The following is a 110,156-nucleotide window of genomic DNA, read 5'->3' on the forward strand; positions in this document are numbered from 1 at the left end:
CCGCGCCGCCGTCCGGGCGATGTACACCGATCCCGGCCATCTGCGCGTCGAGGATCCGGGCCGCGTCGAAGGCAATGTCGTCTTCACCTATCTCGATGCGTTCGACGAGGATCGCGCGGGGCTGGCCGAGTTGAAGGCACATTACCGGCGCGGCGGTCTGGGGGACGGGCGGATCAAGGCACGGCTGGAAGACATCCTGCAAACCCTGATCGCACCGATCCGCGAACGCCGCGCGGCGCTGGCGCAGGACACGGATTATGTTCTGCGGATCATCCGCGAAGGGACCGAGCACGCCCGCGCCCGGACCGAGGCCACGAGGCGCGACGTGATCGAGGCGCTCGGCCTGTTCCGGCTCTGATCACTGAAGCGCCGGGGCGGGGCAGAGCCCGTCACTTGCGCATCGGCGGGACGTCGTCGGGGTCGAGTTTCAGCTCGATCAGAAGCGGGCGGTCGCGGGTCGCGATCGCCTGTTCCGCCGCGTCCAGATCACCGGCCGAGGCCACCGTGACGCCCACCCCGCCCAGCGCGGTGGCGACAGCGGCGAAAGACGGCCAGTCGAATTGCGACAGGGCCGGGTCCATCTGCCGGTCGCGGAACTGGATATGCTCGGCCCCGTAGACCGCGTCGTTGGCGACGATCACGATCAGGTCCAGCCCCATCCGCACCGCCGTGTTGAACTCGGTCAGGCCCCCGGCCATGAAACCCCCGTCGCCCGTGAACACGACCACCGGCACGCCCGGCGCGGCCAGCCCCGCGCCGATGGCCTGCTGCAGCCCCAGCCCGATCGAGCCGAAATTCGTCGACAGCAGGAAGCGCCGGGGATCGGGAACCGACAGCCGGCACCAGACCTCGGTCATGAAGCGCCCGCCATCGGTCGCAAGCACCCGCGCGCGCGGCAGGGCCGCGTCGAGCCGGTCGAGCGCATACGCGAAATCCACATGCCCCGGCGACGCCGCCCCGGCCCGCCCGGGCGGGTGACGCGTGACGCTGGCCGCGTCGATCTCGGTAGCAAAGCCGGACGGCGCGATCTCGGCCTCGTCGAGCCAGTGCAGGATATTCCCCGCCGTCAGCCCGGCATCGGCGATCAGCGCGGCATCGGGGCGGTAATTCGCGGTGAAGGTCGCGGGATCGGTATTGACCTGCACCACCCGCTTGCCCCCCAGAAGCTTGCCCCGGTCGGTGGTGAACAGATGCAGGCTGGCGCCGAAACCGATGACGCAATCGGCCTTGGCGATCACATCATAGGCGCCGGGCGTGCTGAGCGTGCCGAAAATCCCGATATTGCCCGGATGCCCCTCGAACAGACCCTTGGCCTTGAGCGTGGTGGCCAGGGGCGCCTCCAGCCGTTCGGCCAGCGCGATCAGCGTGTCGCGGGCCCCGACCGCCCCCTTCCCGGCAAGCACCACGGGCCGCCGGGCCGAGGCGATCATGCCGATGGCCGCGTCGAGGGCCTCGCCTTCGGGCACGAAGGCGGGCGTGTCGAAGACCGGCAGCACGCGCGGGCGATGGGGTGTCTCGTCCCACATGAGGTCCGAGGGCATGTTGACCACGACGGGCCGCCGCTCGATCCGCGCGCGATAGAAGGCGATGGCGATATCCTCGGCCGCATGGGCGGCCGAGCGCATCTGCTCGAACCCGGCGCCGGTGGCCTTCACCACCTCGCGCTGATCGGTGTTCTGGGGATTCTCGGGCGCCGTCACCGCCGTGTCGCCTGCCAGCAGCACCATCGGCAGACGCCCCCGCACGCCTTCGGTCAGCGCGGTCGAGCAATTGGTCAGCGCCGGGCCGTGGGTGATCGTGGCCAGACCCACACCGCCCGAAACCTGCGCATAGGCCAGCGCCATCAGCACCGCGCTGCCTTCATGCGCGACCGGCACGAAGGTGCCGCCGCCCGCCCGGACATAGTGATCCACCATGAACAGATTGGCATCGCCCATCAGCCCGAACATCGTGCCGATCCCGTGATCCAGCACCGCCTGTGCGATGGATTGATGGCAATAGGTCGTCTCGCTCATGGCTCTCCCCTCGGTCCCGCGCGTGCCGCTCCGGCGCCGCGGAGAAAACACCATTTCCGCGCGCGGGGGAACCGCCGCCGGGCAAGCGGGGGCGGATGAGGGGCGAAAACCGCGCGGCGCGATCACCAACGCGTGGGCCACCGCCACCGCGTTCTTGAATTTCGCCCGCCGGTCCCCACGTCGGAACAGGACCCGTAACACGAAAGGAAAGCCCGGATGTTCGACGCGCGGCGTTTGCTGGATCAGGTGATGAATTCGGCGCAGGGGGGCGATCTGTCCCGCATGGCGCGGGAACTGACGGGCGGTGCCGGCAGCGCCGGAATGCCCGAGGCCGCGTCGGGCACCGCGCCGCAGGCCGCGTCGGGCAACGGCCAGCTGTGGAAAGGCGCCGCCGCCGGGGGGCTTGTGGGCCTGCTCATCGGCAACAAGAAATCGCGCAAGATGCTGGGCAAGGGCGCGGGCACCGCGCTGAAGCTCGGCGGGTTGGCTGCGGTCGGCGCGCTGGCCTATACCGCGTGGCAGCGCCACAAGAGCAACCAGGGCGGCGCCCAGCCCGCGCAGCTTCAGGCGCCGCCCGCCGATAGCGGTTTCGCGCCCGACCGCACGCCCGCCGGAGCCGAAACACTGGCGCGCGGCGTGATCGTCGCGATGATCCAGGGCGCCAAGGCCGACGGCCATGTCGACGCGCAGGAGCAACAGCGCATCTTCGGCCATATCGAGACGCTCGACCTGTCGCCCGAGGCCAAGGCCTTTGTCATGGATGAACTGGCCGCGCCGCAGGATCCGGGCCGCGTCACCGCCTTCGCCTCGTCGCCCGAGGTCGCGGCGGAACTTTATGCCGCCTCGCTCCTGGCGATGGATCCCGACACGCCCGAGGAACGCGCCTATCTCGACCGGCTTGCCACCAGCCTGCGGCTGGAACAGGGCCTTGTGCGCGAGATCGAGGCGACCGTCGAAAGCGGCGTCTGACCCGAGTCCGAACCGCCATGCCCCGCTCCGCCGCCCTTGACAGGGCGGCGGCAGGCGCTTTGTTGTCCTGCACGGATCCAGGACGAAAGGCGCGGCATGAACGACGACTCACCCGATCAGGCCGCACGCCCCTATCCGCGTCTTGTGTCGATCGACATCGCGCGGGGCGTTGCGTTGATCGGCATGGTGATCTTTCATTTCACCTTCGACCTGGAGTTTTTCGGACAGATCGAGCCGGGAACGATCAGCTCGCTGCCATGGCGGATGTTCGCGCGTCTGGTCGCGGGCAGTTTCGTCTTGCTTGCGGGCGTCAGCCTGATCCTTGCCGCGCGGGGCGGGCTGAACCGCCCGGTCTTCTGGCGCGACACCGCGAAGGTCGCGCTGGCGGCGCTTCTGGTCAGCATGGTCACCTATGTCGCGCTGGGCGAGGTCTGGGTGTTCTTCGGCATCCTGCACATGATCGTCGCGGGCCGCATTCTGGGCCTTCTGGTGCTGCGCTGGCCCGCCTGGGCGCTGGCGCTTCTGGGTGTGGCGGTCTGGGCGCTGCCCTATCTGGTGCAATCGCCGGTTTTCGATACCCGCTGGCTGGCATGGATCGGCTTCTCCGCGCTGCAACCGCCCAGCATGGACCTGGAACCGATCTTTCCGTGGTTTGGCCCGTTCCTGCTGGGCATGGCGCTGGCGCGCGCCTTTCTGGTGGGCGCGAAGCCCCGCCTGCAACCCGGTCCCCTCGGGCGCGGACTGGCCTGGGCCGGGCGGCATAGCCTGATGCTGTACCTGCTGCATCAGCCCGTTTTGCTGGGCAGCATGTTTGTCATCTTCCGGTTGTTCGGCTAGCGCGCACATTCCACCATCCGGTACTTCGTTCTGAAATTGTTGACCTTTGTCGCAACTTGGCGTTACCTCACGTCACGAAAAGCGCCGGAGGATCGTGATGGACTGGGTCGACAAGCTGATCGACGGACATGACGGCGCGCTTACCGCGATCATCGACGAATCCGGCCATCGCATCGACTATCGCACCCTGCGCCGCGAGACCGAGGATTGCGACGCGGCCCTGATCGCCGCCGGCGTCCGCGCGGGCGACCGTGTCATGCTGGTGGCCGAGAACAGCCCGCTCATCGCGCCGGTCCTTCTGGCCTGCGCGCGTCTGCGGGCATGGTGCGTGCCGGTCAATGCGCGCCTCACCGCGGCCGAGCTTGACGCGCTGCGCGAACATGCCAAGCCGCGGGTGACGATCTTTACCAACATCGTGTCGCCCGACGCCGCCGCCCATGCCAGGCGGCTGCGCGCCAAGGCGGGTCCGCCGGTGATGAACCGGCAGCTCACCTATCTGAGCGACCTTTCGGCCAAGCCCGAACCCGTGGGCAAGACGCCGCAGACCCAGCCCATGCTGCTGATCTATACCTCGGGCACGACGGGGGCGCCCAAGGGCGTGATGCTCAGCCATGCCAGCGTTCTGTGGAATGCCCGCACGGCCGCCGAGATGCGCGCCATGGGACCGGGCGACGAGCTTTTGCTCACCATCCCCGGCACCCATATCATGGCGCTGGCCACCGGCTATCTGGCGGCGCTGCAATCCGGGGCGGCGGTACGGCTGATGACGCGCTTTTCCATCGAGGGCGCGCTGAAGGGGCTGGCGGAGGGGGCGACGATCTTTTCTGTCGTGCCGCAGGTCTACCGCCTGCTTCTGGACCGGATCGAGGCCGGGACCCCGCTGGTGGCGCCCCGCCTGCGCCAGATCGGTTGCGGCGGCGCGCCGCTCGATCCCGGCCTGAAGGCGCGGGTCGAAGCCGCCTTCGGTCTACCCCTGCATAACGGCTACGGCATGACCGAGGCAGGGCCGGGCATCGCCTCGACCACGATGGGGCCCCGGCGCGAGGACGGCTCGGTCGGTTATGGCTTTCCCGGCTGCGAACTGCGTGTGGACAATCCCGGCGAGGACGGCGTGGGCGAATTGCAGGTGCGCGGGCCCAACGTGATGCTGGGCTATTTCCGCGACCCGGTGGCCACCGCGCAGGCGATCACCGAGGACGGCTTCCTGCGCACCGGCGATCTGGCGCGGCTCGATCCTGACGGGTCCGTGCATCTGGCCGGGCGGTCGAAGGAGTTGATCATCCGCTCGGGCTTCAACGTCTACCCGGCCGAGATCGAGACGCTGCTGCTGACCTGCCCCGGCGTGCTGCAGGCCGCCGTCGCGGGCCGACCCGCACAGGATAATGAAGAGGTGCTGGCCTTCGTCACCACCGATGGCAGCACCGACGCGGCGACGATCAAGCGCTTTCTCGACGACCGGGTTGCCGCATACAAACGGCCGCAGATCGTGACCATCGTGCCCGCCATGCCGCTCAATGCGAATGGCAAGATCCTGAAGGCCGAATTGATCGCCGGGCTGGGCTCATGAGCGCGGCGTGACCACCTTGAACGTGCCCGTCGCGGTCGCGACCAGAATCCCGGTTTCGTCGCGGACTTCGCCCTCGGCGAAATAGATCGACTTGCCGCCTCCGGTCCGCCGCCCCTCGGCGATCAGGCGGGCGCCCTTGGGCTGCGCCAGATAGCTCACGTTCAGGTTCAGCGTGACCGAGGGCCGGAACCGGTCGGGCGCGCCGTCCCAGCAGCCCGACGCGCCCAGCGCGCTGTCGAGCATCGTCGCATAGACCCCGCCATGCGGAATGCCCAGCCGGTTCATGTGCCGCGACTCAAGCGCCAGTTCGAACCGCGCCAGCCCCTCGGCAAACGCGCGGCGCTCCAATCCCAGCGATTGCAGGAAACCGCCTGCGGCGAAGAAACTCTTGGGGTCGTCTGCAGGGGTCGTGTCAGGCATCGGCTTCCGGTCTCAGGCTGAGGGTTCGCGCGGCGCGCAGAAGCCGCGGCGCGTATTGAGTGAGCAGGTCTTCGGGCGGGTTCAGGAACCCGAAACCGCCCACATTGATGCTGTAAAGGGCGTGGCCCTGCCGCGGAATGACGGGCGCCGCAACGCCGTTGATCTCGCGCCGCCATTCCCCGAACGAGGTGCAAAAGCCCCAGCGCGCGTAATCCTCGCGCGCGCGGGCCAGCCCCTGGGCCAGCCGGGCGCGGTCTTCGGGCGCGGCGTCGCGCTGCGCCTCGTCCAGAAGCGCGTCCTGCTTGTCCTCGGGCATTCCCATCAGCGTCGCCCGCCCGATCGAGCTGTGAAACAGCGGCACCTGCGCGCCCAGATGGAACACCATCGACACCGAATTGGGAAAGCGATGGGTCGCCAGGTAAACCACCGACTGGCCGTAACGCTCGCCCAGCGCGGCGGCGACATTGTGGTTGTCGCCCTTGCAGACCTCAGCCAGTTCCAGCGCCGCGCGGTCCTTCAGTTCCATGCCCGACAGGACGCCATAGCCCAGCGTCAACGCCCCCGCGCCCAGCCGGTAGGCGCCGCCGGGCTCGGCCTGAACCAGATAGCCCAGCTTGCACAGGGTATAGGTCAGCCGCGTCACGGTCGCCTTGGGCAGCCCGGTGCGTTGCGCGAAGACCTGATTGGACAGGAAGACCTCGTTCGGGCGGAAGGACCGCAGGATCGACAGACCCCGCGCCAGCGCGGTGACGAATTTCGGATCGCTGGTGTCGGCTGCGCCGTCTTCGGGGCGCTCGTCGTCATCGCTCACTTCGCCACCCTTCACTCGCTTCGGTTTTCAGAATAGCGTTCCACCAATCGAAACACAACGCCGGTTTCCCTGCTCCGGCGCTCAGGCTCCTCCCCGGGGACGGATCAGCAGCGCGTCCCGGGTCAGCCAGTCGCCGCAATGATCGCAACGGTAGCGCCCGCGCAGGATCGCGCCACAGGCATGGCGGCGCGGATCGGGGGGCGGCTGCCCCTCGTTGCACCAGCGGTCGCCCCATTCGGCGATGGCCAGAAGCAGCGGAAAGAACCCCTCGGCGCGCGGCAGCACGGAATAGAGCAGCTTGCGCCCCTGAGCCTCTTCCCGGATGAGGCCCAGCGCGCGCAGCTTGTCCAGCCGGTCGCGCACCACATTCGCCCCCAGCCCCAGCTCGGCGGCGATGGCCAGCATGTGGCGCGGGCCCTGGAACAGCAGATACAGGATCTCGTTGCAGGGCAGGTCCCCCACCAGCGAGGCGGCGACCAGCCCCCCGGCCTGCGGCGCGGCGGCGGTGAAGCTGGCATCGTTGCGGCGTGCCAGGCGCGGACGCGGGCCGCTTTCGAACTGCTCGGGCTGGCTGCGTTCGACCGTCACGCTGGCGCCCGTCGCGGGTTCGCCGCAGGCGGTGCAGCAATATTGCGCGCCCAGCACATGGCCGCATTGCTTGTGCACGATCTCGAAGGGCAGGATATCGGCGTCGTCGGGATTGGCCTGGTGCCACAGCCAGATCGCGTACATGGCATCCGCCAGATCATAGGTCTTCGCGGTCGGCGCGTATTCCAGCACCCCCTGCCCCGGCCCGGCGAAGCGGCGATAGAGCATCTGCTCGTGACACAGGGTCGTCAGCCGCAGGGACAGGGTCTGCTTGGGGATGTTGAGCGCGCGCTGCATCACCACGAAGCGTCGGGTGCCGTTGAAGATTTCCTTGAGGATCAGCATCGTCCACGGATCGGCCAGCACCCGCAGCGCCCGGCGCAGGGCGGTGGCGGGCGGTCCTGCCGGGGTGTCGGCATCCGGGGACGTGTCGGTGCGCGGGGTCAGGGGGTCGGGGGCAGTCAGATCGGCATCCTTTTTGCGCCGACCCAAGCACGCCCCCGCGCCGCTGTCCATCCGGGCGGCCTCAGGCCGGCCAGATATCCGCGCCGTCGATCCATGTGGTGTGGAACCCGATCGAGATCCGGCGCGGGATCTTCACCCTGGCGATGGGTTTGGTGATGTCGTCGGCATCGAAGATCAGGCAGGCCGAGGACCAGTCGTTGGAATCGGTGACGAAGGTCACGGGATAGGCTTTGCCCTCGCCGCCATCGCGACCGGCGCCGCGCGCGGGGGCGACCGGCGCCTCGGATCCATAGACCCCTTGGCCGTAATCGTAGCTCTGCGTCGCGCCCGTCTCCAGATCATAGCGCATCATGCCGTTGAAGGTCTGGCAGCGCCCCTCGAGCGTGCCTTCGCGCGCCTCGGGGATGATCTGGTTGAAGGAATAGCGGGACTTGCGGCCCAGATAGTTCACGTTGACGGTCGGGAACTCGGTATTGCGGTCGTCGATCGGCCCTTCGCGCGTCTCGCCGGTGCGGGTGTTGAAGCTCCAGCGGTAGAGGATATGCGAGCGCCGCCGATACGCCATCATCGAGGCCAGATGGTGATCCGCCGGGTCCTTGACCGGCATCGGGTCTTCCTGACGGCAGCCGATCATGTGGACCCATTCGCCCTCTTCCCACGAATTCGAGATATGCAGGATGTAGCAGGGCTCGGCTTCGAACCACTGCACCTTGTCCGAGCGTCCGAAGCGGTCGATCAGCCCGAACCGCGCGGGCACGTCGCGATGAAAGCCCATCACCCGGCGCTTGTGTTTCTTCAACAGCTCGACATCGTGATAGAAGGGCAGATCGTGCAGGATCGCGTAATTCTCGGTCAGACCCATGTCGTGCGGCGAGCGCGGGCCGCCCAGATCGATATCGATGTCGAACAGCAGGTTCCCGTCGGGATCGGCCATACCGTAGGACATGTAGGGCGGCTCGTCCTGATAATTGAAGAAGAACAGCTCCTTGGTGAAAGGGTCGGTCTTCGAATGGGCCGAGACCGAGTGGTGCAGCTTGCCGCCCAGCGTCTCGCGCCCGACGGTTTCCAGCGTCAGCGGATCGACCTTGTAGGGATCGCCCGCCATGTACCACAGAGACAGGACATGGCCGTTATAGAAGATGACATCGGTATTCGAGACGTCCTTGATGGGCGAGCCGGGCAGCCGGAAGTCATAGGGCCCCGCCAGCCCCGGCCAGATCGCCTTGCCGGCCTTTTCCTCGACCAGGAAAGCGCCGTTGCGGACGTATTTCTGCCGGAAGGTCGCTTTCCCGTCGCGGAAATAGATCGCCCGAAGCTGCGCGTCGCCGTCATAGTAGTGGTACTTGGAATTGACCGGTTCGAAGCGCTGCGAGGGGCCGTTCATCACGTAGGCGCCACACAGATCGTCGGGGATCTCGCCCTCGACCTCCAGATCCTCGGCCTCGTATTCCACATCTGTGGGCGCGAAGGCGCCGTGCAGATAGGGGTGGTCGTAATGCCAGATCCAGTCCGGCGCGTCGGGCGGCGGGGTGCCGTCCGGAGCATACATGCGGACATTCGCCCGCGTTACGGCCAGCGGCGTGTCGTCGTGCTCGTGCGGGGGATCGAGAGGCATGGCGGCATCCTATGTTTCGTTATCTAGACCGAAAATGACGATAACGAGACCAGAAGTCAAGGGAAAGGACGGCGTGACACGCTCTGCCGGTGGTTGAGCGGGGTGAAAAACCGTTGAATCAGAGCTTTCCGCAGGTTTCGCTTGCAAAACTCCCGCCCGGCGGTTCCGCTGATCAAAACATCATTCTGAAAAATTCGATTTCCGGCTTGACCGACGCAAAATTCACGGTCTAGTAATTGTATCAACAGGGGAGGAACACAGATGGCCGAACTGGTCTGCCTGCCGGGATTGCTGTGCGAAGCCGAGGTCTTCGCGCCGCTTCAGGCCGCATTCGACCGTCCGGCCCGGGTGATCGCCCTGCCCCGCAGCGACGATTTCGACGCCATGGTCGACTCGCTCGCGCCGCAAATCCCCGATGGCTCCACGCTCCTGGGCATGTCGATGGGCAGCTACCTGGCGCTCGCCATCGCCCGCCGCTACCCCGGCAAGGTCGGCGCGCTGATCCTCGTGGGGACGAATGCCGCCGCCGACACGCCTGACGCCGCCGCCCAGCGCGGCAAGGTCGCCCGCTGGGCCGCCCGCGAAGGCATGGAGGGGCTGGCCGCCATCATCGCCGACACCATGCTCTCGCCCGCGCGCCGCGACGACGCGACGCTGCGCGACACCATCCGCCGGATGGCCGTGGCGCAGGGAATCGAGCGTTTCACCGACCACCAGACCGCGCTGGCCGCCCGCCCGGACCAGAGCGATGGGCTGGACGCGATTGCCTGCCCCGTCCTTGTCATCACCGGCAGCGCCGACACCGTGACCCCGCCCGCGGCCGGGCGCGCGGTGGCCGATGGCGTCGCGGACGGGCGCGCGGTCGAGCTTGACGGCGTGGGCCATATGGCGGTGCTGGAAGCGCCCGAGGCCGTGGCCGCGCTGATCCACGATTTCCAGACGATGCCCGCGCGGCCGAAGGACAAGACCCTATGACACTGAAAGACCGCCTTGCCTGCCTGCGTCTGCCCGCCTTCGCGGCACCGATGTTCCTGGTCTCGGGGCCCGATCTGGTTGTCGCCTGCTCGAAAGCCGGGATCATCGGCAGCTTCCCCGCGCCCAACCTGCGCACCAGCGAGGAACTGGGCGGCTGGCTGTCCGACATCCGGTCGCGCCTGACCGAGGACGACGCCCCCTGGGCGCTGAACCTTGTGACCCATTCCACCAGCCCGCGCCTGCCCGGGGACCTGGAACAGGTGGCCGAATACCAGCCGCCCGTCGTCATCACCGCGCTGGGCAGCCCAAAGCCGGTGATCCCGACCGTTCACGCCTATGGCGGGCTGGTCTTTGCCGATGTCATCTCGGTCGAGCTGGCGAAGAAGGCCGCCGATGCGGGCGTCGACGGGCTGGTGCTGGTCTGTTCGGGCGCAGGCGGGCATACGGGCGAGTTGAGCCCGCTTGTCTTCGTCGAGCGCGTGCGCCGCTTCTTCGACGGCTATATCGCGCTTGGCGGCGCCATCAATACCGGCGAGGCGATCCTTGCCGCGCAGGTTCTGGGCGCCGATTTCGGCTATATCGGCACCGCGTTCCTGGCCGCCGAGGAAAACATCGCCCAGCCCGAGTACCGCGAGATGTGCATTCAGTGCGACGCCTCGGACCTGATGGTCACGCGGGCTTTCACGGGCGCCCGCGCCTCGATGATGAAGCCGTCGATGATCAACAAGGGGCTGGACCCGGCCGAGCTGGAATTCAAGGTGGCCAAGATGAACTTCACGGGACGCCAGAACGAAGCCGTCAAGCCGTGGTCCGGCATCTGGGCCGCCGGACAAGGGGTGGGCAAGATCGAAGCGGTGGAGCCCACCGCCGTCATCGTCGACCGGCTGGCCCGCGAATACGACGCCGCCAAGGCCCGCACGCGGAGCCTGTGCGCATGACCAGCCCCTTCCCCCCCGAGATCCGCGCCCGCTACCGCGACGAGGGGCATTGGGGCGACGTCACCCTGCCCGCGATGTTCGCCGCCACCTGCGCGCGCGTACCCGAACGGCTGGGACTGGTCGACGCGCCCAACCGCCCGCAGGTCGCGGGTGGCACGGTCCGCCGGATGACCTATGCCGCGATGCGCGAGGCCGTCGACCGCTATGCCGCGCTGTTGCAGGCGCAGGGGCTGGGCCCGGGCTCGCTGATCGCGACGCAATTGCCCAACATCGCCGAGACCGTGCTGCTGTATCTGGCCATCGGCCAGATCGGCGCGGTACTGAGCCCGATCTCGATCGCCTATCGCTCGGCCGAGCTGCGCGATTTGTCCAAGGTCGCGGGATTTGACGCCTATATCTCGCTGGCCAGCCTGAAAGGGCAGCCCTTCTACGCCGAACGGCTCGACGCCCTGCCGGGCGGTGTGCTGCGGCTGGGGATCGGCGACGGCCTGCCCGACAGCGTGACCCCGCTCGACATCGACGCGCCCGGCATCCCCGCGCCGACGCCCGCCGAACTGGATGCCGACGCGCTTTACGCCGTGTTCTGGACCTCGGGCACCGAAGGCGTGCCCAAGGCGGTGCCCAAGACCCACAACAACATGATGGCATCGTCGCTCGGCGCGTGGAAGAAGCTGAACCTGCCCGATGGCGCGAATATCCTTGCACCCTTCCCCTTCGTGAACGCCGCCGCCGTCAGCGGGCTGATGATGTGCTGGATGCGCACGGCGGGGGCGCTGTTCCTGCACCACCCGTTCGACGTGGCCGTGTTCCTGGAACAGCTCAAGACCGAGGACGTCACCTATACAATGGTCGCGCCCACGGTGCTGGTCTATCTGCGCGGGCTGGCCTCGGATCCCGATCTGCATCCCGCGCTCAACCGGCTCATCGCCATCGGCACCGGCTCGGCCCCGCCCGACCCCGAGGTCTTCGTGTTCTTTCAGGAACGCTTCGGCATCCCCGTGGTCAATTTCTTCGGTTCGAACGAGGGGGCGCAGATGTGCTCGTCGGTCGACCGCCTGCCCGACCCGCGCCAGCGCGCCACCTTCTTCCCGCGCGACGGCGATGAAAACTGGAAGCCCGATCTGCGCACCGCCAATGGCGGCTCCTTCACCCTGGTCGATCCCGCCACCGGCGCCCCCGTCACCGAACCGGGCGCGCTGGGCGAGATGTATCACCGCGGGCCGGCGCTGCTGCCCGGCTATTATTCCCGCGCGGGGCTCGATCGCAGCAAGTTCACCACGGACGGCTTCTTTCCCTCGGGCGACCTGTTCCAGATCTCGGATTGCGGGACGCTGATCCGCTTCCATGCCCGGTCGCGCGAGCTGATCGTGCGCGGCGGCATGAAGATCTCGCCCGTCGAGCTGGACAACGTGCTCTCGGCCCTGCCCGGCGTGCGCGAGGTGGCGACGGCGGCCTATGCCGACAGCCAGATGGGCGAAAAGGTCTGCCTGTTCGCCGCGATGAACCCGGGCGAAAGCCTGACCCTGCCCGATGTCACCGCCTTCTGCGACCGCATCGGGCTGGCGAAATTCAAATGGCCGGAGCGGCTGGAAATCGTCGAGGCCCTGCCCCGCACGCCGCTCGCCAAACTCGACCGCAAGGCGCTGGCCCGCTGGCTCGCCGAACATGGAGAAGCCCATGCCTGAACCCGTCTATATCCTCGGCGGCGCGCAAAGCGATTTCGCCCGCAACTGGGCCCGCGAAGGGCTGGGCATCGACGCGATGATGCGCGAAGTGCTGTTCGACGGGCTGGACCGGACCGGCCTTGAACCGCGCGACCTGCAATCCGTGCATGTCGGCAATTTCGTGGCCGAACTGTTCTGCGGTCAGGGCCAGCTGGGCGGCATGATCGCGTCGCTGCATCCCGACCTGTCGGGCGTCCCCACCCAGCGCCACGAAGCCGCCTGCGCCTCGGGCTCGATGGCGGTGCTGGCGGCGGCGGCGGAAATCGAGGCGGGGCGCTATGACCTCGTCGCGGTGCTGGGTGTCGAATACATGCGCAACGTGCCGGGCCAGACAGCGGCCGAGCATCTGGGCGCGGCTGCCTGGGCGGGGCGCGAATGGCAGGACGCCACCTATGTCTGGCCCGCCGCCTTTGCCGACCTGATCGAGGCCTACGGCGAGAAATTCGGCCGCGTCAGCTACGACCATCTGGGCGAGATCGCGCGCATCAACTACGCCAACGGCAAGCGCAACCCCTACGCCCAGACCCGCAAATGGCAGTTCAACGACCGGTCCTTCACCGAGGATGACGAGGCCAACCCGGTGATCGAGGGCCGCGTCCGGCGCAACGATTGCGGGCAGGTGACGGACGGCGCGGCGGTGGTGTTCCTGGCGTCGCGCGAACGCGCGGCGGAATACGCGAAACAGCGCGGGCTCAAACTGGCCGATCTGGCCAAGATCGACGGCTGGGGACACCGCACCGCGCCGATGATGCTGTCCGAAAAGCTGACTGAGAGCCGCAACGACCGCTTCGTGCTGCCGCATGTCAACAAGGCGATCCGCGAAAGCTTCGCCCGCGCGGGGATCGACAGCCCGTTCCAGCTGGACGCCATCGAGACCCATGACTGCTTTGCCATGACCGAATACGCGGCCATAGACAGCTACGAGATCACCGCGCCCGGCGAAAGCTGGAAGGCGGTGGAAGAGGGCGTGATCGCGGCGGACGGGAGGCTGCCCATCAATCCCTCGGGCGGGCTGATCGGGCTGGGCCATCCGGTGGGTGCCACCGGCGTGCGCATGATGCTCGACGGCTACAGGCAGGTGACCGGACAGGCCGGCGATTGCCAGGTCGAGGGCGCGAAGCGCGTGGGCCTGTTGAATATCGGCGGCTCGACCACGACCATCGCGTCCTTCGTCGTCGGTCGCGGATAGAACGAAAGCCCCGGGGAAGCCCCTGGTCTGACCCGGATATAATCACGATCTTAGGGAGGAGATCACGATGAACAGAACAAAGACGGCCCTTGCGGCCACATTGGCCCTGACCCTGGCCACCGGCGCGGCGCAGGCGCGCGATCTGGCCTTTTCGGTCTTCGTGCCGGCGGCCTCGCCCACGGTGCAGCATGTCTACCAGCCCTGGGTCGACTGGTTCAACGAACAGACCGCCGGCGATGACGTGCAGATCACGCTCTATGCGGGCGGCACGCTGGGCCGGAATCCGCTGGCGCAGGCGCAGATGGTCGCCGATGGCGTGGCCGATCTGGCGCTGACCGTGCCCAGCTACACGCCGGGCGTCTATCCCGATTTCGACGTCTTCGAACTGCCCGGCTTCGCGCAGAACACCGCCGAGGGCTCGCAGGCCGCGCTGGAGCTTTATCGGGAAGGCGCGCTGACCGGCTACGAGGATTACTACGTCGTGGCGATGTACAGCTCGGGCGCCTACATGCTGCATACCCGCGAGCCGGTCGCCACGCTGGCCGATGTCGAAGGGCTGCGGTTCCGCGTCGCGGGGCAGATCCAGACGGCGGTGATCGAGGCTCTGGGCGGCGTCGCGCAATCCATGGGCGCGGGCGAAATGGCCGAGGCCATCGACCGTGGCCTGATCGACGGGGCGATGACCGATGCCTCGGTCGCGCGCACCTTCCGCGTGGCGGACGTGGCGCAGAACCATTACGACAGCAACCTGGGCGTTCTGGTCTTCACCATCCTGATGAACCGCGATGTCTATGACAGCCTGCCTGAAAGCGTGCACGAGGTTCTGGCGCAGTCCGGGCAGTTCATCGTCGACCGCCAGATCGAGGTCTACGGCCCGGCGATCGAGAGCAATCTGGAAGACTGGCGCAACTCGGACACGCACACGCTGGTCATCCCGACCGATGACGAGCGCGCCGAGATCGCCCGCCGCGTGCAGCCGGTGATCGACATGGTCGCCGCCAATGCCACGCCCGGCCTGATCGACGCCTATGTCGCCAAGCTCGAGGATATCCGCAGCCGCTGATCCCTCGCGGGGGCCGCGCCGCATGGGCCCGGCCCCTTTCTCATCCCAGCAACGGAGAGCGTCGTGCAACGACTCGAGCGGCCCTTCCTGATCATCTCGCGCGCCGCGGCCATTCTGGGCGTGCTGTTTCTTCTCTTCGTGGCGGCCCTGTCGGTGGCCGACATCCTGACGCGCGAGGCCACCGGGCGGCCCATTCGCGGCGCCTATGACCTGTCGGAACTGCTGACGATCATCGTCATCGCGGCCTGTTTCCCGGCCGGCCTGCTGGAGCGGCGGCAGATCAAGGTGGCCTTTCTGGGCGCCATGCTGCCGCGCTGGGGCAACCGGGCGCTGGAGATCTTCGGCGCGCTGTGCACTGCGCTGATGTTCGCGGCCATCGCCTATTACGTCACGCTGCACGCCCAGCGCGTCACCGCGTCGAACGAATACACGATGGTCCTGCACTGGCCCGTCGCGCCCTGGTGGTGGGTCGCCGCCGCCTGTTTCTGGGTCTGCATTCCCGCGCAGACCTTCGTCGTGGTGGCCGAGATCCTCGACCATCCCGCCCCCGAACACGACAGCTGAACACGAGGCCAATGATGGACCCGCATGTCATCGGATTGATCGGCATGGGCGTGATGTTCGCCCTGATCGTCCTGCACGTTCCCATCGGCGTCGCCATGGGTATCGCCGGGGTTGCGACCTTCGGCCTGATCCGGGGCGATCTGGGCCCTGCCATGACGCTGTTCGGCTCGGAAACCGTGTCGAAAGTGTCGAGCGCCGAACTGGCCGTCATCCCGCTGTTCCTGCTGATGGGGTCCTTCGCCACGGTGGGCGGGTTGTCGGCCGATCTCTATCGCATCGCCTATGCGCTGATCGGGCATATCCGCGGCGGGCTGGCGGTCGCCACGATCGGCGGCTGCGCGGGCTTCGGGGCGATCTGCGGCTCGTCCGTGGCCACCGCCACCACGATGACCCGTATCGCGCTGCCCGAGATGATGAAGCGCAACTATTCCGAACGCCTCGCCACCGGGTCCATCGCGGCGGGCGGCACGCTGGGGATGCTGATCCCGCCGTCGATCATCCTGGTGCTTTACGGCGTGCTGACCGAGCAATTCGTCAAAACGCTGTTCGTCGCCGCGCTGATCCCGGGCCTTCTGGCCGTGGCGCTGCATATCGTGACGATCATGATCCTCGTGCGGCGCAATCCCGGGCTGGCCTCGAGCAGCGAGAAACAGCCGTGGCGCGAAAGCTGGTATGCGCTGCGCGACGGCTGGACGGCGGTTCTGCTGATGGTGATGGTATCGGGCGGGATCTATGCGGGGGTCTTCTCGGTCAACGAATCCGCCGCCGTGGGCGCCTTCGCGGCCTTCCTCATCGCGCTGTTGCGCCGCCGCCTGACGCTGCCGAAATTCTGGAGCGCGCTGCAGGAAACCGCCGCCACCACCTCGATGATCTACCTGATGACCATCGGCGCCTCGATCTTCACCTATGCGGTGACGATCTCGGGCCTGCCCCGGATGATCGTCGGCTTCATTCAGGATACCGGCCTGCCCGGCATCTGGGTGATCGTGCTGCTGATGGTGATGTACCTGATCCTCGGCTCGATCTTCGAGACGATCTCATCGATGGTGATCACCATCCCCTTCGTCTTTCCGTTGATCCTGAGCTATGGCTACGATCCGATCTGGTGGGGCGTGCTGACGGTGATGGTGATCGAGATCGGCATGATCACCCCGCCCATCGGCATGAATGTCTTTGTCATGAAAGCCATGTTGCCACGAACCAAGCTATCGACCATCTTCGCGGGCGTGGCGCCGTTCATCGCCGCCGATATCCTCAGGCTGACGCTGCTCATCGCCTTCCCGGCGCTGTCGCTCTATCTCGTCAACCTGTTCAACCTGCCGCGCTGAAAGGAAGACGATGGCGATTACCTGGATCCTGGAAACAACGCTGGACCCCGGCCGCGCCGATGAGCTGCGCGCGCTGGCCGCCGACATGTCGGCCAGTACCCGCGCCAACGAACCGGGCTGCACGCTGTATGAATGGTTCATCTCCGAGGACGGCACGCGCTGCCATATCCTCGAAGGCTATGCCGATGACGAGGCGGTCGTGACGCATGTGAAGAACCTGAACGCGCAATTCGCGCGCCAGCTTTTCGGCATCGTCAGACCGGCCCGCTTCGTGGTCTACGGCTCTCCGGGCGAGGAAGCCCGCAACGCCATCCACGCGCTGCAGCCCGTCTACATGCCGCCGCTTATGGACTGACGGCAAGCCGCGCGCGCGACACCGGCCCGGTGTCCGCGCGCGCGCCTTGGGCATCTGCGGCCCGGTCAGAACCGGGTGATGACCGTGGCGCCCACGGACTGGAAGCTGTCCATCGCCATCAGCGCCGCGGGCGCCTCGTCCAGCCCGATCCGCGCGCCGACCAGCCGCGCGGGGTCCAGCGTTCCGCTGCCGATCATCGACAGCATCGCACCGTAGCGATGCGCCTGCATCCCGTGCGAGCCGTAAAGCTCGATCTCCTGCCCGACGATCTTCGACATCGGCACCGAGGGGGTGGCATGGTCGCCCAGCATCAGCCCCACCTGCACATGCTTGCCCCTTGGCCGCAGGCACAGGATCGAATTGGTCAGCGTCACCGGATGGCCCAGCGCATCGAGCGAGACATGCGCGCCGCCGCCGGTGATCTCGCGGATCGCGCCCGCGACATCGGCCTCGGCGCCGTCGATCGCAGCCACCGCGCCCAGCTCGCGCGCCAGAGACAGCTTGGCGGGCGACAGGTCGACGCCGATCACCTGCGCGCCTGCCGCCGCCGCGATCATCACCGCCGACAGCCCGACGCCACCGCAGCCATGCACCGCGACCCACTGCCCGGCGCTGACCCGGGCCTGGTCGACCACCGCGCGAAAGGACGTGGCGAACCGGCAGCCGAGACTTGCGGCGGTGGCGAAGTCCATCCCCTCGGGCAAGGCCACAAGGTTAAGATCGGCGCGGTGGATATGCACGTATTCCGCGAACGAGCCCCAATGCGTGAAGCCCGGCTGTTCCTGATGCAGGCAGACCTGCTGATGCCCGGCATGGCATTCCGGACAGGCGCCGCACCCGCAGATGAACGGCACCGTCACCCGCGCGCCGGGTTTCCAGCGCGTCACCTCGCGGCCCACCGCCACGACGACCCCGGCCAGCTCGTGACCCGGCACATGCGGCAGCGCGATATCCGCGTCGTGCCCCATCCAGCCATGCCAGTCACTGCGGCACACGCCCGTCGCCTCGACCTTCAGCACAACGCCATGCGGCTCGGGGGTCGGATCGGGCAGCGTGACAAGCATCGGCGCCTCGCGGAACGCCTCGAACAGAACGGCTTTCATGACGGGTCCTTTCTCCAGAATCCGGTGCGATCATAGCGGCAGGAACAGAAATGGCGTTGCCCATCCGCCCCATTTGCGACGAATCCGACGCGACGCCCTTGGTCGCCCTGTCGGATTGTCGCTTGCTTAGCAGAGCCCATACCGCCGGCAAGCCACCCGGACCGAGGCCAAAACCCTTGATGCATCGGGCCGATCACGCAAGACTGAGCCCCCCGTTCGGGCGGTTTTTTTGTGCTACGACATATCAGGACATTTTCATGAAAAACGGTTTGCTGGCCGCTCTCGCCCTGCTTGCCACCCCGCCTGCGGCAAACGCCCAGACACTGGGGCCGACGGGCATCGCTGCGGCCATTCTTCAGGCCTATACCGCGCGCGATGTCGCGGCCATCGCCGCCCATACCAACGAAACCAACGCCGATTTCTTCGCCGCGCTGATCACGGGACAGGAAGACCCGGCCGAATTGTTCGGCGGCTCGCGCGGCGCGGCGGGCACCGGCTGGAACGGCAAGATGCTGCCGGCACGCTTCAACGGGCGCGGCCATGCCATCGTGCCCTTCGCCATCGAGGCCGAGACCGGTCCGGCCGGGCTCGGCTCGGGCGCGGCGGGACGGTACATGGCGATCGTCCTCACGCTGGACGGGCCGCAGGACACAAGCTGGGGCTTCGAGGACATCAACTACATCAGGCGCGGCGATTACGCCGGCATGGCGACGACGCGCTAGGCCGCGCCGGGAAGCCCCGGCAGCGGGCGAGGGCGAGCGAGGCCCAGAACCGCCGGAACGGAGAAAAAAAGACCGCGATTCTTGAAGCGCCAGTTGAAACGCTGGCGAAGCACGACGATGAAATGACGCTAAGCTGTTGAAAAACCTTGGAGGTGGGTACCGGAATCGAACCGGTCTTCACGGATTTGCAATCCGGTGCGTAACCTCTCCGCCAACCCACCGTTGCCAAAGGCTGGCCGTGATGTAGCGGCTTGGCCGGGGTGTTGCAAGGGGGGAGATGCGCGCCGGCGGACGGCATCGACCGCCCCGCCCCTACCCGCCTAGGTGACGGCGCAGGAAATCCAGCCAGTTGCCGTGGCACAGCTTGCGCACCAGCTCGGCGCCGAAGCCGTGACGCTCCATCGCCGCGACCAGCGCGGGCAGGTCGGCGCAGCTTTCCATCCCCTCGGGCAACGGCGCGCCGTCGAAATCCGAGCCAAGCCCCACATGGTCCTCGCCCGCCCCTTCGATCATCGCGTCGAGCTGGCGCAGGCAATCGTCGAGCGTGGCGCGGCCGGTCTTCCAGCCTTCGGGCGACAGGAAGACGGTGGCATAGTTCAGCCCCACCATGCCGCCGCTTTCGCCGATCGCGCGCAGCTGCGCGCCGGTCAGGTTGCGCGTCACGGGGCAGATATCGAACGCGTTCGAATGCGTGGCGACCAGCGGCAGGCCCATCTCGCCGATCTGCCAGAAGCCCTTCATCGTCAGGTGGCTGGTATCCACCACCATGCCCAGCTCGGCGCAGCGCGCGACGAGCCGCTTGCCGTCCGCCGTCAGGCCGGGGCCGGTATCGCCGTCCTGATCGTAGCCGAAGGGCACACCGTCGCCCCAGATGGTCGGACGCGACCAGACGGGCCCCAGCGAGCGCAGGCCCGAAGCATGAAGCGCGTCGAGCGTGTAAAGCTCGCGATCGATGCATTCGGCACCTTCCAGATGCAGCAGGGCGGCGGGAACGGCCTCATCCATCGCCGCCTCGATGTCCCGGGCTCCGGTGCAAAGCCTGATCTGCCCGGCATGGGCAAGCTGTTGCGCGATGCCCAGCTGCGCGATCACCGATTGCAGCGCCTCGGGCTGGCCGATGGCCGAAGACAACGGCATCGCCCCGCCCCGGAAGCCCCGGAAATCGAACGGCGCCCGGCGCTGCGGCGAATACAGCGCGAAGAAGCCGCCGGCGAAGCCGCCCGCCCGGGCCTCGGGGGCGTTGACATGCATCCCCGGTTTCGAGAATTGCGCGACCGGATCGACCCCGGCGCTCCACATCCGGCTGAGAATGTCGTTATGGCCATCGAAAACCTGCATGATCGTCTCCTTTCCGGGGCACATCGCAAGGCGTCCCGCAGGCGCCGAGCCTAGGCCGCGCGGGCCTCGCGCGAAAGGGCAAAGGCCGCGCGACCGGCGCGCCGGCCCTGACCTCACGCCACGGCTTTCTCGGCCCCGGGGAAGCTGCTAGCCTTTCGGCAAAGCAAGAACAGGAGACCCGCCCATGACCGTCCATATCGGCGCCCAGCCCGGCGACATTGCCCCCACCGTGCTGATGCCCGGCGACCCCTACCGCGCCCGCTGGGCGGCCGAGACCTTCCTCAAGGACGCGCGGCTGGTCAACGAGGTGCGCGGGATGCTGGGCTATACCGGGACCTGGAATGGCAACCCGGTGACGATCCACGGCTCGGGCATGGGGATGCCGTCGCTGTCGATCTATGCCAACGAACTGATCCGCGATTACGGCGCGAAGACGCTCATCCGCGTGGGGTCTGCGGGCGCCATGCAGGACCACGTCAAGATCCGCGACGTGGTGCTGGCGCAGACGGCGACCACGCTGTCGACCCCGTCCGCAGGCATCTTCCGCGAGCTGAATTTCGCCCCCTGCGCCGATTTCGGCCTGCTGGCGGCGGCGCACAGGGTGGCGGGCGACAAGGGCATCACCACGCATGTCGGCAATATCTATTCCTCGGACGTATTCTATGACGAGCGGCCGGACCTGACCGAGATCATGACCCGCCACGGGGTGCTCTGCGTCGAGATGGAGGCGGCCGAGCTGTACAATGTCTGCGCCCGCCACGGGGCGCGCGCGCTGGCGGTGCTGACGATCTCGGACCACCTGATCACCCATGAGGCGCTGCCGTCGTCCGAGCGCGAGCGGTCGTTCGGCGAGATGATCGAGATCGCGCTGGGGGCGGCTTTCGCCTGAAACAGCAGGGGGGGCGCTGCCCCCCTCGGCCTGCGGCCTCACCCCCCGGGATATTTGGAGAACAAAGATGTCAGGGCGTCAGCGCCCTGACAGCGCCGCCAGCACGCGCGCGGCGGCGTCGCCCGGGTCACGCAGCGGGGTGAGCGTGAGGCTGAGCGGGCTGGCGGCCTCGACCCCGAACAGCGTGGTGACGCGGCCCTGACGCAGGGCCGCTTCGGCCAGCGGGCGGGCGATTACCAGCACGCCCGCGCCGTTCGCCGCCTCTTCCAGCGCCAGCGCCGCCGAACCATGCACGGGGCCGCGCGGCTGGAAATCCGGCATGCCCGCCGCCCCGGCCCAGAGCGCCCAGTCGCCCAGCGGGCCGTCCAGAACAAGCGTGCGATCGGGATCGAGCGCGGCGCGGGACGCGGGCGCGAATCCGGGCGCCGCGACAGCGACAAGCGGCGCGGGGTGGCCCGGCCCCGGCGCGGGAAACAGGGCCAGATCGGCGAGGTTGCGCGCCTCGTCCGGGCCCGGGACCGGGACCGGCACCACCTGCAAGCCTTGCGCGCGCAGCCCCGGCAGGCGCGGCGACAGCCAGAGCTGCGCCAGATCCGCCGTGGTGGCGATGCGCACGAGGCCCGGGATGGCCTCGCGCCGCAGATGCTGCACGGCGGCGTCGAGCTGGCGGAAAGCCTGGGTGAAATCAGGCAGCACGCGCGCGCCCAGCTCCGTCAGCGCCACCCCCTTGTGACGGCGGTCGAAGAGCTGCACGCCCAGCGCCCCTTCCAGCGTTTTCAGATGTGCGGTGACGGCGGCAGGCGTCACGCCCAGCTCACGGGCGGCAGGCGTGAAGCCGCCCAGTCTTCCTGCAGCCTCGAAGGCGCGCAGCGCGGTAAGCGGCGGCGACTTGGGGCGCGGTGACTGGGCGGCCATTTGCTCGGTTTTTCTTGCCTAAATTTTTCTTAGCTTAATTTTATTAAGTCATGCAATCATGAATTTCAACTTGTCCACAGGAAAATCGCGCAGAAAAACGCCCGCGACCGGAAGGGCGCGGGCGGGAAAGCCGGAAGGGGACTGAAACGGCGTTACCAGCCGATGGGCGCGCGGTTGCGGAAGAAGCCGCCGGTCGGGCCGTCCTCGGGCAGGGTGGCCAGCCAGATCGCGGTCTCCGCACCTTCGTCCGGGCTGAGCGGCGCGCTGTCGCCGCCCATCCGGGTCTGCACCCAGCCGGGGCAACAGGCATTGATCTTCACGCCGTCGGGCAGATCCCGCACCAGGGCACGGGTCAGCGCGTTGAGGCTGGCCTTGGCGACGCCGTAGGCGCCCGGCCCTTCCAGCCCCTCGGCATGCGCGCCCCAGCCCGAGGACAGGTTGACGATCCGCCCCCAGCCCCGCGCGCGCCAATGCGGCACATTGAGGCGGATGAGGTCGAGGGGGGCGTTCACCATCACCTCCATCGCCTCGGTGAAATCCGACTGGCGCGACAGAAGCGAGGCGTGGCCCAGGACGCCCGCATTGTTGACGAGGATGTCGAACCCGCCCGCGCGGGTCAGGACCTCGAAATAGCTGTCGGGCTCGGTCAGGTCGATCCGGGCGAAGGCCACGCCCAGTTCGGCGGCGGCACGGCGCCCGGCCTCTTCCGAGCGTGCCCCCAGAGTGACGGCGCAGCCTTTGGCCTTGAGGCCCGCGACGATGGCGCGCCCGATGCCGCGATTGCCCCCGGTGACAAGGGCGGTGGGATGGAGGGGTCTGGTCATGGGCCTCAGCTAGGGCATTGGCGGGGCGCGGGAAAGGGGCGGCGCGGAAAAGAGCGAAGGGGACGGTTGAACGGGAAGGTTGAACGGGGGCGGACTTTGGCGCGCTGCGGCTTATGTTGGGCGCAAAAGGAGCGCCGCCATGACCATCACCCAGGACGACGAGCTGCAGGGCCTGCAGGAGATCGGGCGCGTCGTCGCGAACACGCTGCAGGAGATGGCACGGGCGCTGGAACCCGGGATCACCACGCAGGAGCTGGACGAGATCGGGCGCGCGGCGCTGGAGCGCGCGGGCGCGGTATCGGCCCCGCAATCCACCTATGGCTTTCCCGGCGCCACCTGCATCAGCGTGGGCGACGAAATCGCCCATGGCATTCCCGGCCCGCGCAGGATCAAGGCGGGTGAGCTGGTCAATATCGACGTCTCGGCGTCGAAGAACGGGTATGTCGCCGATACCGGCGCCAGCTTCGGCGTGGGTGCCCTGCCCGCGCGGCTGGATCGGCTGCGCCGCGACGGGCGCCGCGCCACGCAGATCGGCATCGCGCAGGTCGCGGCCGGGCGACCGCTGGCCGGGATCGGGCAGGCCATCGGCCGCTTTGCCGAGAAGCGCGGCTATACTCTGATCCGCAACCTGGCCAGCCATGGCGTCGGGCGCGCGCTGCACGAGGAGCCGGGCGAGATCCCGACATGGCCCACGCGCGGCGACCGGCGTCGGATCGGCAAGGGGCTGGTCTTTACCATCGAGCCGTTCCTGTCGCAGGGCGGCCATTACGCCAGCGAAGGTCGGGACGGCTGGACGCTTTATGCCGAGCCGCGCGCGGCCTGTGTGCAGTTCGAACATACCGTGGTCGCGACACAGAAGGGCGCGCTGATCGTCACCCTGCCCGGCTGACGGCGCCGGGGATGGTGCGTGACTCACGCACCCTACAGCCTGCGCGCGAGCTGCGGCCAATGCGCGAACAGGGCATCGCGGCTGCGCCGGCCGGGCGAGCCGGGCAAACGCTCGGTATCCTGCGCCAGCCGCGCGACGATCAGCCGCCGCCCGTCGCGCTCGGCCCAGCCGACATACCAGCCCCAGCCGCGCGCATAGTCGAAGCTGCGGTCCGCGCGCCGCGGATAGGCGCCGCCGGTCTTGCCCGCGAAGGTCCAGCCGGCGACGGTGTGGCGCGTGGCCAGCGCTTCGGCCATCGCCTGCGCGCGGGGCGAGGCGGGCAGTTGGCGCGTCAGCAGCCGGTGCAGGAAATCCACCTGTTCGCGCGGCGAAATCGCCAGCGACGAGGCGATCCATGCCCGGTCCAGCCCGTTGCCATAGCCCGGATCACCCGAGACATCGGCATTGCCGTAATCCAGCGCCCGCACCGCGCGGGCGAACCCTTCCGCGCCCAGCGCGCGGGTCAGGCGCTGGGAGTACCACACAACCGAATCGCGCATCCAGCTTGCGGGCGTCACCTCGCCCTGCCAGGCCGCGCCGCCCCAGTCGGGCTCGCCCGGCTGCCAGGTCATCACCGGGTGCTCCGCATCCTGCAAGAAGCCCGTCTCGAAGCCGATCACCGCGAGGGCCAACTTGAAGGTCGAGGCGGGCGTGACGCGTGTGTCGCAATCACCCTCGTCGATCAGCACGCGGCCGGTATCGGCCTCGGCCACGATCAGGCAAAGGGGTTGCGCCGTCGCCGTCAGCGGGATGACGAGCAGCAGGAACAGGGGCAGGATCAAGCGCAGCATCGGCGCAGGATGGCGGGCGGATTGCGCGGGCACAAGGGGCCGCGCCCGCGAAAAAGGGTTACCGCAGCACGGTAACCCTTCGTGTTTCCTGATAGCGAAGGGGAGGTCCCTTGCCCGTCCTCGCAAGGATCAGCGGTAAAGCCCGACCTCGCCCCCCGGCTTCGCCACCGTCGCCAGCGAGGCGAAGACGTAATCCGCGACCGAGCGGAAGCAGATCAGCGACCAGTCGTTGTCCGACCGTCGCCAGACCGCTGCCGCCACCTGCGCAACCCGCGAGCGGCGCAGTTCGCCGGTTTCGAACCCGGCGAAATCGACGGGCATCAGCTTGGCCAGCACGTCCCGCGTCTGCGCGCCGCTCAGATGGATGAGCGCGCGGCCATCCGACACCACGGCGACCGTGGCGAAGGCATCCCCGAGCGCGGCTTCCAGCGCGGCCGCCGCTTCCGGCGCCTTGTCATAGGGCAGCACGACCAGCAATTCGTCGGGCGACATCCACAGGACCTCGCCCGCCTCGCCGCTGACGACGCGGCGCTGTTCGGGCGCCGACAGGCCCAGAACCGAAGCCAGCGCCCCGCCCAGAACCCCCAGATCGCCGCGCAGGGTGATCATCCCGGTCGGGCCGGCATCGGCCAGCTCGACCATCCCCGAAGCCCGCGCGCCCTTTAGCGCGCTCACAGCATCAGACATTCTGTTTCTCCCCTGCCTTGTCGAAGAAGCACGGATCGACGATCCGCGCCGACACCGTGCCGCCGCTGGCCGACTGGAACGCGATCACCTCGCCCATCCGCTCGGGCCCGTTATGGACGAGCCCCATGGCGATCCCCTTGCCCAGGGTGGGCGAGTGGTAGGTCGAGGTCACGCGGCCCTGCGTTTCCTGCTGACCATTCGCGTTCTTGCCCGGAAGGGGCGCCAACGCCCCATCGGGCAGCACCGACCCGTCGAGCGTTTCCAGCCCGACGAGCTTCCAGCGGTCGGGCGATACCATCGCCTCGCGCTCCATCCCGCGCTTGCCGAGGAAGTCGTCCTTCTTCTTCGAGATGGCCCAGTTCAGGTTCAGGTCCTGCGGGATCACCGTGCCGTCGGTCTCGTCGCCGATCATGATGAAACCCTTCTCGGCCCGCATGACGTGCAGCGCCTCGGTGCCATAGGGCGAGATGCCGAATTCCTCGCCGGCGTCCAGCAGCTTTTCCCAGAAGGCGAGCCCCTGCGACGCCGGAACCGCGACCTCGTAGCTCAGCTCGCCCGAGAAGGAGATGCGGAAGATCCGCGCGGCGATCCCGCCGAGATGACCTTCCTTCCAGTCCATGAACGGGAAGCTGTCGGCCGACAGGTCGATATCGCCGCCCAGTTTTTCCAGCACCTGGCGCGCCTTCGGGCCGACCACGGCGATCTGCGCGAATTGCTCGGTCAGGTTGACCACGTGGACCTTCCAGTCCCACCATTCGCATTGCAGCCAGTCCTCCATCCACGCATGGATGCGGTCCGCCCCGCCCGAGGTGGTGTGGCACAGCCAGGTATCTTCCGAGAGACGCGCAACCACGCCGTCATCCGACAGGAAGCCGTTCTCGTTGCACATCAGGCCGTAGCGGCATTTGCCGACCTTCAGGTTGCTCATCATGTTGGTGTAGAGCATGTCCATGAAGCGACCCGCATCGGGGCCCTTCACCAGGATCTTGCCCAGCGTCGAGGCATCGAGCAGCCCCACAGCCTTGCGGGTCTGGTTGATTTCGCGGCTCACGGCCTCGGCGTGGCTTTCGCCCTGCTTCGGATAGCAATAGGGACGGCGCCAGTGACCCACAGGCTCCCAGTGCGCGCCCTTGGCCTCGTGCCAGCCATGCATCGGCGTCTTGCGCAGCGGCTGAAAGATCTCGCCACGCGCCTCGCCGGTGATCGCGCCCAGCGAAATGGGCGTATAGGGCGGGCGGAACGTGGTGGTGCCGGTCTGCGGAATGGGCTGGCCCAGCGCATCCGACAGGATCGCCAGACCGTTGATGTTGGACAGCTTGCCCTGATCGGTCGCCATGCCCAGCGTCGTGTAACGCTTGGTATGCTCGACCGAGGCATAGCCTTCGCGCGCGGCAAGCTGCACGTCCGAGACCTTCACATCGTTCTGCGGATCGAGCCACGCTTTCGCGCGCAGCTCGTAGCTGGCCTGCGCGGGCATCAGCCAGACGGGCAGCATCGGCGCCTCGCCCTCGTTGCCCAGATCGCCATTGGCCGCACCCACGCACGAGACGAAGCCCTTGCCGTCATGGCCCAGCGGCGGGCGGTTCGGATCGGGGCGGAAGAAGGCCCCGGCCTCGTCCCAGTTCAGCTTGCCGCCGCAATGCGACCACAGGTGAACGACCGGCGACCAGCCGCCCGACATGCCCAGCGCGTCGCAGGCGAGCGTCTCGAACACCGCGCCGCCATCCGAGTTGAAGCGGCACAATTGCACGCCGGTGACGGACTTACCGCCCTCGACCTTGCGCACCGCGGCATCCTCGATCACGCGGATCCCGGCAGCGCGGGCCTTCGCGGGCAGATCGCCCGTCGCCTCGGCCCGTGCGTCGATCACGGCGGCGATGCTCACGCCCAGATCGTTCAGGATCAGCGCGGTGCGATAGGCGTCGTCGTTATTGGTGACGATGGCGACCTTCTTGCCCGCAGCCACCCCGAAATTGACGGCGTAGTCGCGGATCGCGGCGGCCAGCATCACGCCCGGCAGATCGTTGCCGGCAAAGCTGAGCGGACGCTCGATCGCGCCGGTCGCGGCGACGATCTGCCCCGCACGCACGCGCCACAGCCGGTGGCGCGGCTTGTCGGCGCCGGGCTGGTGATCGGCCACACGCTCGTAGGCCAGGGCGTAGCCGTGATCGTGCACACCCGCGACCATGGTGCGAGGCAGCACGGTGACGTTGTCCATGCCCTGCAACGCGGCCAGCTGGGCGTCGACCCAGGACTCCGCCGACTGGCCGTCGATCTCGTACCCGTCGACGACGGCGCGGCCGCCGAAATGCGCGGTCTGCTCGGTCAGGATGACCCGCTTGCCCGCCTGCGCAGCCTCCAGCGCGGCCCGGATCCCGGCCACGCCACCGCCCGCGACCAGCACGTCGCAGAAGGCGTAAAGCTGCTCGTAGCGGTCGATATCGCGCGTCTCGGCATCGGGCGCCTTGCCCAGACCGGCCGAGCGCCGGATGATCGGCTCGTAGACATGCTTCCACAGCGGACGCGGCGAGATGAAGGTCTTGTAGTAGAACCCTGCCGGCAGGAAGCGCCACAGCTTCGCGTTGATCGCGCCCACGTCGAACTCAAGGCTCGGCCAGTGGTTCTGGCTGGCGGCCTTCAGCCCCGAAAACAGCTCGGTCGTGGTGACGCGCTGGTTTGGCTCGAAGCGCTGGCCCTCGCCCAGACCGACCAGCGCGTTGGGCTCTTCGGCGCCCGAAGCGACGATGCCACGCGGGCGGTGGTACTTGAACGACCGCCCGACCAGCGTCTGGCCCGCGCCCAGAAGGCCCGAGGCCAGCGTGTCGCCAGCATAGCCGCGCATCGTCTTGCCGTTGAAGGTGAAGTCAAGCGGACGGGTGCGGTCAATAAGCCGCCCCCCGGTTCCCAGACGGTGGCTCATTTGTATCCCTCCCACTCGGGCCGGCGGGCCTTGATCTTGTCGACGATGTCCGCGGGCGGCTCGGTCGTCTGGGCCTTGTAGGCGCCGTAGACTTCCAGCGTCACGGTGTCGCGCGCCATGAGGAACCATTTCCCGCAGCCGAAAGCATGGCGCCAGCGCTCGAAATGGACGCCGCGCGGGTTCTTGCGGGCGAACATATAGGCCTCGTACTCGGCATCTGTCGATCCGGGCCCGAAACGCTTGAGATGCGCCTCGCCCCCGTTCGAGAACTCGGTTTCCTCGGCTGTGACCCCGCAGCAGGGACAGGTTAGCAGCAGCATGGGACCTCCTTGATGCCAGCCCGGGCGACGCATGCGAAAGGGCTGGCCGCGGCAATGCCGCAACCAGCCCGATCGTGCGTGAAAAGGGGAAGAATGCCCGCGCGCGTCGCGCGGACAGCAGTCTTAGTTGGCTTCCGCAGCCGCTTCGTCGGCAGCGTTTTCAACGGCCGAGGCAGCACCGGCAGCAGCGTCGCCGACGGATTCGGCCGCACCGGCCGCGGCATCGCCCACGCGCTCGGCCGAGTTTTCGACAGCCGCCGGGGCGTCGACCGAGATGTTGACGTTGTCATCGGCCGGCGTCGAGGGCGAGGCGATGACGAAATAGGCGATGATGGCGACAAGGGCGACAACAGCCCCGACAGCCAGAGCGACGCCCGAACCCGAGCGTTGCGGCGGCACCGTGGTGTTGGTCGTGTAGTTGTTGGTCGTATGGTTCGGGGTGCGTTCGGTCGTGTAGGACATTGGATTTCTCCTGTGCAAAATCGCGTTGCAGGGAGAACGTCAGCCGACGAGATCCTGTTCCCGCGCCCGCACGCGATCCGGCGGAAAGCCGCCAGACCGGGCGCTGCGCAGGCGCGGACACCCTTGTTGGTCAAAGGGTTACAGGAGAATCCGGATGTCAGACCGATGGACCGGGACGCGCGTGTCCCGCCGCCGGTTGCCGCAGTGCATGAACCGGGCGCCTCGGGGCGCCCGGCCGTACCGATGTGGAAAAAGTACCCGTCACCGACGGGGCGGGTATCGGCCGCGTCATTCCGCCGGAGCGACGGGTGCCGGGGCTGCGCCTTCGTCAGCGGGCGCTGCAGGCGGCGCGGCAAGATCCGGAGCGGTTTCGGTCTGGGCCGGAATCGTGCCCTGGCCAGCCGGAGCGGTGCCATCGTCACCCCGTCCGAAGGCAAAGATGCCGACCACCAGAAGCAGGACGACAACGCCCAGGATGAGACCAGCACGTCCGCTGCCACCGGCAGGGCGGGGGTTGGTGCCGAGCGGGGTGCCGGGCGCGTCAGGGGTGCGGGGGTCGTGGGCGCGGGGATTGCGCAGGTCGTTCTGATACGCCATGTGAGTTCCTCCTTCGCTGCGTACGAAGAAGAAACCCAAGCCATGCGCGACACGTTCCGCGCGCGCTCGCGCGTTAGGCGAGCGACCGCCCGGCCGGAACCCGCCGAACGCCGCGCGCCCGGCCGGGCCGCAGCCCGCCCCGGATCCTGCAGTTCCGGCAAGAGCCCCGCCCGGTTCATCAGTGCGCCACGCCCGCCGCGACGGATTCGTCGATGAAGCGGCCTTCGCGGAAACGGTACATGCTGAACGCGTCGGCAAGCCGGCTTTCGCCCTTGGCCATCAGTTCTGCCATCGCCCAGCCCGAGCCGGGGATCGCCTTGAACCCGCCGGTGCCCCAGCCGCAATTGATGAAGGTATTGCCCAGCGGCGTCTTCGAGATGATGGGCGAGCGGTCGCCGGTCATGTCGACGATCCCGCCCCATTGCCGCAGCATCTTCAGCCGCGACAGCATCGGGAAGGTCTCGACCAGCGCGCGCACGGTTTCCTCGATATGCATCCACGAGCCGCGCTGTGTGTAGTTGTTGAAATGGTCGGCGCCGCCGCCGATCACCATCTCGCCCTTGTCCGATTGCGACATGTAGCCATGCACGGTGTTGGCCATGACCACGACATCCATGCAGGGCTTGATCGGCTCGGACACCATCGCCTGCAGCGCGACCGATTCCACCGGCAGACGGAACCCCGCCATGTCGGCCAGGTGGCCCGAATGACCGGCAACGACGATGCCCAGCTTGTTGCAGCCGATCGTTCCCTTGGTCGTGGCGACCGCCGAAACCTGGCCGCCCACGCTTTCCACGCCGACGACTTCGCAGTTCTGGATGACATGCATGCCCATGTCCGAACAGGCGCGGGCATAGCCCCAGGCGACGGCGTCATGCCGCGCGGTGCCCGCGCGCGCCTGCCACAGAGCGCCCAGCACCGGATAGCGCGGACCCTCGATATTCATGATCGGCACAAGCCGCTTCACCTCGGCCGGACCGATGAAGCGCGTATCGACGCCCTGCAGCTTGTTGGCCATCTCGGTGCGCTTGTAGCCGCGCACCTCGTGCTCGGTCTGCGCCAGCATCATCACGCCGCGCGGGCTGAACATGACGTTGTAGTTCAGGTCCTGGCTCATCGTCTCGTAGAGCGAGCGGGCCTTTTCGTAGATCGCCGCCGACGGATCCTGCAGATAGTTCGAGCGGATGATCGTGGTGTTACGGCCGGTATTGCCGCCGCCCAGCCAGCCCTTCTCGATGATCGCGACATTGGTGATGCCGAAATTCTTGCCGAGGTAATAGGCCGTGGCCAGCCCGTGCCCGCCCGCACCGACGATCACCACGTCGTAATGCGTCCGGGGTTCGGGCGAGGCCCAGGCTTTCGTCCAGCCGGTATGCTGGCGCATCGCTTCGCGGGCGATGGCGAAGGCCGAATAACGTGTCATGAGCGCTCTCCCTCCTGGGCCGCGTATCCGTCAGGTCATGGATCGGCGCGAGCCTTACGCCTTGGCTGCAAGCGGCACAATGACGCCAAAACCGACATTCGCTCTGTCCTGTGCCAAACCGCCGCACATGCCGGGCGATTCCGCACCCTGTCCGCCCCGCCTGCGCCCCCGCCTGCGCCCTTTGTCGCGGCACCGTGAACCCGGTTTCGCTTTTTTCCCGCGCGCCGAGCGGATAGACCGGACAGCGCGAAACAGGGGACGCGCATGTTGAATTGGTGGTTTCTCGGTCCGGCGCTCGCGCTGACCGTCCTGATCCTGTCGCTGGTGGTGCTGGGCCTGCAGCGCGGCGCGCGGGTGCAGGCCTCCGAGCCCGGCGCGCGGCGCGAGATGCGCGTTTACCGCGACCAGCTCAAGGAGATCGAACGCGACGCCGCACGCGGCCTGATCGCCCCCGACGAGGCCGAGCGCCTGCGCGCCGAAACCGCGCGGCGCCTGCTTGATGCGGACAAGCGCGGCGCGTCCGAGCTGGGCGAATCGCCGCGCGCGATGAAAGCCGTCGCGCTGGGGCTGGTGATCCTGACCGGGTTGGGCGCGGTCGCGCTGTACGGCCGCGAGGGCGCGCCGGGCTATGCGGACATGCCGCTTGCCGACCGCTTCGCGCAGGCGCAGGACATGCGCGCGGCGCGCCCGTCGCAGGATGCGCTGGAAACGGCCTGGCAGAACGACCCCGAGCGCCCCGAAGCCGCGCCGGTCGAACAGCAATATCTGGACCTGATGGCGCAGCTGCGCGCCGCCCTGACCGAACGGCCCGACGATCCGCGCGGGCTGCGCCTGCTTGCCGTGAACGAAGGGAATATCGGCAATTACGCGGCCTCGGCCGATGCGTGGATGCGGCTCATCGACCTGCAGGGCGCCGAAACGAGCGTGGCCGACATGACCGCGCTGGCCGAGGCGATGATCATGGCCACCGGCGGCGTGGTCTCGCCCGAGGCCGAGCTGGTGCTCGAACGCGTCCTGCAGCGGGATGCGCAGAACGGCACCGCGCGCTATTACCTGGGCCTGATGTTCGCCCAGACCGGGCGCCCGGACCTGACCTTCCGGCTGTGGCGCGGCCTGCTTGAGGACAGCGCGGCGGACGACCCCTGGGTACCCGCGATTCGCGGCACGATCGAGGAACTGGCCGGCATCGCCGGCGTGCGCTACACGCTGCCGCCGCAGACCGGCGGCGGGCGCGGACCCTCGGCCGCCGATATCGACGCCGCCGCCGAGATGACCGAGGCCCAGCGCCAGGAGATGATCGGCGGCATGGTCGAGGGGCTGGCGCAACGGCTGGCCAGCCAGGGCGGCCCGGTCGAGGACTGGACGCGGCTCATTGGCGCGCTGGGTGTGCTGGGCCAGACCGACCGCGCCCGCGCAATCTGGTCCGAGGCAAGGCTGGTCTTTGCCGACGATGCCGGGGCGCTGGCACAGATCGACGCGGCCGGACAGGCACAGGGATTCGGCGAATGAGCGTTTACGACAGCCCCGACGACTTCTTCGCCGCCCTTGCCCCGCAAGGCCCGATCGCCGCGCTCGATCTGGGCACCAAGACGATCGGCGTCGCGGTCTCGGACCTGCGGCGCACGGTCGCGACCCCGCTCGAGACGGTGAAGCGCAAGAAGTTCACCCTCGACGCCGCGCGGCTGATCGAGATCGCCAGGGCGAGGCAGCTTTCGGGCTTCGTGCTGGGCCTGCCGCTGAACATGGACGGGACCGAGGGTCCGCGCTGCCAGTCGACCCGCGCCTTCGCGCGCAATTTCGCCACGCTGACCGACCTGCCCATCGGTTTCTGGGACGAACGCCTCTCCACCGTCGCCGCCGAACGCGCGCTTCTCGATTTCGACACGTCGCGCGCCAAGCGGGCGGCGGTGATCGACCATGTCGCCGCGGGCTTCATCTTGCAGGGCGTTCTGGACAGACTTGCCGTGATACGTCGCTAACAGACTGTCTTGCCACCGCTTGCCGGCTATCGTCGGGCGCAGGAATCACCCTTGCAAGCGGCGCGCCCCCCGATGAAAGACACCGTTCAGGACGTATCAAGCGACAGGATCTGGATGCGCACGGAAATCGACAGCCCCTGCGTGAAAATCTGCGTGGTGCATCCCGGCGAGGGACTTTGCGTCGGCTGCCTGCGCACGCTCGACGAAATCGCCCGCTGGTCGTCGATGTCCGACGGGGAGCGCGCCGAGATCACCGCCGCCCTGCCCGCCCGCGCGCCGCGCCTGCGCGCCCGCCGGGGCGGTCGCGCCTCGCGTCTGAAGGACTGATCCGGCAGGCCGGGCGAAAAGACATTGCGCCCCCGCAGGCTTGCCGCCGCCCCGTCTTTGTTCCCCAAATATCCTCGGGGGTGAGGCGCGTCAGCGCCGAGGGGGCAGACAGCCCCCTCGCTTCCTAAATGACTGGGGGCAGACAGCCCCCTCGCTTGTTAAATGACCCGGGGGCAGACAGCCCCTCGCTTCCCAAATGACCCGGGGGCAGAAAGCCCCCTCTCTTGATGAAGGGGCCGGGGCATAAAGCCCCCTGCCCCATCCGGGGCAGAGCCCCGCTCAATAAGGCTCGATCAGCCGGTCCAGATAATCGCGCTCGTCTTCCGAGCGTTCGCGTTCGGCCAGTCGGCGGCGGATCTCGTCCATCAGCTCACGTGCCCGGGCGCGGGGGTTCTCGCCGGGCAGGGTCGAGCCCATCTCGCCCTGCTGCCCTTCGGATCCCAGCTCGCGGCCCAGCGGGTCGCGGCCGGTGCCCTGCCCCTCGGTCTGCTGTTCGCCTTCGCTGCCCTGCTGCTCGCGACGGTCGGCGGTCTGGGCGTCACGGAACTCGCGCAGACCCTCGCGCAGCGCATCCAGCGCCTCGGCCTGCCGTTCCAGAGCGCCGCGCATGTCGCCCTGTTCCAGCGCCTCGGCAGCGCGCTCCATCGCCCGGTTGGCCTCTTCCAGCGCGGTGAGACCGTTCTCGCCTTCCGCCGTGCCCTCGCCCGGCAGGTCCTCGAGCTGCTGATCGCGCAGCCGCTCGCGCAGCGCACGCTGGCGCTCGGCCAGCTCCTGAAGCGCCTGCTCGGTATCCTTGCCGATCTCGCCCGGCTGGCTGCCCTCGCCGTCCTGCTCGCCCTCGCCCGGTTGCGATTGCTGCCCGTCCTGACCCTCGTCGCCGAATTGCTCCTGCAACTGCTCGAAGGTTTCGTCCGCAAGGCTCTGCTGGTCGCCCAGCGTGTCGCCGAGCCCTTCCATCGCCTCGCCGCCGGGCATCGACTCGCCGCCCTCGCCACGCTGCATCTGCAGGTTGTCGAGAAGCGCGTTGAGCTGCGCCATCAGCTCCGCCGCCTCTTCCATGCGGCCTTCTTCCATCAGCTCCTGGATGCGGTCCATCATCTCCTGGATCTGGCTCTGGGTGACGGTCTGGCCCTCGTCCTCGCCGCCCATGTCGCGCTGGTCCCCCTGCTCGGGTTCCGCGTCGGGCATCTGCTCGGCCAGCATTTCCATGTAGTCCCGCGTGGCCTCGCGCAGCTCGTCCATCAGCTCCTGGATCTCGGCCGGATCGGCGCCGCGCTCCATCGCTTCGTCCAGCCGGTCGCGGGCGCGTTGCAGGCGCTCGCGGGCATTGGCCAGCTCGCCCTCTTCGATCAGCAACGCCAGATCCCACAGGTCCTGCGCCAGTTCGTCGCGCGCCTCGGGCGTGAAGCTGTCATCGTCCAGCCGGGTCTCGATGAACGCCACCGCGCCGCGGATCATCGCCGGCGCGCCGCGAAACAGGAACGCGTTGTCCGAGCGGTGCAGCATCGCCCGCATCAGCATGGCCGAGCGGCGCGCGTTCTCGCGGCTCCACAGCAGGTCCCGGCGCAGTTCGATCAGCGCCCGCGCCGAGGGTTCAAAGAAACGCCGGCCGGGCAGCAGCGTGGTCGAAGGCGGGCTCTCGCCGGTCTGCCCGGCGGCATCCGTCGCGGTCAGGACCACGCGCACGGGCATGTTGGCCCAGGGGTGCAGCGACAGATCCTCGCGCAGGGTTTCGGTCACGCTGTCGCGCGCGCCGGACATCGGCATCGGCAGCGCCAGCCGCAAGGGATCGCGCGGCTCGGGATCGACCTGCAGGCCGTAGCGGCGGTCAAGCGCCGCCATGTCGAGCGTGATGACCGCCTCGCCCGATTGCACGCCGTAATCGTCGGTCGCGGTAAAGACCTGCTCGGCCACGCCGCCCCGGGCGCGGGTCATCGCGCCGTCGGCGGTGATCTGCGGCAGCGCATCGGCGGCAACGGCCACGTCCCAGGCGCGGCCATTCGGGCCGTCGATCTCGATCCGGCCCGAGCGGCGCGCGTCGAATTCCAGCGCCTGCCCGGACTCGTCCGCGCGCACGCCCTCGTCGAGCGACTGCTCCAGCGTCAGCGCGCCGGGCGCGCCGTAGAAGCGCAGCACGACGCGGCTGCCCTGTGGCACCTCGAAGCTGTCGCGCTCGATCTCGTTGAGATACAGGCCCGGCCGGTCGGTATAGCCGGGCGGCATGATCCAGCCTTCCCAGCTGGGTCCAATCGCGGCCCCGGCGGCGCCGGGCATCCCGGCCAATGGCCCCTGCTGGCCCGGCACGGCGAACAGGATCGCCACGGCGGCGGCGGTCAGCGCGACAAGGCGCAGCGCATAGGGGTCACGCCGGGCAAGCTGCGGCTTCGGGCCGACGGCGCGGGCCCTGGCGGCCGCGGCGCTCATCCGGGCGCGATGCGCCTCCCAGATCGCGGCCGAGGCAGGATCGCCTGCATTGATCGCCTGATGGTCGGTCAGCGTGGCCAGAGGCCGGCCCGGTAGTGTCCGGTCGAGCCTTGCCACCGCCTCGGCCCAGGCAGGCCAGCGGAAGCGCCACAGCCCGATCCCCAGCGACACGAGGATCGCCAGCGCGAATCCGCCCGCCACCCAGAGCGCGGCATCGCCCGGCAGGCGCGTGTGCAGGTCGAAGGCCCAGAGCGCCGCAGCAATCAGCGCCAGCGAGACGGGCAGCCAGAGCGCACGCGCGGCGCGTTCGGCCAGCATGGCGGCGCGCGTGGCCCTGAGGGCACGCGCGGCAGGATGAAGGGGGTCCGTGGGGACCGGCGTGAATCGTTTTTCTACAGCCACGCCGGGATGCTATCGCGGGCGATCATCTCGTCATAGGTGGGGCGTTGCCGAATAACGGCGAAATGATCGCCCTGCACCAGAACCTCGGGCACCAGCAGCCGCGAGTTGTATTCCGACGCCATGACCGCGCCGTAAGCCCCGGCCGAGCGGAACGCCACCAGCTCACCCGCCTTCACCGGCGGCATCGCGCGCTGCTTGGCGAAGGTATCGCCCGATTCGCAGATCGGCCCGACCAGATCGACGGGCGAAAGCGGCACGCCCGGCTCGGCCTCGGTCACGGGCAGGATGTCGTGATGCGCGCCATACATGGCCGGGCGGATCAGGTCGTTCATCGCCGCGTCGACGATCAGGAACTCGCGCTCTTCGGCCTGTTTGCGGTAGATCACCTGCGTGACCAGCATCCCGGCATTGCCGGCGATCAGGCGACCGGGTTCGATCTCGATCTCGCAATCCAGATCGCCCAGCACGCGCTTGACCATCGCGCCGTAATCGGTGGGCAGCGGCGGCGCCTCGTTCGAGCGGGTATAGGGAATGCCCAGCCCGCCGCCCAGATCCAGCCGCGTGATCTGGTGGCCATCGGCGCGCAGCGCGCGGGTCAGCTCGGCCATCTTGGTATAGGCGGCTTCGAACGGGGCCAGATCGGTCAGCTGGCTGCCGATATGCATGTCGATGCCGACGACCTTGATGCCGGGCAGTTTGGCCGCGCGGGCATAGATCTCGCGCGCGCGGCTGATCGGCACGCCGAACTTGTCTTCCTTGCGCCCGGTCGAGATTTTCTCATGCGTGCCGGCATCGACATCGGGATTGACGCGCAGGGTGATCGGCGCCTCGGCCCCCATCGACGCGGCGACTATCGACAGCGCCTCGAGCTCGGGCTCGCTTTCGACGTTGAATTGCCGGATCCCGCCGTCAAGCGCCATGCGCATCTCGGCAGGCGTCTTGCCCACGCCCGAGAACACGATCCGCTCGCCCGGCACGCCCGCCGCCTTGGCGCGCAGGTATTCGCCGATGGACACGACATCCATGCCCGCGCCCAGATCGCCCAGAAGCTTCAGCACCGCGACATTGGAATTGGCCTTGACCGCGTAGCAGACAAGCGACGGCATCGGTTCCAGCGCTTCCTTGAACAGCGTGAAATGGCGCGTCAGCGTCGCGGCGGAATAGCAATAAAACGGCGTGCCCACCGAAGTGGCAATGTCGGACATTGGCACGTCTTCGGCGTGCAATTGCCCGTCCTTGTAGAGAAAATGATCCACGATAAGTCCCGGATACGCGCGAGGCGCTGTCAGTTTTTCAAGATGTCCCGCGCGGGGCGCGCAGGAAGAGGTAAAGCGGGAAGCCGCAGCTCACGCCGATGCAGAAGGTCGCGGGGATCGCCAGAAGGCCCAACCAGCGCCCGGTGCGCGCGCATTCGACCAGCACCCAGATGGTCAGCGTGATCGCGGCGATGGTCAGGTCCCAGACCAGACCGGATGTCGCCGCATTGGCGTGCCACGCCTCGACCATGCCCATGATCGAAAAGCCGTTCGCGTCGAACCATGCCAGGAAATAGGCCATCGGATGCACCGTGCCCCAGATCGCCAGCGCCAGCCAAAGAAACCGCATCCCGCCCCCTTACGGCGCCCCGCGCCAGAATTCCCGCAGGTCGACCCCGCCCTGTGCTTCCGGCGGATCGCCGGCGCCGCAGCCGGCCAGCAGGGCCAGCCCCGTCAGCGCGATCCAGACCAAGCGTTTCATCCCAGGATCTCCTTCCAGCGGGCGACCTGCGCGCGGACATTGTCTGGCGCCGTACCCCCATAGGAGACACGAGAGCGCACCGAGTTGTCGACCCCCAGCACGTCGTAAACCGCCGGCGTGATGCCGGGATGTTCCGATTGCATCTCGTCGAGCGTCAGATCCGGCAGGTCGCAGCCCTTCGCCTCGGCCCTGGCCACCAGCGAGCCGGTGACATGGTGCGCGTCGCGGAACGGCAGGTTCAGCTCGCGGACCAGCCAGTCGGCAAGATCGGTCGCGGTCGAGAAGCCCGAGGCCGCGGCGGCGGCCAGCGAGTCGCGGTTGGCGGTCATGTCCTTGACCATCCCCTCCATCGCGGCGAGGCCCAGCATGAGGTTGTCGGCAGCGTCGAAGACCTGTTCCTTGTCTTCCTGCATGTCCTTCGAATAGGTCAGCGCCAGCCCCTTCATCACCGTGAACAAGGCCACCGTCGCCCCCAGGATGCGCGCCAGCTTGGCGCGGATCAGCTCGGCCGCGTCGGGGTTCTTCTTTTGCGGCATGATCGACGAGCCGGTGGTGAAGGCATCCGACAGCTTCACGAACCGGAACTGCGCCGAGGACCAGATCACCAGCTCTTCGGCAAAGCGCGACAGGTGCATCGCGCAGATCGACGCCGCGCCCAGGAATTCCAGTGCGAAATCGCGGTCCGACACGCTGTCGAGGCTGTTGGCCGTGGGCCGGTCGAAGCCCAGCGCCCGGGCCGTCGCGTGCCGGTCGATGGGGAACGAGGTCCCGGCCAGCGCGGCGGCGCCCAGCGGGCTTTCGTTCATGCGCTTGCGGGCGTCCTGGAAGCGCGACTTGTCGCGGCCCAGCATCTCGACATAGGCCAGCATGTGATGGCCCCAGGTCACCGGCTGCGCGGTCTGCAGATGGGTGAAGCCCGGCATGACCCAGTCGGCCCCCGCTTCGGCCTGCGCAAGAAAGGCGCGCATCAGCTTGTCGATGCCCTCGATCGCCGCGTCCGCCTGATCGCGCACCCAGAGCCGGAAATCGACCGCCACCTGGTCGTTGCGCGAGCGCGCGGTATGCAGACGGCCCGCAGGCTCTCCGATGATCTGCTTGAGCCGCGCCTCGACATTCATGTGGATGTCTTCCAGCGCGGTCGAGAACTGAAAGGTTCCGGCCTCGATCTCGGCCTTGACCTGCGCCAGCCCGGCGTCGATGGCCTGCTGGTCGGCCTCGGTGATGATGCCCTGCGCGGCCAGCATGGCGGCATGGGCGCGCGAGCCCGCGATGTCCTGCGCGTAGAGCCGCTTGTCGAAGCCGATAGACGCGTTGATCGCTTCCATGATCGCGTCCACACCGCCGGCGAACCGGCCGCCCCACATGCTGTTTGCCCCTGCTGACGTCGCGTCGGTCATCGCTCACCCCTGTGTTTGCGGCGCCGGTATACGCCCCGCGACCGGACGGCGCAATCGGGGCGAAAGACCCGGCCCCAGCGGGTTCACCCCGTGTTAAGGCCCGCGCAGCAAGATGGGAGAAACGAGACCGGGGAATCATCGCATGCCGCCGACATCGCAGACGCCGCCGCCCGGCCGGTTGCCGGAGGACGGGCTCGACAGTCCGCTTTCCGTGGCTGATGAGCTCCGCAGGCGGGACACCATCGCCATGGTCCGCACCGCCCTGGACGAACGCCGGGCGACACTGGCCTTCCAGCCGGTCGTGCAGGCGCGCCTGACCAACCGGGCGGCGTTCTACGAAGCCTTCATCCGCATCCTGGATCCCCAGGGCCGGGTGATCCCCGCGCGCGACTTCATGGACGACGTGGAAACCCACGAACTGGGCCGCCGCATCGATTGCCTGGCGCTGGAAATGGGGCTTGCCGCGCTCAGGCAGGAACCGGCGATCCGGCTCAGCGTCAACATGTCCGCGCGCTCGATCGGCTATCCGCAATGGCTGACGACGCTGGAACGCAACCTGCGCGCCGATCCCGGCATCGCCGAACGGCTGATCCTGGAAATCACCGAAAGCTCGGCCATGGTGATGCCCGATCTGGTGACGGTCTTCATGGCCGACATGCAGTCGCGCGGGATCTGCTTTGCGCTCGACGATTTCGGGGCGGGCTATACCGCCTTCCGCTACCTGAAGGATTTCTATTTCGACATCATCAAGGTCGACGGCCAGTTCATCCGCGGCATCGCCCACGATCCCGACAATCAGGTCCTGGCGCAGGCGCTGGTGTCCATCGGGCGACATTTCGACATGTTCACCGTCGCCGAATCGGTCGAAACGGCGGAGGACGCCCGCTACCTGATCGATATCGGTTTCGACTGCCTTCAGGGCTATTTCTATGGCATCCCCTCGACCGAAGCGCCCTGGCTGACCTCGCGTCTGTCCAAACGCGCCTGAGCACCCGGACCGTCAGACGATGTCTGCGCAAACGTCACGCGCTAACGGCGCCAAACCCGGCAAATTGCCTGCGCTTTCCGCACTGCGGCATTGATTTGAAGGGGTGCGGGGCGTAAACCTTCGCGCAGATGCGCGCCCCTCCGGTCGCGCCGGACGCGAGAGGACTCCCAATGACCAACGTCGTGATCGTATCTGCCGCACGCACCGCTGTGGGCTCGTTCAATGGCAGCTTTGCCAACACCCCCGCGCATGAACTCGGCGCCGCCGTGATCGAGGCCGTCGTCGCCCGCGCCGGCATCGACAAGTCGGAAGTGGCGGAAACGATCCTGGGTCAGGTGCTCACCGCGGGTCAGGGTCAGAACCCGGCCCGTCAGGCCGCCATCGCGGCAGGTCTGGCCAAGGAAGCCTCGGCCTGGAGCCTCAACCAGGTCTGCGGCTCGGGCCTGCGCGCGGTCGCTCTGGGCGCCCAGCATGTGCAACTGGGCGATGCCGGCATCGTCGTCGCCGGCGGGCAGGAGAACATGTCGCTCGCCCCCCACGTCGCGCATATGCGCGCGGGCTACAAGATGGGCGACGTCAAGTTCATCGACTCGATGATCAAGGACGGGCTGTGGGACGCCTTCAACGGCTACCACATGGGCCAGACCGCCGAGAATGTCGCCGAGCAATGGCAGATCTCGCGCGAGCAGCAGGACGAATTCGCCGTCGCCAGCCAGAACAAGGCCGAAGCCGCCCAGAAAGCCGGCAAGTTCAAGGACGAGGTGATCCCCTTCACCATCAAGTCGCGCAAGGGCGAGACGGTGGTCGATGCCGACGAGTACATCCGCCACGGCGCGACGATCGAGGCAATGCAGAAACTCCGCCCGGCCTTCACCAAGGACGGCTCGGTCACGGCCGCCAACGCGTCGGGCATCAATGACGGCGCTGCCGCCGTGTTGCTGATGTCGGCCGAGGAAGCGGAAAAGCGCGGCCTGACGCCGCTTGCGCGCATCGCCTCGTATGCCACGGCCGGGCTGGACCCGTCGATCATGGGCGTGGGCCCGATCTTTGCCTCGCGCAAGGCGCTGGACAAGGCGGGCTGGAAGGCCGAGGACCTCGACCTGGTCGAAGCGAACGAAGCCTTCGCGGCGCAGGCCTGCGCGGTCAACAAGGATATGGGCTGGGATCCGTCCATCGTGAACGTGAACGGCGGCGCCATCGCCATCGGCCACCCGATCGGCGCCTCGGGCGCGCGGATCCTGAACACCCTGCTGTTCGAAATGCAGCGCCGCGGCTCGAAAAAGGGCCTTGCCACGCTGTGCATCGGCGGCGGCATGGGTGTCGCCATGTGCCTCGAGCGTCCGTAACCGCCGGACCCGTCACCCCACCGGGGCGGCACGCTGCCGCCCCGCGACCGACCGGACCGCGCCCGCATGACCCATCCCGCCCTGACCGATCCCGACCAGCTGGTCTTTTCCGGCGGCGGGCTGCGCTGCTTCTGGCAGGGCGGGTTCCTGACCCGGCTGGTCCGGGATCGCCCGATGCATCCGCGCCGCGTGACCGGGGTCAGCGGCGGCGCGCTGGCCGGGGCGGCGTGGCTTTCGGGGAACGCGCAGCGCCTGCTCGACGTCATGTGCGACGCGTTCGAGCAACGCGACAGCAATCTCGACCTGTTTAACGCCGATGCCGAGGGCATCACCCCCCATCAGCGGCTTTATTCGCAGGTCGTGGCCGAGGTGCTCGATGACGCGGCACAGGCCAGGGTGGCCGAGGGGCCGCGGTTCCAGATCCTGATCGCCCATCCGCCGGAAACCGGCCTGCCCACGTTGACCGGCACCGCGCTGGCCGCGGCCTATGAGGCCGAGCTGCATCTGGTCAACGCGCCGCATTTCGGCTGGGCCGAGAAGATGGGCCTCAGCGCCCGGCTGATCGACGCGAACGAGGCCGCGCGCAACGGCAGGCTGCCCGATCTGGTCAGCGCCGCGGCGGTGATCCCGCCGGTCTTCGAACCGCCGCTCTGGGACGGGGCGCGCGTCGTCGATGGCGGCATGGCCGATCAGGCGCCGATGCCCGACCCCGATGAGGGCCCCACGCTGATCCTGCTGACCCGGCGCTACAAGCGGCTGCCCGACGCGCCGGACCGCGTTTACCTGTGTCCGTCGGACGAGACACCCGCCGACAAGATCGATTTCACCGATCCCGGCAAGTTGCGCCGCACCTGGAAGCTGGGCGAAAGTGACGCCGAGCGAATGCTCGCCAAGGGCGAAAAGTCTGGAATTGTTGCGCAATAATCTTGCGTGATGGCATCCCTGGAAGTAACAACTTTTCTAACGAAGATTTAAAGGAGGAGTGACATGGCACGAGTTGCATTGGTTACCGGAGGCTCGCGCGGCATCGGCGCGGCGATCTCGAAAGCGCTGAAAGACGCGGGCTGCACCGTCGCCGCAAGCTATGCGGGCAATGACGAAGCGGCGGCGAAATTCACCGACGAGACCGGCATCAGAACCTATAAGTGGAACGTCGCGGATTACGAGGCGTCGAAAGCCGGGATCGCGTCTGTCGAGGCCGATCTGGGCCCGATCGACATCGTCGTCGCCAATGCCGGCATCACCAAGGACGCGCCCTTCCACAAGATGACGCCCGAGCAGTGGAACGCGGTGATCGACACCAACCTGACCGGCGTGTTCAACACCGTGCACCCGATCTGGCCGGGCCTGCGCGAGCGCAAATTCGGCCGTGTCGTGGTCATCAGCTCGATCAACGGGCAGAAGGGCCAGTTCGGCCAGGTGAACTATGCCGCGACCAAGGCGGGCGATCTGGGCATCGTCAAGTCGCTGGCGCAGGAAGGCGCGCGGTTCGGCATCACCGCCAATGCCGTCTGCCCGGGCTATATCGCCACCGAAATGGTCATGGCGGTGCCCGAGAAGGTGCGCGAATCGATCATCGCGGGCATTCCCGCCGGCCGCCTGGGCGAGCCCGAGGAAATCGCCCGCTGCGTGGCGTTCCTGGTGTCGGACGATGCGGGCTTCATCAACGGCTCGACCATCAGCGCGAATGGCGCGCAATTCTTCGTCTGATCCCGGGCGCATGGCTGCACAGGGCGGGGCATGGCCCCGCCCTTTTGCGTGACCGGAAAGCCCTTGTCCTTTCGCGCCGGTTGCGTTTCCTTGGCGCCCCGGGGCTGCCCGGTGGGAAAGGGCGAAGGACATGACACGGGACAAGGCAACCTGGACCGGCTTTTCGGCGGTGGCGCTCTGGGCGCTGTTGGCCTTGTTCACCGTGGCGTCCGAACCTGTGCCGCCCTTTCTGCTGAACGCGCTGACCTTCGGGATCGGCGGCGCGGTTGGGATCATCTGGCTTGCCGCGACCGGCGGGCTGCGGTCGCTGCGCAACGTCCCGCTCAGGGCCTATGCCTTCGGCACGCTGGGGCTTTTCGGCTATCACTTCTTGTATTTCACCGCCCTGCGCATGGCCCCGCCGGCCGAGGCAGGGCTGATCTGCTACCTGTGGCCGCTGTTCATCGTCGTCTTTTCGGGGCTCTTGCCGGGCGAGACGCTGCGCGCGGGGCACCTGATCGGCGCGTTGATGGCCTTTGCCGGGGCCGCGCTGATCGTCGCCGGGGGGATCGGAGAGCTTTCGGGGGCCTTGGCGGGCTACGGCGTCGCCTTCGCTGCGGCGCTGACATGGACGACCTATTCGCTGGGATCCCGGCGGCTGCAAGGCGTTCCGACGGCTGCTGTCGCGGTCAACTGCCTGCTGACCGCGTTCCTGTCTGTCGGGGCGCATATCGGCCTGGAAGCCACGATCTGGCCGGTCGATGCGACGGGATGGCTGGCCGTGATAGCGCTGGGACTCGGGCCAGTCGGGCTGGCCTTTTACACATGGGACATCGGCGTGAAGGGCGGAGACATTCAGCTTCTGGGAACGGCGTCTTACGCGGCGCCCCTGTTGTCGACCCTTGCCCTGGTTCTTGCCGGAATGGCCAAGGCCAGCCTGTCACTGGCCTTGGCTGCCTTGCTGATCACGGGCGGCGCCGTTCTGGCTGCACGCGCCGGATCGCGCCGTTCAGGCCGCCTTATTCGGCGGCGAGACGCGTAATCTCTTCCTTCAGGCGCAACTTCTGCTTCTTCATCTGGGCGATGGTCATGTCATCGGTCCCCGGAGCACGTTGCGCGGCTTCGACCTGATCGGAAAGTACCTGGTGACGACGGCGCAATTCGTGAAGATGCGAAGTCAGCGACATGAGTATCCTCCTTTTACGGGTGTCCGTAAGAGAAGTGCACCACATCTTCATGCTTTTGTCACACAAAACCGGAAGGGGATTTGTGGAAATTTGGTTTCACCAGCGGGAACAAGCCGAGCGCGTTCAATCCCAGTCCAGCGCCGCTCCGTCGCGCAGGATCGCCCGCGCCCGGGCGGTGAAATCGTCGCCATCGGCGATATGCGCGGCGCCTTCATGCATGACCAGCGGGGCCTGCATGACAAACGCGGCCCGGCTGCCCTTGCGCGCCTGAAGCACGATCCGCCCGGCGGCCCGCTGCTGCCGCGCGGCGATGGGTCGCACCTTGCACGCAGCGCGGTCACCGATCGCGATCAGCAGTTCGGGCAGGCGTTCGGCCAGGTGGATGAGCGTCAGATATCCCCCCGTTTTCAGCCGCCTGAGCGCGCAATCCACCCATTCGGAAAGCGGCGTTTCCTCGCGCAGGGCCGCGTCCCGCCCGGCATCGCGGGCAGCGGGGCCGGTGGCGCGGTAATAGGGCGGGTTGGCCAGAACGTGGTCGAAGGGCACGCGCAAGGCGGCCGGGATCGCCCGCAGATCGCCGGTTTCGATCTGTGCCTCCAGCCGGTTGTCCACCATGTTGCGGCGCGCCAGATCGGCGTAAAAAGCCTGCCGCTCGATCCCCGACAGCGACAATCCCGCCACGCGGCTGGCCAGCGCGATCAGCGCCGTTCCCGCCCCGCAGCCCAGCTCCAGCACCGATTGCCCCGCCCGCGCCGGCACGGCGGCGGCCAGAAGCAGCGGATCGGTCGCAGCCCGGTAGCCGTCACGCGGCTGGGCAATGGTGAAACGACCGCCGAGATAGACGTCGCGGGTCAGCGTCGGATCAGTCATCGACCGGCAGGTTGTTGTCACGCAGGATCGCCTTGGCCATGAAGTAATTCTCGTCGCGCACCAGCAGCCGCTGCGGCACGATGGACAACGCGCTCATATGGACGTCCACGGGAAAGGCCTCTATACCTTCCGCCGCAAGAAGCGCCGTTGCGAAGGGGATGACCGTCGGGTCGGTCGTGCGCAGCAGTTCTTTCATGAGATCACTAAACGGCAAGCCCTGGAGCTTGTCAAAGCAGAGGCAGCCGCCGATGAATGTCACCTCCGTCAGCCCGCTCGAAGCCCTGTCTCGAGTCCTGACCGACGACATGGATCGCGTGAACGCCCTGATTCGCACCCGCATGATGTCCGAGAACGCGCCGCGCATCCCCGAGGTGACGGCGCATCTGATCGAAGCGGGCGGCAAACGCATCCGCCCGATGCTGACCCTCGCCGCCGCGCGGCTCTGCGGCTATGAAGGCGAGGACCATGTCAAGCTGGCGGCGACGGTCGAATTCATCCACACCGCGACGCTCTTGCATGACGACGTGGTCGATGAAAGCGGTCAGCGGCGCGGGCGTCCGACGGCGAACCTGCTGTGGGACAACAAGTCCAGCGTGCTGGTGGGCGACTACCTGTTCGCCCGGGCGTTCCAGCTGATGGTCGAGCCGGGCAATCTGCGCGCGCTGTCGATCCTGTCGAACGCCGCCGCGGTGATCGCCGAGGGCGAGGTGCTGCAGCTCACCGCCGCGCAGAACATCGCCACGACCGAGGATACCTACATGACGGTGATCCGGGGCAAGACGGCGGCGCTGTTTTCGGCCGCGACGCAGGTCGGGCCGGTCATCACCGGCGCGCCCGAAGAGCAGGTGCAGGCGATGTTCGATTACGGCGACGCGCTGGGGATCTGCTTTCAGATCGTCGACGATTATCTGGATTACGGCGGCGCCGGGACGGCCATCGGCAAGAACCTTGGCGACGATTTCCGCGAGCGCAAGCTGACCCTTCCGGTGATCCGCGCGATTGCCGCCGCCGACGCGTCCGAGCGTGCCTTCTGGGAGCGCACGATCGCGCGCGGCCAGCAGGACGAGGGCGACCTGGAAAGCGCGATGGCGCTGATGGAGAAACACGGCGCGCTGGCCTCGACGCGTCAGGCGGCTCTGGACTGGGCCGCGCGCGCCCGCGCGGCGCTGGCCCCCCTGCCCGCGCATCCGCTGAAGGACATGCTGGCCGACCTGTCCGATTTCGTCGTGGAACGCGTCAACTGACGGAGGGCAGCGTCCGCGTCGTCATCACGAAAGCCGCCCGCCCTGTCAGCGCCATGGCCGCCGCATCGCGGCTGTCCCGATCGCGGAAAATGCCGAAACAGGTGGCGCCCGATCCCGTCATCCGCGCCAGCGCGCAGCCGGGCTGGGCCTCGATAACATCCAGCAGGTCGCGGATCGCGGGCATCAGCCTGATCGCGGGCGCCTGCAGATCGTTGCGCATCCCCCCGAGCCAATCGCAAAGCGCGAGGGCATCCAGCCCTTGGGGCAGCGCGTCGGGCATGGGTGGGTTCTGACGCTCGGTCATCGCCTTGAAGACGGCGGGCGTCGACAGCCCCTGCCCCGGATTGACCAGGAGCAGCCACAAGGCCGGGATGCCCGCGAGCGGCGCCACACGCTCGCCCAGCCCTTGCATCCGCGAGGGCTGCGGCGCGGCCATGCAGACCGGCAGATCGGCCCCCAGCCGCATCAGCGCCCCGGTATCGGGCAAGGGCGTCGCGTCCCGCTCGGCCAGAAGCCGGATCGCCGCCGCAGCATCGGACGAGCCGCCCCCCATACCCGAGGCGACCGGCAGCCGCTTGTCCAGCGTGAAGGCCGCGCCTTCGGCCGCCATCAGCCGCGCGGCGCGCAGGATCAGGTTGTCGGGCTCGGGCGCCAGCGCGGCGGCCTGCGGGCCGTGGATATCCAGCGACAGGCCCGGCCCCGCATCCAGCGTCAGACCGTCGCCGTGCTCGGTGAACACCACCAGCGAATCCAGCAGGTGATAGCCGTCCTGGCGCTGGCCGGTGACATGCAGCGTCAGGTTGATCTTGGCCGGGGCAAGCCGGGTCGTCGGCGCGGGCATCACTCGGCCGGGTGCAAGGGCGGCTCGCCCGCCTCTTCGCGCACGGCATCGAGACCATGCTCGACCTTCCGGCGCACGAGGTCCTCGTCCAGCTGATCGGCGGGCGCAAAGGACAGGGCGCGGCGCCACTGGAACCGGGCTTCGCGCTGACGGCCCACGGCCCAGTAGACATCGCCCAGATGGTCATTGAGCACGGCGTCGGTGGGCTCCATCTCGACCGCGCGCTCCATATGCGGCAGCGCCTCGTCATAGCGGCCCAGCCGGAACAGCGCCCAGGCCAGACTGTCGAGGATATAGCCGCTGTCGGGATCGCCCGCGACGGCCCGCTCGATCATGTCGAGCGCCTCGTCCAGCTTCTCGCCCCGTTCGATCAGCGAATAGCCCAGATAGTTCAGCACCGTGGGCTGATCGGGCTCGACTTCCAGCGCGCGGCGGAAATCGGCCTCGGCGGCGTCCCAGTCATCGGCCCGCGAATAGGCCACAGCGCGCGAAAACCAGATCGGCCATTCGGGCGACAGGCCCGCATCCTGCATCAGCGCGATGGCACGGGAATAGGCCTGGGCCGCGCCGGCGAATTGTTCGTCACGGCGCAGGAAATCGGCCAGCACGCTGTAGGAGGCATAGCTGTCCGGGTTCTGCTCGGCCATGGCGGTCAGATCGGCGATCGCCTCGTCCCGCCGGCCCAGCGTCTCCAGCACCTGCGCCCGGCCCATCCGCGCGGCATTGCCCAGGACATCGTCGTCGGGGATCGCGTCATAAGCCTGCGCGGCCATATGCGGCTGCTCGATCTCTTCGAAGATCTGGCCGATCATCAGCTGCGCTTCGCTCAGCGCCGGGTTCACCCAGACGGCGGCCTGCGCATAGATCAGCGCCTCGACCGGGTTGCGGGCATTCTCCATCGCCGTCGCCATGACCGAAAACACTTCGGCCATACCCTGCGCGGGGGTCGAGATCACGTCGAAGGGCAGTGTCTGGCCCTCGGCATAGCTGTCGCGCATCCGGTCGATGCGCGGATCGGTGCCGGTCAGGAACACCGTGTCGATCAGCGTCACGGCCTCGTCAAAGCGTTCGTTCAGCGCCAGAAGCTGGGCATAGGCCATGTATCCGCGGCGGTTGAGCGCGCTGGCGACGCCCGTTTCGGGATCCTCGATGGCGGCGAGCGCGCCTTCGACATCCCCCACCAGCGCAAGCGACAGCGCCCGGCAATAGCCCGCGAACGCTTCCATCCCCTCCATGCCCGAGATCTGGTCCAGTGTTTCCAGCGCCTCGGACATGCGCCCGGCGCCCAGATGCGCCCAGGCCTGCGACAGGCCGGCGATCAACGGGTGCATGTCGGCGTCGCTTTGCGCGAGGTCCAGCGCGCGCGTGTAATCGGTCTGCACGAAAGCCTGCGACAGCAGCACAAGCGCGGCGATCCGGTTCGTGGGCTCCAGCGCCAGCATGTCGGCGGCATTGCGCGCGGCCTGTTCGACCTCGCCCACGGTGAACGAGCTGACCACCAGCCCCTCGAGCGTCGAGCGATCCTCGGGGTTCAGGCTGTGCAGCCGTTCGAGATAGGGCAGCGAGGCGGAAAAGTCGTTCATGATCCCCGCCTGCCGCGCCGCGAGGAACGCACCGGCCGCCCCCTGCGCATGGGCCAGATGCGGCGCCAGCACGCCCGAAGTCGTCAGGACGGCCAGAAGGACCGGGCGAAGGAAGGGGGGAAAAGGCAAGGGTGTCTCCCGCGGGGCTGAGGGATCGTCTGTCCCAAGATGTAGCGGGGTGGCCCGTCAAGGGCAATGCGCGTGGCCAGCCCGCGCCCGCGTGAGACATCACGCACGCGCGAGCGGCCCGGCATCGGGGTCACATATTCGGGTAGTTGGGCCCGTCTCCGCCCTGCGGCGTGGTCCAGTTGATATTCTGGCTGGGATCCTTGATGTCGCAGGTCTTGCAGTGAACGCAGTTCTGGAAGTTGATCACGAATTCCGGCTTGCCGTCCTTCTCGACCACCTCGTAGACGCCCGCCGGGCAATAGCGCTGCGCGGGTTCGGCAAATTCGGGCAGGTTCACCGCGATGGGGATCGACGGATCCTTCAGCTTCAGGTGACAGGGCTGGCTTTCCTCGTGATTGGTGAACGAGAAGGCCACGTTGGTCAGCCGGTCAAAGGACAGGACACCATCGGGTTTCGGGTAATCGATGGGCTTGTACTTGTCGGCCTTGGCGGTCGCCTTGGCGTCGTTCTTGCCGTGGCGCAGGGTGCCGAACAGCGAAAAGCCCAGCGTATTCGTCCACATGTCCAGACCGCCCAGCGCGGTCGAGGCCACGAGGCCCCATTTCGACCACATCGGCTTGACGTTGCGGACCTTTTTCAGGTCCTGGCCGATCACGCCGCCGCGCACGTTTTCCTCGTAGATCGGCAGCTCGTCGCCCGCGCGGCCATCCTGAATCGCCGCGTAGGCGGCCTCGGCGGCTTCGATCCCCGAATGCATGGCGTTGTGGTTGCCCTTGATGCGCGGCACGTTCACCAGCCCGGCCGAGCAGCCCAGCAGAACCGCGCCCGGCACGGTCATCTTCGGAATCGACTGCCAGCCGCCCTCGGAAATCGCGCGCGCGCCATAGGCCACGCGCTTGCCGCCTTTCAGCAACTCGGCGACCATCGGGTGGTGCTTGAAGCGCTGGAATTCCATGTAGGGATACAGATACGGGTTCTGGTAGTTCAGGTGCACCACGAAGCCGATCAGCACCTGGTTGTTCTCGAAATGGTAGATGAACGAGCCGCCGCCCGCATTGCCGCCCAGCGGCCAGCCCATCGTATGGGTGACGGTGCCCTCGCGGTGCTTCTCGGGATCGATCTCCCAGATCTCTTTCATCCCCAGACCGAATTTCTGCGGACAATGGCCCTTCGACAGGTCGTATTTCTGGATCAGTTCCTTGGCCAGCGAGCCGCGCACGCCTTCGGCGATGAAGACATACTTCCCGTGCAGCTCCATCCCGACCTCGGTGCCCTCGCCGATCGAGCCATCGGGCTCCAGACCGAACACACCCGCCACGACGCCCTTCACCCGGTCGCCGTCATAGACCAGCTCGCTTGCCGCCATGCCCGGGAAGATCTCGACGCCCAGCGCCTCGGCCTGTTCGGCCATCCAGCGGCAGACATTGCCCATCGAGACGATGTAATTGCCGTGGTTGTTCATCAGGGGCGGCATCGGCCAGTTGGGCACGCGGACCGAGCCCGCCTCGCCCAGCATGTAGAAATTGTCGTGCGTGACCGGCACGTTGAGCGGCGCGCCCTTTTCCTTCCAGTCCGGCATCAGCCGGTCCAGCCCCGACGGATCCAGCACCGCGCCCGACAGGATATGCGCGCCCACTTCCGAGCCCTTCTCCAGCACCACGACGCTCAGATCGGCGTCGAGTTGCTTGAGCCGGATCGCCGCCGACAGACCGGCAGGGCCGGCGCCGACGATGACGACGTCGTATTCCATCGATTCGCGTTCGATCGCGGGTCCGGTCTCTGGCATGGTGGCTCCTCGTGACGAATGGCTGCCAAATGGCGCAACTTTGTGTCGTGGTGGATACCCTCAGCAAGGCACAAGGGTCAATCCAGACTGCGCGTAACGATGCCGCATTGCGACAAATCGGGCGACACGGGTGAACCGTCGGTTTCGCCGCTTGTTCCGTCTTGTTTCGTCGCGTTTCCCGGACACAGCCGGCGGTTGTGCGCCGGGGCGCCCGGACCGGCCCACAGGCGGGGCTTGCATTTCACCCACCCGTTGTTATCAGATGGTCGCGTTGACCTCAGACCTGCCCCGGCCGATGGCCGAGGGCGTTTTCATTTGCGTGTGAGACCCGATGGAAAAGATCCTCATGACCCGCCGTGGCTTTGATGCCCTCGACGCGGAGCTGCGCACCCTCAAATCCGTCGAACGCCCGGCCGTGATCCGTGCGATTGCCGAGGCGCGCGAACATGGCGACCTGTCGGAAAACGCCGAGTACCATGCCGCGCGCGAGAAACAGAGCTTCATCGAAGGCCGCATCAAGGAGGTCGAGGGCCTGCTGGGTCTGGCCGAAGTGATCGACCCGGCCAAGCTGTCGGGCGCGATCAAGTTCGGCGCGACGGTGACCATCGTCGACGAGGACACGGACGAGGAAAAGACCTACCAGATCGTGGGCGAGGCCGAGGCCGATATCGAGAACAACCTGCTGAACATCAAGTCGCCGCTCGCGCGCGCGCTGATCGGCAAGGAAGAAGGCGATTCCGTCGAAGTCCGCACGCCGGGCGGCGAGCGCAGCTACGAGGTTCTGGCGATCAAGTATCGCTGACGGCAATGCCATGTCCCAGTCCGAAGACCCCCCTGACGGCGCCGCTTCAAGCGCCTCGTCAAGCGTCCCGCCCCGGGTCCCGGACCCGGCGGGCGACGCACGGTCTTCGTCCGGCGGACGAAAGCTGCCGCCGCTGAGCGCTCAGGACCGCCCCTCGGACCCCGGCGCCGCGACGGATCAGGCGGAAGATCCATCGCAAAAGACCGCGCAGCCCGCCCCCGACAAACCGGCCCCCGACCCCCATCCCACGGCCCCCGCTTTCGTCGCCCCGCCGGCGCAAGGCGCCGAGGAGATGGCGACCAACCCGCGCGCGGGACACCGCCCCCGGCTGGCGGGCGAAGGGGTGGCATTCGGCCTGTCTTTCCTGTGGCTGGGCCTGATCGTCGCGGCGATGGTGGTCCTGGATCGGCGGGGCCTGAGCATTTCGGACATCCTGGGCCTTGTCGTCGTGGCGCTGGCGGTGTTCCTGCCCGTCGCGCTGATCTGGGTCGCGGTGCTGGTCCTGAAGGCCGCGCGGGCGATGCGCGACGACGCCGCACGGCTGCAATCCACGGTCGAGGGGATGCGTCGGGCGTGGATCCGCGAGCAGCAGGCGGCGGGGCTTGCGCTGAAACCCTCGGTCGAGGAAAAGCTCGACGAGATCGCCGCCGCCCAGCGCGCCGCCGAGGACCGCATGGCGATGTTCACCACGCGCCGGAACCTGCCCTTCACCGTCTCGCCCAACACCCCGCCCGAGGGTCCGGACGACAACCAGCCGACGCTGGCGCTCGACAATCCCGAGCCCGCGCCCGAACCCGTGCGTCCGGCGGATTTCATCCGCGCGCTCAACTTCCCCGAGACCGAGCACGACGAAGAGGGGTTCGCCGCCCTGCGCCGCGCGATGGAGGATCACGGCACCGCGATGCTGATCCATGCCGCGCAATCGGTCCTGACGGTGCTGGCGCAGGAAGGCATCTACATGGACGACCTGCGCCCCGACCGCGCCCGCCCCGAGATCTGGCGCGCCTTCGCGCTGGGCGCGCGCGGGCCGGAAGTGGCGGCGCTGGGCGGTATCCGCGACCGCTCGTCGCTGGCCTTGACCTATGCACGGATGCGCTCGGACCCGGGTTTCCGCGAGGCGGCGCATCACTTTCTGCGCACCTTCGACCGCCGCTTCGTGGCGTTCGAGGCCGCCGCCTCGGACGGCGAAATCGCGCAATTCGCCGAAACCCGCTCGGCCCGGGCATTCATGCTTCTGGGCCGCGTGACCGGCATTTTTGGATAACACGATGACCAACAGCCTTTCACAGCGCCAGGCCTTCTGGCTGGGCTTCCGCCATGGCGGGCCCTTCATCCTGGTCGTGGCGCCCTTCGGTCTTGTGTTCGGCGTGGTGGCGACAGAGGCCGGGCTCAACGTGGTCCAGACGATGGCCTTCTCGATTGCCGTCATCGCCGGCGCCGCGCAGCTCACGGCGCTGCAGATGATGACCGACAATGCGCCGGTTGCAATCATTCTGGCCACCGCGCTGGCGGTGAATCTTCGGATGGCGATGTATTCGGCCTCGCTCACGCCGCATCTGGGACCGGCGCCGGTCTGGCAGCGGGCGTTGGTGGCCTATCTGATGGTCGATCAGGCCTATGCCGTCTCTGCGCTGCAATACGAAAAGACCCCGGACTGGAGCATCCCCGCCAAGGTCGCCTATTACTTCGGCGTTGTCACGCTGATCTGCCCGGTCTGGTATCTGGGCACATTGTCGGGCGCGGTGCTGGGGGCGCAGATCCCCGACACGATCCCGATCGGCGCCGCGATCCCCATTGCCTTCATCGCGCTTATCGGCCCGATGCTGCGCACGCTGGCCCATGTCGCGGCGGCGCTGACCTCGGTCACGGCGGCGATCGTGCTGGCGGGACTGCCCTACAGCCTGGGGCTTCTGGTGGCGGGGCTCTTGTCGATGGTCGTGGGGGCGCTGGTCGAGATCTGGCAGACCCGGCGGCGGGAGGCGCGGACATGACCCTGTCGCAACCCGTCATCTGGCTGATCATCATCGTTCTGGGCGTCGGCACCTTCGCGCTGCGCTTCTCGTTCCTGGGGCTTCTGGGCTCGCGGCCTTTGCCGCCCTGGGCGCTGCGCCTGCTGCGCTATACGCCGGTGGCGGTGCTTCCGGGGCTGATCGCACCGCGCGTCTTCCTGCCGCCCGAGGGTGCGACCTCGCCCGACCCGACGCTGGTGGCCACCGCGCTGGTCACGCTGGCGCTGGGCGTCTGGACGAAAAGCGCGATCTGGGCGATGCTGAGCGGCGCTCTCACGCTGACCGTGCTGACGCTCATCCTGGCCTGAGCGCCGGATGCGAAAACGGGGCCCGAAGGCCCCGTTTCGTCATTGCGTGTATTGCTGGCGTTCCGTGGGTTCGGCGTCGGAATAGATCCGCTCTTCCATCACGCCCGGGATCGTCGCGAATTGCTCGGACAGGCGATTGGGATAGAAACTGTCCTCGATCCATTCGAAACCCGGCACCTGAGTCAGGATCGCCACGATGGATTTCGCGCAATAGGCGTCGGGCACGGGGCCCTGACGCTCGGCCAGGCGCAGGATCATCTCGGCGGTTGCGGGCGGGACGCGAACCGTCTGGATGCGCACGTGGTGGGTGCGGCGCGCATGGTAATAGGTGTAGCGATAAAGCTGGGTATCGTCGAAGCCGTAATGCACGTCATGGCGTTCGGGCGCGGCCGGATGGGTCCAGGTTCCCGCCGGGTCGAACAGCACTCGCTGGCTGGGCGCGTTGATCATCAGCGCCGCATGTTCGCCCTGCCCGCCATCGTTCTTGATGACGTTGAACAGGACGATCTCGGTCGGGCCGTCATGCTGATAGCGCGCGGCGATCACATCGGCTTCGGGAGCCCAGACCGCGGGCTTCGTTGTACAGGCGGCCAGCAGGACCAGGGCAAGCAGGGCGAAGGTCCGGGAAATCAGGGTCATGGCGGCGTCCTTTACATGAAACCGGGCGCGGACCGCGCCCGGCTGCCGCGTTTGCGCAACGCCCCGGGGACGCCGCCGCAACGCTGGCCTGTCACGAATTGGCAAGCGCCAGGAAGATCAGGATGCCGATCGAGATCGCGGCGACCCAGACGGACACCTTGATGAAGCCGGCAAAGGTCTTTTCCTGTTCCTTGGTGTCCATCGACCCGTGTTCATGCGCCATGTCGGAAGTCTCCATTCCCGTAATTTTTTTCTTCCATAGCCGAAGCCGAAACCCCTGTCACCCCGGCACAAAGGCCCGGTCGCTTCGTCGCAGGCCGGTGACGTGGCGGTGCCACAGCCCGGCGCCCGCCAAGCGCCGGACGAGGGTCTCAGGCGGCGCGCTGCCAGAGCCAGGCGCCCCGCGCATCGCGCTGCCGCGCCACCCGCCCGGCCTTGAGCAGGTGGTTGAGATGCGCGACCGATTCGACCAGCGCCATGCCCGCCGCCGACCCGGTGATCTCGCGCTTGAAGAGCGGCATGAAGCATTCCGCCGCCGTGCGGGGTTCGGACAAGTGCTGTTCCAGCCGCGCCAGTGCGCCGCGATGGTTCTCGATCATCTGGCGCAGGCGCAGCGGCAGGCCGGTGAAGGGCAGCTTGTGGCCCGGCAACACCAGATGGCGATCCTCGGCAAACCCGGCGAGGCGCTCGCAGCTGCGGATCCATTCGGCGACGGGATCGGCGTCGGGCTCGGTCGCGTAAACGCCCAGATTGGCGCTGATGCCCGGCAAAAGCTGATCCCCGCCGATCACAAGATCGTCGTCGAGGCTCCAGAACGTGGCGTGTTCGGGCGCATGGCCGTCGCCGCAGCGCACGATCCAGTTGCGCCCGCCGATGCGGATCGTGTCGCCCTCGGCCACGCGGGTAAAGCCCAGGGGCATCGGGTCGACCACATCTGCGAAATTGAAGGGCCGCTCGGCCATCCGGCGCTCGATTTCCGCCTCGTCCACTCCGGCGCCGCGCCAATAGGCGACGGTTTCGGGCACCGGCTGGCTATGGGCGTCCAGCATCAGCATCCGCGCGAACAGCCATGCGGTACGGGTGGTGACCAGGTCCACCCCGTATTCGGTCTGAAACCATCCGGCCAGCCCGATATGGTCGGGATGGTGATGCGTGACGATGAGCCGCCGCACGGGTTTCGTCGCCAGCGGCCCGTCGATCAGCGCCTGCCAGTCGCGCTTGGTGCTTTTCGTCGAGAAGCCGGTATCGACCAGCGTCCAGCCCTCGCCATCGTCCAGCGCATAGACATTCACATGGTCCAGCTGCATCGGCAGCGGCATACGCATCCACAAAACCCCCGGCGCGACCTCGATCGCCTGCCCTTTCCCGGGCGGGGTTTCGTGTGGGAAGCGGATGCCCCGTTCTGCCGGGTGCAGGCTGGCTGTCGTCATGCGGTCTGAAGATCCTCGACGCTGAGATCGTAAAGCGGCCCGGCCCCCGAGCGCGCTTGCGCAAGCAAGGCAGCATGTTCGGGCAGGATACGCTCGATGAAGACGCGCGCAAGCCGGGCACGCCCGCCTTGGGGCTCCACCATCGCGGCTTTCAGGTGGTAATGCGCGCCCAGCACCCGCGCGAAGGCCCGCAGATAGGGGACGGCCCCGGCGAAACGCTCGTTCATCTCCTGCGCCACCAGCCACTCGGTCGCTTCACGCAGGGTTTCGCTGGCCTCCCACGTCGCCTCGGCCAGTTCGGGCAGCGTGCCGCGCGCGGCCTCGGCATTGTCCTGAACTTCCTGCAGCAGACGCGCGGCCGCCTCGCCCCCGTCCATCATCTTTCGCGCGACCAGATCCATCGCCTGAATTCCGTTCGTGCCCTCATAGATCGGCGTGATGCGGACATCGCGGAAATACTGCGCGGCGCCGGTTTCCTCGATGAAGCCCATGCCGCCATGGACCTGCACCCCCATCGACGCGACCTCGCAGCCGATATCGGTGCCATGCGCCTTGGCGATCGGCGTCAGCAGGGCGGCGCGGGCCTTCCAGCTGTCCTTGCCGGTGGCCTTGCCCATGTCCAGCGCCAGCCCGCATTCCAGCGCGATGGCGCGGGCGGCGAAGATCTCGGCCCGCATGACCGCCAGCATCCGGCGCACATCGGCATGGTCGATGATCGCCGTGTCGCCCTTGGGCGTCTTGCCCTGCTTGCGCTCCTGCGCATAGGCCAGCGCGTGCTGATAGGCGGCTTCGGCCACGCCGATCCCCTGCGTGCCCACGCCCAGACGCGCGTTGTTCATCATCGTGAACATCGCCGCCATGCCGCCATGGGGCTTGCCGACCATCCAGCCCCTGGCCCCTTCGAAGCTCATCACGCAGGTGGGCGAGCCGTGGATCCCCAGCTTGTGTTCCAGCGACACCACGCGCAGGTCGTTGCGCTCGCCGGGATTGCCCTCGGCATCGGGGATGAGCTTGGGCACCATGAACAGGCTGATCCCCTTGGTGCCGGGTGCTGCATCGGGCAGCCGGGCCAGCACCAGATGGCAGACATTCTCGGCCACGTCGTGATCGCCCCAGGTGATGTAGATCTTCTGCCCGGTGATCGCGTAGGTGCCGTCGCCGTTATCGACCGCCTTGGTGCTCAGCGCGCCCACATCCGAGCCCGCCTGCGGCTCGGTCAGGTTCATCGAGCCGGTCCATTGGCCGGAAATCAGCTTGGGCAGGTACAGCGCCTTCAGCTCGTCGCTGGCATGGTGCTCCAGCGCCTCGATCTGGCCCTGGCTCAGCAGCGGGCAGAGCTGCAGCGCAAGGTTCGCGCCCGACATCATCTCGTTCATCGCGGTGTTCAGCGTCTGCGGCAACCCCATGCCGCCGAACTCGGGCGTCGCCGAAATGCCCAGCCAGCCGCCCTCGGCAATCGCCTGATAGGCGTCGCGGAAGCCCGGCGAGGTCCGCACGACGCCGTTTTCCAGCCGGGCGGGCGTCAGGTCGCCGTTGCGATTGACGGGCGCCAGCACCTCGTCGCAGAGCCGGCCCAGTTCGGACAGGATCGCTTCGGTCACATCGGCCCCGGCTTCGGCGAAAGTCTCGGTTTCGGCCAGCCGGTCGTAGCCCAACACCTTGTCGAGCAGGAAACGGACATCGGCAACGGGAGACGTGAATGGCATCGGCTTCCTCCTGGCAATCGCTGACGCGCACGGGCCAAGCGTTCTTGGCAAGACGCATCGCGGGCTGTATTGCCGCAACTATAGCGCCCGGAACACCCCCCGACACGAAAACGCAGCGTCACCACGCCATGCCCGAGACCCGAGTTTTGTCCCCAGATGCCAAGGGGCTGTCGCAGGCGGCAGACCTGCTGCGGCGCGGCGCTCTGGTCGCCTTTCCGACCGAGACGGTCTACGGGCTGGGCGCCGATGCAACCCGCGACGACGCCGTCGCGCGCATCTTCGAGGCCAAGGGCCGGCCCCGCTTCAACCCGCTGATCGCGCATCTGCCCGACCTGTCGGCGGTCGCGCGCTATGCCGTGCTGACACCGCTGGCCGAGCGTCTTGCGCAGGCCTTCTGGCCGGGTCCCTTGACGCTGGTTCTGCCGCTGAGGAGCGGCCTGTCGCCTCTGGTGACGGCCGGGCTCGACAGCGTGGCGATCCGCCTGCCCGCCCATCCGGTGGCGCGCGCCCTGCTTCAGGCTTTCGGCGGCCCGCTCGCCGCGCCGTCGGCCAACCCGTCGGGGCGCATCAGCCCGGTGACGGCGCGGCATGTGCTGGACGGGCTCGACGGACGGATCGAGGCCGTGGTCGATGGCGGGAGCTGTGCGGTGGGGCTGGAATCGACGATCCTGGACGCGCGGGGCGACATTCCGGTCCTGCTGCGCGCCGGCGGGCTGGCAACAGAGGCGATCGAGGCTCTGGGCCTGACGGTCGACACGCCCAAGGGCGGGCGGATCACCGCGCCCGGGCAGCTGGCTTCGCATTACGCGCCGCGCGGCAGGGTGCGACTGAACGCCGAAGCCCCCGAACCCGGCGAGGTCTGGGTGGGGTTCGGCCCCTGCCCCGGCGCCGCGCTGACCCTGTCCGAGACCGGCGACACGACCGAGGCCGCGGCCCGCCTGTTCCACGCGCTGCACGAAGCCGACGCTCTGGCCGGGCCCGGCGGCCGCATCGCCTTCGCCCCGGTGCCCGAAACCGGGCTGGGCCGCGCGGTCAACGACCGGCTTCGCCGCGCGGCGGCACCGCGCTAGACCCGCGTGCAGGCCGGTGTCATGGCACCGCGTTGAAGCAGAGGGCCGCGCGCGCGTCGGACCACCACGATTGCCCCGGCACTGCCGCATTCGCGAACCGCACGGCATAGGCGCCAAGATCGGGCTGTCGGGGATCGGGAGACGACAGGCAAACGACATCGTTGCGCAGGATCCAGCGGCGGAATCGGCCCTGGAACGGCAGCGTCTCACCCGGCGCGACATCGCCCAGCCTCTGCCCGCCCGCCGGCGTCTCGCGTCCCAGAAGCGCGGCCGGGCCCAGCGTGATGGTCTCCAGAGGCGTGCCGCCGCGGTACTGCGTGGCCAGAAGCGGGCGCGGCGAGAAGATGCGTGACCAACCGTCATTGGCAACCCACACCGTCACCTCATGCGCGGCCTGATCGATGCGGGCGAACGCCATCCGCAGCCGGTATCCCAGCCGCCGCTCGACCGCGTCCCGGCAACCTTCGGCGCGCCAGCGGGCGTGGAAATCCGGATGATAGGCGGCATCGAGCGTGTTCAGGTGGTAAAGCGCCCCTTCCTCTAGGATCGCCCAGCATCCCAGCCGTGGCGCGCTGCCCCGGCAGGTCTGTACTGTGAACGGCGTGCTCTCGGTCAGGTCCTGCGCGAAAAGGCGTTGCGCCAGTTGCTGCCCCGCCCACCCCGTATAGGTGCCGGTATCGTCCGGCGCGGACAGAAAGCAATCGTTGTGAAAGCCGAACCGCCCGCGCCCTTCGGCGCCCCAGGCCATCAGGTCCGGCGGGCGGCGCCATTGCAGCGGCACTTCCAGCGGGAAATGTTCAAGCAACGCATCGCGGATCGCCGCCTTGCTCGCCGGGCTGTCGAGCCCGTTGGTCGAGCCATGCCCCTCGCCCCACTGCCCGATGAAACCCGCCTGGATGACGGCCAGCGTGTCGCGGTTGCGCCGCAGCACCGGGCCAAGCTGGCGGATATGCTGCAAAACCCGCCACAAGGGCGCATCGGGCTGTCCGTCGCCGTAATTGTAGCTGAAGCGCAGGATCAGCTTGATCCCGGCGCGACGGGCATTGCCAAGCGCGCCTTCGATCCAGTTGAGCTCCCATTCCGGCAGCGGGGCATCGCGCCAGTCGTCGAGCCGGATCAGCGCGAAGGCCACGGAATAGCCGTTCTCGTTGCGCTGGCGGGCCATCCACTCATAGGTCCAGTTGTCGCTGCGCAGGAAATCCTCGTACTCGCTGATCCAGAAGCCGCGCTCGGGCGACAAGACGAAACCCTCTTCCGCCGCGAAGTGCAGCGACCGGACCTGCGCCGATACGGCGCCGGGGATCAGCGACAGGAAAAGCATCAGACAAAGCGCCCGGAAAACGGCGCCGGGCGCGAGGGACAAGCGGGGAAATCGTGACATGGCACACTCGGATTGATGAAACGCGGGTTGTCGGCTCTGTTCCGAACGTTGAAAGCACGTTCGAGACATCCACGATACACCGCGCCTCACCCTCGCCAAACGTGCATTTCCGGCACCAAACTCGCGCGATACGGCTTGCCACTTTATTGGGCAAAACGCCCGAGGAGCGCATCCGAACGAAGACAGCACCGGGTCGATGGCTTGGATTACCTCAAGCGAGCAGCCGTTATCGGGATCGGCGCAACCGGCAGGTTTTGCTGACACCGGGCGAAGCCGGCGGCTTCCGATGCCGTTTTCCGATATTCAACCGATAGGATCCTGCCCGAGGCGGGCGCAATGGTCTATCCCGTCACTTTCTTCACGAACTGGGATTTCAGGCTCATCTGGCCAATTCCGGGTATCTTGCAATCAATGTCGTGGTCGCCCTCGACCAGCCGAATGCCGCGAACCTTGGTTCCGACCTTGACCACTGTCGAAGACCCTTTGACCTTCAGGTCCTTGATCACGGTTACCGTATCGCCGTCTTCAAGAACGTTCCCGACGCTGTCACGCACCGTTGACGCCGTGGCCCCGTCGGCGTCGGGCACCCATTCGTGTCCGCATTCGGGGCAGTTCAACAGAGAATCGACCTGATAGACATAGGTCGAAGAACATTCGGGACATGGGGGGAGTGTATCGCTCATGGGCATGTCGTTAGCCTGATGAACGTCCGAAGAACAGCGGAGATGTGTTGTGTTTGGCTCAGGCCCCTTCGATAGACGTACGGGCGTCTTGCAGGCGTGATTGGCGATCCAGCACAATATTGGCTGTCATCCCCTGACCAGCGGCCTGTGTCATCCGACGGCAGGAACCACGGCATCGACAATGGGATCTGAGGAAAATTGGTGCCCGAGGCGAGATTCGAACTCGCACACCCGTTAGGGCGGAGGATTTTGAATCCCCTGCGTCTACCGTTCCGCCACTCGGGCACGCAGATGCGGATTATCCCGCCCGCGCGGTGCGGTCAACGGGGTGGTTGCGATCCCGTCGCCCGAAGGATGCGCAGGCCGGGGCGATGCCGCCTTGACGGCCCCGCCCCGGTGGGGCACCAGAAAACCGCACAGCCCGAGCGGAGCCCCCATGCTGCGATCCCTCTACGACTGGACGATCTCGCTTGCCGCGCATCCGCGCGCGCTCTGGGCACTGGCCATCGTCGCCTTCATCGAAAGCTCAGTCTTTCCGATCCCGCCCGACGCGCTGATGATTCCGATGATCATCGCCGCGCCGCGCCGTGCCTTCCTGATCGCCACGGTGGCGACCGTGGCCTCGGTGCTGGGCGGGCTTCTGGGCTATGCGATCGGCGCACTGGCCTTCGACAGTCTCGGCTTCCCGATCCTCGAGGCGCTGGGCAAGGGCGACGCGGTGCTCGAATTCAACGACCGCTTCAACAGCATGGATTTCTGGCCGGTTCTGATCGCCGGCCTGACGCCCTTCCCCTACAAGGTCATCACCATCATGTCGGGCTGGACCGGCCTGCCGCTGACCACCTTTCTTGTCACCTCAGTCGTGGCGCGGGCCGGGCGGTTCTTCCTGGTGGCCGGGCTGCTCTATTTCTTCGGCGCACCCATTCGTGAATTCATCGAGCGGCGGCTGGGCTTGATGACGATCCTCTTCGTGGTACTGCTCCTCGGCGGTTTTCTGGCTGTGAGGTTCTTGTGAAAAACTGGTCGCTCGCCCCGCTTGCGGGGCTTGGTTCGGCGGCGCTCTTGGGCGGCGCGCTGTATTTCCAGTTCGTCGTCGGCCTCGCGCCCTGCGATCTGTGCATCGAACAGCGCTGGCCGCATCTGGCGGCCGTGATCATCGGGCTTCTGGTGCTGTTCTTCCCCAATCGCTGGCTGATGGCGCTTGGCGCGCTGGCCGCCGCGACCTCGGGCGCGCTGGGTGTCTACCATACCGGCGTCGAGCGCGGCTGGTGGGAAGGCCCCACCGCCTGCTCGGGCACGGCCGACATTTCCAGCCTCAGCCCGTCGGATGCACTGGACGCGATCATGGCCGCGCCGGTCGTGCGCTGCACCGATGTCGCCTGGGAACTCCTGGGCCTGTCCATGGCGTCGTGGAACGCGATCCTGTCCTTCGCGCTGGCCGCGCTCTGGATCGTGGCGATGCGCCGCGCGCGCTGATCCCCGCATTCAGAGCGTCTACAGGGCCGGTGTTTCTCAGGCCCGCCGCACCGAGGCCGCGAAACAGCCGGGCTTGGCGTAATGCAGGTGGATATAGGCAACCGCCGGATCCGCGAAACACCGTGTCAGCGCCGCGCCCAGATCCTGCCCCGCGACCGCCTCGGCGTCGATCATCATGTCGCCGCCGTCGAACATCCGGACCGAGATCAGCCGCGACAGGAACACCGCGGGCACCGCGCCCGGCGCGGGGCGGGCCTGCATGACGCCCTCGCGCACGAAGATCGCGTGGCTGGCGTGATAGGGGGTCGCCGCAGGCTGATGGGTGTAGTTGAGCAACAACACCCGCTCGCCGATCCCGGCATCCTCAAGGCTCACGCGGCACGGTGTCCCGGGCGAGGCCGTCACGACGGAACGCCGGATCCGGCGCGCGGCCAGGTCCTCGTCGGTCAGCGCGAAGAGCGGGGCGAAATCGGTTTCGGGCAAAGCGTGGATCTGGAAGGTCATCGGGTCTCTCCGTCAGGGACCCCCGGTTTTCCTGAAAGCGCCTGCCCGGCGCGACCCGGATCCTGCGCAATCGCGCCTACCCCACCAGCGGATCGCGCGCCGCCAGAACCGGGCGGGTCAGGACCGACAGGCGCTGCTTCTGCGCGCCCGTCGCGTCGAAATTCGCGGGGTCGAGCCAGCGCTCATAGGCCGCTTTCAGCGCCGGCCATTCCAGGTCGACCGCCGCGTACCACGCGGTGTCACGATTGCCGCCCTTGACGACGCCCGCCTGCCGGAACACGCCCTCATAGCTCAGCCCGAAGCGCTGCGCCGCCCGGCGCGAGGGCATGTTGGCCGCATGGCACTTCCACTCGAACCGCCGGTAACCCGCCCCAAAGCACCATTCCATCAGCCGGTAAACCGCCTCGGTCGCCTCGCGCCGGCGCTGCAGCCGGGGCGCGAAGGTCAGCCAGCCCGCCTCGGCCGACCCGGCGCGCGGATCGATCCGCATCAGGCTCAGCGTGCCGCCCAGCCGCCCGTCTTCCATGCGCACCGCGTAATGCAGCGGATCCCAGCCCAGCCGCGCCGCGTCAAGCCACACGGTATAGGCCCCAAGGTCCGCGAAGGGCCCGACCGGAAGGTAATCCCACATCGCGCCGCCATCCTCGGCATAGGCCGCGAACAGCTCCGCCGCATGCGCGCGCGCCAGCGGCTCCAGCGTGACATAGCGCCCTTCGATGACGGTACGCGGCGGCAATTGCGGCGGAGACCACGAAGACAGATCGGTCATGGCAGGATCCTTTCACAGATCCCCAACCGATAGCGCACGCCATCCCGTCGGAAAAGCGCGCGTTCCTTCATCTTTGTTCCACAAATATCCTCGGGGGGTTCCAAGGGGGGCAGACAGCCCCCCTTGGCGCGGGGAGCGCGAGGGGGCGCGCAGCCCCCTCGCCTCTTGTCAAAAACCCGGGGGGCGCGCAGCCCCCTCGCCTCGCCCGGCTGGCTCCCGGGATCAGCTCTCCGGCGGCAGCACCCGCAGGCGCAGCTCGCGCAGTTGCTCGTTGGTGGCTTCCGAGGGCGCGTTCATCATCAGGTCTTCGGCGCGCTGGTTCATCGGGAACATGATGACCTCGCGGATATTGGCGGTATCGGCCAAGAGCATGACGATCCGGTCGATCCCCGCCGCGCAGCCGCCATGCGGGGGCGCGCCGTATTTGAACGCCTTGACCATGCCGCCGAAGCGCTTCTCGACCTCGTCCTTGCCGTAGCCCGCCAGTTCGAAGGCCTTGAACATGATCTCGGGCTTGTGGTTCCGGATCGCGCCCGAGACCAGCTCGTAGCCATTGCAGGCCAGGTCGTACTGGTAGCCCAGCACCTCGAGCGGATCGCCCTGCAGCGCCTCCATCCCGCCCTGCGGCATAGAGAACGGGTTGTGGCTGAAGTCGATGGTCCCGGTTTCGGGATCCTTCTCGTACATCGGGAAATCGACGATCCAGGCGAATTTGAACACGGTCTCGTCGATCAGGCCCAGCTCGCGCCCGATCTCGGTGCGCGCGCGGCCCGCGACGGCCTCGAACTGCTCGGGCTTGCCGCCCAGGAAGAAGGCCGCATCGCCCTCGCCCAGACCCAGCTGCTGGCGGATCGCCTCGGTGCGCTCGGGCCCGATATTCTTGGCCAGCGGGCCCGCCGCTTCCAGCCCCTCATCGCCCTTGCGCCAGAAGATATAGCCCATGCCGGGCAGGCCCTGCTGTTGCGCGAAAGCGTTCATCCGGTCGCAGAACTTGCGCGAACCGCCGCCCGGCGCCGGGATCGCGCGGATCTGCGTGCCCGCGTTTTCCAGAAGCTTGGCGAAGATGGCAAAGCCCGACCCCGCGAAATGCTCGGACACGACCTGCATCTTGATCGGGTTGCGCAGGTCGGGCTTGTCCGAGCCGTACCACAGCATCGAATCCTTGTAGGCGATGAGCGGCCAGTCGGGATCGACCGTCTTGCCACCGCCGAATTCCTCGAACACGCCCTGGATGACCGGCTGCACGGCGGCGAAGACGTCTTCCTGCCGCACGAAGCTCATTTCCACGTCCAGCTGGTAGAAATCGGTGGGCGAGCGGTCGGCGCGCGGGTCTTCATCGCGGAAACACGGCGCGATCTGGAAATACTTGTCGAAGCCCGCCACCATGATCAGCTGCTTGAACTGCTGGGGCGCCTGCGGCAGCGCGTAGAACTTGCCCGGATGCAGGCGCGAGGGCACGAGGAAGTCGCGCGCGCCTTCGGGGCTGGACGCGGTGATGATCGGCGTCTGGAACTCGTTGAAGCCTTCGTTCCACATCCGGTTGCGGATCGAGCGCACGACATTCGAGCGCAGCATCATGTTGCGATGCAGGGTCTCGCGGCGCAGGTCCAGAAAGCGGTAAGTCAGGCGCGTCTCTTCGGGATAATCCGGCTCGCCGAAGACCGGCAGCGGCAATTCGCCCGCCTCGCCCAGGATCTCGACCTTGCGGGCATAGACCTCGATCTCGCCCGTGGGGATCTTGGTGTTGACCAGGCTCTCGTCGCGGGCCTTCACGCTGCCCTCGATCGAGATCACCCATTCCGAGCGGACCTTTTCCAGGTCCTTGAACGCCGCGCTGTCGCTGTCGGCCAGCACCTGTGTGATGCCGTAATGGTCGCGCAGGTCGATGAACAGGACGCCCCCGTGGTCGCGCACGCGGTGCACCCAGCCCGCGAGGCGGACGGTATCGCCGACATGCGCCTTGTTGAGGTCGGCACAGGTATGGCTGCGATAGGCGTGCATCGGAAACTCCGGGGCTGGGGCTATGGATCGGCCCGGAGAAACAGCGTCAGGCGGTGGAAGTCAAGGGCGGCGGCTTTTGCACACGGTGCAGGCGCCGAAAACGGCCCCGTGCGCAGGCTCAGCCCTGCGCGCCATCGCCGGAGCCGTCGCTCGCGCCGAAGAACACGCCGTCACGCAGCACCTGCGCCACGGTATCGCGTTTCACCATCGGCTCCTTGGCGGCATAGGCATAGGTCAGCGACAGGTCGCACAGCTGGTTGATCAGCCGCGGCACCCCGTCTGTCGCCTGATGGACCAGCTCGGCGGCCTGACGGCTGAAGATGCCGGGATTGCCCCCCGCATGACGGATGCGCGAGGCGATATATCCCCCGGTCGAGGCGATATCGAGCCGCGGCAGGTGGTAGCTTGCCGCGACGCGCTGCGCGAACTGGATCAGGTCAGGGCGGCGCACCATCGCGCGCAGCTCGGGCTGGCCCACCAGCAGAAGCTGAAGCACCTCGTCGCGCCCGGCATTGATATTGGTCAGCATCCGCAGGTCTTCGAGCGCATCGCGGTTGAGGTTCTGCGCCTCGTCGATGACCAGAAGTACACGGTTGCCATTCGCATGTTCGGCCAGCAGGAAATCCTGAATCGCCGGAAACGCATCGTCTTCCGCGCCCCCGCCCGGCAGCGTCAGCCCCAGAGCCGCGCAGACGCGCCGCATGATGTCGTTCACGCCAGGCCGGGCGTTCGAGATCATGCCGATCGTCACGCTGTCCTCCAGCCCGTCGATGAAATGGTGCAGAAGCGTGGTCTTGCCTGCGCCGATCTCGCCCGTCAGCAGGGTGATCGGCGCGCGGGTCGACAGGCCGTAATCCAGCATCGCGTAGGCGCCGCGATGTTCGGGAGACCAGTACAGGAATTCGGGATCGGGCGCCAACGCGAAAGGACGTTCGCGCAGCCCGAAATGCTCAAGGTAATAGTTCAGCGCCTGTGCCATGCCCGTTCCGGTTTAGTTGCGCCCTTGATCCGCTGAGACTGGTCCGTCAGAGCGATGGCGTTCCCGATGGGATATAGGGGAAGTGGGGCCGGAATACCAAATTCTCGGGGCGCTTTCTGGGCAGGCACCGAATGACGCCACGCTCCCGCCATCGCAGCGCCACAGGGCCGGGTGATTCGGGCGCCGAGACCACAAAAGGGCGAAATTGTGGCAAAATCTCAGCTTATGCGTGCAAACACGGCCCCATTCGCCTGACCATCGAAAGCGCCTTCCGCAAGGTCAATGTTTCCCTTAACGGAACGATCACCTCCCCATTTTGCAATCGTTCGCAAGTTAACTTGCATTTTGCGTCCAATCCGCTTGGTTCCTAATTGGAAACAAACAGTTTAGGGCGTAATTGTGGCGCATTCGCCGCAATTTGTTTTTTTCGCGACACAAACACGGCTAAAGAAGGTTTAGCGACGTCGACAGCGCCTGGGGGGGTGAGGTTCGACCATATCAACTCTGGGCGCTGCCATGACCCTGCACTATCGTGCACTACCCGACTTCACCGGAGTCGACCTGAATCCGATGCCCGCAAACTACGCTTTGCAGGACTGGAGCCAAAGGCCGACCGTATCCGCCTCCCCGGGCGACGCAAATCCTGCCGAGCTTCTTCCCGCGCTGGCCGGCGACTATGCCGAAACGGGCAAGCGCCTGCTGGATGTTGTCTTGGCAAGTGTCGCCCTGCTGCTGGCCGCGCCCGTCTTGGCCCTGCTGGCGGCTCTGTTGTGGATCGAAGGCGGCAACCCCTTCTACACGCAAGAGCGTCTGGGCCGGCACGGGCGGCATTTCCGCATGTACAAGCTGCGCTCGATGGTGCCCGATGCCTCGGCGCGGCTGGTCGAGTATCTCGACCGCGATCCCGCCATGCGCGCCGAATGGGACCTGACGCAGAAGCTGAAGCGCGATCCCCGCATCACGCCGCTGGGCCGCCTGTTGCGCAAGACCTCGATGGACGAGCTGCCGCAGCTTCTGAACGTCCTCAAGGGCGACATGAGCCTTGTCGGCCCGCGCCCTATGCTGCCGCAGCAGATGGCGATCTACGCCCATCCGCCCGCCTATCTGGGCCTGCGTCCGGGCATCACCGGCCTGTGGCAGGTGACGGCGCGCAACGAGGACAGCTTCGCCCTGCGTGCCGCGATCGACCTGCGCTATGCCGAGCGGGTGTCACTGTGGGGCGATCTGAAGATCATGGTGGCGACCGTCAGGTCGATCCTGCGCGCCACGGGCTACTGAGCGGCAGACGGCCGGCCACGCGAGGCCTTCGGACCCTACGAAACCCGGCCGGTCCCGCCGCTTTCATCTTGCGGTCGGGCATGGCTGCTGCCATCCCTTCGCCATGACCCAGAATTTCCGCGCCAGCGTGACCCGCCCCGCCCCGGTTGTCCTGGGACTCGTGGGCCTGTGCGCATTGCTGGAAATCGCGTTCACGCTGGCCGAGATGCCGTTCCTGCAGTTCGACAGCCTGCGGCGGGTGGCCATCGTGCACGGCGCCTTCTGGCCCGGCCTGCTGGCCGGATGGGAGCCGGTCTTTCCCGGCCAGCGCGTCACCATGTTCCTCAGCTATGCGTTCCTGCATGGCGGTTTTCTGCACATGGCGTTCAACATGCTGCTGCTCCTGCATCTGGGCCGGCAATCGGTGGCCCGGCTGGGACAGGGCGGCTTCCTGCTGGCCTTTGCGCTCTGCGCGATCGGCGGCGCGGCGGGCTATTGGCTGCTGAACGGCTCGGAACAGCCCATGCTGGGGGCCTCGGGCGCGGTGTTCGGCTTCTTCGGCATGACGATTTTCTGGGACATCCAGGTCCGCCGCAAGATCGGCCTGTCCATCGACCAGCCGATCCGCCTGATGATCGGCCTGGCGGTGATGAACGTGCTTCTGTGGTTTCTCGTCAGCGGGATGCTTGCCTGGGAGGCACATCTGGGCGGTTTCTTGACCGGCGCGCTGCTGGCGCGGATCGTGACCCCGACCCCTGGCCACCGGGCACGGCCGGATCTGCGCGACCGTTGACAGAATCGTCAATAGACCGTTGCATTAAAGATCGAAATGCGCCCTACTGCAAAATATGATCAAATATTGACGGAGCCTGCGTGACCGCCGAAACCCTGACTGCCCCGCCCGAACCCGGTCCGAGAGGGGCCGATGCCTCCGTTCCGGTCATCGCGATCAACGGATTGCACAAGGCCTATGGGTCGCTCGAGGTGCTCAAGGGCGTGGACGTCAAGGCGATGCCGGGGCAGGTGATTTCGCTCATCGGGTCGTCCGGGTCCGGCAAGTCGACCTTGCTGCGGTGCTGCAACCTGCTGGAAGACAGCCAGCAGGGCGACATCATCTTCGAGGGCGAAAGCGTCCATTGGCGCGGCACCGGGCTGAACCGCCACCCGGCGGACCGCGCGCAGGTCGCGCGGATCCGCACCAACCTTGCCATGGTGTTCCAGAACTTCAATCTGTGGTCGCACATGACCGTTCTGCAGAACGTGATGGAAGCCCCCGTCACCGTGCTGAAACAGGACAAGGCCACGGTTGAGAAGCGCGCGCGCGCGCTTCTGGACAAGGTGGGGATCGGCGACAAGTGCGACGTGTACCCGGCGCAGATGTCGGGGGGCCAGCAACAGCGCGCCGCCATCGCCCGCGCGCTGTGCATGGAACCCCGCGCGCTTCTGTTCGACGAGCCGACCTCGGCGCTGGACCCCGAGCTGGAGCAGGAAGTGGTGCGTGTCATCAAGGCGCTGGCCGACGAGGGGCGCACGATGATCATCGTCACCCACGACATGCGGCTGGCCAATGACGTGTCCGATCACGTCATCTTCCTGCATCAGGGCCTGATCGAAGAAGAAGGGCCGCCGGCAGAGCTGTTCGGGGCGCCCAAATCCGCGCGCCTGCAGCAATTCCTCAGCGCGACGCAGTCGGGCTGAGGGCAAACAAAACAAAAAAGAACCCAAGTCCAACAGAGGTAATCAAAAATGAAGAAACTTCTCCTTTCCGCCGCCACGCTCGCCTTTGCCGCGACCGGCGCGCTGGCGCAGGATATCGTCCGTCTTGGCACCGAGGGCGCCTATCCGCCGTATAACTACATCGATGAATCAAACGCGCTGGTCGGTTTCGAGATCGATCTTGGCAACGCGCTGTGCGAACGCGCCGGTCTGACCTGCGAATGGGTGCAGAACGACTGGGATTCGATCATCCCCAACCTGGTCGGCGGGAACTACGACGCGATCATGGCCGGGATGAACGCCACGCCCGAACGCGCCGAGGTGATCATGTTCTCGGATCCCTACAAACTGCCCGATCCCTCGGCCTATATGGCGCTGGCGGGCACCGATCCGTCGGTCATGGAAGAGGGCGTGATCGCCGCGCAGTCGAACACGATGCAATCGGGCATGGTCGCCGATACCTCGGCCACGCTGATCGAGTTCCCGACCGCCGACGAGACCATCGCCGCCGTGCGCAACGGCACCGCCGATGCGGTGCTGGCCGACCGCGACTTCCTGATGACCTATGTCACCGAATCCGGCGGCGAGCTGGAATTCCTGGCCACCGTGCCCTCGCCGGGTGCCGGCGTGTCGATCGGCCTGCGCCAGTCGGATACCGAGCTGCAGGCGACCTTCAACGCGGCCCTCGACGAGATGAAGGCCGATGGCACGCTCAACGCGATGCTGGTGGAATGGTTCGGCGACGAGGTGCCGCAGTTCGAATGATCTGACAGCCCGGCCCTTCGCGTCCGCCGCGAAGGGCCTATCGCCGGTGCCCGATGTTTTCCTTCTGTGCTGATCCGTCTGTCCTGCCCGACTGGCAATGGATGGCCTGCTACCTAACCACCGGCTCGCATTTCGCGCTCTACCGGTCGGTGCTGGTCGTGCTGCTGCTGCTTGCGCTGGCGGCACCTTTGGCGCTGGGCATGGGCTTTCTGGGCGCGCTGGCGGTGCGTTCGGGGAATGCGGCGCTGCGCGGGGTCGGCACCGTCTACGTGTCGATGGTGCGCGGCATTCCCGACGTCATCTTCTTTCTGTTCGTCCCGTTCGCCATCGACCAGGGCGTCGAGTTTCTGCGCCACAAGATCCTTTGCCCCGACTGGGATCAGCCGATCCGGCAGGGCAACGATTTCATCGTCTGCCAAGCGGCGAAGATGCCGCTCGCCTCGGATCCGGCCTGGATGCACGATGTCTGGGGCTTCACGCTGGCCCTGATCGCCTTCGCGCTGGTCTTCGGCGCCTTTGCCGCGAACACGCTCAACGGGGCCATGAACGCGGTCCCGCGCGCGCAGCTTGAAACCGCCGAGGCCTACGGCATGACGCAGGGCCAGACCTTTCGCCGGGTGCTGCTGCCGCAGATGTGGGTCTATGCCCTGCCCGGCCTCTCCAACCTGTGGATGATCCTGACCAAGGCCACGCCGCTTTTGTTCCTTCTGGGCATTCAGGACGTGGTGTTCTGGGCGCGCGAGCTGGGCGGGCAGAAAACCGGGCACTACGCCTATACCCATCCCGACTGGCGGGTCTGGTATTTCCTGGGCGTGCTGGCTTTCTACCTGACGCTCACCTGGGTCAGCCAGAAGGTCTTTGACCGGCTGATGGTGCGGCTCAACCACGGACAGGCCACGGCGGGGGGCGAAGCGCTCAGAAAGGCGCCCGCATGAGCAGTTGCGCAGAAAGCTTCAACGGTCTCATCCTGCGTGCGTTGGGACGCGATTTCGGCGACCGGCTGCTGCCGCGCGGGCTTGAGATCAATTTCTGCGATCAGGTCTTCCTGATCGCCTCGGGCCTGATCTGGAACGTCTATTTCGCCGTGCTCGCCCTGTTCTTCGGCTTTTTCCTGGCCGTTGCCGTGGCCCTGGGCAAGACCAGCCCCAGCCGCTGGCTGTCGCGCCCGGCCGAAGCCTTCGTCTTCCTTTTCCGGGGCTCGCCACTGTTCGTGCAGTTCTTCTTCGTCTACGAGGCGCTGGTCCTGCTGCCCCGCGCGGGCATCGAGATCGGGCCGATCACCATGGACACGCAATGGATGACCCGCGCCTGGGCGGGCGCGCTGTTCGTGCTGTTTCTCAATACCTCGGCCTATACCGCCGAGATCTTCTTCGGCGCCCTCAAATCCATCCCCAAGGGGGATCTCGAGGCCGCCGATGCCTACGGGTTGGCCGGCTGGACCAAGTTCCGCCGCATCACCTTCCCGACCATGCTGCGCCTTGCCTGGCCCAGCTACACCAACGAGGCGATCTTCCTGCTGCACGCCACGACCCTGGTGTTCTTCTCGGCCTTCCCGGCCTGGCAGCAGATGGGCGACGCCCTTTACTACGCGAACTATTTCGCCGCGCAGACCTTCAACCCGTTCATCGCCTATCCGCTGGTGGGGATGTATTTCATCCTGCTGACGCTGGGGGTGATCGGGCTGTTCGGCGTGGTCAATCGGAGACTGAACCGGCATCTTCCGCGGGCGGCGCGTGCCCGGCTCCGGTTCCGTCCCCAATATATCAGGTGATCCATGCGTGATTGGCTCCGCCATCACCCCGACGTCAAAACCATCCGTATCGCCGCCGTCGACCTTAACGGGCAAGCCCGTGGCAAGCGCGTCCCGTCGCGCTTCGCAGACAAGGTCGTCGACGAGGGTACGCGTTTCCCCTACTCGGTGATGAACCTCGACATCTGGGGCGAGGATATCGAAGACAGCCCGCTCGTATTCGATTCGGGCGACGCCGACGGGGTGCTCAAACCGACCGAGCGCGGCTTCATGCCGATGCCGTGGCTGGAAGCGCCGACCGCGCTGATGCCGCTGTGGATGTTCCACGAAGACGGCACGCCCTTCGACGGTGACCCCCGTCATGCGCTGGCGCGCGTGGTGGAACGGTTCCATGCCCGGGGCCTGCACCCGGTCTGCGCGACCGAGCTGGAATTCTACCTGATCGACGATTCCGGCCGCGAGCTGCGCGTGCCGCCCTCGCCCCGTTCGGGCAAGCGGCGTCCCGGCGCCGACACGCTGGCGCTGCGCGCGCTCGATGCCTTCGACCGGTTCTTCACCGATCTCTATGACGCCTGCGAAGTGATGGATATCGACGCCGACACGGCGATCTCGGAAGCGGGCCTGGGGCAGTTCGAGGTGAACCTGCTGCATTCCGACAACGTGATGAAGATCGCCGACGACACATGGCTCTTCAAGCAACTGGTGCGGGGCCTTGCCCGCAAGCACGGTTTTGCCGCCAGTTTCATGGCCAAACCCTACGAGGACTGGCCCGGCAATGGCATGCACATGCATTTCTCGGTCACCGACGAGGACGGCACGAACCTGTTCGACGACGGCACGCGCAGCGGGTCCGACCTGCTGAAACACGCGGTCGCGGGCTGCCTGAAGGCGATGCCGGGGACCACGCTGCTGCTTGCGCCGCACTGGAACAGCTACGACCGGTTCGCGCCCGGCAGCCACGCGCCCACCGGCATCGCCTGGGCCTATGAGAACCGCACGGCCGCCGTGCGCATCCCCTCGGGCAGCTTCAAGGCGCGGCGCATCGAGCATCGCGTGGCCGGGGGCGACATCAACCCCTACCTGATGATGGCCGGGGTTCTGGGCGCGGCGCTTCTGGGGATCGAGGACGGGCTGACCCCGCCCGCGCCGATCACCGGCAATGCCTATGACCTCGACCTTCCGCAGATGCCGACAAAGTGGCAAGATGCGATCGACGCGTTCGAAAGCAGCCCTGAAATGGCCCGCATCTTTGCCCCGCAGCTGATCGAGAACCTGGTGCGCACCAAGCGCCAGGAGCTGCGCTACATGGCCGAGATGTCGCCGCAGGAAATGCTCGAACTCTATCTCGACACGGTCTGAGGCAGACATGAAAATCGGCATTCTTCAAACGGGCGACGCGCCCGCCGAACTGACGGAATTCGGGACCTATCCCGACATGTTCGAGCAATTGCTCGCCGGGCGCGGATTCACCTTCGCGCGCTGGCGGGTGAACGGGATGGAGTTTCCCGACGCGGTCACCGATTGCGACGGATGGCTCATCACCGGATCGCGTCACGGGGTCTACGAAGATTACCCCTTCATCGCGCCGCTGGAGCAGTTCATCCGCGACGCCTTTGCCGCGAAGATACCCGTCGCGGGGATCTGTTTCGGCCACCAGATCATGGCGCAGGCGCTGGGCGGCAAGGTCGAGAAATTCGCGGGCGGCTGGTCGGTGGGCCAGACCGAGTACGATTTCGGCGGCGAGACACTGCGCCTGAATGCCTGGCATCAGGATCAGGTCGTCGAAAAGCCCGACACCGCGACGGTCATCGCCTCGTCGCCCTTCTGCCGCTATGCCGCGCTTGCCTATGGCGACCTGGGCTATTCGGTGCAGGCCCATCCCGAATATGGCGACGGCTTCATCGAAGGGCTGATCGACACGCGCGGCAAGGGCGTGGTACCCGATGACCTGATGACCCGAGCGCGCGCGAAATTCGGCGGCAAGACCGACAGCGACCGCATTGCCGACCAGCTTGCCCGCTTTTTCACCGCGGCGCATGATGCACGGGCGCGGGCGGCCTCGTGATCCGCAGCGCCCGGATGTTTCCAAGGATATTTCCATGAACGACTGGACCACCAAGATCCCCGACGCGGCCCGCGAATATCTCGCCGGGCGGCGGTTGGACGAGATCGAATGCATCCTGCCCGATATCGCCGGGGTCGCACGCGGCAAGGCGATGCCGGCCTTCAAGTTCGACAAGCAGACGCATTTCTACCTGCCGACCTCGATCTTCCTGCAGACGATCACCGGCGAATGGGCGAATGCGCCGGGCGGCGAGGACGAGTACAAGGAACCGGACATGACGCTGGTGCCGGATTTCTCGACCGCCACCGCCGCGCCCTGGACCGCCGACATCACGCTGCAGATCATCCACGACGCGATGACTCAGGGCGGCAAACCCGTCCCGACCGCGCCACGCAACGTGCTGAAGCGCGTGCTGGATCTTTACGCCGCCGAAGGCTGGAAACCCGTCGTGGCGCCCGAGATGGAATTCTATTTCGTCGCCCGCAACATCGATCCCAACATGCCGATCGTCCCCCCGATGGGGCGCTCGGGACGCAAGGCGGCGGCGAAACAGGCCTATTCGATGTCGGCCGTGGACGAATACGGCAAGGTGATCGACGACGTCTACGACTTCGCCGAGGCGATGGGGCTGGAAATCGACGGCATCCTGCAGGAAGGCGGCGCGGGTCAGGTCGAGATCAACCTGGCCCATGGCAACCCGGTCGATCTGGCCGATCACATCTTCTATTTCAAGCGCATGATCCGGGAGGCCGCGCTGCGCCACGATTGCTTCGCCACCTTCATGGCGAAGCCGATCGAGGGCGAGCCCGGCTCGGCCATGCATATCCATCACTCGGTGGTGGACCTGAAAACCGGCAAGAACATCTTCTCGGATGCGGAGGGGCGCGAAACGCCCGCCTTCCTGCATTTCATCGCGGGCATGCAGAACCACCTGCCCGCCGCCGTGGCGCTGCTCGCGCCCTATGTGAACAGCTATCGCCGCTACGTCCCCGACTTCGCCGCGCCGATCAACCTGGAATGGGGCCGCGACAACCGCACCACCGGCATCCGCGTGCCGATTTCGGGCCCCGAGGCGCGGCGGGTCGAGAACCGGCTGGCGGGGATGGATTGCAACCCCTATCTGGGCATCGCCGCGTCGCTGGCCTGCGGGTATCTGGGACTGAAGGAAAAACGCGATCCGCGCCCGGAATGCCGCATCAACGCCTATATGGGCGAGGACGAATTGCCGCTGACGCTGAACGCCGCGATCGACCTTCTGGTCGCCGACGAGGCGATGGTCGAGGTGCTGGGTCCCGATTTCGTCCATCTCTACGAGGCGGTGAAACGCGACGAGTACAACGAGTTCCAGCAGGTGATTTCGCCCTGGGAACGCGAGCATCTGTTGCTGAACGTGTGAATGTGGGGGCTTCGCGCCCCCCTTGCCCCCAGCGGAATATTTCCGCCAAGGAAAGCGGAAACGGGCGGGCGCCGTTGCCGGTTTGACGTCGCCTGCTGGCGTTGACTGTCTACCTTCGCCCGGCTGCGGAATGAGTATTTGGGGCAGAATGAAGCAGGGGCGCGGTTTTGCTTGGCAGCGGGGCGCGGGATTGGATAAGCCCGTCGCATGGAATTGCGTGTCACCGATCTGACCTGCGCCCGAGGGGGATTGCCCCTGATCGAAGGGCTGAGCTTTGCCCTGGGACGCGGCGAGGCGCTGGTGCTGCGCGGGCCGAACGGTTCGGGCAAGACCACGCTGTTGCGCACGCTGGCGGGTTTGCAGCCCGCGCTGGCGGGCGAGATTTCCTGCCCGCCCGAGCAGATGGCCTATGCCGCCCATGCCGACGGGCTGAAATCGACGCTGACGGTGCGCGAGAACCTGGCGTTCTGGGCCGCGATCCACGGCCTTCGCGAGGTGGGGCCGGCGCTGGAGGCGATGAACCTGCAGGATCTGGCGGACAGGCAGGCGCAGCATCTTTCGGCCGGGCAGAAACGGCGGCTGGGGCTGGCGCGGCTGATGGTGACGGGGCGCTGGCTTTGGGTGCTGGACGAGCCGACCGTGTCGCTGGACGCGGCCTCGGTCGCGCTGTTTGCTGGCGTCGTGCGCGCGCATCTGGCCACGGGCGGCGCTGCGCTTCTGGCCACGCATATCGACCTGGGCCTGCCCGAGGCGCGGCTGCTGGACCTGTCCCCCTACAAGGCCGCGATCCCCGCCGATCTGGGTTTCGGCGGCTTCGACGGGGACAACGGGGGCGCCTTCCTGTGATCGCGCTTCTGATCCGCGACCTGCGGCTGGCCTTTCGCGCGGGCGGCGGCTTCGGGCTGGGGCTGGGGTTTTTCCTGATCCTCGCCGTGCTGGTGCCGCTGGGCGTGGGGCCCGATCCGGCAACGCTGGGCCTGATCGCGCCCGGCATCCTGTGGGTGGGCGCGCTGCTGGCCTGCCTCTTGTCGCTCGACCGGATCTTTGCGCTGGATCACGAGGATGGCTCGCTCGACCTGCTGGCGACCTCGCCCATCCCGCTGGAGGGCGTGGTGGCGATCAAGGCGCTGGCGCACTGGATCACCACGGGCCTGCCCCTGGCGCTGGCCGCCCCGGTGCTGGCGATCCTGCTGAACCTTGCCACACCGGGTTTCGGGGTGCTGATCGTCTCGCTTGTCCTTGGCACGCCCGCGCTCAGCATGATCGGCGCCTTCGGCGCGGCGCTGACCGTGGGGCTGAAGCGCGGCGGGTTGCTGATGTCGCTTCTGGTGCTGCCGCTCTACATGCCGACGCTGGTTTTCGGCGCGCAGGCGGTGACGCGGGCGGCGCAGGGGCTGGATGCCGTGACCCCGCTGCTGCTGCTTGCGGGCATCACCGCCGGATCGGTGGCGCTGTTGCCCTTTGCGGCGGCCTTCGCGCTCAGGATCAACCTGCGTTAACCTGCCTCAGGCATATCACGCGGGCGTGGGTTGAGGCCCGCCCCGGCTCACATTAGGACAACCGCATGGCATCGCTCTGGGAATACGCGAATCCGGTCAAGTTCATGCGGCTCTCGGGCTGGCTGATGCCGCTGAGCGCCGTGCTGGCGGCCGCGCTGATCGGGGCCGGGCTGATCTGGGGGCTGTTCTTTACCGCCGAGGATTACCGCATGGGCGCCTCGGTCAAGATCATCTTCCTGCATGTCCCCTCGGCGCTGATGGCGATCAATGCCTGGGCGATGATGCTGATCGCCTCGCTCATCTGGCTGATCCGGCGCCACCATGTCAGCGCGCTGGCCGCCAAGGCCGCCGCGCCTGTCGGTGCGGCGATGACGCTGATCGCGCTTCTGACCGGCGCGATCTGGGGCCAGCCGATGTGGGGGACCTGGTGGGCCTGGGATCCGCGCCTGACCTCGTTCCTGATCCTGTTCCTGTTCTATCTGGGCTATATCGCGCTGTGGTCGGCCATCGACGATCCGGACACCGCCGCCGACCTGACCTCGGTGCTGTGCCTCGTGGGGTCGGTCTTTGCCGTCCTGTCGCGCTATGCGGCGATTTTCTGGAACCAGGGTCTGCACCAGGGCGCGTCGCTGTCGGTCGCGCCGGGCGAGCGGATGGATCTGAGCTATCGGATGCCGCTATACCTGTGCATGATCGGCTTCGGGCTGTTGTTCCTTGCGCTGGTGCTGGCCGGCACCCGGACCGAGATCCGCGCCCGCCGCGCCCGTGCCCTGCTGACCCGTGAGAGAGCCCGCGCCTGATGCCCGATCTTGGAAACTACGCCACCGAAATCCTGCTTGCCTATGCCCTGTCGCTGGGCGTCCTGGCCCTGCTTATTCTCGGCACCTGGATCCGCTCGAAGCGCGTCAAGCGCGCGCTGGCCGATCTGGAGGCCCGCCACATCCGAGGCTGACCATGAAGATCAACCCGCTCCTTGTCCTGCCCCCGCTGCTGCTGGCCGGTTTCGTGGCCTTCGTCGCGGTCGGCAATTTCCGCGAAGACCGCGATGACCTGCCCTCGGCCCGGGCCGGCCATCCCGCGCCCACGGTCGAGTTGGCGCAGCTCGAAGACCTGCCGCTTTTCACCGACGACATGCTGCGCTCGGGCGAGGTGACACTGGTGAATTTCTGGGCTTCGTGGTGCCCGCCCTGCCGCGCCGAGGCCCCGGTGGTCGAGGCGCTGGCAGAAGAGGGGATCACCGTGCTGGGCGTCAATTACCGCGACGAACCCGACCGGGCGATGGATTTCCTTGACGAGCTGGGCAACCCCTTCACCGCCATCGGCGCCGATCCGCGCGCGCGGACGGGGCTGGACTGGGGCGTGGTCGGGCTGCCCGAAACCTTCGTGATCGACGGCGAGGGCAATATCCTGATGCGCCATGCCGGCCCGATCACCGACGAGATCGTTGAGGAGCGCCTGCGTCCGGTGATCGAACGCGCGCAGGGCGGCGCAAGCTGAGATGCCCGCCCGGCCTGCCCCCCCGACCGAGGGCGCGACCGACGCTGCGACGGAGGCCCCGACCGACGCGCAACTGACGGCGCAGGGGCTTCGCCCCGAGGGTGAGGCGGGGGGAGAGGGGCGCGTGCTGGCCCTCGCTTGCGGTGCGCTGGCGCATGAGATCCTCGCCATCAAGGCGGCGAATGGCTGGACCCATCTGGACCTGCATTGCCTGCCCGCCAACCTGCATCTGTGGCCCGACCGGATTCCCGACGCGGTCGAGGCGGCGGTGGGGAAATACCGCGCGCGCTATGACGAGATCTTTGTGGTGTATGCCGATTGCGGCACCGGGGGGCTGTTGCAGGCCCGGTGCGAAGCGCTCGGCGTCGAGATGGTCGAGGGCCCGCATTGCTACGCGTTCTTCTCGGGCAACGCCGATTTCGCCGCGCGGGCAGAGGACGAGATCACCGCGTTTTACCTGACCGATTTTCTGGTCCGGCAATTCGACGCCTTCGTCTGGCGGCCCATGGGGTTTGACCGCCACCCCGAACTGATCGGGATGATGTTCGGCAATTACGAACGGCTGATCTACCTGGCCCAGATCGACGATCCCGCGCTGGACGCGATGGCGCGCGATTGTGCAGAGCGGCTGGGACTTGCCTATGAACGCCGCGTGACGGGCTATGGCGACCTCGTTCCCGCGCTTGAGGCCGCGGCCGCGCGGCGCGGATAAGCGCGCGCTCGGTTCGGCAGTTGTGTCGGACCGCCCCGCACCCTAGTCTTATGAAAACCCTGCGAACCAGGCACCGATGACCCCGCACGAGATTGACCCCGCCCATACGGACACCGACAGCGCGCATCGGCTTTCGCTGGTGGACCGTAACCGGCTGCAGACCTGGTTCCTGGGAATCCTGGCCTTTTCGATGATCCTGTTCCTGCTGGTGCAGGCGCGGTTCATCCTGATCTCGCTGGTGATCGCGATCATCCTGTTCTCGCTCACCGCCGACGCGATCAACGCTTTCTCGAAGCTGCGCATCGGCTCGTGGAAGATCACGAACTGGCTGGCCTCGATGGGCGCCTTCACGATGATCGCGGTGCTGCTGCTCACCCTGTCGGGGATCATCATTAGCCAGGTCAACGCGGTGGTCACGACGACCGTGGGCTATACCGACCAGGCGATCACCGCCATTTCGCGCCTGGCCGCGTGGATTTCGCCCGAGGCCGAGCAGATGGTCGAAACCTCGATCCGCTCGATCGAGGTATCGGGCTATCTGTCGACGCTGGCCGGACAGGCCTCGAACCTGCTGTCGGCGACGACGCTGGTGATCCTGTTCGTGGGCTTCATGTTCGCCGAACGGCTGTGGTTCAACACCAAGCTGGAAAACCTTCTGCACGACAAGGCCAAGGCGCGGCGGGTGGGACGCATCATCCATTCCATCGTCCGGCGGGTGAACCATTACCTGCTGGTCAAGACCGCCGTCTCGGTCGCCACCGCGATCGCCGTCTACGCGCTGATGGAAGGATTCGGGCTGGATTTCGCGGGCCCGATGGCGATCCTGACCTTCGTGCTGAACTACATCCCCTCGGTCGGCTCGATCATCGCGACGATCCTTCTGGGCCTCGTGGCGCTGATCCAGGTCCCCGAACCCGCGACCGCGCTTCTGGTCTTCGTGATCGCGGGCATGGTGCAGTTCGTGCTGGGCTCGGTCATCGACCCGATGCTGATGGGCCGCGCACTCAGGGTGTCGTCCTTCGGGATCATCATCTCGCTTGCCTTCTGGGGGGCGCTGTGGGGGATCCCGGGGATGTTCCTTGCCGTGCCGATCATGGTCGCGGCGATGATCGTGTGCTCGCATATCCCCTCGGCCCGCCCGGTCGCGGTGCTGCTCTCGCGCGAAGGGCTGCCGGAAATCGAAGAGGCCGGGACCCTGCCCGAGGAAGACACCCGCGTGCGGCAGGCGGCGGAATAAGGGTCGTCGCGGCGCCGGTCCGCAAGGGCCGGATCTGGCCGGGGTGCGGCGAGGGCTGAGAACGGGGCTCACGGGAGTCCAGGCAGGTTAACCCTTTTTTCAAACCTTCGGTGCCCAGATGGGGCCATGTCGTCCTATCGCCGCCTCAGGCTTCCCGGAGCCACGATCTTTTTCAGCGTGCATCTCGCGCGGCGAGGCGACACGCTGCTGACCGATCAGGTCGATCGCCTGCGCCTCGCCGTCGCCCGCACCCGGCAGGAACGCGGCTTCACCGTCGACGCGATGGTGGTCCTGCCCGACCATCTGCACTGCGTCTGGACCCTCCCCGAGGCGGATTGCGACTATGCCACCCGCTGGCGGCTGATCAAGGCACGGTTCTCGACGGGCCTGCCGGCGGGGCCACGACGGGCAAGCCATGTGAAACGCGGGGAAAAGGGGCTGTGGCAACGGCGCTATTGGGAACACCATGTGCGCGACGACGAGGAATACGCGGCGCTTCTGGCCTATTGCCGCGACGCCCCGGTGAAACACGGGCTGGTCGCACGGCCCGAGGACTGGCCGTTCTCCTCGGTGCACCGCGACCGCCGCGCAGGGCTGAGCCTGTAGGGTGCGTGGTCTCCACGCACCATGTGCCGGATCGGTGCGTGGAAACCACGCACCCTACAGCGTTGTCATGGCGGAGATCCTGGCGCCCTTCGGGAACCATGGCCCCAAGCCTGAAGAAGAACCGCCTCAGCTGTCCATCTTCAGCGCGGCAATGAACGCCGTCTGCGGGATTTCGACCTTGCCGAACTGGCGCATCTTCTTCTTGCCGGCCTTCTGCTTTTCCAGAAGCTTCTTCTTGCGCGTCACGTCACCGCCATAGCATTTGGCCGTCACGTCCTTGCGCATCGCCGACAGCGTCTCGCGCGCGATCACCCGGCCGCCGATCGCCGCCTGGATCGGGATCTTGAACATGTGCCGGGGGATCAGCTCTTTCAGCTTCTCGCACATCTGCCGGCCCCGCGCCTCGGCCCGGTCGCGATGCACCATCATCGACAGCGCATCGACGGGCTCGTCATTCACGAGGATCTGCATCTTCACCAGATTGTCCTCGCGATAGCCCGTAATCGCGTAATCGAAGCTGGCGTAACCCTTGGTCACGGATTTCAGGCGATCGTAGAAATCGAACACCACTTCGTTCAGCGGCAGATCGTATTCCACCATCGCCCGCGCCCCGGCATAGGTCAGGTTCAGCTGGATGCCGCGGCGGTCCTGGCACAGTTTCAGCACGTCGCCCAGATATTCGTCGGGCACCATGATCGTCGCCTTGATGCGCGGCTCCTCGACATGGTCGACATGGGTCAGGTCGGGCATGTCGGCGGGGTTGTGCAGCTCCTGCATCGTGCCGTCGCGCATATGGATCTTGTAGACCACCGACGGCGCGGTGGTGATCAGGTCCAGATCGTATTCGCGCTCCAGCCGGTCGCGGACCACTTCCAGGTGCAAAAGCCCCAGGAAACCGCAGCGGAACCCGAAGCCCAGCGCCGCCGAGGTCTCCATTTCCGAGCTGAAGGACGCATCGTTGAGCTGCAGCTTCTCGATCGCGTCGCGCAGGTCCTCGAAATCGTTGGCATCGACCGGGAACAGGCCGCAGAACACCACCGGCTGCGCGGGTTTGAAGCCCGGCAGGGGCTTGTCGGTGCCTTTCTTCTCGGTCGTGATCGTATCGCCGACGCGGGTGTCGCGCACCTGCTTGATCGAGCCGGTCCAGATGCCGATCTCGCCCGGCCCCAGCTCGGCGATATCGACCATCTGCGGCTTCAGCACGGCCAGCTTGTCGACACCGTAGACGGCGCCGGTCTGCATCATCTTGATCCGGTCGCCCTTACGGATCACGCCGTCCATGACGCGGATCATCACGACGACGCCCAGATAGGGGTCGTACCAGCTGTCGACCAGCATCGCCTTGAGGGGCGCGTTTCGGTCGCCCTTGGGCGCGGGCAGGCGGTTGACAATGGCTTCCAGCACCTCGGGGATCCCCATCCCCGACTTGGCCGAGATCGGGATCGCGTCCGACGCGTCGATGCCGATCACGTCCTCGATCTGCTCCTTCACCCGCTCGGGCTCGGCGGCGGGCAGGTCGATCTTGTTGAGAACCGGGACGATCTCGTGATTGGCGTCGATCGCCTGATAGACATTGGCGAGCGTCTGCGCCTCGACGCCCTGCGACGCATCGACCACCAGGAGCGAGCCTTCGACCGCGCGCATCGAGCGGCTGACTTCATAGGCAAAGTCCACATGTCCCGGCGTGTCGATCAGGTTCAGGATATAGGTGTGGCCGTCCTTGGCCGGATATTCGATCCGCACCGAGTTTGCCTTGATGGTGATGCCGCGCTCGCGCTCGATATCCATCGCGTCGAGCATCTGCGCCTTCATGTCGCGCTCGGCCACGGTGCCGGTCAGCTGGATCAGCCGGTCGGCAAGCGTGGACTTCCCGTGGTCGATATGCGCCACGATGGAAAAATTGCGGATTCGGTCGAGCTCGGTCATCTGCTGGCCTCGGCTGGGGTAGAGGCTCAGATAGCGGATGCGTGCACGGGTGAAAAGGGGCGCTAAAGCCGCGCGCCCAGCGTTTCGTGGTAGAGCGCACCATAGGCCGAGCCCGTCGCGGCATCGGAATCGGTATAGGTCGCGCGTGCCAGCCAGCCGGGATCGGGTTCGATCCCCCAGCCGGGCGCCTCGCTGACCGTGAGCTGCCCGTCCGTCACCCGGAACGGATCGCCCGCGAACAGGCCTCGCTGCCAAGGGTAGTAATCGTCGCCCTCGATCGAGAATTCCAGATACTTGCCCGCATTCGGCAGCGCCCTGAGCAGATGCATCGTCGCCATTGTCACCAGCCCCAGATTGGCGGCATGCGGCGTCACCGGCAGCCCGGCCGCCTCCGCCATCCGCGCCACCTGCAGGGTCTTGGCCAACCCGCCCAGATACATCACGTCGGGCTGGACGATATCCACCGCCCGGATGCCGACCATCTGCGCAAAGCGGCCGGTCTCGACCTCCTGCTCACCCCCCGCCACGTCGATCTCCAGCGCCCCGGCCACCGCGCGCGTCGCCTCCAGATCCCACCACGGAACCGGCTCTTCGAAATGGCCGACACCGTGGTCCTGCAACATCCGTCCGACCGCGATCGCGCGGGCCACGCCGAAGCCGGAATTGGCGTCGACCAGCGTCTCGATGCCCGGCAGGGCTGCGGTGACGGCGGGGATGATCGCCTCGGTCCGCCCCTCCCACTGGTCGCGATCCTCGCCCATCTCGGCGCCGATGCGGAACTTGGCCGCGGTAAAACCCTGCTCGCCGCAGATCCGCTTCAGCCGCTCGGCCTCGGCCTCGGGGGTCAGCTCGCGCCGCATCGAACTGGCATAGGCTCGCACCGGCCCCGCCGTCCCGCCGATCAGCGCCGCCACCGGCAGCCCCGCACGCCGCCCGGCCAGGTCCCACAAGGCGGTATCCAGCCCCGCCATCGCCCGGTTGCGGTAAGACCCCGGGAACTTGTGCTCGGCCCGCTCGATCCGCGCCACCAGCCCGGCGATATCGCCCGTCTCCTGCCCCAGCGCCCAGGGCACGATCTGGCGGTGAAAGACCTGCGCGGTGATATCGGCATTATAGGTCGAACATTGCCCCCAGCCGATCGCGCCCTCTTCGTCGGTGGCGCGCACCATGCAGACGAATTCGTTGTGAAAGGTCTCGAGCCGTTTCAGTTTCACACGCTCTCTCCCGCGCCGCCCCACAGCCCGCGATCCTAGCCGCGCGCCGCGCCGGTGACGAGGCCTCTCGCGCCCATCTTTACGCCGCAAATATCCTCGGGGGGTGAATTGGCCGCCAGGCCAAGAGGGGGGCAGACAGCCCCCCTGCCCGCCCGGCCACAGGCGCGCCATCACGGCTCCGGGACCGCCCCGCCCCGCGCTTGACACGCCGCCGGGGCCGGTTCAGAAACCCCGCGTGACATGCCTGCGGGCAGCAACGTGAGGACGAACCATGGCTGCCGGCGCAGAAAAGAAGGACGGGATCTGGGAAACGGTGAAAACCGTGATCTGGGCGCTGCTCATCGCGGGCGTCTTCCGCACGCTGTTCTTCCAGCCTTTCTGGATCCCCTCGGGTTCGATGAAGGAAACCCTGCTGATCGGCGATTTCCTGTTCGTCAACAAATGGGCCTATGGCTATTCGCGCTATTCCTGCCCCTTCGCGATCTGCCCGATCTCGGGCCGGATCTTCGCCTCGATGCCCGAGCGCGGCGATGTCGTCGTGTTCCGCCACCCGGTCAGCGGTGACGACCTGATCAAGCGCCTGGTGGGTCTGCCCGGCGACCGCATCCAGGTGCGCGGCGGCCTTCTTTACATCAATGACGAGCCGGTCGAGCGGCGCCCCGACGGCGATTTCGCCGAAACCTACGAACGTCAGGGCAGTGCGGGCCAGTATCCGCGCTGCGAGAACGCGCCGGTCGGTCAGGGCGGCCAGTGCCTGAAGGGCCGCGAGATCGAGACCCTGCCCAACGGCGTGAGCTACCCGGTGCTGAATATCGAGGATGGCGGTTTCGCCGATGACACCCCCGTCTTCACCGTGCCCGAGGGGCATTTCTTCTTCATGGGCGACAACCGCGACAATTCGGTCGATTCGCGCTTCCCGCAGCCGTCGGGCGGCGTGGGCATGGTGCCGTTCGAAAACCTGATCGGCCGCGCCGACCGGGTGATGTTCTCGTCCGCCGGGACCTCGATGCTGGCCTTCTGGACGTGGCGCATGGACCGCTTCTTCCACTCGCTGCATTATCAGGACTGAGGCGTCGGTCGGACCGTCGGTCCGGCAGACAGGGCGCGCGGAAGGGGTCAGCCCGCCGCGCGCCCTTTTCCTGCGCGACACCGTCGCCGCTTGACACCCCGGGCCGCACTCCGCAGAAGGTGCCGTCGCGTCCGCAACCGGGCGGCGTGGCCGGATCGGGGGCGCGTCTTCAGGGTGAACATCGGCAACAGGCCCAGATGGGAAAGCTGGTGGCAGACGGCAAAGAGCGTCGCTCTGGCGCTGCTGCTGGCGGGTCTGGTGCGCTCGTTCCTCGTGCAGCCTTTCTGGATCCCCTCGGGCTCGATGAAAGAAACGCTGCTGGTCGGCGATTTCCTGTTCGTCAACAAGTTCGCCTATGGCTGGTCGCGCTTTTCCTGCCCCTTCGCGCTGTGCCCGATCGAGGGCCGGCTCTGGGGGGCGATGCCCGAGCGCGGCGATATCGTCGTCTTCCGCCATCCGCGCAACGGCGACGATTACATCAAGCGGCTGATCGGCCTGCCCGGCGACCGGGTGCAGATGCGCGACGGGCTCTTGTTTCTCAATGACCGGATGGTCGCGCGGCGCGAGGCCGGCAGCTACCGCGAGATCTATGCGCCCCAGGGTCCCGGCGGCGCCATGCCGCGCTGTCGCAACCATCCGCGTCCCGGCGGCATCTGCCTGAAGGACCGCGCGATCGAGACCCTGCCCAACGGCGTGAGCTATCCGGTGCTCAACCTGTCGGATCTGGGTTTCGCCGATACGACCACGACCTTCACCGTTCCCCCCGGCCATGTCTTCGTCATGGGCGACAACCGTGACAACTCGCTCGATTCGCGCTATGCGCTGGCGCGCGGCGGGGTCGGTTTCGTCCCCGTCGAGAACCTGATCGGGCGGGCCGACCGGGTGATTTTCTCCTCGGCCGGGTCCTCGCTTCTGGCGGTCTGGACCTGGCGTTTCGACAGGCTGTTTCACGCGCTGCACTGATGCCCAAGGGTCCCACGCTTTCCGCCGACATGGCGGCTTTCTCCGACCGTCTCGGCCACCGTTTCGAGCGTCCCGCGCTGTTGCAGCGGGCGCTGACGCATGCCTCGGCGGGGTCCGCCACGCGGCCGCATAACCAGCGGCTGGAATTCCTGGGCGACCGGGTTCTGGGGCTGGTCATGGCCGAGACGCTGTTCTCGGCCGACAAGGACGCGACCGAGGGCCAGCTCGCGCCGCGCTTCAACGCCCTGGTGCGCAAGGAGGCCTGCGCCGCCATCGCCCGCAAGATCGACCTCGGCGCCGTGCTCCGGCTGGGCCGGTCCGAGATGATCTCGGGCGGGCGCCGCAAGGAGGCGCTTCTGGGCGATGCGATGGAGGCCGTGCTGGCCGCCGTCTATCTCGATGCGGGGCTCGAGGCCGCGCGTGCGGTGATCCTGTCGCATTGGGACGACAAGATCGAGCAGGTCGACGCGGATGCCCGCGACCCCAAAACCGCGCTGCAGGAATGGGCGCAGGCCCGCGGCGAGGCCCCGCCGCGCTATGTCGAGCTCGACCGCGACGGCCCGCCGCATGCGCCCGTCTTCACCATCGAGGCCCAGCTTCAGGACGGGCGCCGCGCGCAGGGCAAGGCCGGGGCAAAGCGGCAGGCCGAACAGGCCGCCGCGCAGGCGCTCTTGCGGCAGGTCGCGCAGGAATGATCCCCGCGTCCCCGTCCCTGGGCGCCGCGTCGAACCGGCGAGGCGCGTTGTTCATGGTGCTGGCCATGGCCTGTTTCGCGCTGGAAGATGCCAGCCTGAAAGCCGCCACCGCGCATGTCCCGCCCGCCATCGCCATCATGGGATTCGGCCTGCTGGGCATGGCCGGCTTCGCCCTGATCGCGCTCAGTCGCGGCGAGCGCCCGCTGCCGCGACTCACAGGCGGGCTGATGCTGCGCTCGGGGATCGAGCTTTGCGGGCGGCTCTTCTATTCGCTGGCGCTGGCCTTTACCGGCCTCGGCCTGACCTCGGCCATCCTGCAGGCGACACCGCTCGTGGTGGTCGCGGGCGCGGTCGTGGTGTTCGGCGAAAAGGTCGGCTGGCGGCGCTGGCTTGCTATCGCGGTCGGGCTGTCGGGCGTGATGCTGGTGCTGCGCCCCACGGGCGACGGCATGGACATGGCCGCGATCTTCGCCGTGCTGGGGATGCTGGGCTTCGCCGGGCGCGACCTTGCCACCCGCGCCGCGCCGCTTACCGTGACGAATGCCCAACTCGGCGTGCTGGGCATGACCGTGCTGTTCGTCGCGGGCCTCGTCGTGCAACTCGCCGCGCGCACGCCGCTCGTGCTGCCCGGCCCCCTCCCCGCTGCACAAATCGCCCTGACCGCCCTGTTCGGCGTCGCCGCCTATGCCGCGCTCACCGTGGCGATGCGCACGGGCGAGGTCTCGGTCGTCACCCCCTTCCGCTATACCCGCCTCGTCTTCGCGCTGATCCTCGCGGCCCTGATGTTCGGCGAGGTCCCCGATGCGTGGATGATCGCCGGCTGCGTGCTGATCGTGGGTTCGGGCCTCTTCACGCTGGCCCGCGGACGGCGCATGGTATAAGCGCCGGGACTTCAGCTGGAGATCTCCCCATGACCACACGCGCGGGCTTCGTTGCCCTGATCGGAGAGCCCAATGCGGGCAAATCGACCCTCACCAACCGGATGGTCGGGGCGAAGGTGTCGATCGTGACCCACAAGGTGCAGACGACGCGCGCCCGCATTCGCGGCATCGTCCTCGAAGGCGAGGCGCAGATCGTCTTCGTCGACACGCCCGGCCTGTTCCGCCCCCGTCGCCGGCTCGATCGCGCGATGGTGGCGGCGGCCTGGGGCGGGGCGGCGGATGCCGATATCGTCGTCCTCCTGATCGAGGCCCATCGCGGCCTGACCGACGGCGTCAAGGCCATCCTCGACGCGCTCGAGGCGCGCACCAATCCGCGCCAGAAGGTCGCGCTGGCGATCAACAAGATCGACAAGGTCAAGGCCGAGGCGCTGCTGAAGCTCACGCAGGACATGAACGCGGCCTATCCCTTCGTGAAAACCTTCCTCATCTCCGCCGAACGCGGCCACGGAGCGCAGGATCTGAAGGCCTGGCTGGGCGCGGAACTGCCCGAAGGCCCGTGGCTCTACCCCGAGGACCAGATCGCCGACCTGCCGATGCGCATGATCGCCGCCGAGATGACGCGCGAGAAATGCACACTCCGCCTGCATCAGGAACTGCCCTACGAACTGACGGTCGAGACCGAGAACTGGGAAGACCGCGAGGACGGCTCGGTGCGCATCGACCAGGTGATCTTCGTCGCCCGCGACGGCCACAAGGGCATCGTGCTGGGCCACAAGGGCGAGACGGTCAAGGCGATCGGCCAGCAGGCCCGCGCCGAGATCGCCGACTTCCTCGGCCGCAAGGTCCACCTGTTTCTGACCGTGCGGGTGCGCACCAACTGGCTCGACGAGGCCGAGCGCTATGGCGAGATGGGTCTCGATTTCCGCGACGGCAATGCCTGATTTCACTTTGCCTCCAATACTCACGGGGTTTCCAAAGGGGGGCGTGCCCCCCTTTGGCGCGGGAGCGCGAGGGGCGCGCAGCCCCTCGCACCCGGACGGTTGCCGCCCGTGACCGCGCGCCTGACCGCCGATTTCTGGGTCGGCGCTTATCTCTCGCGCCTGCGGCTGGCCGATATCCCCGCCTTCGTCGTGTCGAAGGGCGATGCGAATGCCGGCAGCGTGCTGATCAAGCAAAGCCCGCTCGACGGCACCGCCAGCCTGCACCAGCGGCAATTCGACCTGCTGAGCGATAGCCGCCGCTGGACCGAGATCGCGCGCGGCCCCGAGCCAGAGATCGACGCGCAGATCGCGCGCGAACGCGCGCGCGATCCTGATCTGTGGGTGATCGAGGTCGAGGACCGCCACGGCCGCACCCTGCTCGACGAGCCGGGGCTCGACGGCTGAGGCCCGCTGCCCGGAGCCCGCCGCCCGTCCCCCTCTCCGACCGCCTGCCTTGTATCGCGCGCGCGGCGGATTATCTGGCGGGGATCAACAGGAGGACCGCCGATGTTCTTTTCCTCGAAATCCTACGACCTGGTCTCGGCCGACGAGGCGCTGCCCGGTCGCGCCCAGCCGATCCCGACCGCCGAAACCCATTTCCTGACCGGCCGCCCGCTGGCCGCGCCGATCCCCGACGGCATGGAAGAGGCGATTTTCGGCATGGGCTGCTTCTGGGGCGTGGAACGGCTGTTCTGGAACACCGAAGGCGTCTGGCTGACCATGGTGGGCTACGGCGCGGGCCACACGCCGAACCCGACCTATCAGGAAGTCTGCACCGGCAAGACCGCGCATAACGAACTGGTCCGCGTGATCTACGACCCCGAAGTGGTCAGCTACGAGGCGCTGCTCAAGGTGTTCTGGGAAGGCCACGACCCGACGCAGGGCATGCGGCAGGGCAACGATCGCGGCACGCAGTACCGCAGCGGGATCTACCCGACCTCGCAGGCACAGCGCGACGCCGCCGAGGCCAGCCGCAAGCTGTATCAGGAGCGCCTGCGCGCCGCCGGTCTGGGCACGATCACCACCGAGATCCGCGATGCCCCGCCCTTCTTCATGGCCGAGGATTACCACCAGCAATATCTCGCCAAGAACCCGGGCGGCTATTGCGGCATCGGCGGCACCGGCGTCAGCTGCCCCGTGGGCCTTGCGGTCTGATCCCTGAGCGGCTAGGGCGGTATATCCCTTCGGAGACCGCCCATGCCGACCTATACCGCTCTGACCACCCTGCCCGACGAGGCCCGCGCCCAGGCTCTGGGCGAAGCGCTGGAAGAGATGGAGCCCGAGCCCGTTGGCGTCGGCGTGTTCGAGCTGGAAGACGGCTCGGGCCTGTGGGAAGTCGGCGCCTATTTCACCGAGATCCCCGACGATATCGCGCTCACGCTGATGGCCGCGGCCTATGGCGCGGCGGAATTCGCGGTTTCGGAACTGCCCGAGATCGACTGGGTCGCCCATGTCCGCCGCGAGCTGAAGCCGGTCGAGGCCGGGCGCTTCTTCGTCTATGGCGCGCACGATGCCGAGAAACTGCCCGAGGACCGGATCGGCCTTCTGATCGAGGCGGCGATGGCGTTCGGCACCGGCCATCACGGCACCACGCTGGGTTGCCTGCGCGCGCTCGACCGGCTGGCCGAGCGGGGCTTTCACGGCCGCAACGTGATCGATGTCGGCTGCGGCACCGCCGTACTGGCGATGGGCGCGGCCAAGATCTGGCCGGAAACGGTGCTGGCCAGCGATATCGACGAGGTCGCGGTCGACGTGGCCGAGGCCAATGTCATCGCCAACGGTCTGGCCGGCCGGGTCGAATGCATCGAAGCGGTGGGCTTCCACCACCCGCTGATCGAGGCCCGCGCGCCCTTCGATCTGGTCTTCGCCAATATCCTCAAGGGTCCGCTGATCTCCATCGCCCCCGACATGGCCCGCCATACCGAGACGGGCAGCCTTGCGATCCTGTCGGGGCTTCTGAACACGCAGGCGGCGGATGTGCTGGCCGCCTATGAAGCGGCCGGTTTCGCCGAACTCGAGCGCGAGGAAATCGGCGACTGGACAACGCTGGTCCTGAAACGGGTCTGAGCGGCGGCCGGCCCCGCCCGACACATTTTCGCGGCCCGGTTGCGGCGGGCGCTGCCTTGGCCTGATTTTCGCCCAAATCGCCCGGCACGATGACCCCCGTTCCGTGTCATCCGTGAGTCAGTCCCGATGCAAAGCCCCGATTTCATGCGCCGGATGGAGCGCGTCCTGTCCGCCCGTGTCGAAGCCGTCAAAGCGCGCGAAGCGAAACCCCGGCGACTGGCCTCGGTTTTCAGCGTGCTGGGCGGAACGCTCGTCTGCTTCATCCTGCTCAAGGCCGCCGCGCTTGCGCATGGGACCGAGCATTTCCGCGCCACCGCTGCGGCCGAAGCCGGTCTTGGCGCGCAGGTCTACCTGTGGATCGCCGGGCCGGACCCGATCAGCACGGCGCTGGCCACCGCGATGCGGGGCGGGTCCGATCCGTCGCGTGCGGCGGCGACGCTGTAACGCCCCCCCTCTTTCCCCAAACGAAAACGCCGCTCCGGGGGACCGGGCGGCGTTACTGTCGTCTGACGATGAGGCGCATGGATCAACGCATGGCGTTGACAACGTCCTCGATGTCGCCACGGCAAAGACCGATATCGTCGAGTTCACGATCGGAGAGTTTGCCCAGCTCGCGGCGGGTGACACGTTTGTCGTTCCACGCGGCGACGCGGGCGAAGACATCGGCGAACGAGAACCCGAGGCTGCGGCCGAACACGCCGTCGGCGACGGGGCGGGCGGTGGTGAAGAATGCCATCGGAGGCTCCTGTCGTTTCAATACTGCCGAAGCTTTGTGCTTCACGAGCGGAAATAGCCCCGCCGCTGGGCATTGAGTAGACGGATTCGCTGCATCCCTGCCATGCTTGCAAGGCATAGCATCGGGCATCGCGAAGGAACCCTTCGCACGAGGACGTGGGTGGAATACGACATATCTAGCGGCAATTGCGAAACATGCAACAGGCTTGTGACACCCCCCTCTCGCGCACCCGCCCCGCGCCGGCTTTCCGCTGGCCAATGTTCACTTTTCGTGCTAACCGTGGCGCCAAGGTCGGGCCAACCGACACAGGATCGAAACGCGGGATCAACGGGCAGGATGGCAGCATGCGTGTGATGGGACTCGACCCCGGTTTGCGCAATCTGGGCTGGGGGGTGATCGATGTCGACGGCACCCGCCTGCGCCATGTCGCGAATGGCGTGCTGCATACCGACGGCAAGGCCGATCTCGCCAGCCGCCTTCTGCAGCTTCACGTCCAGCTCAAAGCCGTGCTCCGCGCGCAGCGCCCCGATTGTGCCGCGGTCGAACAGACCTTCGTCAACAAGGACGCCGTGGCGACGCTGAAACTGGGCCATGCCCGCGCGATCGCGCTTCTGGTGCCGGCGCAGGCGGGGCTGACGGTCGGCGAATACGCCCCGAACGCGGTCAAGAAGGCGGTGGTGGGCGTGGGCAAGGCCGCCAAGGTGCAGGTCGATCACATGGTGCGCATGCAGCTGCCCGGCGTGCAGATCGAAAGCCCCGACGCCGCCGACGCGCTGGCCGTGGCTCTGTGCCACGCTTTCCACATGCAAAGCAGCGGACGGCTGGAAGCGGCCCTGAGGGCGGCGGGATGATCGGAAAACTGTCGGGGCGGATCGACTACAAGGCCGCCGACCACGTCCTGCTCGATGTGAAAGGCGTGGGTTATGTCGTCCATGTCTCGGACCGCACGCTGATGGCCCTGCCCGGCCCCGGCGGCATGGCCGCGCTTTATACCGAGCTATTGGTGCGCGAGGATCTGCTGCAGCTCTTCGGCTTCACCACGCTGATGGAAAAGGAATGGCACCGGCTGCTGGTCTCGGTTCAGGGGGTCGGCGCCAAGGCCGCGATGGCGATCCTGGGCACGCTGGGCCCCGAAGGCGTGGCGCGCGCGCTGGCCATCGGCGATGCGGGCGCGATCCGCAAGGCACCGGGCGTCGGGCCGAAACTGGCGCAGCGCGTGGTGATGGAGCTTAAGGACAAGGCGCCCGCCGTGATGGCGATGGGCGGCACCGCGCCCGATCTCGACGGCGACTCCGAGGTGATCGAGGCGCCCGAGGCCCCCGCCGAAGCCCCCGTACCCGCCACGAAGCCCAAAGCCTCGGCCCGCCGCCTCTCGCAACAGGCGCAGGCCGATGCGCTCTCGGCGCTGACCAATCTGGGTTACGGCCCGTCCGAGGCCGCGCAGGCCGTCGCCACCGCCGCCGAAACCGAAACCGAGGCCCCGGCGCTGATCCGCGCCGCGCTGAAATTGCTGGCCCCGAAGTGACCCTGGCTTTCATCTTGTCCCAAATACTCCGGGATGCGGGGCAAAGTCCCGCTTCCGGGACCAGCCCTCGCGCGCTAGACCCCTGACATGACCGAGCCCGACCCCACCCTGCGCCCCGAAAGCCAGCCCGAGGATGCCGACCGCGCGCTGCGCCCGCAGATGCTCGATGAATTCATCGGCCAGCACGAAGCCCGCGCCAATCTCAAGGTCTTCATCCAGTCCGCGCGGATGCGCGAAGAGGCGATGGACCACACGCTGTTCTACGGCCCGCCAGGTCTGGGCAAGACGACGCTGGCGCAGATCATGGCGCGCGAACTCGGCTCGGGCTTTCGCATGACCTCGGGGCCGGTTCTGGCCAAGGCGGGCGATCTGGCGGCGATCCTGACCAATCTGGAAGCGCGCGACGTGCTCTTCATCGACGAGATCCACCGCCTGAACCCGGCGGTGGAAGAGGTGCTTTACCCGGCGATGGAGGATTTTCAGCTCGATCTGGTGATCGGCGAAGGCCCCGCCGCGCGCACCGTCCGGATCGAGCTGCAGCCCTTCACGCTGGTCGGCGCGACGACCCGTCTGGGCCTGCTGACGACGCCGCTGCGCGACCGCTTCGGCATTCCCACCCGGCTGCAATTCTACACCGAGCCCGAACTGTGCGAGATCGTCGCGCGCGGCGCCCGGCTTCTGGGCGTCCGGGCCGAGGCCGAGGGCGTGCGCGAGATCGCCCGCCGCGCGCGCGGCACGCCGCGCATCGCCGGGCGGCTGTTGCGCCGGGTGGTGGATTTCGCGCTGGTCGAAGGCGACGGCGCGCTGACGCAGGTCTTGGCCGACAGCGCGCTGACCCGGCTGGGCGTGGACAAGCTGGGCCTCGACGGCGCCGACCGGCGGTATCTGCGGCTTCTGGCCGAAAGTTATGGCGGCGGGCCGGTGGGCGTCGAAACCATCGCCGCCGCGCTCAGCGAAAGCCGCGACGCGATCGAAGAGGTGATCGAGCCCTATCTGCTGCAACAGGGACTGATCGCGCGCACCCCGCGCGGCCGGATGCTGACGCAGGCCAGCTGGCGCCATCTGGGCCTGACCCCGCCCCGCGCCCCGGGTCAGACCGATCTTTTCGAGCCGGAATGACCCGCGCGCACGCCGCCCGCTCCCGTCACGCGGATTTCGATTGCGCGCGCCACTGGCTGCGCTAGGCTGGTCGCATGTTCACCATCGAGCACGATTTCGACGCCACGGTCATCACCCTCATCGACGAGGGCGACGCGCCTCTGAACGAGGATGTGGTGATCGAAAGCCATGACGACGGCGTCACCCTGACGCAGGTCGATCCCGATACCGACGAGGTGATGGTCATCAACCTGTCGATGCATCAACTCAAGGAATTGCGCGCCGCGCTGGACCTGCCCGAAGGCGTCTACCGCGTGCGCCGCGCCGGCGAGACCGACGAGGGCTGAGCCCGTCTTTCAATCCCGATCCAGCTGAAACAGCTTGTCGCGCGCGGTTTCGCCCCGCAGCAATGTCAGCCGCGACGGCGCCACGCCCAGCGCTTTCGCCAGCAGCTTCGTCACCGCCGCATTCGCCCGTCCCTTGTCGGCGGGCGCGGTGACGCGGATCTTCAGAGGCTCGCCTTCGGCTCCCTTCTCGATCCCGTCCTGCTTCGCGCGCGGCGTGGCACGGACCGCGATGCGCGCGCCGGGCTTGGCCAGCGCGCTCAGATCGGGCAGGGTCACTGGCTCAGCGCGCGGGCCATCATCGCGCGGTCGACATTGCCGCCCGACGCGACGGCGATCACCGGGCCTTCGCCGGGCCGGAACAAGGCCGCCGCCAGCGCCACCGCGCCGCCTGGTTCCAGCACGATCTTCAGCCGGTCGAAGGCCAGCGCCATGGCTTTCAGCGCCTCGTCCTCGCTCACCGCGAAGCCTTCGCCACAGAGCCGCTGGATGACCGGCCAGGTCAGATCGCCGGGCGTGGGCGTGATGATCGCGTCGCAGATCGAGCCCGAAAGCCGTTCGTTGCGCTGCCGCGTACCCGCCTTCTGCGAACGCAGAACATCGTCGAATCCCTCGGGCTCGACCGGATGCACGGTAAAGCCCGGCGCACGCGCCTCGAGCGCCAGCGCGATCCCCGAGGTCAGGCCGCCCCCGCCGCAGGGCACCAGGACCTGCGCGCGGTCGATCCCCGCCTCGGCCGCCTGTTCGGCGATTTCCAGCCCGCTCGTCCCCTGTCCGGCGATCACCTCGGCCATGTCGAAGGGTTTCACCAGCGACAAGCCGCGCTCGCGCGCCAGCCGCGCGCCGATCTCGTCGCGATCCTCGGTGGCGCGGTCATAGGGCACGACCTCGGCGCCCAGCGCGCGGGTATTCTCGATCTTGATCGCCGGCGCGTCGGCCGGCATTACGATGACCGAGGGCAGCCCCTGCAACCGCGCCGCCAGCGCCACGCCCTGCGCATGGTTGCCGGACGAAAAGGCGATGATCCCCTTGCTCTCGCCCGCCTCGCGCAGGGCCGAAATCGCGTTCCACGCGCCACGGAACTTGAACGAGCCGGTATGCTGCAGGCATTCGGCCTTCACGAAAACCGGGCGCCCGGCAATCTCGTCGAGAAAGGGCGAAGACAGCAGCGGTGTGCGCCGCGCATGCCCCGAAAGCCGCCCGGCGGCGGCGTCGATCATGTGGATATCGGTCAAATCAGCAATCCCAGGAAACGGTGGATGACGCTCAAAGATTCGGGCTCGTCGAGGAACGGCACATGCGCGCGGTCGGGCACCTCTTCGAAGATCAGGTCGGGCGCGCGCGCCTGCATCTCCTCGGCCGTGGCCGCGCTGAGCAGGTCGGAATTGGCCCCCCGGATCAGGCCCAGCGGCTTGCCCAGGCAAGCGTCGAACAGGGGCCAGGCATCGGCCTGCGGCTGCGCCATCGCCTCCAGAAACGCCGTGCGCAGGGCCGGATCATAGGGCAGGTCGAGACCCTGCTCGGTCTGCACGTAATGGCGCCGCGCCTCCTGCATCCAGCGCGCGGGCGGCGCGTCGAAGCCGGTCATCGAATGCTCCAGCGCGACGGCCATGGCGGCGTGCGAATGCAGCTCGGGCGTGCGGCCGATGTAATCGCGGATCCGGTCGAGCCCCGCGCGCTCGATCACCGGGCCCACATCGTTCAGCACCAGCCCGCGCACCCGTTCGGGCGCCACGGCGGACAGGTACATGCCGATCAGCCCCCCGCGCGAGGTGCCCAGGATCGCCGCGCTTTCCAGCCCCAGATGGTCCAGAAGCGCCAGCACATCGGCGCCTTCCTGCACGATCGTATAGGTCTCGGCCCCGGTCCAGTCGGATTGCCCGCGCCCGCGGCTGTCCAGCCGGATCATCCGCAACGGCGGCAGATGCGGCGCGAGGTAATCGAAATCGCGGGAATCCCGTGTCAGCCCGGCAAGGCACAGCAACGGAATCCCGTGGCCCTCATCGGTGTAATAGAGCTGGGCGCCATCGGCGGCGGTCACTTTGGGCATGCTTGTTCCGTGTTTTTTGCTCACTAGACCACGCGGTTTTCCGCCGGGCAAGCAAGCGCCAGAGCCCCGGATGCCTGCGCCCCTCTTTGTTCCCCAAATATCCCGGGGGGCGCGCGGCACGCGCGGCGGGGGGCAGAGCCCCCCGTGCGGGCCCGCGGGGGCTCGATGCCCCCGCGGGCCCGCCCTTCCGTCACAGCGTGGTATTCACGCCGCCACCGTCCAGCAGCACGTTCTGGCCCACCATGAAGCCCGCATGTTGCGAGCACATGAAGGCGCAGGTGGCGCCGAATTCCTCCGCCGTGCCATAGCGCCCGGCGGGGATCGTCGCCTCGCGTTGCTTGCGCGCGTCGTCCATCGTCACGCCCTGCTTCTCCGCCACGCCCTTGTCGAGCGAGGTGGCGCGGTCGGTATCGTGGATCCCGGGCAGCAGGTTGTTGATCGTCACGCCCGATCCGGCGATCTGGCGCGAGGTGCCGGCGACGAAGCCCGTGAGCCCGGTGCGGGCCGAGTTCGACAGGCCCAGCGGCGCCAGCGGGGCCTTGACTGCCTGGCTGGTGATGTTGACCACCCGGCCCCAGCCGCGCTCCATCATGCCCGGCAGCAGCGCCTGCATCAGCGCGATGGGCGTCAGCATGTTCGCGTCGAGCGCCTTGATGAAATCGTCCCGGCTCCAGTCCGACCACACGCCCGGCGGCGGGCCGCCCGCATTGGTGACGAGGATGTCGATCTGACCCGCCGCTTCCAGCACCTTGGCCCGGCCCTCTTCGGTGGTGATGTCGGCGGCCACGGCGGTGACCGGCACGCCGTAGGTCTCGCGCAGTTCCGCTGCCGTCGCTTCCAGCGCCTCTTCGCCCCGCGCGTTCAGAACCAGCGCGCAGCCCGCTTCCGCAAGCGCCTTGGCGCAGCCCTTGCCCAGCCCCTTGGACGAGGCGCAGACCAGCGCCCGTTTACCCTTGATCCCGAGATCCATGTTCTGTCTCCTGTTGCTGCGCAAAGACCTAGCACCGGGCCTGCGGCGGGGCAACGTGGGGGCGACCGGGACCTGTCTTCGGGACCCGCGATTGACGCCATGGGCGCCACGGTCCTAGTATCGCGCTGTCCCCCGTCTTCTCCCGCTCTTTCCTCCCGCTGACCGAGATCGCCCGACATGTCGCAGCCTTACCCGACCGCGCCCGCCTCGCCGGCCCGCGCCGTGCATGCGGTGGCGGTCTATCCGGCGCGGGTGCTGAAGGTTCTCTCGGGCGCCAATGCGGGCGATCCGATGCCCGCGCCCGCCGACAGCATCTGCGGCGATTACTACCGGCTGGACGAGCGCGCGCGGGTTCTGACGCTGATGCTGGATCTCGATGCCGATCGGAACGGACGGCTGGCCGAGGGCAGCGCGATCGGCCGGCCCGGAGAGCCCGTGGTGCTCGAAGGCCGCCTTTCGCTGATGGCGCCCGATGGCGACCTGGTCGAGGTGCTGGCGCTGACCACGGCGGGCGCGCGCTTCGCCTTGCCGCTCTCGCCCCTGCGCACGGGCCTGACCTATACGCTGATCGCCACCGATGACGCGCCCGGCCCGATCCGGCTGGCGGGGATCGTCGCCGGTGCCTTCGCGCGCGGCACCCGGATCGCCATGGCCGACGGGCGGCAGGTCCCGGTCGAGGATCTGGCCGAAGGCGACGCGGTCATCACCCGCGATCACGGCGCGCAGCCCTTGCGCTGGAAAGGCGATGTGACCCTGCGCGCCGAAGGCGGTTTCGCGCCGGTGACGGTGCTGCCCGGCGTGATGGGCAACCCCCACGCGCTGACGATCAGCCCGCATCACCGGCTCTTTCTGTATCGGCGCGAGGCGCGGGCGCTGGCCGGCGCGGCCGAGCTTCTGGTGCAAGCCCGCCATCTGGTCGACGATGCCGGGATTCTGCGGCGCGAGGGCGGTTTCGTCGAGTATTTCTCGCTCGTCTTCGACGCGCATGAGGTGATCTATGCCGAGGGCGTTCCCTGCGAAAGCCTGATGGTCTGTCCCACCGTCGTGACCCGCCTGCCCGAGGATCTGGCCACGCCGCTGCGCGCGGCCTTCCCCGGCCTGTCTCACAAGGCTCATACGGGGGCCGAGCTTGCCCCCGAACTCGTGTCGCGCCTGCGCGATCGTCCTGCCGCTTCCCGCTTCTGAGGCCCTCATGCCCTTCGCCACCGTCATCGCCGCCACCGACCTGACCGACCGTTCCGCGCCGGTCGCCGCCCGCGCCCGCTCGCTGGCGCGCAGCCGGGGGGCGCAGGTCCTGCTGGCGCATGTTCGGGGCGACGACACGCGCAAGATCGCGGCCGCCGATCTGGAAGCCAGCCTGCACGAGATCGCCGCCGAAGCGGGCGCCGATGGCGTGCGGCTGCTGGACGGTCCGGTTCAGACCGCGCTTGCCGATCTGGCCCGTGCCGAGGGGGCCGGGCTGATCGTGCTGGGCCCCCATCGCGAGCGCCGGGTGCTGGACCTTCTGCGCCTGACGACGATGGAGCGGGTGGTGCTGGCCGCGCCCTGCCCCGTGCTGATCGCCCGGCTGCCGGTGCATCGGCCCTATCGGCAGGTATTGCTGGCCACCGATTTCTCGGCCGCCTCGGCGCAGGCGCTGATCTGCGCCGCCCGGGTCGCGCCCGAGGCGGAGTTCCACGCGATCCATGCGTTGCAGGTGCCGCTGGGACGCGAGAAGGCGACAATGCGCGCCCGGGCCGAACAGGCGCGCGAGGCGTTTCTGGCGCGTCCGGGCCTGCCGCCTCTGGCCGAGCCGCCCGAGATCGTCGAAGGCGGCGTGCATCAGGTTCTGGCCTTCCGGCACCGCGAGCTTGACGCCGATCTTCTGTGTCTGGGCACGCAATCGGATGCCCCCGCCGACGAGCCCGAGCGCAAGCCCGCCGAGCCGCGTCTGGGCAATTACGCGCGCGATCTGGTGCGGGTGCCGCCGTCCGACGTGCTGATCGCCGCCGCGTTGCCCAGCGGCTGAGTGAAGCAGCCGTGCGGATAGCGAACAAAGTTTGAATACCGCACATCCCGGCTGGACCCGCGCCCCCTGTGCTGGCTATCCCTTGATCCTCGCATCAAGGAGGGCGCTATGGACAAGAGCTTGCCCGATCTGGCCGCCGCCGTGGCCGGCATCGAGGACGGGATGAGCGTGATGATCGGCGGTTTCGGCGGCTCGGGCGGGCCGATCGAACTGATCCACGCGCTGATCGACCGCTATCTGGCGACCGGCCATCCGAAGAACCTGACCGTCATCAACAACAACGCGGGCAATGGCCATGTCGGGCTGGCCGCGCTGATCGAACAGGGGATGGTGGCGACGCTGATCTGCTCCTTTCCGCGCTCGGCCGATCCGGTGGTCTTTACCGAGGCCTACAAGGCCGGGCGGATCGCGCTGGACCTGGTGCCGCAGGGTACGCTGGCCGAGCGGATCCGTGCGGGCGGCGCCGGGATCCCGGCCTTTTACACGCCCACGAGCTATGGCACCGCGCTGGCCGAGGGCAAGCCGGTCGAGGAATTCGACGGCCGCCCCTATGTGCGCGAGCGCTGGCTGAAGGCGGATTACGCCTTGGTGAAAGCGCATCGCGGCGACCGGCTGGGCAACCTGACCTACCGGATGGCCGCGCGCAATTTCGGCCCGCTGATGTGCGCGGCCGCCGCGGTGAGCATCGCACAGGTGTCCGAACTGGTCGAGCCGGGCGCGATCGATCCCGAGGCGGTCGTCACCCCCGGAATCTTCGTGCAGGGCGTGGTCGAAGTCGCGAATCCCGCACAGGAAGAAGCCCTGAACCGCGCCGGCGCGCGCTATCCCGAGGTCCCGGCATGAGACTGACCCCCACGCAGATGGCATGGCGCGCGGCGCAGGACATCGAAGACGGCGCCTATGTCAATCTGGGCATCGGCCAGCCGGAAATGGTGGCCAGGTTCCAGCCGCCCGGCCGCGAAGCGATCTTCCACACCGAGAATGGCATCCTCGGTTTCGGCGAGGCCCCGCCCCCCGGCGAGGAAGACTGGGACCTGATCAACGCGGGCAAGAAGGCGGTGACGCTGAAGCCCGGCACGGCGTTCTTCCATCACGCCGACAGTTTCGCGATGGTGCGCGGCGGGCATCTGGACGTGGCGATTCTGGGCGCCTACGAGGTGGCCGAAACCGGCGATCTGGCGAACTGGTCCACGGGTCCGCGCGGGGTTCCAGCGGTGGGCGGGGCCATGGATCTGGTCCATGGCGCCAAGCGCGTGGCGGTGATGATGGATCACGTCACCAAGGACGGCGCGCCCAAGCTGGTGCGTCAATGCAGCCTGCCGCTGACCGGCGTGGGCTGCGTGACGCGGGTCTATTCCAGCCTTGCGGTGATCGACATCGTGGCGGGCCGGTTCGTCCTGCGCGAAAAGGTCCCCGCGCTGACGCTGGAGGCGCTGCAGGACTTGACCGGGGCCAGGCTGCATCTGGATGGCGCGGTCGGCGATCTGGTCGCGCCCGATCTGTAAGCCGACCTGTAAGCCGATCTGCAAGCGGTGCCGGGGGCTTTCCCCCGGCCCGGATTGCGCTAGGCTCGCCTTCTACGGAGGCGGCATGATCCACGATTTCTGCATCATCGGCGGCGGCATTGTCGGGCTGGCCACGGCGCGGGCGCTTCTGGCGCGTCAGCCGGGCGCAAGCCAGATCCTGCTGGAAAAGGAAAGCGGGCTGGGCCGCCATCAGACCGGGCATAATTCGGGCGTGATCCATTCGGGGATCTATTATCAGCCCGGCAGCCTGAAGGCACGGCTCTGCCGTGACGGGGCCGCGCGCACCAAGGAGTTCTGCCGCGAGCATGGCATCGCCTTTGAAGATCGCGGCAAGCTGATCGTCGCCACGCGCGACGACGAGATTCCGCGCCTTGACGCGCTCTATGTACGGGCGGGCGAGAACGGGATCCGCGCCTCGCTTCTGTCGCAGGCCGAGATTGCCGAGCGCGAACCCGCGATTGCCGGCAAGAAGGCGATCTTCGTGCCGGATGCGGCCATCGTGGATTTCCGGCAGGTGCTGAAGGCGCTGGCGCACGAGATCACCGCCAAGGGGGCGGAGATCCGCTATGGCGCCGCCCCCCAGGCGATCCGCGAAGGCGGCGATACGGTCGAGATCGCCCTGCCCGGCGGAACGGTCCGCGCCCGGCGGCTGGTGGCCTGCGCGGGGCTGCAATCGGACCGGGTGGCGCGGATGGCGGGCTTGACGATCCACCACCGGATCGTGCCCTTCCGCGGCGAATACTGGCGCCTGCGGCCCGAACGGTCGGGCGTCGCCCAGGCGATGATCTATCCCGTGCCCGAGCCCGGCCTGCCGTTTCTTGGCGTGCACCTGACGCCGATGATCGACGGCTCGATGACGGTCGGCCCCAATGCGATGCTGGGCCTTGCGCGCGAGGGGTATCCGAAACTGTCGGTCGACCTGCGCGATCTGGGCGCGATGCTGGCCTTTCCCGGCTTCTGGCGCGCGATTGCCGCGAATATCCGCCCCGGTCTGGACGAGCTGGGGAATTCTCTGTTCAAGCGCCGCTACCTGGCCGCCTGCCAGCGCTATTGCCCGTCGCTGGAACTGGCCGATCTGACGCCGATGGCGCCGGGCATCCGCGCGCAGGCGGTGGGCGCCGGGGGCGAGATGCTGCACGATTTCCTGTTTCTCGATACCGACCGGATGCTGCATGTCTGCAACGCCCCCTCGCCCGCCGCGACCTCGGCCCTGCCCATTGGCGACATGATCGCCGGGCGGTTGCTGGACGGGTAGTTACCCCTCGGCAAAGGCCCCGCGACCGTCCGTCGTCAGCGCCACGACCAGCGGGCCATGAGGCGGCGCCCATTCGCTGTGCCGGTAAGTGTTGCGCGGCAGGCTGACCTGGGCAGGCAGGTCCGTCGCGACCGGCTGTCCCGCCACGCTCAGCGTGGCAAGCGGGCTGTCGCAATGGATGGTCAGATAGGTCTGCGTGCCCTCGTGCCGGGTCTCGAGACGCAGTTGCGGCAAGGGCGCATCGGGCGGAACCGGCGCGGTCAGCGGGCGCAGACCGGGCGTGCGCGGCGGCACGCTTCGCGGCGGCAACGCGGCCTCGATGGCGCAAGCCAGCGACAACAGCGCCGCATCGTCACCCCCGCGCCCGATCAGTGTCAGCCCCACCGGCATGGCGATATCGTCAAGCAGCCCCATCGGCACGGTGACGCTGGGAATGCCCAGATGCCGCATCGCAAGGTTGCCGTTGGCGATCCACGTGCCGTTGCGCCAGGCCAGATCGGCCGAAGCCGGGTTGGTATCGGCATCCGACGGAGCGATATCGGCCACGGCGGGAAACACGACCACGTCCAGCCCCAGCCGGTCCATCCAGTCTTCGAGATCGCGCTTGCGGGTTTCTTCAAGCCCCCGCAATCCGTCGGCGATCTCGGGAATATCCTCGAACCCCGCACGCGGGTGGGCGCGGACATGGTCGGGATAGGCTGCGATGTCGTCGTCGAAACCGGTATAGCGGTCGGGCAAGGCGCCTTGGGGGTGCGGGAAGATCCGCGCGCCATCGACCGCCGCCAGCGTCTCCAGGCCCGGCTGGCCGTTGCGGCGCAGGAAATCGTCCCAGCTCCAGGCGGAAAGATCGACGATCTCGCGCTTCAGATAGGCTTTGCTCACCAGCCCGCGCGTGTCGATGCGCGGCGCGCCGGGTCGGTCGCCCTCGTAGTTCGAGACGACCGGGAAATCGGTCAGCATGACCGTCGCGCCCGCCGCCTCGAGCCGGTCGCGCGTCCGCTCCCACAGCCGCAGCACGCTCGCGCGGGTGTCGATCCGCTGGCCGGTGGGTCCGCCGATGCCGGGCTCGGGCGCGGTGCCCGCCTCGGGATCGGCGTTGAGATACATCGCCGGAATGCCGATACGCCGCCCGTAAAGCGACGCCTCCCGGGCCAGCGCCGGGACATCGGCGATCCGCACCGGCGCCACCGGGATCCAGGGCTGCGAGCGCCAGAAATCCCCGTCCCGGCGGGGATCGTCCTGAAGCAGCGTCTCGACCAGCACCAGCATATCGGCCATCGAGCGGGTATGCGGCACGACGACGTCCATCGTCGGCACCAGCGGCCAGTTGCCGCGGACCGAAATCGCTCCCCGGCTGGGCGTATAGGCGCACAGCGCGTTATGGGAGGCGGGCGCGCGGCCCGAGGACCACGTCTCCTCGCCCAGCCCGAACACGCCGAACCCCGCCGCTGTCGCCGTGCCCGACCCGTTGGACGAGCCCGACGCGAAGGAGGCCGTCATCCACGCCGCCGAATAGGGCGATTCCGCGCGTCCGTGCAGGCCCCGCTGCATCCCGCCATTGGCCATGGGTGGCATCGTGGTCAGCCCGACCAGCACCGCCCCCGCCGCCCTGAGCCGTTCGACCGCGAAGCTGTCCTCGTTCGCGATGAGCCCGGCGAAAGCGGGCGATCCGGCATCGACCGGCAAGCCCCGGGCCTTGTAACTGCCCTTGGCGGTATAGGGGATCCCGTCCAGCGGCCCCCGCGCCCGGCCCTGCGCCCGCCTCAGATCGGATTGCTGTGCCTCGGCGAACATATCAGGGTTCAGGATCGGCACCGCGTTCAGCACCGGCCCCGCGCGGTCATAGGCGGCGATGCGTTCCAGCGTTTCGGCCAGAAGGGCCGTGGCGGTGATCCGGCCCGAGGCCAGCGCCTCCGCCAGCGTGGCGATGCTGGCAGTCATCAGGGTCATGGCAGCGGTCACGACGGGCGGGCGGCGGGTTGCTGCTGGGTGATGCAATGGATACCGCCGCCGCGGGCGAACAACTCGCGGGCATCGACCGAAACGACGCTCCGACCCGGATAGGCCTCTGACAGTATCCCGGCGGCACGCTGATCGGCCTCGGGCTCGCCAAAGGCGCAGGCAATGACGCCGTCGTTGCAGACAAGGTGATTGACGTAGCTGTAATCGACCGGGCCAAGTGCGTCGGTGAGCCTGTCCGGGGCGGGCAGCGCGATCACTTCGAGCGGGCGGCCCTGCGCGTCGGTCTCGGCGGCAAGCTGCGCCATGATTTCCTGCGAGACGGCGTGATCGGGATGCGACGGATCGCGCTGATCGTGGACCAGCACCCGGCCCGGCGCGCAGAAGGTGGCGACGATATCGACATGGCCGCGCGTCCCGAACATGTCGTAGTCGCGCGTCAGGCCCTTCGGCAGCCAGATGGCTTTGGACGTGCCCAGCGTGCGGGTCATCTCGGCCTCGACCCGCGCGCGGTCTGCATGGGGGTTGCGGCCCGGATCGAGCTGCACGGTGTCGGTCAGCAGCACCGTGCCCTCGCCGTCGACATGGATGCCACCGCCCTCGTTCACCAGAAGCGAGGGGACGACCGGCACGCCCGCCAGCCCAGCCACGAACGCCGCCATGCCCCTGTCATGCGTCGCACTAGTCCAGTCGGCAACGCCCCAGCCGTTGAAGATCCAGTCCACCGCGGCCAGCGCGCCGGTCTCATCATGCACGAAGGTCGGGCCGGCATCGCGCATCCAGAAATCGTCGACCACCCGCTCGACCTGTTCGATCTCGCCGCTCAGCATCTTGCGTGCCCGCGCCCGTTCGGAAGGGTCGACAACCATCGTCACCGGCACGAAGCGCGCGACGGCATGGGCGACGGCGGTCCAGGCCGCATAACCCGCCTCGCGCTCGGCCATGCTGTCGCCCAGGGTCTGGCCTTCGCGCGGAAAGGTCATCCAGACGCGGTCTTGCTTGTGGGTTTCGGCGGGCATCGTGAAGGGCATCGGCGGTCTCGCGCTGTGTTGGTCGGCGCAGGATTGCCCGTGTCCGCGTGCGGGGCAAGTCCGAACCGGCCGGCGAGGGCCGAAAGCCTCAGGGCGGGGCGGGGGCGAGGGCGTCCCCGGCGCGCAGCCGTTCGTCGCGGGCTTCCGTCAGAAGCGGGGCAAGCGCCGCCCGGTCGGCCGCCTGCGCGTGGTGCTGCAACTGCCTGAAAAGCGCCGCCCCCCGCGCCAGGCCGACACTGGCCAACGACCCGGCGGTGCGGTGCGCCTCCTGTGCGAACGCGTCAAGCCGGTCCTCGGCCAGAAGGGCGGGCAGCCCGGTCAGCGCCGCATCCCAGTCGGCCAGCGCGCGCAGGGTAAAGTCGGTGAGCGCCGCCTCACCCACAGTCGCGCGCAGATCGTCGCGGATCGCTGCGTCGAGCGCTTCCCGGGAGGGCGTTGCGGGCTGGGGCGGTGCAGGCTGGGGCGCTGCCGGGCGGGGCGCCTCGTCCTCGCGGCGGGCGCGGCGCAGGGCATCGCGCAGCGCGACCCGGTTGATCGGCTTCAAAAGGACCGCACAGAGCCCCGCCTCGCGGAACTGCGCGTGCTGTTCGGGGCCGGCCATCGCGGTGACGGCCAGAACCGGCGTGTCGACGCCCTCGGCCCGCAACCGCCGCGTGGCTTCGATTCCATCGCATTCGGGCATGTTGATATCCATCAGGATCACGTCGAACGCGTCATCCAGCGCCGCGCTGACCGCCGCGTGCCCGTCCGCGGCCAGAACCACCGAATGGCCGTCCGCCACCAGCAATTCCTGCAGCACCTCCCGGTTGATCGCATTGTCGTCGGCGACAAGGATATGCATCGGCTCCGGCCCGGCGCCCGCCCCCTGCTTCGGCAGCGCTCCGTCTGCTGTATCGGCAGACATTTCGGTGGGCCGCGTGGCGCGGTTTTCAGGCGCTTCCACGCGGGGCAATGGGACGATCAGCGCAAAGGTGCTGCCTTCGCCGGGGGCACTGTCGACCTCGATCCGGCCGCCCAGCGTTTCGGCGGCGATGCGGGCGATGCCCAGACCCAGCCCCGAGCCTTCGCGCACCCGGCCATAGGCCTGATCGAGCGTTTCGAAATTCTCGAAGATCCGCGTGAGATCGGCCTTTTCGATGCCGATCCCGGTATCCTGCACCGCCATGCGCAACGTGACCGGCGCCCCGGCGGGAGGAACAGGATCCCCGGCGCTCAGGCGCAGCGTGACCCATCCGTCACTGGTGAACTTGATGGCGTTTCCCAGGAAGTTGTGGATCACCCGCAAAAGCAGGCTTGCCCGCCCCCGCACCCAGAGTTCCCCAAGGCCGGGGGCGACGACCAGGTCTAGGGCATTCCCGTTCGCGCGGGCCGAGGCGCGGTTCTGCTCGACCATGTCGCTCAGGAATTGCGCGGGGGAAAAGACCGTTTCGGGATAGGCGGCGGCACCGGAATTGTCGATCCGCGCCAGTTCCAGCACATCGTTCACCTGATCAAGCGCCGTGATGCCGCTGCGCTCGATGATGCGCAGATAGCGCAGGGCCTGCGCATCGCCCGCGATGCACGGCCTGAGCAGGTCGAGCGTGGCAAGAACGCCGTTGAGCGGGGTGCGCATTTCATGGCTCATCACGGCAAGGAAACGCGCCTTGGCCTCTTCCCCGCGCCGGGCCGCGTCATGCGCGCGGCGCAGCGTTTCCTCGCGCTCGACCACGTCGGTCATGTCGCGCATGAAGACGATATGCGCGCGCTGCCCTGCCGCCCGCGCCTCGGCGACGACGATTTCCGCCGGGAACTGACGCCCAGCGGGGCTTCGCGCGGTGATATCTTCGCGCCCGTGACCTGTGCGTGCGGGCAGATTGGCGGAGCATTCGGGCGCGATGAGCGCGTCGAAGCGCAGGCCCACCAGCGGCGCCTCGCCGGTCGTGAACATCTCGGCCGCGGCGCGGTTATGCAGGGTGATGCAGCCTGTGCCATCGACCAGAAGCACCGCGTCGAGCGAGGCTTCGATCATCTGGTCCAGATCGTGGCGGATCCGCTGCGAGGCGGCAAGCCGGCGCTCGGCGGCGCGATTCTGCTGCAGCGCCAGCACGATCATCAGCGCCATCAGCAAGGCCAGGACAAGCGTTGCGCCGAGAAAGCGACGGAACTCTCCGCCCAGCGAATCGCGCGCGGCAACGCTTTCCCCGGCGATGGCGGCAAGTCCGTCGACCGCGAGGGGCCGGATGGCGTTTCGCAGCGCGCGGATCTCGGCCTCGATCGCAGGCATCGCGTCGATCAGCGGCGCGTCGGGACCGTCGACCAGCGGCACGGTCTGCTCCAGGAAGCCGGCCTGAAGCCGCAACGTGGAGGCGCTACCCTCGACCGCGGGGAAACGGCCCGAGCGGAAGGTCTGCGAGAGGATGGCATGGCGCGAATAGACAATGTCGAAGCGCAGGCGAAATTCCTGCAGCTCGGCCCTGACATCCGGCCGGCCCGCGAGCGTCGCGATCAGCACATCCTGCGCCGCGCCCCGCAGGCGCAGAAGCTCCACCTCGTGCTGGGCAAGGGTCCAGGTGCGGTTGTCGTCCTGCACCTCGTAAAGGCTGTGGTTTCTTTCGATGACGCGGATGAGCAGGCCCACCGCGATCAGCATCGTGGCCCCCGCTGCAAGGGCGCATAGGCCCAGCACGATGAACCGGCCCAGCCGCTCCCCCGGAATGCCGAGAAAGCGGCGCGCCCTGAGCGGGCGCGGGACCGGCTTCAGGGAGTCACCCGGATGCGCGCCAGCTGCCAGACGCTGCGGGCATAAATTTCATCGGTGCGAAAGGACGGCGCGGCGTCAAAGGGATAGACGATCCACAGCGGACCGTTGTCGCGCAGCGAGAACTCCTGGCCGTCGCGCAGATAGGCGACAACCGGATATCGGTCGCCGATTTCCGAGAGCGGGATGTCGATCGCGTAGTCGTTGGCGGCGATGACGCTGACCGCCTGGGGTGCCTCGCTTCCTGCGGCCCCGACCCCCGCAAGGTCCAGAAGCGCGCGCAGGGGCACGCCGGTAAACTCGGTCACCCCTTCGGTCCAGATCGTGCCGGTGGTGAAGACTTCCTGCGGGAGCGCGCGCAGGTCGTCGCGAGTGAGCGCAAGCGCGTCGCCCGACCTTTCGATGACGAGAACCGTTTCCTGCGCAAGGGCGGGACGCGCGCCCAGAAACAGCGGAATGGCGGCGACGAAGAGAACGAGAAGGGCCGGAAACCGGAGTGAGTAACGCATCGGGAACCTTTGCAAGGAACGTGGAACTGGGCAGCAGCGGGGCCTTTCGCGCGTTTCGCGCCCCGACCCGCTGCAACGGAATCTTATGATTCATCTGACCATGAAGGGATGAACAAAGACCTACGGCCCGCCCTTCGACCCGCCCGGCGCGTCCGGAAAACCCGCACAATTCGAGGCAATGCATGAAAACTTCAGAAGCACACTCGCTCGCCGCTGCGCCGAAGCGTGCGCGCGTGCTGGTCGCGGACGACCACGACATGGTGACGGAAATGATCGCCATGTTGCTGGGATCGACCCCGGACCTGATCGCCGTCATCTGCTCGACACTGGACGCGGCGATCGAGCTTGACGAAAGGCACGGGCCGTTCGACGTGGTGATCCTGGATTACAACATGCCGGGGATGAACGGGATCACCGGGCTGGAACGGATGAAGGCGCGACAGCCCTCGCGGCCGGTGGCGATCATCACCGGCACGCCGACGCCGCAACTGATCGCGCAGGTGACGGCGGCGGGGGCGGCGGGGGTGATCCCGAAGACGATCTCGATGAAGAAACTGGTCGACGTGATCCGCGACTTGCGCGCCGGCGGGAATTTCCTTCCCGAACAGGTGGAAACAGGTCCACCGGACGCGGAACAGGTCTTCACCCCGCGCGAGGCCGAGATCCTCAAGCTGCTGGGCGAGGGCAAGGCGAACCACCTGATCGCGGCCATCTTCGAAGTGGAAGAAGACGCGATCAAGGCGGCCATCGGCACGATCTGCGCCAAGCTGGGGGTGGCGAACCGGGTGCAGGCGGTGCGTGCCGCGCGCGACAGGGGCCTTGTCTGAACGCCCCCCTGTCCGGGTTGCGAAAGGCCCGCCCCGAAACAATCGGAGCGGGCCATCGATACGTTTCGCGATGTCTGACCGGCGGATCAGCCGCCGAAATCGTCGAGCATGATGTCTTCGCGGTCGACGCCCAGCTCGAGCAGCATGTTGATGACCGAGGCGTTCATGATGGGCGGACCGCACATGTAGTATTCGCAATCCTCGGGCGCCGGGTGGTTCTTGAGGTATTCCTCGAACAGAACGTTGTGGATGAAGCCG

Annotated in this window: 116 protein-coding genes and 2 tRNA genes (2 of these 118 running past the window's edge); 67 read left to right on the forward strand and 51 right to left on the reverse strand. The window is 67.6% G+C overall.

The features are described from left to right. Window positions 1-358: the 3' end of a tryptophan--tRNA ligase gene (trpS, locus tag C4N9_RS17845; protein WP_109534715.1), read on the forward strand. The gene continues 644 nt to the left of window position 1, outside the view; 358 of the gene's 1,002 nt are visible here — the last part of the coding sequence; its start codon lies off the left edge, out of view; the stop codon is at window positions 356-358. Window positions 359-389: 31 nt separating this feature from the next. Here trpS and C4N9_RS17850 read toward each other — a convergent pair whose 3' ends face one another. After that, the gene (locus C4N9_RS17850) at window positions 390-2,015 is read right to left on the reverse strand and encodes a thiamine pyrophosphate-binding protein (RefSeq protein ID WP_109534716.1); all 1,626 of its coding nucleotides are present in this window, start codon (window positions 2,013-2,015) and stop codon (window positions 390-392) included. 216 nt (window positions 2,016-2,231) lie between these two features. On the opposite strand from C4N9_RS17850, the gene C4N9_RS17855 reads away from it, so the two are divergent. The 3 genes from C4N9_RS17855 to C4N9_RS17865 all read left to right on the forward strand — a co-directional run bounded on the left by C4N9_RS17855 (window position 2,232) and on the right by C4N9_RS17865 (window position 5,388). After that, on the forward strand, window positions 2,232-2,984 hold the full coding sequence (locus C4N9_RS17855) for a tellurite resistance TerB family protein (protein WP_109534717.1): 753 nt from the start codon (window positions 2,232-2,234) through the stop codon (window positions 2,982-2,984). Window positions 2,985-3,080: 96 nt separating this feature from the next. Continuing rightward, window positions 3,081-3,821 carry a heparan-alpha-glucosaminide N-acetyltransferase gene (locus C4N9_RS17860; RefSeq protein WP_109534718.1) on the forward strand — a complete coding sequence of 247 codons (741 nt, stop codon included), beginning with the start codon at window positions 3,081-3,083 and terminating at the stop codon, window positions 3,819-3,821. A 97-nt stretch (window positions 3,822-3,918) separates the two neighbouring features. Then, window positions 3,919-5,388, forward strand: coding sequence for a class I adenylate-forming enzyme family protein (locus C4N9_RS17865; protein WP_109534719.1), 1,470 nt, complete (start codon window positions 3,919-3,921; stop codon window positions 5,386-5,388). Here the strand turns inward: C4N9_RS17865 and C4N9_RS17870 are convergent. The 4 genes from C4N9_RS17870 to C4N9_RS17885 all read right to left on the reverse strand — a co-directional run bounded on the left by C4N9_RS17870 (window position 5,383) and on the right by C4N9_RS17885 (window position 9,287). After that, the gene (locus C4N9_RS17870) at window positions 5,383-5,808 is read right to left on the reverse strand and encodes a PaaI family thioesterase (RefSeq protein WP_109534720.1); all 426 of its coding nucleotides are present in this window, start codon (window positions 5,806-5,808) and stop codon (window positions 5,383-5,385) included. The genes C4N9_RS17865 and C4N9_RS17870 overlap by 6 nt on opposite strands. Continuing rightward, window positions 5,801-6,619, reverse strand: a complete 819-nt coding sequence (locus C4N9_RS17875) for an IclR family transcriptional regulator (protein ID WP_109534721.1) — start codon at window positions 6,617-6,619, stop codon at window positions 5,801-5,803. The genes C4N9_RS17870 and C4N9_RS17875 overlap by 8 nt, the downstream gene beginning before the upstream one ends. 81 nt (window positions 6,620-6,700) lie before the next feature. After that, window positions 6,701-7,699 (reverse strand): winged helix-turn-helix transcriptional regulator, encoded by a 999-nt coding sequence (locus C4N9_RS17880; protein ID WP_168192279.1) that lies wholly within the window; start codon window positions 7,697-7,699, stop codon window positions 6,701-6,703. A gap of 34 nt (window positions 7,700-7,733) precedes the next feature. Next, window positions 7,734-9,287: a carotenoid oxygenase family protein gene (locus C4N9_RS17885; protein WP_109534723.1), complete on the reverse strand. Its 1,554-nt coding sequence runs from the start codon at window positions 9,285-9,287 to the stop codon at window positions 7,734-7,736. A 261-nt stretch (window positions 9,288-9,548) separates the two neighbouring features. Here C4N9_RS17885 and C4N9_RS17890 point away from each other — a divergent pair, with 261 nt between their 5' ends. The 8 genes from C4N9_RS17890 (at window position 9,549) to C4N9_RS17925 (ending at window position 17,423) form a co-directional block, all read left to right on the forward strand. Continuing rightward, window positions 9,549-10,262 carry an alpha/beta fold hydrolase gene (locus C4N9_RS17890; protein ID WP_109534724.1) on the forward strand — a complete coding sequence of 238 codons (714 nt, stop codon included), beginning with the start codon at window positions 9,549-9,551 and terminating at the stop codon, window positions 10,260-10,262. After that, complete coding sequence (locus C4N9_RS17895; RefSeq protein ID WP_109534725.1) at window positions 10,259-11,200, forward strand: NAD(P)H-dependent flavin oxidoreductase; 942 nt, start codon at window positions 10,259-10,261, stop codon at window positions 11,198-11,200. The genes C4N9_RS17890 and C4N9_RS17895 overlap by 4 nt, the downstream gene beginning before the upstream one ends. Continuing rightward, a complete protein-coding gene (locus C4N9_RS17900; protein ID WP_109534726.1) occupies window positions 11,197-12,885 on the forward strand; it encodes a class I adenylate-forming enzyme family protein in 1,689 nt (562 codons plus the stop codon). Before C4N9_RS17895 ends, C4N9_RS17900 begins: the two co-directional genes overlap by 4 nt. After that, the gene (locus C4N9_RS17905) at window positions 12,878-14,113 is read left to right on the forward strand and encodes an acetyl-CoA acetyltransferase (RefSeq protein WP_109534727.1); all 1,236 of its coding nucleotides are present in this window, start codon (window positions 12,878-12,880) and stop codon (window positions 14,111-14,113) included. The genes C4N9_RS17900 and C4N9_RS17905 overlap by 8 nt, the downstream gene beginning before the upstream one ends. Before the next feature lie 67 nt (window positions 14,114-14,180). Beyond that, on the forward strand, window positions 14,181-15,176 hold the full coding sequence (locus C4N9_RS17910; RefSeq protein ID WP_109534728.1) for a TRAP transporter substrate-binding protein: 996 nt from the start codon (window positions 14,181-14,183) through the stop codon (window positions 15,174-15,176). A 63-nt stretch (window positions 15,177-15,239) separates the two neighbouring features. Continuing rightward, the gene (locus C4N9_RS17915) at window positions 15,240-15,740 is read left to right on the forward strand and encodes a TRAP transporter small permease (protein ID WP_168192280.1); all 501 of its coding nucleotides are present in this window, start codon (window positions 15,240-15,242) and stop codon (window positions 15,738-15,740) included. Window positions 15,741-15,754: 14 nt separating this feature from the next. Beyond that, window positions 15,755-17,068, forward strand: coding sequence for a TRAP transporter large permease (locus tag C4N9_RS17920; protein WP_109534834.1), 1,314 nt, complete (start codon window positions 15,755-15,757; stop codon window positions 17,066-17,068). 10 nt (window positions 17,069-17,078) lie between these two features. Then, entirely contained in the window at window positions 17,079-17,423 is a 345-nt protein-coding gene (locus C4N9_RS17925; protein ID WP_109534730.1) for a putative quinol monooxygenase, read from the forward strand. 65 nt (window positions 17,424-17,488) lie between these two features. Here C4N9_RS17925 and C4N9_RS17930 read toward each other — a convergent pair whose 3' ends face one another. Then, on the reverse strand, window positions 17,489-18,526 hold the full coding sequence (locus C4N9_RS17930; RefSeq protein WP_109534731.1) for a zinc-dependent alcohol dehydrogenase family protein: 1,038 nt from the start codon (window positions 18,524-18,526) through the stop codon (window positions 17,489-17,491). Between the two features lie 257 nt (window positions 18,527-18,783). Here C4N9_RS17930 and C4N9_RS17935 point away from each other — a divergent pair, with 257 nt between their 5' ends. Then, the gene (locus C4N9_RS17935) at window positions 18,784-19,248 is read left to right on the forward strand and encodes a hypothetical protein (protein WP_109534732.1); all 465 of its coding nucleotides are present in this window, start codon (window positions 18,784-18,786) and stop codon (window positions 19,246-19,248) included. Window positions 19,249-19,395: 147 nt separating this feature from the next. On the opposite strand, the gene C4N9_RS17940 is transcribed toward C4N9_RS17935, so the two are convergent. Together C4N9_RS17940 and C4N9_RS17945 are read right to left on the reverse strand one after the other, a co-directional pair. Next, window positions 19,396-19,469, reverse strand: a tRNA-Cys gene (locus C4N9_RS17940). Window positions 19,470-19,560: 91 nt separating this feature from the next. After that, complete coding sequence (locus C4N9_RS17945; RefSeq protein ID WP_245902612.1) at window positions 19,561-20,586, reverse strand: dipeptidase; 1,026 nt, start codon at window positions 20,584-20,586, stop codon at window positions 19,561-19,563. Between the two features lie 184 nt (window positions 20,587-20,770). On the opposite strand from C4N9_RS17945, the gene deoD reads away from it, so the two are divergent. Beyond that, the gene (deoD, locus tag C4N9_RS17950) at window positions 20,771-21,475 is read left to right on the forward strand and encodes a purine-nucleoside phosphorylase (protein ID WP_109534733.1); all 705 of its coding nucleotides are present in this window, start codon (window positions 20,771-20,773) and stop codon (window positions 21,473-21,475) included. A 78-nt stretch (window positions 21,476-21,553) separates the two neighbouring features. On the opposite strand, the gene C4N9_RS17955 is transcribed toward deoD, so the two are convergent. Beyond that, on the reverse strand, window positions 21,554-22,390 hold the full coding sequence (locus tag C4N9_RS17955; protein ID WP_109534734.1) for a LysR family transcriptional regulator: 837 nt from the start codon (window positions 22,388-22,390) through the stop codon (window positions 21,554-21,556). A 152-nt stretch (window positions 22,391-22,542) separates the two neighbouring features. Next, window positions 22,543-23,214 (reverse strand): SDR family NAD(P)-dependent oxidoreductase, encoded by a 672-nt coding sequence (locus C4N9_RS17960; protein WP_109534735.1) that lies wholly within the window; start codon window positions 23,212-23,214, stop codon window positions 22,543-22,545. Window positions 23,215-23,353: 139 nt separating this feature from the next. On the opposite strand from C4N9_RS17960, the gene map reads away from it, so the two are divergent. Beyond that, window positions 23,354-24,103 (forward strand): type I methionyl aminopeptidase, encoded by a 750-nt coding sequence (map, locus tag C4N9_RS17965; RefSeq protein ID WP_109534736.1) that lies wholly within the window; start codon window positions 23,354-23,356, stop codon window positions 24,101-24,103. A 32-nt stretch (window positions 24,104-24,135) separates the two neighbouring features. Here map and blaOXA read toward each other — a convergent pair whose 3' ends face one another. From blaOXA to C4N9_RS18000, 7 genes are all read right to left on the reverse strand, one after another. Continuing rightward, complete coding sequence (gene blaOXA / locus C4N9_RS17970; RefSeq protein ID WP_245902613.1) at window positions 24,136-24,924, reverse strand: class D beta-lactamase; 789 nt, start codon at window positions 24,922-24,924, stop codon at window positions 24,136-24,138. 138 nt (window positions 24,925-25,062) lie between these two features. Further along, window positions 25,063-25,620 carry a sarcosine oxidase subunit gamma gene (locus C4N9_RS17975; protein WP_109534738.1) on the reverse strand — a complete coding sequence of 186 codons (558 nt, stop codon included), beginning with the start codon at window positions 25,618-25,620 and terminating at the stop codon, window positions 25,063-25,065. Next, a complete protein-coding gene (locus C4N9_RS17980; RefSeq protein WP_109534739.1) occupies window positions 25,613-28,540 on the reverse strand; it encodes a sarcosine oxidase subunit alpha family protein in 2,928 nt (975 codons plus the stop codon). The genes C4N9_RS17975 and C4N9_RS17980 overlap by 8 nt, the downstream gene beginning before the upstream one ends. After that, entirely contained in the window at window positions 28,537-28,860 is a 324-nt protein-coding gene (locus C4N9_RS17985; RefSeq protein WP_109534740.1) for a sarcosine oxidase subunit delta, read from the reverse strand. The genes C4N9_RS17980 and C4N9_RS17985 overlap by 4 nt, the downstream gene beginning before the upstream one ends. A gap of 123 nt (window positions 28,861-28,983) precedes the next feature. Then, the gene (locus C4N9_RS17990) at window positions 28,984-29,322 is read right to left on the reverse strand and encodes a hypothetical protein (protein WP_109534741.1); all 339 of its coding nucleotides are present in this window, start codon (window positions 29,320-29,322) and stop codon (window positions 28,984-28,986) included. 288 nt (window positions 29,323-29,610) lie between these two features. Further along, window positions 29,611-29,919 carry a hypothetical protein gene (locus C4N9_RS17995; protein WP_109534742.1) on the reverse strand — a complete coding sequence of 103 codons (309 nt, stop codon included), beginning with the start codon at window positions 29,917-29,919 and terminating at the stop codon, window positions 29,611-29,613. Between the two features lie 178 nt (window positions 29,920-30,097). Continuing rightward, window positions 30,098-31,342, reverse strand: coding sequence for a sarcosine oxidase subunit beta family protein (locus C4N9_RS18000; RefSeq protein ID WP_109534743.1), 1,245 nt, complete (start codon window positions 31,340-31,342; stop codon window positions 30,098-30,100). Between the two features lie 264 nt (window positions 31,343-31,606). Between C4N9_RS18000 and ccmI the strand changes: the two genes are divergently transcribed. The 3 genes from ccmI (at window position 31,607) to C4N9_RS18015 (ending at window position 33,648) form a co-directional block, all read left to right on the forward strand. Continuing rightward, complete coding sequence (gene ccmI / locus C4N9_RS18005) at window positions 31,607-32,851, forward strand: c-type cytochrome biogenesis protein CcmI (RefSeq protein ID WP_109534744.1); 1,245 nt, start codon at window positions 31,607-31,609, stop codon at window positions 32,849-32,851. Next, window positions 32,848-33,321 (forward strand): Holliday junction resolvase RuvX, encoded by a 474-nt coding sequence (gene ruvX, locus C4N9_RS18010; protein WP_109534745.1) that lies wholly within the window; start codon window positions 32,848-32,850, stop codon window positions 33,319-33,321. The genes ccmI and ruvX overlap by 4 nt, the downstream gene beginning before the upstream one ends. A gap of 72 nt (window positions 33,322-33,393) precedes the next feature. After that, on the forward strand, window positions 33,394-33,648 hold the full coding sequence (locus C4N9_RS18015) for a DUF1289 domain-containing protein (RefSeq protein ID WP_109534746.1): 255 nt from the start codon (window positions 33,394-33,396) through the stop codon (window positions 33,646-33,648). A gap of 279 nt (window positions 33,649-33,927) precedes the next feature. Here the strand turns inward: C4N9_RS18015 and C4N9_RS18020 are convergent, their stop codons facing one another. From C4N9_RS18020 to argH, 5 genes are read right to left on the reverse strand one after another with little or no spacing between them, the layout of a single operon-like run. Continuing rightward, entirely contained in the window at window positions 33,928-36,474 is a 2,547-nt protein-coding gene (locus C4N9_RS18020; RefSeq protein ID WP_342748829.1) for a DUF4175 domain-containing protein, read from the reverse strand. After that, a complete protein-coding gene (gene lysA / locus C4N9_RS18025) occupies window positions 36,465-37,730 on the reverse strand; it encodes a diaminopimelate decarboxylase (protein ID WP_109534748.1) in 1,266 nt (421 codons plus the stop codon). Before lysA ends, C4N9_RS18020 begins: the two co-directional genes overlap by 10 nt. Window positions 37,731-37,767: 37 nt before the next feature. After that, entirely contained in the window at window positions 37,768-38,079 is a 312-nt protein-coding gene (locus C4N9_RS18030) for a DUF2834 domain-containing protein (RefSeq protein ID WP_109534749.1), read from the reverse strand. A 9-nt stretch (window positions 38,080-38,088) separates the two neighbouring features. Beyond that, on the reverse strand, window positions 38,089-38,211 hold the full coding sequence (locus tag C4N9_RS22390; RefSeq protein WP_281260143.1) for a hypothetical protein: 123 nt from the start codon (window positions 38,209-38,211) through the stop codon (window positions 38,089-38,091). After that, window positions 38,208-39,608: an argininosuccinate lyase gene (gene argH / locus C4N9_RS18035; protein WP_109534750.1), complete on the reverse strand. Its 1,401-nt coding sequence runs from the start codon at window positions 39,606-39,608 to the stop codon at window positions 38,208-38,210. The genes C4N9_RS22390 and argH overlap by 4 nt, the downstream gene beginning before the upstream one ends. Before the next feature lie 247 nt (window positions 39,609-39,855). On the opposite strand from argH, the gene C4N9_RS18040 reads away from it, so the two are divergent. The 5 genes from C4N9_RS18040 (at window position 39,856) to yddG (ending at window position 44,673) form a co-directional block, all read left to right on the forward strand. Continuing rightward, window positions 39,856-40,596: an EAL domain-containing protein gene (locus tag C4N9_RS18040; protein WP_245902614.1), complete on the forward strand. Its 741-nt coding sequence runs from the start codon at window positions 39,856-39,858 to the stop codon at window positions 40,594-40,596. A 170-nt stretch (window positions 40,597-40,766) separates the two neighbouring features. After that, a complete protein-coding gene (locus C4N9_RS18045) occupies window positions 40,767-41,942 on the forward strand; it encodes an acetyl-CoA C-acetyltransferase (protein WP_109534752.1) in 1,176 nt (391 codons plus the stop codon). Between the two features lie 66 nt (window positions 41,943-42,008). Further along, entirely contained in the window at window positions 42,009-42,866 is an 858-nt protein-coding gene (locus tag C4N9_RS18050) for a patatin-like phospholipase family protein (protein WP_109534753.1), read from the forward strand. Window positions 42,867-42,929: 63 nt separating this feature from the next. Further along, on the forward strand, window positions 42,930-43,652 hold the full coding sequence (phbB, locus tag C4N9_RS18055) for an acetoacetyl-CoA reductase (RefSeq protein WP_109534754.1): 723 nt from the start codon (window positions 42,930-42,932) through the stop codon (window positions 43,650-43,652). Between the two features lie 130 nt (window positions 43,653-43,782). Beyond that, a complete protein-coding gene (yddG, locus tag C4N9_RS18060; RefSeq protein ID WP_109534755.1) occupies window positions 43,783-44,673 on the forward strand; it encodes an aromatic amino acid exporter YddG in 891 nt (296 codons plus the stop codon). On the opposite strand, the gene C4N9_RS18065 is transcribed toward yddG, so the two are convergent. The 3 genes from C4N9_RS18065 to C4N9_RS18075 form a co-directional block, all read right to left on the reverse strand. Continuing rightward, window positions 44,651-44,818, reverse strand: a complete 168-nt coding sequence (locus C4N9_RS18065; RefSeq protein ID WP_109534756.1) for a YdcH family protein — start codon at window positions 44,816-44,818, stop codon at window positions 44,651-44,653. The genes yddG and C4N9_RS18065 overlap by 23 nt on opposite strands. Window positions 44,819-44,941: 123 nt before the next feature. Next, window positions 44,942-45,688 (reverse strand): tRNA1(Val) (adenine(37)-N6)-methyltransferase, encoded by a 747-nt coding sequence (locus C4N9_RS18070; RefSeq protein ID WP_109534757.1) that lies wholly within the window; start codon window positions 45,686-45,688, stop codon window positions 44,942-44,944. After that, window positions 45,681-45,884, reverse strand: coding sequence for a putative signal transducing protein (locus C4N9_RS18075; protein WP_109534758.1), 204 nt, complete (start codon window positions 45,882-45,884; stop codon window positions 45,681-45,683). The genes C4N9_RS18070 and C4N9_RS18075 overlap by 8 nt, the downstream gene beginning before the upstream one ends. A 52-nt stretch (window positions 45,885-45,936) precedes the next feature. Here C4N9_RS18075 and C4N9_RS18080 point away from each other — a divergent pair, with 52 nt between their 5' ends. Continuing rightward, the gene (locus C4N9_RS18080; RefSeq protein WP_109534759.1) at window positions 45,937-46,932 is read left to right on the forward strand and encodes a polyprenyl synthetase family protein; all 996 of its coding nucleotides are present in this window, start codon (window positions 45,937-45,939) and stop codon (window positions 46,930-46,932) included. On the opposite strand, the gene C4N9_RS18085 is transcribed toward C4N9_RS18080, so the two are convergent. The 3 genes from C4N9_RS18085 to C4N9_RS18095 form a co-directional block, all read right to left on the reverse strand. Then, window positions 46,925-47,773 carry a 4-(cytidine 5'-diphospho)-2-C-methyl-D-erythritol kinase gene (locus C4N9_RS18085; protein WP_109534760.1) on the reverse strand — a complete coding sequence of 283 codons (849 nt, stop codon included), beginning with the start codon at window positions 47,771-47,773 and terminating at the stop codon, window positions 46,925-46,927. The two genes, C4N9_RS18080 and C4N9_RS18085, sit on opposite strands and share 8 nt — an antisense overlap. Further along, complete coding sequence (locus tag C4N9_RS18090) at window positions 47,773-49,485, reverse strand: tetratricopeptide repeat protein (RefSeq protein WP_109534761.1); 1,713 nt, start codon at window positions 49,483-49,485, stop codon at window positions 47,773-47,775. The genes C4N9_RS18085 and C4N9_RS18090 overlap by 1 nt, the downstream gene beginning before the upstream one ends. Before the next feature lie 130 nt (window positions 49,486-49,615). Then, window positions 49,616-51,271, reverse strand: a complete 1,656-nt coding sequence (locus tag C4N9_RS18095) for an electron transfer flavoprotein-ubiquinone oxidoreductase (RefSeq protein WP_109534762.1) — start codon at window positions 51,269-51,271, stop codon at window positions 49,616-49,618. 331 nt (window positions 51,272-51,602) lie between these two features. On the opposite strand from C4N9_RS18095, the gene greA reads away from it, so the two are divergent. From greA to C4N9_RS18115, 4 genes are all read left to right on the forward strand, one after another. Further along, window positions 51,603-52,073, forward strand: a complete 471-nt coding sequence (greA, locus tag C4N9_RS18100; protein ID WP_168192281.1) for a transcription elongation factor GreA — start codon at window positions 51,603-51,605, stop codon at window positions 52,071-52,073. 292 nt (window positions 52,074-52,365) lie between these two features. Next, window positions 52,366-53,337, forward strand: a complete 972-nt coding sequence (locus C4N9_RS18105; protein WP_109534764.1) for a hypothetical protein — start codon at window positions 52,366-52,368, stop codon at window positions 53,335-53,337. 4 nt (window positions 53,338-53,341) lie between these two features. Continuing rightward, window positions 53,342-54,064: an AzlC family ABC transporter permease gene (locus C4N9_RS18110; protein ID WP_109534765.1), complete on the forward strand. Its 723-nt coding sequence runs from the start codon at window positions 53,342-53,344 to the stop codon at window positions 54,062-54,064. Continuing rightward, on the forward strand, window positions 54,061-54,390 hold the full coding sequence (locus C4N9_RS18115; RefSeq protein ID WP_109534766.1) for an AzlD domain-containing protein: 330 nt from the start codon (window positions 54,061-54,063) through the stop codon (window positions 54,388-54,390). The genes C4N9_RS18110 and C4N9_RS18115 overlap by 4 nt, the downstream gene beginning before the upstream one ends. 39 nt (window positions 54,391-54,429) lie before the next feature. Here the strand turns inward: C4N9_RS18115 and C4N9_RS18120 are convergent, their stop codons facing one another. The 4 genes from C4N9_RS18120 to C4N9_RS18135 all read right to left on the reverse strand — a co-directional run bounded on the left by C4N9_RS18120 (window position 54,430) and on the right by C4N9_RS18135 (window position 58,165). After that, entirely contained in the window at window positions 54,430-55,029 is a 600-nt protein-coding gene (locus C4N9_RS18120) for a hypothetical protein (RefSeq protein WP_109534767.1), read from the reverse strand. A 91-nt stretch (window positions 55,030-55,120) separates the two neighbouring features. After that, window positions 55,121-55,267 carry an aa3-type cytochrome c oxidase subunit IV gene (locus tag C4N9_RS18125; protein WP_245902615.1) on the reverse strand — a complete coding sequence of 49 codons (147 nt, stop codon included), beginning with the start codon at window positions 55,265-55,267 and terminating at the stop codon, window positions 55,121-55,123. Between the two features lie 133 nt (window positions 55,268-55,400). Continuing rightward, window positions 55,401-56,459, reverse strand: a complete 1,059-nt coding sequence (locus tag C4N9_RS18130) for an MBL fold metallo-hydrolase (protein WP_109534768.1) — start codon at window positions 56,457-56,459, stop codon at window positions 55,401-55,403. After that, window positions 56,456-58,165, reverse strand: coding sequence for an acyl-CoA dehydrogenase (locus tag C4N9_RS18135; RefSeq protein WP_109534769.1), 1,710 nt, complete (start codon window positions 58,163-58,165; stop codon window positions 56,456-56,458). The genes C4N9_RS18130 and C4N9_RS18135 overlap by 4 nt, the downstream gene beginning before the upstream one ends. 128 nt (window positions 58,166-58,293) lie before the next feature. Between C4N9_RS18135 and C4N9_RS18140 the strand changes: the two genes are divergently transcribed. Then, a complete protein-coding gene (locus C4N9_RS18140; protein WP_109534770.1) occupies window positions 58,294-59,235 on the forward strand; it encodes an L-threonylcarbamoyladenylate synthase in 942 nt (313 codons plus the stop codon). A 19-nt stretch (window positions 59,236-59,254) separates the two neighbouring features. Here C4N9_RS18140 and C4N9_RS18145 read toward each other — a convergent pair whose 3' ends face one another. The 3 genes from C4N9_RS18145 to C4N9_RS18155 form a co-directional block, all read right to left on the reverse strand. Continuing rightward, a complete protein-coding gene (locus tag C4N9_RS18145) occupies window positions 59,255-60,616 on the reverse strand; it encodes a DUF4874 domain-containing protein (RefSeq protein ID WP_168192282.1) in 1,362 nt (453 codons plus the stop codon). Window positions 60,617-60,957: 341 nt separating this feature from the next. Continuing rightward, a complete protein-coding gene (locus C4N9_RS18150; protein ID WP_109534772.1) occupies window positions 60,958-61,299 on the reverse strand; it encodes a zinc ribbon domain-containing protein YjdM in 342 nt (113 codons plus the stop codon). A gap of 199 nt (window positions 61,300-61,498) precedes the next feature. After that, window positions 61,499-61,584: transfer RNA gene (locus C4N9_RS18155), tRNA-Leu, on the reverse strand. Window positions 61,585-61,735: 151 nt separating this feature from the next. Between C4N9_RS18155 and C4N9_RS18160 the strand changes: the two genes are divergently transcribed. Beyond that, a complete protein-coding gene (locus tag C4N9_RS18160) occupies window positions 61,736-62,314 on the forward strand; it encodes a YqaA family protein (RefSeq protein ID WP_109534773.1) in 579 nt (192 codons plus the stop codon). Beyond that, complete coding sequence (locus C4N9_RS18165) at window positions 62,311-62,775, forward strand: disulfide bond formation protein B (RefSeq protein ID WP_109534774.1); 465 nt, start codon at window positions 62,311-62,313, stop codon at window positions 62,773-62,775. The genes C4N9_RS18160 and C4N9_RS18165 overlap by 4 nt, the downstream gene beginning before the upstream one ends. Window positions 62,776-62,811: 36 nt before the next feature. Here the strand turns inward: C4N9_RS18165 and C4N9_RS18170 are convergent, their stop codons facing one another. The 4 genes from C4N9_RS18170 to C4N9_RS18185 all read right to left on the reverse strand — a co-directional run bounded on the left by C4N9_RS18170 (window position 62,812) and on the right by C4N9_RS18185 (window position 67,028). Then, window positions 62,812-63,279: a DUF1203 domain-containing protein gene (locus tag C4N9_RS18170; RefSeq protein ID WP_109534775.1), complete on the reverse strand. Its 468-nt coding sequence runs from the start codon at window positions 63,277-63,279 to the stop codon at window positions 62,812-62,814. 76 nt (window positions 63,280-63,355) lie between these two features. Then, window positions 63,356-64,048 (reverse strand): GNAT family N-acetyltransferase, encoded by a 693-nt coding sequence (locus C4N9_RS18175; RefSeq protein ID WP_109534776.1) that lies wholly within the window; start codon window positions 64,046-64,048, stop codon window positions 63,356-63,358. Between the two features lie 222 nt (window positions 64,049-64,270). Next, window positions 64,271-66,049 (reverse strand): aspartate--tRNA ligase, encoded by a 1,779-nt coding sequence (gene aspS, locus C4N9_RS18180; RefSeq protein WP_109534777.1) that lies wholly within the window; start codon window positions 66,047-66,049, stop codon window positions 64,271-64,273. Between the two features lie 118 nt (window positions 66,050-66,167). Continuing rightward, window positions 66,168-67,028 carry an ExeA family protein gene (locus tag C4N9_RS18185; RefSeq protein WP_109534778.1) on the reverse strand — a complete coding sequence of 287 codons (861 nt, stop codon included), beginning with the start codon at window positions 67,026-67,028 and terminating at the stop codon, window positions 66,168-66,170. Between the two features lie 516 nt (window positions 67,029-67,544). On the opposite strand from C4N9_RS18185, the gene C4N9_RS18190 reads away from it, so the two are divergent. From C4N9_RS18190 to C4N9_RS18270, 17 genes are all read left to right on the forward strand, one after another. Beyond that, the gene (locus C4N9_RS18190; RefSeq protein ID WP_245902616.1) at window positions 67,545-68,306 is read left to right on the forward strand and encodes a sugar transferase; all 762 of its coding nucleotides are present in this window, start codon (window positions 67,545-67,547) and stop codon (window positions 68,304-68,306) included. A gap of 103 nt (window positions 68,307-68,409) precedes the next feature. Next, window positions 68,410-69,078 carry a rhomboid family intramembrane serine protease gene (locus tag C4N9_RS18195; RefSeq protein ID WP_109534780.1) on the forward strand — a complete coding sequence of 223 codons (669 nt, stop codon included), beginning with the start codon at window positions 68,410-68,412 and terminating at the stop codon, window positions 69,076-69,078. 95 nt (window positions 69,079-69,173) lie between these two features. After that, window positions 69,174-69,983 (forward strand): ABC transporter ATP-binding protein, encoded by an 810-nt coding sequence (locus C4N9_RS18200; RefSeq protein WP_109534837.1) that lies wholly within the window; start codon window positions 69,174-69,176, stop codon window positions 69,981-69,983. 48 nt (window positions 69,984-70,031) lie between these two features. Further along, entirely contained in the window at window positions 70,032-70,766 is a 735-nt protein-coding gene (locus tag C4N9_RS18205; RefSeq protein WP_109534781.1) for a transporter substrate-binding domain-containing protein, read from the forward strand. Between the two features lie 53 nt (window positions 70,767-70,819). After that, entirely contained in the window at window positions 70,820-71,701 is an 882-nt protein-coding gene (locus C4N9_RS18210; protein WP_109534782.1) for an ABC transporter permease, read from the forward strand. Beyond that, on the forward strand, window positions 71,698-72,537 hold the full coding sequence (locus C4N9_RS18215; protein WP_109534783.1) for an ABC transporter permease: 840 nt from the start codon (window positions 71,698-71,700) through the stop codon (window positions 72,535-72,537). The genes C4N9_RS18210 and C4N9_RS18215 overlap by 4 nt, the downstream gene beginning before the upstream one ends. A 3-nt stretch (window positions 72,538-72,540) precedes the next feature. Beyond that, window positions 72,541-73,875 carry a glutamine synthetase family protein gene (locus tag C4N9_RS18220; RefSeq protein WP_109534784.1) on the forward strand — a complete coding sequence of 445 codons (1,335 nt, stop codon included), beginning with the start codon at window positions 72,541-72,543 and terminating at the stop codon, window positions 73,873-73,875. Between the two features lie 7 nt (window positions 73,876-73,882). Next, window positions 73,883-74,581, forward strand: coding sequence for a type 1 glutamine amidotransferase (locus tag C4N9_RS18225; RefSeq protein ID WP_109534785.1), 699 nt, complete (start codon window positions 73,883-73,885; stop codon window positions 74,579-74,581). 34 nt (window positions 74,582-74,615) lie between these two features. Next, entirely contained in the window at window positions 74,616-75,977 is a 1,362-nt protein-coding gene (locus tag C4N9_RS18230) for a glutamine synthetase family protein (protein ID WP_109534786.1), read from the forward strand. Between the two features lie 207 nt (window positions 75,978-76,184). Then, on the forward strand, window positions 76,185-76,823 hold the full coding sequence (ccmA, locus tag C4N9_RS18235) for a heme ABC exporter ATP-binding protein CcmA (protein WP_109534787.1): 639 nt from the start codon (window positions 76,185-76,187) through the stop codon (window positions 76,821-76,823). Next, entirely contained in the window at window positions 76,820-77,476 is a 657-nt protein-coding gene (gene ccmB, locus C4N9_RS18240; protein WP_109534788.1) for a heme exporter protein CcmB, read from the forward strand. Before ccmA ends, ccmB begins: the two co-directional genes overlap by 4 nt. Window positions 77,477-77,541: 65 nt before the next feature. After that, window positions 77,542-78,276, forward strand: a complete 735-nt coding sequence (locus C4N9_RS18245; RefSeq protein ID WP_109534789.1) for a heme ABC transporter permease — start codon at window positions 77,542-77,544, stop codon at window positions 78,274-78,276. Next, on the forward strand, window positions 78,276-78,428 hold the full coding sequence (gene ccmD / locus C4N9_RS18250) for a heme exporter protein CcmD (RefSeq protein WP_109534790.1): 153 nt from the start codon (window positions 78,276-78,278) through the stop codon (window positions 78,426-78,428). The genes C4N9_RS18245 and ccmD overlap by 1 nt, the downstream gene beginning before the upstream one ends. A 2-nt stretch (window positions 78,429-78,430) precedes the next feature. Beyond that, window positions 78,431-78,973: a DsbE family thiol:disulfide interchange protein gene (locus tag C4N9_RS18255; RefSeq protein WP_109534791.1), complete on the forward strand. Its 543-nt coding sequence runs from the start codon at window positions 78,431-78,433 to the stop codon at window positions 78,971-78,973. Between the two features lies 1 nt (window position 78,974). Beyond that, window positions 78,975-79,685 carry a DUF1638 domain-containing protein gene (locus C4N9_RS18260; RefSeq protein WP_109534792.1) on the forward strand — a complete coding sequence of 237 codons (711 nt, stop codon included), beginning with the start codon at window positions 78,975-78,977 and terminating at the stop codon, window positions 79,683-79,685. Window positions 79,686-79,761: 76 nt separating this feature from the next. Then, entirely contained in the window at window positions 79,762-80,922 is a 1,161-nt protein-coding gene (locus C4N9_RS18265) for an AI-2E family transporter (RefSeq protein WP_109534793.1), read from the forward strand. Between the two features lie 126 nt (window positions 80,923-81,048). After that, window positions 81,049-81,528: an REP-associated tyrosine transposase gene (locus C4N9_RS18270; protein ID WP_109534794.1), complete on the forward strand. Its 480-nt coding sequence runs from the start codon at window positions 81,049-81,051 to the stop codon at window positions 81,526-81,528. 126 nt (window positions 81,529-81,654) lie between these two features. Here the strand turns inward: C4N9_RS18270 and lepA are convergent, their stop codons facing one another. Next, entirely contained in the window at window positions 81,655-83,454 is a 1,800-nt protein-coding gene (gene lepA / locus C4N9_RS18275; RefSeq protein ID WP_109534795.1) for a translation elongation factor 4, read from the reverse strand. A gap of 62 nt (window positions 83,455-83,516) precedes the next feature. Continuing rightward, a complete protein-coding gene (locus tag C4N9_RS18280; RefSeq protein WP_109534796.1) occupies window positions 83,517-84,668 on the reverse strand; it encodes a mandelate racemase/muconate lactonizing enzyme family protein in 1,152 nt (383 codons plus the stop codon). 271 nt (window positions 84,669-84,939) lie between these two features. On the opposite strand from C4N9_RS18280, the gene lepB (C4N9_RS18285) reads away from it, so the two are divergent. The 9 genes from lepB (C4N9_RS18285) to C4N9_RS18325 all read left to right on the forward strand — a co-directional run bounded on the left by lepB (C4N9_RS18285) (window position 84,940) and on the right by C4N9_RS18325 (window position 91,767). Further along, a complete protein-coding gene (gene lepB, locus C4N9_RS18285) occupies window positions 84,940-85,737 on the forward strand; it encodes a signal peptidase I (RefSeq protein WP_109534797.1) in 798 nt (265 codons plus the stop codon). Between the two features lie 180 nt (window positions 85,738-85,917). Then, on the forward strand, window positions 85,918-86,700 hold the full coding sequence (lepB, locus tag C4N9_RS18290; RefSeq protein WP_109534838.1) for a signal peptidase I: 783 nt from the start codon (window positions 85,918-85,920) through the stop codon (window positions 86,698-86,700). Then, window positions 86,700-87,395 (forward strand): ribonuclease III, encoded by a 696-nt coding sequence (rnc, locus tag C4N9_RS18295; RefSeq protein WP_109534798.1) that lies wholly within the window; start codon window positions 86,700-86,702, stop codon window positions 87,393-87,395. Before lepB (C4N9_RS18290) ends, rnc begins: the two co-directional genes overlap by 1 nt. After that, on the forward strand, window positions 87,392-88,276 hold the full coding sequence (locus C4N9_RS18300; protein ID WP_109534799.1) for a DMT family transporter: 885 nt from the start codon (window positions 87,392-87,394) through the stop codon (window positions 88,274-88,276). The genes rnc and C4N9_RS18300 overlap by 4 nt, the downstream gene beginning before the upstream one ends. 29 nt (window positions 88,277-88,305) lie before the next feature. Further along, window positions 88,306-89,217 carry a GTPase Era gene (era, locus tag C4N9_RS18305; RefSeq protein WP_109534800.1) on the forward strand — a complete coding sequence of 304 codons (912 nt, stop codon included), beginning with the start codon at window positions 88,306-88,308 and terminating at the stop codon, window positions 89,215-89,217. Window positions 89,218-89,325: 108 nt separating this feature from the next. Next, window positions 89,326-89,661, forward strand: coding sequence for a DUF1491 family protein (locus C4N9_RS18310; protein WP_109534801.1), 336 nt, complete (start codon window positions 89,326-89,328; stop codon window positions 89,659-89,661). 102 nt (window positions 89,662-89,763) lie between these two features. After that, window positions 89,764-90,411, forward strand: a complete 648-nt coding sequence (gene msrA, locus C4N9_RS18315) for a peptide-methionine (S)-S-oxide reductase MsrA (RefSeq protein WP_109534802.1) — start codon at window positions 89,764-89,766, stop codon at window positions 90,409-90,411. 42 nt (window positions 90,412-90,453) lie between these two features. After that, on the forward strand, window positions 90,454-91,323 hold the full coding sequence (locus C4N9_RS18320; RefSeq protein ID WP_109534803.1) for a 50S ribosomal protein L11 methyltransferase: 870 nt from the start codon (window positions 90,454-90,456) through the stop codon (window positions 91,321-91,323). 126 nt (window positions 91,324-91,449) lie between these two features. Beyond that, window positions 91,450-91,767: a hypothetical protein gene (locus C4N9_RS18325; RefSeq protein WP_109534804.1), complete on the forward strand. Its 318-nt coding sequence runs from the start codon at window positions 91,450-91,452 to the stop codon at window positions 91,765-91,767. An 82-nt stretch (window positions 91,768-91,849) separates the two neighbouring features. Here C4N9_RS18325 and C4N9_RS18330 read toward each other — a convergent pair whose 3' ends face one another. Next, window positions 91,850-92,059 carry a DUF1127 domain-containing protein gene (locus tag C4N9_RS18330; RefSeq protein ID WP_109534805.1) on the reverse strand — a complete coding sequence of 70 codons (210 nt, stop codon included), beginning with the start codon at window positions 92,057-92,059 and terminating at the stop codon, window positions 91,850-91,852. 344 nt (window positions 92,060-92,403) lie between these two features. Between C4N9_RS18330 and ruvC the strand changes: the two genes are divergently transcribed. From ruvC to C4N9_RS18350, 4 genes are all read left to right on the forward strand, one after another. After that, window positions 92,404-92,910 (forward strand): crossover junction endodeoxyribonuclease RuvC, encoded by a 507-nt coding sequence (gene ruvC, locus C4N9_RS18335; RefSeq protein WP_109534806.1) that lies wholly within the window; start codon window positions 92,404-92,406, stop codon window positions 92,908-92,910. After that, window positions 92,907-93,584: a Holliday junction branch migration protein RuvA gene (ruvA, locus tag C4N9_RS18340; RefSeq protein ID WP_109534807.1), complete on the forward strand. Its 678-nt coding sequence runs from the start codon at window positions 92,907-92,909 to the stop codon at window positions 93,582-93,584. The genes ruvC and ruvA overlap by 4 nt, the downstream gene beginning before the upstream one ends. Before the next feature lie 87 nt (window positions 93,585-93,671). After that, a complete protein-coding gene (gene ruvB, locus C4N9_RS18345; protein WP_109534808.1) occupies window positions 93,672-94,703 on the forward strand; it encodes a Holliday junction branch migration DNA helicase RuvB in 1,032 nt (343 codons plus the stop codon). A 74-nt stretch (window positions 94,704-94,777) separates the two neighbouring features. Next, a complete protein-coding gene (locus C4N9_RS18350) occupies window positions 94,778-95,029 on the forward strand; it encodes a hypothetical protein (RefSeq protein WP_109534809.1) in 252 nt (83 codons plus the stop codon). 9 nt (window positions 95,030-95,038) lie between these two features. Here C4N9_RS18350 and C4N9_RS18355 read toward each other — a convergent pair whose 3' ends face one another. From C4N9_RS18355 to C4N9_RS18370, 4 genes are all read right to left on the reverse strand, one after another. Beyond that, window positions 95,039-95,305, reverse strand: coding sequence for a DUF167 domain-containing protein (locus C4N9_RS18355; RefSeq protein ID WP_109534810.1), 267 nt, complete (start codon window positions 95,303-95,305; stop codon window positions 95,039-95,041). Beyond that, window positions 95,302-96,261 (reverse strand): threonine ammonia-lyase, encoded by a 960-nt coding sequence (locus C4N9_RS18360; protein ID WP_109534811.1) that lies wholly within the window; start codon window positions 96,259-96,261, stop codon window positions 95,302-95,304. Before C4N9_RS18360 ends, C4N9_RS18355 begins: the two co-directional genes overlap by 4 nt. Then, window positions 96,258-97,076, reverse strand: a complete 819-nt coding sequence (locus C4N9_RS18365; protein WP_109534812.1) for an alpha/beta fold hydrolase — start codon at window positions 97,074-97,076, stop codon at window positions 96,258-96,260. The genes C4N9_RS18360 and C4N9_RS18365 overlap by 4 nt, the downstream gene beginning before the upstream one ends. A 190-nt stretch (window positions 97,077-97,266) precedes the next feature. Further along, the gene (locus C4N9_RS18370) at window positions 97,267-98,046 is read right to left on the reverse strand and encodes an SDR family oxidoreductase (RefSeq protein ID WP_109534813.1); all 780 of its coding nucleotides are present in this window, start codon (window positions 98,044-98,046) and stop codon (window positions 97,267-97,269) included. A gap of 177 nt (window positions 98,047-98,223) precedes the next feature. Between C4N9_RS18370 and C4N9_RS18375 the strand changes: the two genes are divergently transcribed. From C4N9_RS18375 to lhgO, 5 genes are all read left to right on the forward strand, one after another. Further along, on the forward strand, window positions 98,224-99,231 hold the full coding sequence (locus C4N9_RS18375) for a Hint domain-containing protein (RefSeq protein ID WP_109534814.1): 1,008 nt from the start codon (window positions 98,224-98,226) through the stop codon (window positions 99,229-99,231). A 7-nt stretch (window positions 99,232-99,238) separates the two neighbouring features. Beyond that, the gene (locus C4N9_RS18380; protein WP_109534815.1) at window positions 99,239-100,054 is read left to right on the forward strand and encodes a universal stress protein; all 816 of its coding nucleotides are present in this window, start codon (window positions 99,239-99,241) and stop codon (window positions 100,052-100,054) included. 108 nt (window positions 100,055-100,162) lie between these two features. Beyond that, window positions 100,163-100,897, forward strand: a complete 735-nt coding sequence (locus C4N9_RS18385; RefSeq protein ID WP_109534816.1) for a 3-oxoacid CoA-transferase subunit A — start codon at window positions 100,163-100,165, stop codon at window positions 100,895-100,897. Further along, a complete protein-coding gene (locus tag C4N9_RS18390; RefSeq protein ID WP_109534817.1) occupies window positions 100,894-101,559 on the forward strand; it encodes a 3-oxoacid CoA-transferase subunit B in 666 nt (221 codons plus the stop codon). The genes C4N9_RS18385 and C4N9_RS18390 overlap by 4 nt, the downstream gene beginning before the upstream one ends. Before the next feature lie 85 nt (window positions 101,560-101,644). After that, window positions 101,645-102,835: an L-2-hydroxyglutarate oxidase gene (gene lhgO, locus C4N9_RS18395; RefSeq protein ID WP_109534818.1), complete on the forward strand. Its 1,191-nt coding sequence runs from the start codon at window positions 101,645-101,647 to the stop codon at window positions 102,833-102,835. Here the strand turns inward: lhgO and C4N9_RS18400 are convergent, their stop codons facing one another. The 4 genes from C4N9_RS18400 to C4N9_RS18415 all read right to left on the reverse strand — a co-directional run bounded on the left by C4N9_RS18400 (window position 102,836) and on the right by C4N9_RS18415 (window position 109,071). Then, a complete protein-coding gene (locus C4N9_RS18400; RefSeq protein WP_109534819.1) occupies window positions 102,836-104,785 on the reverse strand; it encodes an amidase in 1,950 nt (649 codons plus the stop codon). An 8-nt stretch (window positions 104,786-104,793) separates the two neighbouring features. Beyond that, window positions 104,794-105,825: an agmatine deiminase family protein gene (locus C4N9_RS18405; RefSeq protein ID WP_109534820.1), complete on the reverse strand. Its 1,032-nt coding sequence runs from the start codon at window positions 105,823-105,825 to the stop codon at window positions 104,794-104,796. 88 nt (window positions 105,826-105,913) lie between these two features. Beyond that, on the reverse strand, window positions 105,914-108,454 hold the full coding sequence (locus C4N9_RS18410; RefSeq protein ID WP_109534821.1) for a hybrid sensor histidine kinase/response regulator: 2,541 nt from the start codon (window positions 108,452-108,454) through the stop codon (window positions 105,914-105,916). 107 nt (window positions 108,455-108,561) lie between these two features. Then, window positions 108,562-109,071 (reverse strand): putative pterin-binding protein, encoded by a 510-nt coding sequence (locus tag C4N9_RS18415; RefSeq protein WP_109534822.1) that lies wholly within the window; start codon window positions 109,069-109,071, stop codon window positions 108,562-108,564. A 182-nt stretch (window positions 109,072-109,253) separates the two neighbouring features. Here C4N9_RS18415 and C4N9_RS18420 point away from each other — a divergent pair, with 182 nt between their 5' ends. Then, complete coding sequence (locus C4N9_RS18420; RefSeq protein WP_109534823.1) at window positions 109,254-109,898, forward strand: response regulator transcription factor; 645 nt, start codon at window positions 109,254-109,256, stop codon at window positions 109,896-109,898. An 86-nt stretch (window positions 109,899-109,984) separates the two neighbouring features. On the opposite strand, the gene nqrF is transcribed toward C4N9_RS18420, so the two are convergent. Further along, window positions 109,985-110,156, reverse strand: partial view of an NADH:ubiquinone reductase (Na(+)-transporting) subunit F gene (nqrF, locus tag C4N9_RS18425; RefSeq protein WP_109534824.1) — the end only. It continues 1,052 nt past the right edge of the window; 172 of the gene's 1,224 nt are visible here — the last part of the coding sequence; the start codon falls outside the window, past its right edge; it ends in the stop codon at window positions 109,985-109,987.

Origin of the sequence: Pararhodobacter marinus (assembly GCF_003122215.1) — a bacterium.
GTDB lineage: Bacteria > Pseudomonadota > Alphaproteobacteria > Rhodobacterales > Rhodobacteraceae > Pararhodobacter > Pararhodobacter marinus.

Excerpts from the sequence above, each read along its gene's own strand:
- C4N9_RS18370 (WP_109534813.1), bottom strand. The coding sequence starts at position 98,046 with ATGGATCTCGGGATCAAGGGTAAACGGGCGCTGGTCTGCGCCTCGTCC.
- C4N9_RS18050 (WP_109534753.1), top strand. The coding sequence starts at position 42,009 with ATGACCCATCCCGCCCTGACCGATCCCGACCAGCTGGTCTTTTCCGGC.
- C4N9_RS18420 (WP_109534823.1), top strand. The coding sequence starts at position 109,254 with ATGAAAACTTCAGAAGCACACTCGCTCGCCGCTGCGCCGAAGCGTGCG.
- C4N9_RS18170 (WP_109534775.1), bottom strand. The coding sequence starts at position 63,279 with ATGACCTTCCAGATCCACGCTTTGCCCGAAACCGATTTCGCCCCGCTC.
- C4N9_RS18080 (WP_109534759.1), top strand. The coding sequence starts at position 45,937 with ATGAATGTCACCTCCGTCAGCCCGCTCGAAGCCCTGTCTCGAGTCCTG.
- aspS (WP_109534777.1), bottom strand. The coding sequence starts at position 66,049 with ATGCACGCCTATCGCAGCCATACCTGTGCCGACCTCAACAAGGCGCAT.
- ruvX (WP_109534745.1), top strand. The coding sequence starts at position 32,848 with ATGAGCGTTTACGACAGCCCCGACGACTTCTTCGCCGCCCTTGCCCCG.
- C4N9_RS18330 (WP_109534805.1), bottom strand. The coding sequence starts at position 92,059 with ATGGCATTCTTCACCACCGCCCGCCCCGTCGCCGACGGCGTGTTCGGC.
- C4N9_RS18015 (WP_109534746.1), top strand. The coding sequence starts at position 33,394 with ATGAAAGACACCGTTCAGGACGTATCAAGCGACAGGATCTGGATGCGC.
- C4N9_RS18075 (WP_109534758.1), bottom strand. The coding sequence starts at position 45,884 with ATGAAAGAACTGCTGCGCACGACCGACCCGACGGTCATCCCCTTCGCA.
- C4N9_RS18260 (WP_109534792.1), top strand. The coding sequence starts at position 78,975 with ATGCCCGCCCGGCCTGCCCCCCCGACCGAGGGCGCGACCGACGCTGCG.
- greA (WP_168192281.1), top strand. The coding sequence starts at position 51,603 with ATGGAAAAGATCCTCATGACCCGCCGTGGCTTTGATGCCCTCGACGCG.
- C4N9_RS18405 (WP_109534820.1), bottom strand. The coding sequence starts at position 105,825 with ATGCCCTTCACGATGCCCGCCGAAACCCACAAGCAAGACCGCGTCTGG.
- C4N9_RS18140 (WP_109534770.1), top strand. The coding sequence starts at position 58,294 with ATGCCCGAGACCCGAGTTTTGTCCCCAGATGCCAAGGGGCTGTCGCAG.
- C4N9_RS18390 (WP_109534817.1), top strand. The coding sequence starts at position 100,894 with ATGAGACTGACCCCCACGCAGATGGCATGGCGCGCGGCGCAGGACATC.
- C4N9_RS18160 (WP_109534773.1), top strand. The coding sequence starts at position 61,736 with ATGCTGCGATCCCTCTACGACTGGACGATCTCGCTTGCCGCGCATCCG.
- C4N9_RS22390 (WP_281260143.1), bottom strand. The coding sequence starts at position 38,211 with ATGAAACGCTTGGTCTGGATCGCGCTGACGGGGCTGGCCCTGCTGGCC.
- C4N9_RS17985 (WP_109534740.1), bottom strand. The coding sequence starts at position 28,860 with ATGCTGCTGCTAACCTGTCCCTGCTGCGGGGTCACAGCCGAGGAAACC.
- C4N9_RS17895 (WP_109534725.1), top strand. The coding sequence starts at position 10,259 with ATGACACTGAAAGACCGCCTTGCCTGCCTGCGTCTGCCCGCCTTCGCG.
- C4N9_RS18225 (WP_109534785.1), top strand. The coding sequence starts at position 73,883 with ATGAAAATCGGCATTCTTCAAACGGGCGACGCGCCCGCCGAACTGACG.
- C4N9_RS18410 (WP_109534821.1), bottom strand. The coding sequence starts at position 108,454 with ATGCTGATCGCGGTGGGCCTGCTCATCCGCGTCATCGAAAGAAACCAC.
- lepB (WP_109534797.1), top strand. The coding sequence starts at position 84,940 with ATGGCTGCCGGCGCAGAAAAGAAGGACGGGATCTGGGAAACGGTGAAA.
- ccmD (WP_109534790.1), top strand. The coding sequence starts at position 78,276 with ATGCCCGATCTTGGAAACTACGCCACCGAAATCCTGCTTGCCTATGCC.
- C4N9_RS18220 (WP_109534784.1), top strand. The coding sequence starts at position 72,541 with ATGCGTGATTGGCTCCGCCATCACCCCGACGTCAAAACCATCCGTATC.
- C4N9_RS18400 (WP_109534819.1), bottom strand. The coding sequence starts at position 104,785 with ATGACCCTGATGACTGCCAGCATCGCCACGCTGGCGGAGGCGCTGGCC.
- C4N9_RS18030 (WP_109534749.1), bottom strand. The coding sequence starts at position 38,079 with ATGCGGTTTCTTTGGCTGGCGCTGGCGATCTGGGGCACGGTGCATCCG.
- C4N9_RS18215 (WP_109534783.1), top strand. The coding sequence starts at position 71,698 with ATGAGCAGTTGCGCAGAAAGCTTCAACGGTCTCATCCTGCGTGCGTTG.
- deoD (WP_109534733.1), top strand. The coding sequence starts at position 20,771 with ATGACCGTCCATATCGGCGCCCAGCCCGGCGACATTGCCCCCACCGTG.
- C4N9_RS18085 (WP_109534760.1), bottom strand. The coding sequence starts at position 47,773 with ATGCCCGCGCCGACGACCCGGCTTGCCCCGGCCAAGATCAACCTGACG.
- C4N9_RS18205 (WP_109534781.1), top strand. The coding sequence starts at position 70,032 with ATGAAGAAACTTCTCCTTTCCGCCGCCACGCTCGCCTTTGCCGCGACC.
- C4N9_RS17890 (WP_109534724.1), top strand. The coding sequence starts at position 9,549 with ATGGCCGAACTGGTCTGCCTGCCGGGATTGCTGTGCGAAGCCGAGGTC.
- C4N9_RS17850 (WP_109534716.1), bottom strand. The coding sequence starts at position 2,015 with ATGAGCGAGACGACCTATTGCCATCAATCCATCGCACAGGCGGTGCTG.
- lepA (WP_109534795.1), bottom strand. The coding sequence starts at position 83,454 with ATGACCGAGCTCGACCGAATCCGCAATTTTTCCATCGTGGCGCATATC.
- C4N9_RS17920 (WP_109534834.1), top strand. The coding sequence starts at position 15,755 with ATGGACCCGCATGTCATCGGATTGATCGGCATGGGCGTGATGTTCGCC.
- C4N9_RS17955 (WP_109534734.1), bottom strand. The coding sequence starts at position 22,390 with ATGGCCGCCCAGTCACCGCGCCCCAAGTCGCCGCCGCTTACCGCGCTG.
- C4N9_RS17855 (WP_109534717.1), top strand. The coding sequence starts at position 2,232 with ATGTTCGACGCGCGGCGTTTGCTGGATCAGGTGATGAATTCGGCGCAG.
- rnc (WP_109534798.1), top strand. The coding sequence starts at position 86,700 with ATGCCCAAGGGTCCCACGCTTTCCGCCGACATGGCGGCTTTCTCCGAC.
- C4N9_RS18115 (WP_109534766.1), top strand. The coding sequence starts at position 54,061 with ATGACCCTGTCGCAACCCGTCATCTGGCTGATCATCATCGTTCTGGGC.
- C4N9_RS17870 (WP_109534720.1), bottom strand. The coding sequence starts at position 5,808 with ATGCCTGACACGACCCCTGCAGACGACCCCAAGAGTTTCTTCGCCGCA.
- ccmA (WP_109534787.1), top strand. The coding sequence starts at position 76,185 with ATGGAATTGCGTGTCACCGATCTGACCTGCGCCCGAGGGGGATTGCCC.
- C4N9_RS18210 (WP_109534782.1), top strand. The coding sequence starts at position 70,820 with ATGTTTTCCTTCTGTGCTGATCCGTCTGTCCTGCCCGACTGGCAATGG.
- C4N9_RS18255 (WP_109534791.1), top strand. The coding sequence starts at position 78,431 with ATGAAGATCAACCCGCTCCTTGTCCTGCCCCCGCTGCTGCTGGCCGGT.
- ruvC (WP_109534806.1), top strand. The coding sequence starts at position 92,404 with ATGCGTGTGATGGGACTCGACCCCGGTTTGCGCAATCTGGGCTGGGGG.
- C4N9_RS18070 (WP_109534757.1), bottom strand. The coding sequence starts at position 45,688 with ATGACTGATCCGACGCTGACCCGCGACGTCTATCTCGGCGGTCGTTTC.
- C4N9_RS18375 (WP_109534814.1), top strand. The coding sequence starts at position 98,224 with ATGTCGCAGCCTTACCCGACCGCGCCCGCCTCGCCGGCCCGCGCCGTG.
- C4N9_RS18245 (WP_109534789.1), top strand. The coding sequence starts at position 77,542 with ATGGCATCGCTCTGGGAATACGCGAATCCGGTCAAGTTCATGCGGCTC.
- C4N9_RS18095 (WP_109534762.1), bottom strand. The coding sequence starts at position 51,271 with ATGCCAGAGACCGGACCCGCGATCGAACGCGAATCGATGGAATACGAC.
- C4N9_RS18195 (WP_109534780.1), top strand. The coding sequence starts at position 68,410 with ATGACCCAGAATTTCCGCGCCAGCGTGACCCGCCCCGCCCCGGTTGTC.
- C4N9_RS18040 (WP_245902614.1), top strand. The coding sequence starts at position 39,856 with ATGGTCCGCACCGCCCTGGACGAACGCCGGGCGACACTGGCCTTCCAG.
- ccmI (WP_109534744.1), top strand. The coding sequence starts at position 31,607 with ATGTTGAATTGGTGGTTTCTCGGTCCGGCGCTCGCGCTGACCGTCCTG.
- C4N9_RS17925 (WP_109534730.1), top strand. The coding sequence starts at position 17,079 with ATGGCGATTACCTGGATCCTGGAAACAACGCTGGACCCCGGCCGCGCC.
- C4N9_RS18365 (WP_109534812.1), bottom strand. The coding sequence starts at position 97,076 with ATGCCCAAAGTGACCGCCGCCGATGGCGCCCAGCTCTATTACACCGAT.
- C4N9_RS18415 (WP_109534822.1), bottom strand. The coding sequence starts at position 109,071 with ATGCGTTACTCACTCCGGTTTCCGGCCCTTCTCGTTCTCTTCGTCGCC.
- phbB (WP_109534754.1), top strand. The coding sequence starts at position 42,930 with ATGGCACGAGTTGCATTGGTTACCGGAGGCTCGCGCGGCATCGGCGCG.
- C4N9_RS17910 (WP_109534728.1), top strand. The coding sequence starts at position 14,181 with ATGAACAGAACAAAGACGGCCCTTGCGGCCACATTGGCCCTGACCCTG.
- C4N9_RS17945 (WP_245902612.1), bottom strand. The coding sequence starts at position 20,586 with ATGCAGGTTTTCGATGGCCATAACGACATTCTCAGCCGGATGTGGAGC.
- C4N9_RS18385 (WP_109534816.1), top strand. The coding sequence starts at position 100,163 with ATGGACAAGAGCTTGCCCGATCTGGCCGCCGCCGTGGCCGGCATCGAG.
- C4N9_RS18150 (WP_109534772.1), bottom strand. The coding sequence starts at position 61,299 with ATGAGCGATACACTCCCCCCATGTCCCGAATGTTCTTCGACCTATGTC.
- era (WP_109534800.1), top strand. The coding sequence starts at position 88,306 with ATGACCACACGCGCGGGCTTCGTTGCCCTGATCGGAGAGCCCAATGCG.
- C4N9_RS18000 (WP_109534743.1), bottom strand. The coding sequence starts at position 31,342 with ATGACACGTTATTCGGCCTTCGCCATCGCCCGCGAAGCGATGCGCCAG.
- C4N9_RS17980 (WP_109534739.1), bottom strand. The coding sequence starts at position 28,540 with ATGAGCCACCGTCTGGGAACCGGGGGGCGGCTTATTGACCGCACCCGT.
- C4N9_RS18105 (WP_109534764.1), top strand. The coding sequence starts at position 52,366 with ATGGCGACCAACCCGCGCGCGGGACACCGCCCCCGGCTGGCGGGCGAA.
- C4N9_RS18145 (WP_168192282.1), bottom strand. The coding sequence starts at position 60,616 with ATGTCACGATTTCCCCGCTTGTCCCTCGCGCCCGGCGCCGTTTTCCGG.
- lhgO (WP_109534818.1), top strand. The coding sequence starts at position 101,645 with ATGATCCACGATTTCTGCATCATCGGCGGCGGCATTGTCGGGCTGGCC.
- C4N9_RS18110 (WP_109534765.1), top strand. The coding sequence starts at position 53,342 with ATGACCAACAGCCTTTCACAGCGCCAGGCCTTCTGGCTGGGCTTCCGC.
- C4N9_RS18175 (WP_109534776.1), bottom strand. The coding sequence starts at position 64,048 with ATGACCGATCTGTCTTCGTGGTCTCCGCCGCAATTGCCGCCGCGTACC.
- C4N9_RS17885 (WP_109534723.1), bottom strand. The coding sequence starts at position 9,287 with ATGCCTCTCGATCCCCCGCACGAGCACGACGACACGCCGCTGGCCGTA.
- C4N9_RS17930 (WP_109534731.1), bottom strand. The coding sequence starts at position 18,526 with ATGAAAGCCGTTCTGTTCGAGGCGTTCCGCGAGGCGCCGATGCTTGTC.
- C4N9_RS18270 (WP_109534794.1), top strand. The coding sequence starts at position 81,049 with ATGTCGTCCTATCGCCGCCTCAGGCTTCCCGGAGCCACGATCTTTTTC.
- C4N9_RS17935 (WP_109534732.1), top strand. The coding sequence starts at position 18,784 with ATGAAAAACGGTTTGCTGGCCGCTCTCGCCCTGCTTGCCACCCCGCCT.
- C4N9_RS18130 (WP_109534768.1), bottom strand. The coding sequence starts at position 56,459 with ATGACGACAGCCAGCCTGCACCCGGCAGAACGGGGCATCCGCTTCCCA.
- argH (WP_109534750.1), bottom strand. The coding sequence starts at position 39,608 with ATGACCGACGCGACGTCAGCAGGGGCAAACAGCATGTGGGGCGGCCGG.
- C4N9_RS18045 (WP_109534752.1), top strand. The coding sequence starts at position 40,767 with ATGACCAACGTCGTGATCGTATCTGCCGCACGCACCGCTGTGGGCTCG.
- C4N9_RS18190 (WP_245902616.1), top strand. The coding sequence starts at position 67,545 with ATGACCCTGCACTATCGTGCACTACCCGACTTCACCGGAGTCGACCTG.
- C4N9_RS18300 (WP_109534799.1), top strand. The coding sequence starts at position 87,392 with ATGATCCCCGCGTCCCCGTCCCTGGGCGCCGCGTCGAACCGGCGAGGC.
- C4N9_RS18265 (WP_109534793.1), top strand. The coding sequence starts at position 79,762 with ATGACCCCGCACGAGATTGACCCCGCCCATACGGACACCGACAGCGCG.
- C4N9_RS17995 (WP_109534742.1), bottom strand. The coding sequence starts at position 29,919 with ATGGCGTATCAGAACGACCTGCGCAATCCCCGCGCCCACGACCCCCGC.
- ruvA (WP_109534807.1), top strand. The coding sequence starts at position 92,907 with ATGATCGGAAAACTGTCGGGGCGGATCGACTACAAGGCCGCCGACCAC.
- C4N9_RS17860 (WP_109534718.1), top strand. The coding sequence starts at position 3,081 with ATGAACGACGACTCACCCGATCAGGCCGCACGCCCCTATCCGCGTCTT.
- C4N9_RS17865 (WP_109534719.1), top strand. The coding sequence starts at position 3,919 with ATGGACTGGGTCGACAAGCTGATCGACGGACATGACGGCGCGCTTACC.
- C4N9_RS18065 (WP_109534756.1), bottom strand. The coding sequence starts at position 44,818 with ATGTCGCTGACTTCGCATCTTCACGAATTGCGCCGTCGTCACCAGGTA.
- C4N9_RS18320 (WP_109534803.1), top strand. The coding sequence starts at position 90,454 with ATGCCGACCTATACCGCTCTGACCACCCTGCCCGACGAGGCCCGCGCC.
- C4N9_RS17990 (WP_109534741.1), bottom strand. The coding sequence starts at position 29,322 with ATGTCCTACACGACCGAACGCACCCCGAACCATACGACCAACAACTAC.
- C4N9_RS18185 (WP_109534778.1), bottom strand. The coding sequence starts at position 67,028 with ATGGCACAGGCGCTGAACTATTACCTTGAGCATTTCGGGCTGCGCGAA.
- C4N9_RS18230 (WP_109534786.1), top strand. The coding sequence starts at position 74,616 with ATGAACGACTGGACCACCAAGATCCCCGACGCGGCCCGCGAATATCTC.
- C4N9_RS18120 (WP_109534767.1), bottom strand. The coding sequence starts at position 55,029 with ATGACCCTGATTTCCCGGACCTTCGCCCTGCTTGCCCTGGTCCTGCTG.
- C4N9_RS18380 (WP_109534815.1), top strand. The coding sequence starts at position 99,239 with ATGCCCTTCGCCACCGTCATCGCCGCCACCGACCTGACCGACCGTTCC.
- C4N9_RS18125 (WP_245902615.1), bottom strand. The coding sequence starts at position 55,267 with ATGGAGACTTCCGACATGGCGCATGAACACGGGTCGATGGACACCAAG.
- map (WP_109534736.1), top strand. The coding sequence starts at position 23,354 with ATGACCATCACCCAGGACGACGAGCTGCAGGGCCTGCAGGAGATCGGG.
- yddG (WP_109534755.1), top strand. The coding sequence starts at position 43,783 with ATGACACGGGACAAGGCAACCTGGACCGGCTTTTCGGCGGTGGCGCTC.
- msrA (WP_109534802.1), top strand. The coding sequence starts at position 89,764 with ATGTTCTTTTCCTCGAAATCCTACGACCTGGTCTCGGCCGACGAGGCG.
- C4N9_RS17960 (WP_109534735.1), bottom strand. The coding sequence starts at position 23,214 with ATGACCAGACCCCTCCATCCCACCGCCCTTGTCACCGGGGGCAATCGC.
- C4N9_RS18350 (WP_109534809.1), top strand. The coding sequence starts at position 94,778 with ATGTTCACCATCGAGCACGATTTCGACGCCACGGTCATCACCCTCATC.
- C4N9_RS17900 (WP_109534726.1), top strand. The coding sequence starts at position 11,197 with ATGACCAGCCCCTTCCCCCCCGAGATCCGCGCCCGCTACCGCGACGAG.
- ruvB (WP_109534808.1), top strand. The coding sequence starts at position 93,672 with ATGACCGAGCCCGACCCCACCCTGCGCCCCGAAAGCCAGCCCGAGGAT.
- C4N9_RS18325 (WP_109534804.1), top strand. The coding sequence starts at position 91,450 with ATGCAAAGCCCCGATTTCATGCGCCGGATGGAGCGCGTCCTGTCCGCC.
- C4N9_RS18135 (WP_109534769.1), bottom strand. The coding sequence starts at position 58,165 with ATGCCATTCACGTCTCCCGTTGCCGATGTCCGTTTCCTGCTCGACAAG.
- C4N9_RS17975 (WP_109534738.1), bottom strand. The coding sequence starts at position 25,620 with ATGTCTGATGCTGTGAGCGCGCTAAAGGGCGCGCGGGCTTCGGGGATG.
- C4N9_RS17905 (WP_109534727.1), top strand. The coding sequence starts at position 12,878 with ATGCCTGAACCCGTCTATATCCTCGGCGGCGCGCAAAGCGATTTCGCC.